The following is a 113606-nucleotide window of genomic DNA, read 5'->3' as shown; positions in this document are numbered from 1 at the left end:
GCCCTTCTCGTACACCGTCAGGGTGTAGAAATTGGAAATCTCGATGAAGCTGTCCGGGCGCACCGGATGCGCCATGGGGCCTGCATCCTCGGCGAACTGGTGGGTACGCAGGTAGGCGACGTCCTCGATGCGCTTGACCGTGCGCGAGTTCATGTCGGCACTGAACTCGGCATCGCGGAACACCGTGAAGCCTTCTTTGAGCGACAGCTGGAACCAGTCGCGGCAGGTCACGCGGTTGCCCGACCAGTTATGGAAGTACTCGTGGGCGACCACGCCTTCGACACGCTGGTGGGCGGCGTCAGTGGCGGTTTCGGCGCGGGCCAGCACGCAGCTGGAGTTGAAGATGTTGAGGCCCTTGTTCTCCATCGCGCCCATGTTGAAGTCATTGACCGCGACGATCATGAAGATGTCCAGGTCGTATTCACGGCCATAGACTTCCTCGTCCCAGCGCATCGACTTCTTCAGGCTGACCATGGCGTGGTCGCACTTGTCGATGTTCTCGGGCTCGACATAGATGCGCAGGGTGACATCACGGCCGGACTGGCGCACGAACTTGTCCTCGACGCACCACAGGTCGCCGGCGACCAGGGCGAACAGGTAGGCCGGCTTCATGAACGGGTCTTCCCAGGTCGCCCAGTGCCGGCCATCTTCGCCCTGGCCTTTCTCGAAGGTGCCGCTACCGACGGGATTGCCGTTGGAGAGCAGCACCGGGTAGCGATGCTGTTCGGCGATCACCGTGGTGGTGAAGGTGCTCATCACGTCCGGGCGGTCGAGATAGTAGGTGATCTTGCGGAAACCTTCGGCCTCGCACTGGGTGCAGAACATCTTGCCCGACTTGTACAGGCCTTCCAGCGCGGTGTTGCTCTCCGGATGGATCTTGACGCTGGTATCGAGGGTGAAGCGGTCTGCCTTGGGCTGCAGGGTCAGGCTGTCGGCGTCGAGCTGGTAGTCGTCGGCCTGCAATTCCAGGTCGTCCAGCGAGGCACGCAGCAGCTCCAGCTGCTGGCCGTCGAGCACCAGTGGCGGCAGGCCGGCACCGCGTGCCGGGTTGCGACGCATCACCAGTTGCGCGTGCACCAGGGTATGGTCCTCGAACAGCTCGAAGGTCAGGTGCGTTTCGTCGATCAGGTACTCGGGCGCCTGGTAATCCTTGAGGTAGATCACTTGCGGTTGTTCGGTGCGCATGTGCAGGTCCTTTTACTGGAGTACGGCCAGCTGGTAGGCCGTGTACTTGCGAATGTTGATGACGCCGGTGTCGAAGATCAGGTACTGGCCCTTGATGCCCAGCAGCGTGCCCTCCACCACGGGATCCTTGTCGAGGTTGAAGCTGACGATTTTCTTCGGATAGGCCTCGACCGGGTAGGTCATCTGCACCACCTCGGCATCGGGCAGCGGCTGGATGGCCTGCAGGCCGAAGCGCTGCTGCAGCCCGCGCAGGCCTTCGGCGCAGGCGTCGAAGATCTGCTCGCGCACCGCCACCAGGTCCAGCACCTCGGCATCGCCCTTGAGCAGGGTGCGCCAGTTGGTACGGTCCGGAACCTGGCTACGCAGCAGGTCTTCGACCAGGCCCGACTGCTGGCGGGTGGCTACACGCATGATCGGCAAGGCCTGGCTGGCACCCTGGTCGAGCCAGCGGGTGGGCAACTGGGTAGCGCGGGTGATACCGACCTTGATGCCCGACGAGTTGGCCAGATACACCACGTGGTCGGTCATGCAGAACTGCTCGCCCCAGGACGGCTCGCGGCAGGTGCCGGCGTCGTAGTGGCAACGTTCCGGGGCCATGATGCACACATCGCACTGGGCCAGCTTGGTCATGCACGGGTAGCAGTAGCCCTGGCTGAAGCTGGTCTTGGTGCGCTTGCCGCAATGGCTGCAATGAATGGCGCCAAGGTATTCCAGGCGCAGGCGCTGGCCAATCATGGGGTTGACCGGGACCTGCGTCTCACCCAGGCGGAAGCTGTACTGCACCAGCGGGCCTTCGAGGCGCACCGCCATCTTGCTCAACGAGCCACGAGCGATTTCAATCAATGTACCGAGTCCGACTTGAACAGAATGTTGGCAATCGGCGCCGACTTCGAGGCGCACTCCTGCGGGCCCATGTAGCCGGTGCGCTGCTCTTCGGGAAGGTTCTTCATCTCCCAGGCGATCACCGCCTGCAGCGACAGCTCCTTCTGCTCGGCGGTGAGCTTGCGCCCGTCCGACCATTTGCCGATCTCCACCGCCGTCTTCAGGCTTTGGTAGATCTCAGGGGTGATGTTCTCGATCATTTGCGCAAAAGTGGACATAGCGTCTCCTAAATCAAGCCGACAGTTTACGCCGGGCCAGCCATCCGCCCAAGAGCCCTGTCAGGCATCCGATGAGCAGTCCGCCGACATGGGCGGCGTTGGCGATCTGACCGAAACCGAGCTGATCGACCACACCGCTCAGGCAGACGACCAGCCAGATGAGCATCATCGCGATCACGCTCCGGGGTAGGCTGAAATAGCGGCTCGGGGCCAGCCACTGGAACAGCCAGACATGCCCGAGCAATCCGTACAGCACGCCGGACAAGCCGCCGAACAGGCTCGGCCCGCTGGCGAAGTGCTGGGCCAGGTTGGATACCAGGCTGAACAGCAGGGTCAGGCTCAGCAACATCCAGGCGCCCTGGCGCAGTTCGATGCGCTTGCCCAGCTCCCAGTACCACAGGGCATTCATCACCAGGTGAAGGACGCCGAAATGCAGCAGCATCGGCGACACCAGTCGCCACCACTGGCCTTCACCCAGGCCCTGGGCCAGCGAGGTGAAATACAGATAGTCGCCCTGCACGTCGAAGTCGAGGAAGGTGAACCAGTGAAGGGTCGACAGGTTGTCGCCCAAACCGGTGATTCCGGCGACGATCAGGCACAGCAGCAGCACGGCGGCGGTGACCTTGCAGGCGCGTGCCTGGAACAGCAGGGACGGCTGGGGTGCCGGCCCGCCAGGCATGCCTGGGGTCATCGGACCGGCGAAGTCGGCATTGCCATCAGGGAAGCGCCGATACAGCTCCTCGACCTGCCCGGCCAAGGTGTCCGGCGCCCAGAGCACCTGCGTCTCGCCCTCCACGCTGACCCGGTGTGGCAGCCCCAGGCGCTGCAACATGGCGACGAAGCCACTGAGGTCCTGCTGCAACGGCAGACGCATCACCGCGACGATATTCATGGTGTTACCTGTGGGCGCTCGACATCGACCCAGACGAACTTGTGCGGGTCGATGCAGGTTTCATCGTCCAACCGATAGGCCACCAGTTTGCCGTACAGCACCGCGCTGTAGTCCAGGCAGGCCAGGTTGGCGCGGATCGGTGCAGGCCGCCCGCTCCGCCAGTAATGGCCGACGAACAGCAGTGGCTCGTCCTCGGCATAACGCAGCAGGGCATTCTTCTGCTTGGGATCGAGCGGTGTGCGTGCCACCGCTTCAGGCAATGCGTCGGGCTGGAAGACGATGTCGCCGTACGTCTGTGGATCTTCTTCCCAGAACTTGGTGCGGAAGAAGGCCCGGGTCAGGCCATCGCCGCCGGTCAAGGTCAGGCCATCCGGCAGGCGCATGTCGGTACCGCGCAGCAGGCGGTTGCACACCGTGGCGGCGAAGCTGCCGGACACGGCCGACGCCTGGATGAAATGCTCGTCGATACAGCCGTCGGGGTGTTGCTGGCGCAGCGGTTCGATCAGGCGCGGGTCCCAGCAGGCGTGCACCAGGCGGAAGCGCCCGGCGTCGACGAACAGTGGCAGCTCGTAGAACCACTGGAGGAAATCGTGCCAGTCAGCCGGGTAGTGAGCGAACTGGGTCAAGGTCTCGTCGATCAAGCGCGCGTGGCGCGGGGTATGTTCGCGCACGAACGCCTTGCCGCTGCCGGGCAATGCCGGGGTGACCCAGCCCAGGGCGTTGTACTCGTGGTTGCCCATGATGCAGAACGCCTGGCCGGCCTCGACCATGTCATGGACGATGTGCAGCGCTTCGCGGATACGCGGGCCGCGGTCGACGATATCGCCCAGGAACAGCGCCTGGCGCCAAGGGTGGCGCCAGACACCGGCGACACGTTTGTAGCCGAGGGTATCGAGCAAACGTTCGAGTGTGTGTGCACAACCATGAACATCGCCGATGATGTCGAAACTTCGCGCCGGATCGAGCATCAGTCGTCCCTACCTCCCAAGCGGCTGCCCCAGCCGAGCTTGGTGCGACAGACCTCGTAGTAATTGTGGTCCAGCGGATGGATCAGGCGCAGCTTCTGCGCCTTCTTGCTTACCGTGATGGTATCGCCAGGGGCGCAGGTGAAGTGGTTCTGGCCGTCGCAGGAGACCTGCGGGTAGATCTGCAGGTCCTTGGACACCACGATCTTCAGCTCACTGTTGCCATCGACCACGATCGGCCGGCCCGACAGGGTATGCGGATACATCGGCACGATGACGATGGCATCGAGCTTGGGGTGCATGATCGGGCCGCCGGCTGACAGCGCGTAGGCCGTGGAGCCGGTCGGGGTGGCGACGATCAGGCCGTCGGCTTTCTGGCTGCAGACGAACTGGCCATCGATGTAGATCTCGAATTCGATCATCCGCGTCGATTTGCCAGGGTGCAGGACCACATCGTTGAGCGCGTCGCCTTGGCCGATGGCCTCGTTATGGCGGCGCACCTCGGCGCTGAGCAGGAAACGGTTTTCCACCAGGTAGTGACCGTCGAGCACTTCGGCGACCTTTTCTTCCAGTTCGTCAGGACGAATGTCGGTGAGAAAGCCCAGGTTGCCACGGTTGATGCCCAGTACCGGGATGTTGTGCCGCGCCAGGGCGCGGGCAGCACCGAGCAGGCTGCCGTCGCCGCCGACCACGATGACCAGGTCGCAGACCTCGCCCAGCAGCTTGCGCGAGGACGTCTGCAGACCGTGACCGGGCAGCACTTCGGCGATGGTGTCTTCGAGGATCACGTGGAGGTGGCGCTCGAGGAGGAATTTTTTCAGTCGGCGAATGGTGTCGAGCACCTGCGAGCTGCCAAGGCGTCCGATGATACCGATATTGCGAAATTGCTCCATGGGGCTCCTGCGAGGCTCTGCGGCGGGTGACTATGCCGGGATTATGGGCGAAACGACCAGCCAGCGGCAAACCGGCTATGCTCGCAGCATGAAGCCTTTCGCCCCACTTCAGCACTTACCCCGTGATCTGATCCAGCCCGCCGTGCGCGACCTGGCCTGGACACTGCTTTCGCCGCCGCTGCTCGACGCCCCGCCCTGCCCCCAGCGCCACCCACTGGCCGGTAGCGCCTGGGCGTCCGATCCGCAGCGCCTGCACGACTGGTTGCGGGCCCTGGACGCCGATGCCCATACCTTGCACGCCTGGCTGGGACGCATCACCAGCCGGCGCCTGGGGCTGTATTACGAAGGCCTGTGGCAATTTGCCCTGGCCCAGGCGCCAGGCGTCGAACTACTGGCCGCCAACCTGGCGATCCGCGCCGAGGGCCGCACTTTGGGCGAGCTGGATATCCTGCTGCGCGATGGCGACGGCGCCCACCACCTGGAGCTGGCGATCAAGCTTTATCTGGGGCCCACCCACGGCGACGGGCACGATGCCACGCAATGGCTCGGACCAGGTTGCCACGACCGCCTGGGCAGCAAGCTGGCGCACTTGGCCGGGCACCAGTTACCGATGTCGGGCACTGCACGCAGCCGCGAGTTGCTGGCCGATCTTGGCGTTGGCCCTGTGCAGGCGCACCTGTGGCTGGGTGGGTATCTGTTCTACCCCTGCCCCGGCCATGCCGAATCGCCCAGCGGCGCCAACCCAGGGCATTTACGCGGGCGTTGGGTACGCCGGCGGGATTGGCCGGGGAACCGCGATGCCCGCTGGCAGCCCTTGCCACGCCACGCCTGGCTCGCGCCTGCGCGGGTCCTGGCCGAGCAGTGCTGGACGCAGGCCCAGTTCGCCGCGTGGCTGGCGGCATTGGAGGAATACGCCCCGGCGCAATTGCTGGTCAGGTTGCAGCAGGAATCCGATGGTGCCTGGCACGAGGTCGAGCGGGTGTTTCTGGTGGCTGACAGCTGGCCGAATCTGCCAGGAATTTGATGGAGGTCAGCGTGGGTCGACCTAAACGACACAATTTTCACCGACCTGGCGCAAAGCTTTAAACCCAATACCGATTACAGTTACCCCAGAGCGCCGAAAAGAGCGCCACCGTCGACCTGATGAAGAGGAAAATCCATGGTTGCATCCACCCCTCCGGCCCACTACGCACGCCTATCCATCGCCCTGCACTGGCTGATGCTGATACTGCTGGCCGCTGTGTACGCCTGTATCGAGTTGCGCGGTCAATTCCCCCGCGACAGCGCCGAACGCAATCTGATGAAGGACCTGCATTTCATGCTCGGGCTGAGTGTGTTCGTGCTGGTCTGGCTGCGCCTGGCCGTTCGCCTGAGCCGCCCGACTCCGCCGATCGTGCCCAAGCCACCGGCCTGGCAGACCGGGCTCGCGCACCTAATGCACCTGGCGCTGTACCTGTTGATGATCGGCCTGCCACTGGCCGGCTGGCTGATCCTCAGCGCCGCCGATAAACCCGTGCCTTTCTACGGGCTGGAGCTGCCGCACCTGATCGGCCCGAACCCCGACCAGGCCAAATTCATCAAGGGCTGGCACGAGCGCGTAGGTAGCTGGGGTTACTGGCTGATCGGCCTGCATGCACTGGCCGGGCTGTACCACCACTACGTGCAACGCGACAACACGCTGGTGCGCATGCTGCCCTACAAGTAACCGCGTCGCCCCTGCAACCCGCCGGTATGCACGAAGATCAGCCGCGTACCGGCGGCGAAGCGCCCCGCCTCGAGCTGCTCGTGCAGCGCCATCAGGGCCTTGCCGGTGTAAAGCGCTTCGAACGGCACACCACTGTGTCGTTCGCTGTCGGCGATGAACGCCAACAGATCAGCGTCGAATCGGGCGAAACCACCCCGACAGGCTTCATGCAACTGGTAGCCGTCAGCACCGGCCAAGGCCGCCACCGCTTCTGCCACCCCGTGACTCGCCGGCACCGCCAGCGCGCCATGGACCGCGTGCGCGCCGTTTTCGGCCAGCACCAGCCCCGCCAGGGTGGTGCCGGTACCTGCGGCCAGCCACCAGCCGTGGTAGTCCGCCCATCCCAGGTTTGCCAGTTGCGCCCGGGCCTGCTCGACCATCAGCGCACAGCCCTCGGCCCCGGCCAGCCCACCACCACCTTCAGGGATACAGTGCCAGCCGGGATAGCGGGCCTGCCATGGCACCCAGAAACCGGCGGCATGGCGCTCGCGGTAGGCGCTGTAACCCAGCCAGTGCAACTGCATGCCCATGGCCTGCAGGTCACGCACCGTGGGCGTGTCCTGGGCATGGCCACGCAGCAGGCCGGCGGTGGCGAAGCCGAAACGCTTGCCGGCAGCGGCCAGGGCATGGAGGTGGTTGGAATGGTTGCCGCCGAGGCTGATCAGTCCCGGTGCGCCATGCTGTCGAGCCTGTTGCAGATGGTGGCGGAGCTTGAACCATTTGTTGCCGCTGATCAGCGGGTCGATCAGGTCCAGGCGCAGGATGGCGACCTCGATTTCGGCTTGGTGGAGCCAGGGAAGGTTCAGGGGTTCTAGAGGGGCTTGGGGGAGATCGTCGGGATTCATGGGGGGCAGCTTAGCAGGGGTGCGCTTGAGAATTGCAGTGGGGCGCACATCGAGCGCCGCCCGCGCGGCGCTCGATATCCGCCGCGCTACCAATCCCCAGCCAGGCCCTCAGCCCCCCTCAAAGCTCCGCCGCCAACCTCGATCCCTGGTTGATCGCGCGCTTGGCATCCAGCTCCGCCGCCACGTCCGCTCCACCGATCAGGTGCACCGACTGCCCCGCCGCCACCAGTCCATCCTGCAGTTCCCGCAGGGGCTCCTGGCCGGCGCAGATCACCACATTGTCCACGGCCAGCAATTGTGGTTCGCCATCGCCAACGCGAATGTGCAACCCAGCATCGTCGATCTTCAGGTATTCGACGCCGTTAAGCATCTGTACCCGCTTGTTCTTCAACCCGGTGCGGTGGATCCAGCCAGTGGTCTTGCCCAGCCCATCGCCCACTTTCGAGGTCTTGCGCTGCAACAGGTACACCTGACGCGCCGGGGCGTGGGGTTCAGGCTTGATACCCGCCACGCCTCCACGCGCCTGCAGGTGGGTGTCGATCCCCCACTCCTTCCAGAACGCCTCGCGATCCAGGCTGGTAGCCACGCCCTCGTGCACCAGGTACTCGGAAACGTCGAAACCGATACCGCCAGCACCGATCACCGCCACCGCCTTGCCGACCGGCTTGCGCTGCAGCAACACATCCAGGTAGCTCAGCACCTTGTCGTGCTCGATTCCCGGTATCGCCGGAGTACGCGGCGCGATACCGGTGGCGAGGATCACCTCGTCAAAGCTTCCGGCCAGCAAGGTCTCGACATCCACCCGGGTATTCAGACGCAGGTCGACGCCGGTGGTGCGCACCTTGTTACGGAAATAGCGCAGGGTCTCGTTGAATTCTTCTTTGCCGGGCACGCGCTTGGCCACATTGAACTGCCCGCCGATCTCCTCGGCCGAATCGAACAGCACCACCTCGTGCCCACGCTCGGCGGCAACCGTAGCCGCCGCCAGGCCGGCAGGGCCTGCACCGACCACGGCAATGCGCTTGACCGCACGCACCGGCAGGTAGTTGAGCTCGGTCTCGTGGCACGCCCGTGGATTGACCAGGCAGCTGGTCAGCTTGCCACCGAAGGTGTGATCGAGGCAGGCCTGGTTGCAGCCGATGCAGGTGTTGATCTCGTCGGCACGCCCGGCAGCCGCCTTGTTGACGAAGTCGGCGTCGGCCAGGAATGGCCGGGCCATCGAGACCATGTCGGCATCGCCCTCGGCCAGTACTGCCTCGGCCACCTCAGGGGTGTTGATGCGGTTGGTGGTGATCAATGGCAGTCGCACCGCGCCCCGCAGCTTGGCGGTGACCTTGGTGAACGCCGCCCGCGGCACCTTGGTGGCGATGGTCGGGATACGCGCTTCATGCCAACCGATGCCGGTGTTGATCAAGGTGGCGCCCGCCTGCTCGATGGCCTTGGCCAGTTGCACGATCTCTTCCCAGGTGCTGCCGCCCTCGATCAGGTCGAGCATCGACAGGCGGAAGATGATGATGAAGTTCGGCCCCACCGCCTCGCGCACCCGGGTGACGATCTCCACCGCCAGGCGCATGCGGTTCTCGTAACTGCCGCCCCAGCGGTCGCTGCGGTGGTTGGTATGGGCGACCAGGAACTGGTTGATGAAGTAGCCTTCCGAGCCCATCACCTCGACGCCATCGTAGCCGGCACGCTGGGCCAGCACGGCGCAATTGACGAAGTCATCGATCTGTTTCTGAATCCCCGCCTCGTCCAGTTCCTTGGGCTTGAACGGGTTGATCGGGGCCTGTATCGCGCTGGGGGCGACCAGGCGGGGGCTGTAGGCATAGCGTCCGGCGTGAAGGATCTGCAGGCAGATCTTGCCGCCTTCGGCATGTACCGCTTCGGTGACGATGCGGTGCTGTTCGGCCTCTTGTTCGGTACTGAGTTTGGCCGCCCCGGAGTACACCCCTCCCTCGTCGTTTGGCGCGATGCCACCCGTCACCATCAGGCCGACACCCCCGCGGGCGCGCTCGGCGAAGTACGCTGCCATGCGTTCGAAACCGCCGGGGCGTTCTTCCAGGCCGGTGTGCATCGAGCCCATCAGGGTGCGGTTACGCAGGGTGGTGAAGCCCAGGTCGAGCGGGGCCAGCAGGTGCGAATAGCGATTGGCAGCCATGGCACGGTTCCTTCAATGGCGAGATCACGGGATGCGGATGCCTCGTCGTCAGCGGGCCCCGTCGGTTGTCTTGGCGCCGACATTAAACAGGTGTTTTAACACCCTCAATGATCATAACTGACAATTTTATGGCCAATCTGCACAACGCTGTTCGTGAAAGTTGGGCAGAATGGTCTTATTCATTCTAGGTTTAATGGCGCAGCACACAACAACAATAAATGGAGAACGCCCCATGATCCGAGCCCTTCGTCTGGCAATGGCCAGCACCGTCCTGACGCTGTGCGCAACCGCGCAGGCCGCACCGACCTTCATCAATGTCCTCACCGGCGGCACCAGTGGGGTGTATTACCCTGTGGGGGTAGCCATCTCGCAGCTGTACAGCCACGGAATCGAAGGCAGCAAGACGTCCGTGCAAGCCACCAAGGCCTCGGTCGAGAACCTCAACCTGCTGCAGTCCGGCCGTGGTGAGCTAGCGTTCGCGCTGGGTGATTCGGTGGCCGACGCCTGGAACGGCGACGCCGAGGCTGGCTTCAAGACCCCCTTGAAGAAACTGCGCGCCATCGCCGGCACCTACCCCAACTACATCCAGATCGTCGCCAGCAAGGAGTCCGGTATCCAGACACTGGCTGATCTCAAAGGCAAACGCATCTCCGTGGGCGCGCCGAAATCCGGCACCGAGCTCAATGCGCGCGCGATCTTCAAGGCTGCCGGGCTCAGCTACGATGACATGAGCAAGGTCGAATACCTGCCCTATGCCGAGTCGGTCGAGCTGATCAAGAATCGCCAGCTGGATGCCACCTTGCAGTCCTCGGGCCTGGGCCAGGCGGCCATCCGCGACCTGGCGGCGACATTGCCAGTGGTATTCGTGCCAATCCCAGCCGATGTGGTGGAAAAGATCGGCAACAGCGCCTACCAACCGGCCGTTCTTCCAGCCAAGACCTATGACGGGCAGGATCAGGATGTCCCCACCGCGGCCATCACCAATATCCTGGTCACCCGTTCGGATATCAGCGACGAACTGGCCTACCAGATGACTCAACTGATCTTCGACAACCTCCCTCGCCTGGCCACCGCCCATGCTGCGGCCAAGGATATCGACCCACAGCAGGCGGCGAAGAACCTGCCGATCCCCCTGCACCCAGGTGCCGAACGCTACTTCAAGGAAAAGCAGTTGCTTCCGTGAGTCCACTTCAGTGCCAGAGGGTGTCATCCATGAGCGAGCCTACACAGGGCCTGCATGCCAATGCCGAACGCTGGCCCAAGGCGCTGTTCGCAGTGGCCCTGGCTTTTTCCATCTTCCAGATCGCCACGGCGGCCTTTCCACTGATTTCCACCCAGGTGCTACGGGCGGTGCACGTCGGCATGCTGTTGCTGGTGGTCTACCTCTGCTATCCGTTCCGTGGCCAGCACCGACCATGGCAGCCGCTAGCCTGGCTGCTGGGCCTGGCCGGCATGGCAACCGCTGTCTATCAATGGTACTTCGAAGGCGATCTGATCCAGCGTTCGGGTGAGCTCACGTCGACCGATCTGGTACTGGGGCTGGTCTTGATCGGCCTGGTCTTCGAGGCAGCGCGGCGGGTGATGGGGATCGCGCTGCCGATCATCTGCGCCCTGTTCCTGGCCTATGGCTTGCTGGGTCAGTACCTACCGGGAGATCTTGCCCATCGCGGCTACGGCCTGGACCAACTGGTCAACCAACTGGCCTTCGGCACCGAGGGCCTGTATGGCACCCCGACCTACGTCTCGGCGACCTACATCTACCTGTTCATCCTCTTTGGCGCCTTTCTCGAACAGGCCGGCATGATTCGCCTGTTCACCGATTTCGCCATGGGCCTGTTCGGCCATCGCAGCGGCGGACCCGCCAAGGTCTCGGTGTTTTCCTCCGCGCTGATGGGCACCATCACCGGTTCCGGTGTGGCCAATGTGGTCACCACCGGCCAGTTCACCATCCCCTTGATGAAACGCTTCGGTTACTCACCGGCCTTCGCCGGTGGCGTAGAGGCCACTTCGAGCATGGGCAGCCAGTTGATGCCGCCGGTCATGGGCGCAGTGGCCTTCATCATGGCCGAAACCATCAACGTGCCCTATGCCGAGGTGGCCAAAGCTGCGCTGATTCCGGCCTTGCTCTATTTCGGCTCGGTGTACTGGATGGTGCACCTGGAGGCACGTCGCAGCCAGCTCCATGGCCTACCCCGCGACCAGTGCCCCAGCGCCTGGGCCGCACTGCGCCAGCGCTGGTTCCTGCTGATTCCGCTGTTGGTCCTGGTCGCCCTGCTGTTCTCGGGGCGGACCCCGCTGTACTCGGGCATGGTTGGCTTGGCGTTGACCGCCATCGTGATTCTCGGCTCGGCGATCATCCTGCGTGCCAACCAAGGCTGGTTGCGCGCGGCGTTCTGGATCGCGCTGGGACTGCTGTGTTCGGGCTTCTTCCGCATGGGGATCGGCGTCATCTTGCTGGTCATCGCGGCACTGGCGCTGGCCTGCTGGTTCGTCCAGGGTGGCCGCGCGACGCTGCGGGCCTGCGTCATGGCACTGGCCGAAGGTGCACGGCATGCCGTGCCGGTCGGTATCGCCTGCGCGTTGGTCGGGGTGATCATCGGCGTCATTTCGCTGACCGGGCTGGCCACCACCTTCGCCGGCTATATCCTCGACCTGGGGCGTGACAACCTGTTCTTGTCCCTGCTACTGACGATGCTGACCTGCCTGGTGCTGGGCATGGGTATCCCGACCATTCCCAACTACATCATCACCAGTTCCATCGCCGCGCCGGCCTTGCTCGAACTGGGCGTGCCACTGATCGTCTCGCACATGTTCGTGTTCTACTTCGGCATACTCGCCGACTTGACGCCACCGGTGGCGCTGGCCTGCTTCGCCGCGGCGCCCATCGCCAAGGAAAAGGGCCTGTTGATCAGCGTCTGGGCGGTGCGTATCGCTCTGGCCGGCTTCGTGGTGCCGTTCATGGCGGTCTACGATCCGGCGCTGATGATGCAGGGCGACAGCATTACCGCCACCTTGTACATGCTGCTCAAAGCCATCCTCGCCGTCGCCCTGTGGGGCTGTGCCTCGATCGGCCACCTGACTGCGCCCATGCCCTGGTGGGAACGGCTATTGGCGCTTATCGCGGGGATTTGCCTGATACTTGCCCTGCCCATCAGTGACGAACTGGGCTTCGCGCTGGGCGCAGCGGTGCTGGGTTGGCACAGCTGGCGACACCGTCCGGCAGTGAGGCAGGCCCTTTGACCGGACTGTGCCTGGGCCTGGCAGGGGTGGTGTGGACCAGCCTTCCCCTGCAAGCCTTCACCCTGGCCTGGAACCACAGCATCGAAAAGATCCGCTGGGAAGAAGATTACCAGGTGACGCCCGAAGGCTTGCTGCTCAAGGAAGCCAGGGTGCGCGGCAGCGGCGCCGGCATGGAAATCCCCGACCAGGCCCAGCTACGCGATGGCACCTGGCACTACACCCGCCAGATGCCTGCGCTGCAACCGCTGCATGCGGGACGCACGCCCGAGGCGGGCGATTACCAAATATGTACGCAAGCAGGCTGCCAGCCCCTCGCCCACTGGCTGGGCCCACCGCGCAAGGACATCGCCGCAGTGGACTTCTGGGCTTGCCCGCTGCCGGCGATCAGGGCAGATAACAGCGTGCCCTGATCGCCGCAGCTGTGCTTTGATCACTCAGCTGACGACATGTAGGTAATGCAGGTGGCGCTCGTACTGATCGAGGATATCGCCGATCACCTCGTCCCGGCTCCAACCCATGATGTCGTAATCCTGCCCACCTTCACGCAGATGCACCTCGGCACGGAAGTACTTGCGTGATTCGGCGCCATCGTCGGTGTCACGCATCACGAAGCTTGGGGTGGTGAAGGCACGCGGACGCACTTCGTACCTGAACCGGCCTTCGCCTGTGTGCGACAGTTCGAGTGCAACCCGGCCGTCTTCCTTTTCCTCGACCGCCACGTCATAGCCTTGCTTGCGCAGCTCCTGGGACACTTCCTCACAGGCAGGCTTGACCACCTCGGCGATGAAACGCGTGACGTGGGCTCGACGCGGCATCATCGCAATATTGCGCAGCCGACGCTGCCAACCGCCGTGGGTCTGGGGATGATGCCGAGAGCCGGGCAAGGCCTGGTTGCGCAGGCCGCGCCGCGTGGCATCCAGGCCAAGCGCCTTGAACAGTCCCCAGATCGCCAGCAACAGGATCGCCGCAAACGGCAAGGCGCTGGCAATGGTCGCGGTCTGCAACGCCTTGAGCCCATTGGCCAGGAGCAGGGCGATGGCCACCGCGCCAATGCACACCGACCAGAATATCCGCTGCCACAAAGGCGAATGGCCTTTCCCGGACGAGGCGAGCATGTCCACCACCAGCGCGCCCGAGTCAGCGGAAGTGACGAAGAACACCACCACCATCAGCACCGCGATCAGGGAAATCACCGTCGACCAGGGGAAGTGCTCGAGGAAGGCGAACAAGGCCAATGAACTGTCCTGCCCGACCACGGTGGCCAGGTCCTGGATACCATCATTGAGAATCATGTGAATGGCCGAATCGCCGAACACCGTCATCCACAACAAGGTGAAACCGGCGGGCACGAACAACACACCGCAGACGAACTGACGAATTGTCCGTCCCCGTGAAATACGTGCGATGAACAACCCCACGAACGGTGACCAGGACAGCCACCAGCCCCAGTACAGCAAGGTCCAGCCGCCGATCCAGTCAGTGGGCTCGTAGGCGAACAGGTTGAACGTCTTGTTGACGATTTCGGACAGGTAGGCGCCGGTGTTCTGCACGTAGGCCTGGAGCAGGAATACCGTAGGGCCGAGGATCAGCACGAACAGCATCAGCACCACGGCCAGGCCCAGGTTCAGCTCGGAGAGGATGCGGATGCCCTTGTCCAGGCCGCTGGCCACCGAGAGCGTGGCCAGGGCACAGGTCACGGTGATCAGAATCACCTGCACGGTGGTGTTGATCGGCAGTCCGAATACATGGTGGAAGCCGCTGTTGATCTGCAGAACGCCATAACCCAGCGAAGTGGCTACACCGAATACCGTGCCGAGGATGGCGAAGATATCCACTGCGTGGCCGATCGGCCCGTAGATCCGCTCGCCGATCAATGGATAGAGCGCCGAACGCAGGGTCAACGGCAGCCCGTTGCGAAAGCTGAAGTAGGCCAGTATCAGTGCGACGATGGCGTAGATCGCCCAGGCATGGAGCCCCCAGTGAAAGAAGGTGATCTTCATGGCTTCGCGGGCGGCCGCCACGGTTCCGGCCTCGCCCACCGGCGGAGAGGTGAAATGCATCACCGGCTCGGCCACGCCGAAGAACATCAGGCCGATGCCCATGCCGGCCGAGAACAACATGGCGAACCAGCTGCTGTTCGGGTAGTCCGGCTCGCTGTGGTCAGGCCCCAGCTTGATGTCGCCATAACGACTGACGGCGAGAAACACCACGCTGATCAGGACCAGTGCCACGGTCAGAATGTAGAACCAGCTGGCGTTGGTGATGATCCATTGCTGCACTTCTTCGAACAGTGCCTGGGCATTTTCCTGAAAGGCCGTGGCGTAAAGCACGAGGAGAAAAACCAGCAGTGCGCTGGTGTAGAAGACGGGAGGGTTGAGAGTGCTCCTGCGTTTTGCCTCTTCGGTCATCGGCAGTTCTCCTTATTCTGGATACGAGCGTGCCCACACCGGGTGGTGTGCGACGCATTGGTGCTGAAAACCGTACCGTCAGTTCAATTAAATCTCAAATATTAGGGGGTTACGTGCATGCTCTGTAACGTTTAGCCACGGCTTCGCATTCAACACGGCACGCTTGTACGGTAGACTATGGCCCGGGTGCTAGCTGCATAGGGCAGTGAAGCAGGTTAAAGAACCACGCAGGTCGGGCCGCCATGCGGGAGTTCTTGCGCCTATGCAATTGAACCAGTTGCCTCGTGCCCAACAATTGGCCGAACGCGCTTTTGCCAACCTCGAGCGTTTTCTGCACATCGAAGCCGTCAGCGGCATCGTGTTGCTCATCGCCGCCATCGCCGCTCTGATCTGGGCCAACTCTCCGGCCGCCGACAGCTACGAAGCCCTCTGGCACGCGCCCATCACCATTGGCGTAGGGTCGCTGGTATACGCCCAGTCCCTGCACTTCTGGATCAACGACGGCCTGATGACCATCTTCTTCCTGGTCGTCGGCATGGAGATTCGCCGCGAGATCCACGAAGGCGCCCTTTCCAGCTTGCGCCAGGCCACCTTACCCATGGCAGCGGCCATCGGCGGCGTGGTGGTGCCTGCTCTGCTCTACCTCGGTTTCGGCCATGCGCCCAGCGAACAACAAGGCTGGGCCGTACCGACAGCCACCGATATCGCCTTTGCCGTCGGCGTGCTGGCGCTGCTCGGTAAATCGATTCCCTCGAACGTGCGGATCTTCCTGCTCGCGCTGGCGATCATCGATGACATCATCGCCGTGCTGATCATCGCCTTCTTCTACTCCGGCGGCCTCGACTACAGCGGTTTCGGCGTCGCGCTGATTGGCTTGCTGATGGTCGTGGGGCTGCAAAAGATCGGTATCGGCTCTGCCTATGCGTACATCGTTCCGGGCGCTATCACCTGGGTCGGTGTATTGATGACCGGTGCCCACCCTACCCTGGCCGGTGTCGTGCTTGGCCTGATGACGCCTGTCGCGGCAATGCCCATGCGTGAGCGCCCACTGGATGCCGTGACGCGCTTCACCCAGGAACTGCTGGGCCGCGCCAAAGCGCCGGAGCGCGATGCCAGCGAACTGATCAGTCCCCTGAAGAACCTGCGCCTTGCCCAGCGCGAACTGGTACCGCCTGTGGTCCGTGTCCAGGGCGCGCTGCATCCTTGGGTGGCCTACGGGATCATGCCGGTGTTCGCCCTGGCCAACGCTGGCGTCAACCTGTCGGGAGTCGACCTGACCAGCGAGGCGCCGCAGTGGGTGATGATCGCCGTCGCGGTCGCACTGGTGGCCGGCAAGCCCCTGGGCATCGTCAGTGTCAGCTGGCTGATGGTCCGCCTGGGCTGGTGTTCGCTGCCAGAGCACGTGAACTGGCGCAGCATCACCTTGATCGGCCTGCTCGCCGGCATCGGTTTCACCATGTCGATCTTCATCGCCAACCTGGCCTTCGCCGACCCTGCTGCCCTGGGCGCCGCCAAACTGGGCGTATTGTGCGCTTCGGTGATTGCCGCTGCACTGGGACTGGCCTGGGGCGCCTGGAGTCTGCGCAAGCGCTGAGGGAGCTACAACCTGGGTCGGGTATGCCGGTGCTGAAAAAAACGCCATACTCGTGGCTTTGCCACTCAGCAGCGCACGGACGATGCCCGACCAGACCTCTCCCTCCGCCCCCTCCCTCCACCGCCTGCGCTGGCGCCAGTGGCGCCAGCGCCTGGCGTTCTGGGTAGGCGCGCTGCTGGTAGGGCTGGTCGCGCTGGCGTTCGCCTGGCTGGCCGATGCAGCCTTCGCCTCCTTCAAGCGTCTGTTGCAATGGGCCCCCTGGTCGCCGCTACTGATCACCCCTCTTGGCTTCGCCGGCCTGGCCTGGCTGACCCAGCGCCGCTTTCAAAACGCCAAGGGCAGCGGCATACCCCAGGTCATCGCCGCCCTGGAAATGCCTTCACGCAGGTTTCGTGCACAACTGCTCTCGTTGCCAGTGGCAGCCACGCGCATGACCCTGACGCTGGGCGCATTGCTGGTGGGAGGATCGGTTGGTCGTGAAGGCCCCACCGTACACATCGGCGCCGCAGTGCTCTATACCTTTGGCCGGCGCCTGGGCCTGCATGGTCGGCGTACCGTCGCTGGGCTGATCCTCGCAGGTGGCGCCGCCGGCATCGCTGCAGCCTTCAACACGCCGCTGGCGGGGGTGGTGTTTGCCATCGAGGAGTTGAGCCGCACCTTCGAGCAACGCTTCAGCGGCCTGGTGTTGACCGCGGTCTTGATCGGCGGCGTGGTGACGCTGGGGCTGATGGGACACTACGCCTATTTCGGCCAGATCAGCGGCCGCATGCCCGAAGGCTGGGGCTGGAGCGTAGTGCCGGCCTGCGCGGTGCTGGGCGGCGTGCTGGGCGGCTTCTATGCCAAGCTGGTGTTGCCCAGCGACCGCGGCGCTCTGGGTCGCATGGCGGCGCTACGCGGGCGGTATCCGGTGCGATTCGCCGCCGGTTGCGGGCTGCTGCTGGCCGTACTTGGGGTGATATCCGGCAACCACGTGTTCGGCACCGGCTACGAAGAAACCCGTGCACTGCTGGAGGGCGAGCCGATCACCGGTGCCGACTTCCTGGCTTGGAAATTCCTGGCCAATGTCGTCTCCTACCTTTCCGGCATTCCAGGCGGGCTGTTCTCGCCATCCCTGAGCATCGGTGCAGCCTTCGCACCCGTGGTGGCCTGGTTGCCGGACGTCGACCCACAGGCCTGCGCACTGCTCGGGATGGGCGCCTACCTGGCCGGTGTGACCCGCTCGCCGCTGACCGCTTCGGTGATCGTGCTGGAGCTGACCCACAGCCCGGATCTGGCGATCCCGATGCTCGCCGTCACTTTGATGGCGGCGGCGATTTCCGGCTGGATCTCACCTGTATCGCTGTATCACGCCCTGGCCCGGCAGATCATCGACAAGCTGGCACCGCGCGAGCCGCCCCAGAACACCGCGCCTCGCAACGTGGCCGATTGAGAACCAGCAGTTGAGCTTTACCAGAGCTTGACCGTGTAATCGAGGTTGACGCGCAACTCGTTGTCGTCCCGGTGCGAAGCGCCGGGCAGGAAGTCGTTGCGGTACCAGGCGTGGCGCAGACGCAGCGCCACGCCCTTGAACCTGCCCTGCTGCACGGTATAGGACAGCTCCACATCTTTCTCGCTTTCGCTGAGCCCGCTGCCGCCAAACCGCGCCAGTTCGATGTTGTCGCCGCGCACATAGCGCAGCATGCCTTTGAGGCCAGGCACGCCGAACGCGGCGAAGTCCTGATCGAACTTGACCTGCCAACTGCGCTCCTTGGGGTTGATGAACTCGGAGCTGAGCGTGCCCTCTGTGATCACCAGCGGCTCGGTGCCGTACAGATAAGGCATGGCGGTGTCGCCATCGAGCTGCATGTAACCGACGCCCAGGCTGTGGCTGGCCCAGGCATAGGTGAGCATCAGCGCGGTGTTGCGATTGTCCACCGGGCCGGCCTTGGCGGCGCCATCCTCACCGGTGACGAACAGCCGAAAGTCGCTCTTCAGCCGGCCCGGCCCCAGCTTGCGGTCATCGACGAAGCCGAAATAGTCCTTGCGATACAGCCCATCCAGTGCCGCATGGTAGTAGCGCAGGGTCAAAGCGTCGGACCAGGCATAGTCACCGCCAAGGAAGGTGAAGCGGTCAGAGGTGGCCGCGCCGTTGAAGCGACCATTGGGCGCGGCGACGCTCATTTTTTGATAGTCGGTGGAGTCTCGCAGATTGATGCGGTCGAGCCAGCCGGCGTGCAGGCTCAGACGCCCGATATCGCTGGAGCGTAAGTAGGCGCCGCGGAAGGTCTGCGGCAGCAATCGGGTCGGGCTGGCGAAGGCGATCGGCAGGAAGGTACTGATGGTGCCGCCTTGCAACTCGGTCCGCGACATACGCACTTTGCCGGTCAGGCCCAGCTCGGAGTAATTGTCGGCGGGCTCGCGGGTGATCGGGTCGAACGGCAACAGGCCGGTACCAGTGCGGTCGGGCGAGGAGTCGAGCTTGACGCCGAGCATGCCCTTGGCGTCCAGACCGAAGCCTACCGCGCCTTCGGTGAAGCCGGAGCTGACGTTGAGGATGAAGCCTTGGGCCCACTCACGGGCAGCGGCTTGCGGCGTCTGGCCGACGTAATTGCGGTCGAAGTAATAGTTGCGCACTACCAGCTCGGCATGACTGTCATCGATGAAGCCAGCGGCGTGGCTGGGGTTGGCGCAAAACAGGCCGATGGCCAGAGCCAGGCAGTTTTTTCGGGCCTTGTGCATGGTCACTTCACTTTCTTGTAGTTGTAGGAGGCCCTGCCGCAGACGCAGCAGGGAGCACAGCAAGGTCGAACAGCGGGAAATTAGGCCGGGCGGCGGCCGATCAGGCGGAATAGCGCCAGGGCCGCGATCACCACACCGGGCGCCGAAGCCATCAGCACGCCGGCGGAGCCGGCGCCCAGGGCTAGCATCTGTCCGGCCACCAACGGCCCACTCATCGCCCCGAGGCGCCCGACCGCCACTGCCGCGCCAACGCCCGTGGCGCGCACCCGCACGGGGTAGAAGTGCGGTGCGAGGGCATACAGCACGCCCTGCCCGCCGGTGGCAAAGAAGCCGGCGAAGAAACCAGCGACGAGCATTGCCGGCAGTGCACTGGCCCACCCCAGGCCCGCCAGGGCGGCGAGGATGCCGACGTAAACCACTGCTGCGGTGACCCCCGCCGGCAGGCGCTCGAGCACCTGACCGAGGATCAACGTGCCGATGGCCGCACCGATCTGCAGGGCGAACATCACCCAGCTGGCGTCATGGCTGCTGAAGCCCTGACCGACCAGCAGGCTCGGCAGCCAGTTGATCAGGATGTACACCACCATCAGGGTGAAGAAGTAGCTCAGCCACAGTAGCCAGGTGGCGCTTTGGCCGAACAGCTCGCGGCGCAGGCTCGGCGCGTCCTCGGCGGTGCTACGGAACTGTCCCGACTCAGGCAGGAACAGCGCCAGCAGCGGCAGGATCAGCAGCGGCCCGGCGCCGCCGACATGGAACACCCGCTGCCATTCTCCGCTGTAGCCGGCGATGCCGATACCGGCAGCCAGTGCCGCACCGAGTGGCACGCCGCAGTACATCAAGCTGACGGCGCTGCCGCGCAGGCGAGCGCCGGCAGCTTCGCTGGTCAGGGCGATCAGGTTGGGCAATGCAGCGCCCAGCCCGACCCCGGTGAGCAACCGCGCCAGCAACAGGCTGGGCAGGCTCCAGGCATGAGCGGTGGCCAGGGAGAACAAACCGAACAGTGCGACCGAGCCGATGAGGATGCGCTTGCGGCCGAAACGGTCAGCCAGCCAGCCGCCGACCAGGGCGCCGGGCAACAAGCCGAGAATACCGGCACTGAAGACCCAGCCCATTTGCGGTTTGTCCAAGCCGAAGGCACTGGCCATGCCCGGAGCGGCGATACCGGCGGCTTGCAGGTCGAGGCCTTCCAGTAGGGCGACAAGAAAACACAGGCCGATGGTGACGGCCACGCGAGGCGAGGTGATTGCAGAAGAAGTCATGGTGTTACCCGTATTGTTTTTGTATTGGGCTCGAGAGGGGGGCGCTGTGCGCCCCATTCGCGGGTCAAGCCCGCTCCCGCAGGTACCGTGCAGCTCTGGAGGGCAGTGCTGCACCTCTCGGAGCGGGCTTGACCCGCGAATGGGCTGCGCAGCAGCCCGACTGCTCGGATCAGCGTTTGAGCAGGTCCAGCGCCACGTCCACGATCATGTCTTCCTGACCACCCACCATGCGCCGCTTGCCCAGTTCGACGAGGATGTCCACCGCCTTGATGCCGTAGCGGGCAGCCGCGACCTCGGCATGACGCAGGAAGCTCGAATAGACCCCGGCATATCCCAGCGCCAGGGTTTCTCGGTCCACTCGCACGGGACGATCCTGCAGCGGACGCACCAGGTCGTCGGCGGCATCCATCAGCGCGTACAGGTCGGTGCCGTGGTTCCAGCCGAGTTTGTCGGCGGCGGCGATGAATACCTCGAGCGGGGCATTACCGGCACCGGCGCCCATGCCGGCGAGGCTGGCGTCGATGCGATCGCACCCCTCCTCCACCGCAGCGATGGAGTTGGCCACGCCCAGGCTGAGGTTGTGATGGGCATGAATGCCGGTAGAAGTGGCCGGGTCGAGTACGGCCTTGACCGCACGGAAGCGCGCGCGGACGTCGTCCATGTTCATCGCCCCGCCCGAGTCCACCACATAGATACAGGTGGCGCCGTAGCGCTCCATCAGCTTGGCCTGCTGGGCCAGCCCTTCGGGCGTCTGCATGTGGCTCATCATCAGGAAACCCACGGTGTCCATGCCCAGCTCACGGGCATACTCGATATGCTGACGGGAGACGTCCGCTTCGGTGCAGTGGGTGGCGACGCGCACGATTCGGGCACCGGCGTCGTAGGCGTTCTTCAGGTCGTGGAGTGTGCCGATCCCTGGCAGCAGCAGCGTGGCGATCTTGGCGTGGCTGACCGCATCGGCGGCTGCTTCGATCCATTCGAGGTCGGTATGGGCACCGAAGCCGTAGTTGAAGCTCGAACCCTGCAGACCATCGCCATGGGCGACTTCGATGGAGTCGACCTTGGCCCGGTCCAGGGCAGCGGCGATGGCGCGCACGTCGTCCAGCGAATACTGGTGACGGATGGCGTGCATTCCATCGCGCAGGGTGACGTCGGAGATGTAGAGTTTCTTGCCGTTCATGCCAAGGCCCCCATTGCTTGCGCCATGCGCTCGGCGGTGGCCAGCGCGGCGGAGGTCATGATGTCGAGATTGCCAGCGTAGGCCGGCAGGTAATGGGCCGCGCCTTCGACTTCGAGGAACACGGAGGTCTTGAGGCCGGTGAAGGTGCCCTGCCCCGGCAACCTGAGGTCGCGCACTTGTTCGAACTGCACCTGCTGCTTGAGGCGGTAACCCGGCACGTAGGCCTGCACCGCAGCGGCCATTTCCTCGATGCTCGCCGCGATCCGTTGCGGATCGGCGGCCTCGCTCAGCACGTATACCGTGTCGCGCATCATCAGCGGCGGCTCGGCGGGGTTCATGATGATGATCGCCTTGCCCTTGCTCGCGCCGCCGATCACCTCGATGGCCTTGCTGGTGGTCTCGGTGAACTCGTCGATGTTGGCGCGGGTGCCGGGGCCGGCGGACTTGCTGGCGATCGAGGCGACGATCTCGGCGTAGTGCACCTTGGCCACGCGCGACACCGCCGCGACCATGGGGATGGTGGCCTGGCCACCGCAGGTGACCATGTTGACGTTAGTCGCCTGCAGCTGCTGTTCGAGGTTGACCACGGGCACGCAGTACGGACCGATGGCCGCCGGGGTCAGGTCGATCATGCGCAGGTCGGCCTTGTGCTGGCGCAGGAGGGCATCGTTCGTCACGTGGGCGCCGGCGCTGGTGGCGTCGAAGACGAACTCGATGTCCTTGAACACCGGCAGACGGGTAAGCCCCTGCACGCCTTCGTGGGTGGTGGCGACGCCCATGCGGGCGGCGCGGGCCAGGCCGTCGGAGGCCGGGTCGATGCCAACCATCGCAGCCATTTCCAGGTGCTTGGCGTTGCGCAGGATCTTGATCATCAGGTCGGTGCCGATGTTGCCGGAGCCGATGATGGCAACTTTGCGTTTCTGGCTCATGGAGGTCTCCGTCACTCGTCGCTGAAGGTCACGCCGACGCGGCCCAGGCCGTCGATCTCGGCTTCGAAATGGTCGCCCGGCGCCACCGCCACCATCGGCCCGAGGGCGCCAGTGAGGATGATGTCGCCCGCCCGCAGCGGCTCGCCCAGGCGCACCATGGTACGGGCCAACCAGACGGCAGCGTTGAGCGGGTGGCCGAGGCATTCGGCACCCGTGCCGCTGGACACCAGCTCGCCGTTGCGGGTCATGCGCATGGCGGCGCCGCGCAGGTCAAGGTCGTGCAACTGGCGTGCAGGGCCGCCAAGCACGAAACAACCGCTGGAGGCGTTGTCGGCCACGGTGTCGGCGAAGCGAATGTTCCAGCCCTGCACACGGCTGCCGACGATCTCCAGCGCCGGCAGCACATGGCCAGTGGCGGCGATCACATCGGCGAAGGTGGTCTGCGCGCTGGGCAGGTCGTGGGCCAGCACCAGGGCGATCTCGGCCTCGATCTTCGGCTGCAAGACGCTGGCGTAGGGCACGCTTTCGTTGTCGCCGAAGCACATGTCGGCGAACAGGCTGCCGAAGTCCGGCTGGTCGACGCCCAGCTGGGCCTGCACCTTGGGATTGGTCAGACCGATCTTGCGGCCCACCAGACGCCGCCCGTCAACCAGAGCGTGGGCAACGTTCAAGCGCTGGATGGCGTAGGCCGCTTCGGCGTTTTCCGCGCCGATGACGTCACGCAGCGGAGCGATGGCCTCCCCCAGCAGCTGGGCACGGCGCAGGTCGGCGGCCAGGCGCTCGAGGGTTTGCGAATCGATGGTCATGGGATGTACCTCAAATCAGTGCTGGAGGAAGTCCAGTACCAGGCGGTTGAAGGTCTCGGCGTGTTCCCACTGGGCCCAGTGGCCGCAGTTGTTGAACACGTGCAGTTCGGAATTGGCGATACCGGCGATCAGGCGCAGGCCGACGTCCATCGGCACGAAACGGTCGTTGCGGCCCCAGACCACCAGGGTCTTGGCCTTGATCTCGCCCAGGCGTGCAGCGAAGTCGGGGAACTGCTTGGGGTTGGCGGCCAGGCTGGCGACGAAGTTGTCGAGGTGGTCGCGGCGACTGAGCATGTTGTCCAGGCGGGTCTGGAACAGCGCCTCGGTGAGGTCGCTGGGGTCGTAGACGAAGACGTTCATCATCTTCTTCAGATTGTCGATGGTGGGCTCGCGGTACAGGGCGTTGATCAGCTTGATGCCCTCGGTAGGCATCGGCACGAACGGGCTCACGCCACCGGTGCCGCCGCCCATCAGCACCAGTTTGCCGACGCGCTCGGGGTAGCTCAGGGCAAAGGCCACGGCGCTGTGGCCGCCCATGGAGTTGCCGAGGATGTGCACGCGTTCGAGGCCCAGCACGTCGAGCAGGCCCTTGAGGGCGGTGGCGTTGAGGTCCGAGCGAGAGCCACGGCAGACGATCGGGTCGCTCTTGCTCCAGCCTGGGCAGTCCATCAAGACCACGCGGTAACCGGCGGCCAGCAGTGGTTCGATATTGCGGTTGAAGTTGGCCCAGCCACTGGCCCCCGGGCCGGAGCCATGGAGCATGACCACGGTCTCGGCACCTTCGCCAAGGTCGTTGTAGTGCACCTGCAGATCGAGCTCGCCTTCGCGGACACGGGCAAATCGGCTGCTGGCGGCTTCGCTGATGGAAATGCTGGTCATGATGGAAGTCCTCCGGTCATCAAATAAGGGAATGGGCGCTGAGCGAGCCAAAACCTGCGATCCACTCGGGGATCGGCCGGTAATAGCGCTCGCTGGCTTGGTAGTCGCCGTAGGCAGCGAGCGCGGCGAAGGCTGCTACCCAGGTCTTGACCTCGTGGGTCGATTTGCCAGCCAGGGTCGACAGGTCGGCGTTGGCCATGACGTCGAGCTCTTCGAAACGGCGCTGTTCGAGCAGGTCGAGGAAGTGGTTGTCCCAGGCCGGGTTGAGCGGGTGCAGGCTGTGCTGGTCACGCACGAAACCTTCGGCGGCGCTGATCACCCGTTGCTGACGGGCCTGGCGCTCGTTGGTCGGCAAGTCGCGGCCGCTGCCCATCAGGCGATCGGCCATGCGCGCATCGACATGGGCCAGTTCCGGCACCGGCGGCTGGTGCGACAGGCCGCCAGAACCGAGAAACAACACGCGTTTGCCAGTGCTGCGGGCGAAGCGGCCAACGGCCTCACCGAGCAGCCGGGCGCGGGCGAAGCCGGGCAGCGGTACCGCGACGCTGTTGATGAACACCGGAATCACCGGCTTGTGCGCCAGGCCGCCAAGCAGGTACTCCAGCGGCTGGGCAAAGCCGTGGTCGACCTGCATGCGGTACGACACTGCAGCGTCCACACCCGCCTCGAGCACCGCGCCGGCACAGGCCTCGGCCAGCTCGCGGGGCACGTCGAGCGGGCCGGCGGCGCTCTGGAAATCGCCGATGGCGGTGGCGCCCATGCCGATGCAAAAAGCCGGCATGACGTCGTAGAAGAAGCCGTTGTAATGGTCCGGGGCAAACAGCACCACCAGCTCGGGGTCGAATGCAGCGATGCGCGCGCGAGCCGCGCCGATCACTTCGTCGACCTCGGCCAGTACCGCTTGCGGCGGATCGACGTAACCTACCAACGGGGTATGGGACAGGCAGTGCAGATAGGCGCTCATCTCACGCCACCTTCGATGCCAGGGGCACCTGTGCGCCTGACAGTGGCTGGGCAGCCAAGGCGCGCAGCAAGGTATCGCTGGCCTGACCGATGGTTTGCGGGATGGCCACCGCGCCGACGAAGCGGTCCGGACGCAGCAGCGCAATGGATACCGGGTAGCGACCGAACCACTCCTTCAGACGCCCCGTGCAGTCGCCCACGCGAATCACCCCATCCGGCACCTCGCGACCGGCCTTGAGTTGCACGTCCGGCACCACCTGGATGAAGCAGGCCCCCAGCGCACGCCAGGCTTGCTCCTGGGCGGCACTCAGCCCCCAGAGCGGATCGTTGCCCCAGGCGATGAAGGCGAACTGGCTGCCGATGACGTCATCGAGCAGGCGGATTTCACCCGATTCGGTGAGTACCTTGGGCTGGATGAACATGCGCCCGACCGCTGTGGCCTTGCTGTCCGCGGCGGCGACCAGCGCCCCCTTGGTGTACTGGGGCATGGGTTTGAAACGCATTTCCAGGAAGTAGCGCTTGACCGCCGGCAGGTAGTTCAGTGCCCAGGAAATGCCATCGCGCAGCGCGCCCTGCCAGCGTTTGGGCGGCGCCAATACATGGCCGGCCAGCACCGACAGGTCGATCATCGCCTTGGCGTGGTCGCGGCGCTCCTGCTCATAGGTATCGAGCAGCGCTTCGCCGGCCAGGCCCTTGACCACCAGGGCCAGCTTCCAGCCCAGGTTGCTGGCGTCACGCATACCGCTGTTGTAACCCTGGCCCTGCCAGACCGGCATGATGTGCGCTGCATCGCCGGCCAGCAGCACCCGCTTGACCCGGAAGCGGCCGGCCAGACGGGCATTGTGGGTGTACACGCGCCTGCGGATCAGCTCGACCCGGTCGGGGTCGGGCAGCACCTTGGCCAGCAGCTTGCGCAGGTTCTCCGGATTGCCCAGCTCCTGCTCGGTCTCACCCGGCATCACCATGAACTCGAAGCGTCGTACGCCGTGGGGCAGCGCCGCCGATACGTAGGGGCGCACCGGGTCGCAGCACAGGTACACGTTGGGAGTGCCCAGCGGGTCGTTGGCGATGTCGATGACAATCCACTGGTTGGGGGCGGTCTTGCCCTCGAAAGAGATGTCCAGGGTACGACGGATCAGGCTGTTGCCACCGTCGCAAGCCACCAGGTAGCGCGCCCGCACGGTTTCCTGACGACCGTCCGGAGCCGTCATCTGCAGGCTCACGCCCTCGTCGTCCTGCTGGAACTGCACCACGTCTCGGGAGAACAGCGTGCGGACATGGGCGAAGCGTTCCAGGCCTCGGTGCAGCACGGCATCGACCTGCGGTTGGATGAACGCATTGCGGCGCGACCAACCGAACTCGTCGGTGCTCGGCTGGATATCGGCGAAGCAGCGACCCTTGGGCGTGAGAAAGCGCATGGCGTGCCACGGCGTGGTGTGTGGCAACACCTGCTCGACCAGACCGATGGCCTGCATGGTGCGCAACGACTCGTCATCGATGCCGATGGCGCGTGGGTAGTCGATCAGCTGGTCGAGCTTCTCGATCTGCAGCACCTTTACGCCAGCCTGGCCGAGATAGTTGGCGATGGCCAACCCCACGGGGCCGGCACCGATGATCACCACGTCTGCGGTGTAGTCGGCCTGGATGTGATCTGGATGCGGCTTGTTCATTGTTGTGATCCTCGACACTGCCCTCGGCGGCCCGGAAGGTTTCCAGGCAAGCCGCGACCGTCCTCGCGCAGGCAGGCGCAAGGGGGATGAACGGGCGTTTTGACTGGTACGGGTCTAGCGGAATGTCGCTACGCTTCGCGGGGCCAAGACGCGGGCGATGGATGCAGGTAGGGATGTCGCGTGCAGGCAGGCATGGCGCATGGTGTATTCCCCTGTCAGGGCGTTTGTAGTTGTTGTGGCGAGTATAGGAATGGCGCCGATTGCCCTACAATGAAAAACAGCGTCAGCGTGCACTTAGTGCACATCATTGTTTTTTAAGGTTTTTTAGTGAACAAAGATCGAGACTCCGACTACAAGACCGTGCGCGGCCTGAGCCGTGGCCTGACCCTGCTCAACACCTTGAACCGGCTGGACGGGGGTGCCAGCCCAACGCGCCTGGCCGAGCTCACCGACTTGCACCGCACGACCGTCCGGCGCCTGCTCGAGACCTTGCAGGACGAGGGCTACGTGCGCCGCAGCGAATCCGACGACAGCTTTCGCCTGGCACTGAAGGTGCGTGAACTGAGCGAGGGCTTTCGCGATGAACAGTGGATTTCCGCCATCGCCGCCCCCTTGCTGGGCGACCTCCTGCAGCAGGTGGTCTGGCCCACCGACATCTGCACCCTGGAAGTCGACGAGATGGTGGTCCGCGAAACCACCCACCGCTTCAGCCGCCTGTCCTTCCACCGCTCGATGGTCGGCCGCCGTCTGCCGGTGCTGCAGACCGCCACCGGGATGGCCTACCTGGCGTTTTGCGGCGAGGCCGAGCGCGAGCAGATCCTCACGCTACTGGCGACCCGCGAGGAGCCTGAATACCACCTGGCGCGTGACCGTCTGGCCCTCGACAACCTCCTGCGCAAAGCCCGCCACCGCGGTTATGGCGAGAACTACATGGGCTGGAACCGCGAGGCCAGCATCGCGTCCATCGCCGTGCCCCTGTACGACCATGATCAGCAGCGCCTGCTGGGGTGCGTCAGCTTGATCTACATCGCCAAGGCAATGACCATCGAACAGGCTGCCGAGCGCTACCTGCCGGCCCTGCAGGCATTTGCCCTACAGGTTCGGCAAAACCTGGGCGCCGATCATTCGCCGCCGCCGGGGATATCGTGACAGAATGCCCGGCATCGGCTGGCGCAATCGCCTGGCCCACTCCATTTTCAGCGAATACCGAAGCTCCATGCGAAAACTCCTGGCAAGCGCCCTGGCGCTGGTGATGATCGCCGCCGCGTGCGGCTACGGCTTCTGGACCCAGCAGCGCCCGGAAGGCCACTACCTATCCGACCTGCGCATCGCCGTGGCGCTCAATCATGGCGTACCGGGCGAGCGCGGCAACCTGCTGGGGGTTGAGCCCCTGCTCTACCCCAGCGACTACCAGAACCTGCAACGCCTGCACCGCAAGCTCGCTGCCTACCTTGAACAGGCGCGCGCGCAAGGACTGGTGGGACCGCGCACGGTGGTGGTACTGCCAGAACACATCGGCACCTGGTTATGGGCCAGGGGCGAGAAGAAAGAGCTGTACCAGGCCACCCAGAGTCGCGAGGCGCTGCAATGGCTGGAGCTGAGCAACCCGCTGCGCTATGGCTTGGCGATGCTCGGCGCCAGTGGTGACGATCGCCGCGCCGATGCCCACTTGCGCATGAAGGCGCAACAGATGGCCAGCGACTACCAGCAGTTGTTCGGCGGCCTGGCCAGAGAGTTCGGCGTGACCCTCGTAGCGGGCTCCATCGTCCTGCCTGCGCCATATGTCGAAGAGGGCGTGCTGCACGCCGGCAGCGGCCCGCTGTTCAACAGCAGCCTGGTCTTCGCCGGCGACGGCTCGTTGCTCGGCCAGCCTCAGCACCAGCAGTTTCCGGAAAGCGAAACGCGCCGCTACATCCATGCCGGCCACCAGCACCCCTTGCAAGTCATCGATACACCGGCCGGGCGCTTGGGCGTGCTGGTCGGCAGCGACAGCTGGTACCCGCAGAACCAGCAGCAACTGGCCAAGCAATCCGTGCAGTTGATCGCCAACCCGGTGTTTCTCAGCGGCAAGGACAGCTGGCAGGCGCCCTGGCGCGGCAACCGTCACCAGGAGGCCGCTGCGCGCCTGGACGTACAACGCGGCGAGGTCAGCGAGCGCACCGCCTGGGAGCGATTGACCCAGCCGGCTTCGGCCGAGGTGATCAGCATGAGCGTGTTCATGCGCGGACAATTCTGGGAACAGGGCAGCGACGGCCAGGGCTTCGCCTATCAGGACGGCGAGCTGCTCGCGGGGCCACCCAGCCAGGGTGCGCGTCTGCTCAACCTGTGGCTGTAGTGCGATGTTACGTCCCCGCGTACGCCTGGGTGACCTTTCGGTAGGCTTCGTCCAACCGCTGGCCGCTGCCTTGACCGAGCTGGGTCACGACCCGCTGCCGCTTCTGCACCGCTACGGTCTGGACGAGGCGCGTCTGGCCGAAGCCGGGGCACGCTTGTCGATACCCCGTTACATGCACCTGGGGCATGCGGCCCAGGCGCTGGCCGGCGAACCGGCCCTGGGCCTGCGCATGGGCCACCTCAGCCGCCTGCCCCATGCCGGCCTGGCCGGGGTCGCAGCAGCGCAGGCCCCCACGGTGGGCGCCGCGGCGCACGCCCTGTTGCGTTTCGAACCCCTGTATGCGGCCAACTACCGGGGGCAGTCGAGCTACCATGAAGACGCCCATGGCGCGTGGTTGCGTTTCTATTCGATCAGCCCGTACAACGCCTACAACCGTTTCGTGGTCGAGTCACTGCTGGCGGGCTGGTTGGCCCAGCTGTCCGATCTGGTGGGACGCCCCTTGCAGGCTGAACGGCTGGAGATCGAATTCGATGCGCCAAGCTATGCGGCACGTTACCAAGCCCTGTGCACCAGCACCGTGCAGTTCTCCGCCGAGGGCAACCAGCTGCGCTTGGGGCGGACGACCTTGGACATCGTCAACCCACACCACTGCCCCAGCACCTGGCAGCACTTGTTGCAGCTGTGCGAAGCCGAGATGGTGCAGCGTACGCGGGTGCGTAGCCTGGGTGAACGGATCACCCACCTGCTCGGCCCGTTGCTCAATGGCGGACGAGAACCTGACCTGGAAGATGTGGCGCGCCACCTGCAGCTCCCGACGTGGACGCTGCGGCGCAGACTGGCCGAGGAAGGCACCGGTTTTCGCGAACTGCTGAACGACACCCGCCGCGACCTGGCCGAGACCTATATCCGCGACACGGCATTGGCCTTCGGCGAGATTGCGTACTTGTTGGGATTTGCGTCGGCTGAGGCCTTCCAGCGCGCATTCAAGCGCTGGACCGGCCTGACACCGGGGGATTACCGTCGCAACCAGCGACGGCTAGGTTAAAGCTCGGTGGCGTCGTCTGCCGGTTCCGGGCTATCGAGCTCGTAGGCGCGGTCTTCGAGCAGTTCTTCCTGATAGTCATCCATGGTCCTGCGTCCTCTTCTCTCATGTGTCTTCGTGGGTCATCTTCCCAACCTACGGTGGCTGGATGAAGGAATGATGACGAGCTTATGAGTGATAAACGTAGCAGGTGTTCAGGAAGTTATCGCCGGCTATCTGTTACAGGTCGTGTGCCGCGCCCATCACGGCGTTGAAGGCGCGCTCTCGACCGCTTCGCTGGTTTGGCTGGTCTCACTGGACTGAACCTCCTGCGACTGCACCTCAATGGGCGCAGGCTCGGCAGGAGGAGCGATGGGCTGCGAACCCTGGCTGTCGTCGACCACCGGTGCGCTAGCGGCTTCGCTGGCGGCGGCTACTGCGGCAGGAGGGGTTGCGGACGCTGCGGGTGCCGTCTCCGCTGCAGGCGAAGGCGCAGGCTCAGTGGCAACCGCAGGCGCTGCTGCCGGGGCGGGCTCAGGGGCCGGCACCGCTGGCGGAGCCAGGGCCTGTTCCGGCAAGCCAAGGGCAGGCGCGGCCGGCTCGGCTTTCGGTGCTTCCGTCTTGGCTTTCTTGACCTTCTTCGGCTTGGGCAGATAGCTCTCGACCAAGACGAAATAACGGTCGTAGAACTGCGCCGCAGTCACCGTCTCGCTGGCCACCTTGACCATGGAGTCGTCACTGGAGCCGATCGGCATCGACACCGACCCGAGCACCCCCACCCCAAGGCTGGCTGAAGTGTTGGATTTCTTCAGGCTGTAGCGGTCCTGCAGGGCGTTGGCGAACATGGTGGAACGCTGGTCGTCGCTGACATCCGGTGCACAGGTGACGTTGAAGCTGATCTGCAGGTGGTTCTCGCTGTTCTGCTGGAAGCTCTTGTTGCCGGCAACCTGATTGGGGCCACTGTTGGTGATGATGTAGCCCTGGCTGAGCAAGGCACGGCGTGCCGCCTCGCACGAACCGGCATCGCTGACCGGGAAGCTGCGCGAGAAGGTGCCCGAATCATCGAAGTTCTCGTGCTCGTAGATTGCGGCTTTTTTCGAGGAGCAACCGGTCACGCCCGCCAGCACCAGGGCCAGCCCGAGCGCACCAAAGACGGATGATCTGGTCATTGCGAATTCCGGGTAAGTCGAAGGGTGCCTATTGTGCAACAGCGCAGGCAGCACGGGAACCGTCGTTAGATTAAGAGTGTGTCAGCATCTTGTAAAAGTCAGTGCTGACCGGGCGCAGAAACGAAAAAAGCGACCCGGAGGTCGCTTTGTTCGTAGCTTCGAGGTGTTCAGGGCCTCGAGGCGAATATGGCGCAGCGGACGGGACTCGAACCCGCGACCCCCGGCGTGACAGGCCGGTATTCTAACCGACTGAACTACCGCTGCGTATCGCTTGGGCTTACGCCCGGTTGAAACCTGGACCTGCTCCGCCGAATAGTGGCGGGAGGCACGAAAAGAACGGACATCATTCGCTCTTTCCGTTGCTTCGAGATGTTCATGGGACCTCGAGGCGAAGATGGCGCAGCGGACGGGACTCGAACCCGCGACCCCCGGCGTGACAGGCCGGTATTCTAACCGACTGAACTACCGCTGCGCATATGGACTTGCGTCCCGTTCCTCTCTGTTAGGAGGCTTCTTTCGAAGCGTCCCGGGTCAGGAACATCTCAGGAAGTGGTGGGTGATGACGGGATCGAACCGCCGACCCTCTGCTTGTAAGGCAGATGCTCTCCCGGCTGAGCTAATCACCCTCGCAGTGTTGCTTGTTGCGTTTGCTTCGCTGAGGCCGCGAAATTTACGCAGGTGCCGAAGCTAAGTCAATACCCCCATTGGATTTTTTTTCAAAAACGGCGAAAAAGATGGAAAAGCGTTGTGGAGAAAAAAGGGGGGCTTCGCGGATTGGTGGGGGCTGGGGGCTGGGATGTTCGTTCGGGAGATGCAGCGCCTGTGAGATCGAGCGCCACCTCAACCCTCAAGACAAGCACCTGGTGCCCCCCCAAATGCCGCTAAACCCATCACCGCCTCTCTTTCCCAACATTCCGTAAAGCATTAAAAAGGGACCTTTCTCAGCTGTAGATCATCTTGCGGGTCATACCGCCGTCGACCACGAACTCCTGCCCGGTCACGAACCCCGACTGACGCGACAGCAACCAGGCGACCATGGCCGCGACATCCTCCACAGTCCCTACCCTGCCCGCCGGATGCTGGGCATGGTCGGCCTCGGTCAATGGCTCGGCCCGCCGCTGCGAAGGATCGCGGGCATCAATCCAGCCCGGGCTCACCGCGTTGACCCGGATCTCCGGGCCAAGGCTCATGGCCAAGGCATGGGTCAAGGCCACCAGGCCGCCCTTGCTCGCTGCATAGGCTTCAGTATCCGGCTCGGATTGGCGGGCACGGGTCGAGGTCAGGTTGACGATGGCGCCACTGTGCGCACGCAGATACGGCGCACAGTGCTTGGCCAGCAGCATCGGACCACTGAGGTTGACCGCCAACACCCGGTTCCATTGCCCCAGGCTCAGGCTCTCGAGGGTATGGTTGTGCGGGTTGGCAATGGCTGCATTGCATACCAGCGCGTCCAGGCGACCGAACTGACCGAGCACCTCGGACACCCCGGCACTGACCTGCGCTTCATCTGCGACGTCCATACTGACGAACCAGGCGTTGTCGCCCAGCGCCTTGGCCACCTTGGCTCCGCGCGGGCGATCCAGGTCGCTGAGCACCACCTGCCAACCTTCGCAGATCAGCCAGGCGGCGATACCCAGGCCGATGCCGCGCGCGGCACCGGTCACCAGCGCTACCCGGCCGTTATGGCCCGGCCCGCCACCTTTGAGTTCCATCACAAAGCAGCCAAGCCACGCGCCAGGTCTGCCTGCAGGTCAGCCACGTCTTCCAGACCGACGGCGACGCGGATCAGGCTGTCGCGAATGCCAGCCGCTTCACGCTCCTGGGGCGACAGACGACCGTGGGAGGTGGTGGCCGGATGGGCGATGGTAGTCTTGCTGTCACCCAAGTTGGTGGTGATCGAGATCATCCGCGTGGCGTCGATGACGCGCCAGGCGCCCTCTTTGCCACCCTTGACCTCAAAGCTCACCACCGCGCCGAAACCGCTCATCTGGCGCTTGGCCAGTTCGTGCTGCGGGTGGCTCGGCAGGCCGGCATAGTGCACTTTCTCCACGCCTTCCTGCTGCTCCAGCCACTCGGCCAGCGCCTGGGCGCTCTCGCAGTGGGCACGCATGCGCAGCTTGAGGGTTTCCAAGCCCTTGGTGAAGATCCAGGCGTTGAACGGGCTGAGGGTCGGACCGGCAGTACGCAGGAAACCCACCACTTCTTTCATCTGCTCGGCACGCCCAGCTACCACGCCGCCCATGCAACGACCTTGGCCGTCGATGAACTTGGTGGCCGAGTGGAACACGATATCGGCGCCGAGCTTGAGCGGCTGTTGCAACGCCGGGGTGCTGAAGCAGTTGTCGACCACCAGCATGGCACCCCGGGCATGGGCGATTTCGCTCAATGCGGCAATATCGACCAGCTCGGCCAGCGGGTTGGATGGCGACTCGACGATCAGCAGCTTGGTATTGGCCTTGATGGCCTTTTCCCAGCCGGCCAGGTCGGCCAACGGCACGTAGTCCACTTGCACGCCAAAGCGCTTGAAGTACTTCTCGAACAGGCTGATGGTCGAGCCGAAGACGCTCTGCGACACCAGCACGTGATCGCCAGCGCTGCACAGCGACATCACCACGGCGAGCAGCGCTGCCATGCCGGTGGACGTCGCCACGGCCTGCTCTGCGCCCTCCATGGCCGCCAGACGCTCTTCGAAGGCCCGCACCGACGGGTTGGTGTAGCGCGAATAGACATTGCCCGGTGTTTCGCCAGCGAAGCGCGCCGCGGCGTCGGCTGCGGTGCGGAACACATAGCTGGAGGTCAGGAACAGCGCTTCGCTGTGTTCGGCCTCCGGTGAACGGTACTGACCGGCACGCACCGCCAGGGTGTCGAAGCCGACACCCTCGAGGTCACTGTCCAGTCGCCCGGCATCCCATTGATCCGTCATGCCGTCGCTCCCTAAATCAGTTGTTGTAGAGGTCGATGATCGCGCTGACCGCCTGGTTCTTGACCTTGGCCAGGTCGTTACGGGCCTGCTCGATGCGATCGAGGTAGGCTTCGTCGATGTCGCCGGTGACGTATTCACCGTTGAACACCGCGCAATCGAAGTGCTCGATCTTGATCTTGCCGCCACCGACCGATTCGATCAGGTCCGGCAGGTCCTGGTAGACCAGCCAGTCGGCGCCGATCAACTCGGCCACCTGTTCGGTGGTGCGGTTGTGGGCGATCAGTTCGTGAGCGCTCGGCATGTCGATGCCGTAGACGTTGGGGTAGCGCACCGCAGGGGCTGCGGAGCAGAAGTAGACGTTCTTGGCGCCAGCTTCGCGGGCCATCTGGATGATCTGCTTGCAGGTAGTGCCGCGCACGATCGAGTCGTCGACCAGCATGACGTTCTTGCCGCGGAACTCCAGCTCGATGGCGTTGAGTTTCTGGCGCACCGACTTCTTGCGCGCGGCCTGGCCGGGCATGATGAAGGTACGGCCGATGTAACGGTTCTTGACGAAGCCTTCGCGGAACTTCACACCCAGGTGGTTGGCCAGTTCCAGGGCTGCGGTGCGGCTGGTGTCCGGAATCGGGATGACCACGTCGATGTCATGGTCCGGGCGCTCGCGCTGGATCTTCTCGGCGAGCTTCTCACCCATGCGCAGGCGCGCCTTGTACACCGACACACCGTCCATGATCGAGTCCGGACGGGCCAGGTAGACGTGCTCGAAGATGCACGGCTGCAGGGTCGGGTTTTCGGCGCACTGCTTGGTGTACAGCTGGCCTTCCTCGGTGATGTACACCGCTTCGCCCGGCGCCAGGTCACGGATCAGGGTGAAGCCGAGGACGTCGAGGGCGACGCTCTCGGAGGCGATCATGTATTCCACGCCTTCGTCGGTGTGGCGCTGACCGAATACCACCGGGCGGATGCCGTTGGGGTCACGGAAACCGACGATGCCGTAGCCGGTAACCATCGCCACGACCGCATAGCCGCCCACGCAGCGGCTGTGGACGTGGGACACGGCAGCGAACACGTCTTCCTCGGTCGGCTGCAGCTTGCCGCGCACGGCCAGCTCGTGGGCGAACACGTTGAGCAGCACTTCGGAGTCGGAATTGGTGTTGACGTGGCGCAGGTCGGACTCGTAGATCTCCTTGGCCAACTGCTCGACGTTGGTCAGGTTGCCGTTGTGCGCCAGGGTGATGCCGTACGGCGAGTTGACGTAGAACGGCTGGGCCTCGGCCGAGGTCGAGCTGCCCGCGGTCGGGTAGCGCACGTGGCCGATACCCATGTGGCCGACCAGGCGCTGCATGTGGCGCTGCTGGAAGACATCGCGCACCAGGCCATTATCCTTGCGCAGGAACAACCGGCCGTCGTGGCTGGTCACGATACCGGCAGCGTCCTGGCCGCGGTGCTGGAGGACCGTAAGCGCGTCATACAGCGCCTGATTGACGTTCGACTTACCGACGATACCGACGATGCCACACATGCGACGCAACCCCTACTTTGATGAAACTTGAGTGAAAAGCGCTCAAGGCCGGGCTGGCCCGAGCAACTGTTCCTTGAACGGAAGATCAGCCGGAGTGCTGATCGCCCCACTGGACCACTGGCTGGTGAACCCCAGGATGAGGTTTTTCGACCAGTCGGCTACCAATAGAAATTGTGGTATCAGGCGAGACTCCTGCCACCAGCTGTCCTGTTGCACCGGGCCCAGGCTGAGCAGGCCCACTGCCACCACCACCAGCAACGCCCCGCGCGCGGCGCCGAAGGCCATGCCGAGGAAGCGATCCGTGCCGGACAACCCGGTCACCCGAATCAGCTCGCCGATGAGAAAATTGAGCATGGCCCCCACCAGCAGGGTGGCGACGAAAAGAATGGCGCAACCGGCAATGGTGCGCATCGACGGCGTCTGGATATAGCTTTCAAGGTACACCGAGAGCGAGCCGCCGAACATCCAGGCAACGGCGCCGGCAATGATCCAGATGAGCAGGGACAAGGCTTCCTTGACGAAACCGCGCTTGAGACTGATCAGTGTGGAAACGGCGATGATCGCGATGATCGCCCAATCAACCAGGGTAAATGCCACGGTGCTGCCTGTAGACGTTTGAGGCGGCGCATTTTACCAGAGCGGCGGGCTGTGGGTAAGCGGAATGTCAGATCGATTATGGGGGGACCATCCGCGGGCAAGCCCGCGAATGGCTACGAAGCGGCGCTGAAGACTCAGCCTCGTTCGGGCTGGAAGCGGACGACGAAGCCCTTGAGATTCTGCTGGCGATTGATCACATCACGCAGGCGTTCGGCCTCGGCGCGTTCGATCAGAGGTCCGACGTACACTCGATTCATGCCGCCGACCGAGCGGATGTAAGCGTTGTAGCCTTGGCTTCGCAGGGTTTTCTGCAGGTTGTCGGCACCGGCGCGGTTGGACAGGCTGGCCAACTGAATGGACCAACTCACCGGCAGGCCATTGGCGTCGATCTTCGAGGGTGCGGTGGCCGCAGCCGCCGGAGCTGTCGCGGTGGCCGGCTTGGCAGCGGCAGCCGGGGTCGGCAGCGGAGTCTGCGCCTTCGGCTGTGGCTGGGATTGCGCCTGGGTCTGCGGCGAGGGGGTGATCGGCTGGCTCGGCGTGGTTGGCTGCGCCGAGGATTCATCGACCACCACAGGCGCCTCCTGGGGCTGCTCCTGCACAGGATCCGGCACTGGCTGCGGCTCAGGCACCGCCACCTCCTCCACCTTGACTTCAGGCAGGCTCGGCATGGCCGGCGCTTCCGGTGCCTGGACCTGCACCTGGCGCATCTCATCCTCGCGGGTGAACAGCATCGGCAGGAAAATCACCGCCAGTGCCACCAGCACCAACGCACCGACCATGCGCTGTTTCATCCCTTTATCCAGCACTGCCATCTACTCCACCCTCCGCGGCCTGCCGCTCGAGCCATTGCAATGCCTCGGCGACACAGAAAAACGAACCGAACAGCAGGATCTGGTCATCCTCGGTTGCTTGCGCGCATTGCCCTTCCAGCGCTGCGTCGACACTGGCATAAGACTTCACCGCCGCGCCGAGGTTCGTCAAGGCCTTGGCCAGTTCGCCACCGGGCCGACTACGGGGGGTGTCCAGCGGTGCTACTGCCCAGTCATCGACCAAGCCATGCAGCGGCGCGAGTACACCGTCCAGGTCCTTGTCGGCCAGCAGCCCGAACACGGCCAGGCGACGCCCCTTCAGAGGACGGGCAGCGAGGCGACGAGCCAGGTAGTCGGCAGCATGCGGGTTGTGCCCGACATCCAGCAGCAACTGCACGGCCTTGCCCTGCCAGCGAACAGTACGCCGGTCAAGGCGACCTGTGATGCGGGTATCGAGCAACGCCTGGCGCAACTGCCCCACGTCCCATGGAAGCCCCATCAACAGATAGGCCTGCAGGGCCAGGGCGGCGTTTTCCATCGGCAGATCGAGCAACGGCAGGTCATGCAGTTCGACCACCGCGCCATCACCCCCTACCCCACGCCATTGCCAGTGTTCGTCGGTGCTGGCCAGATCGAAATCACGACCACGCAGGAACAACGGCGCCGCCAGTTCGGCGGCCTTGTCCAACAGTGGCTGGGGTGGATCGAGGTCGCCGCACAGGGCTGGTTTGCCTGGGCGGAAGATCCCGGCCTTCTCGAAGGCGACCGATTCGCGGGTATCCCCCAGGTAATCGACATGATCGACGCCGACACTGGTCACCAACGCCAGGTCGGCATCGATCACGTTCACAGTATCCAGGCGCCCGCCCAAACCGACTTCGAGTACGACGGCATCGAGCCCCGCCCGCTCGAACAGCCAGAACGCCGCCAGGGTGCCCATTTCGAAGTAGGTCAGGGAAATCTCGCCACGCGCCGCCTCGACGGCGGCAAACGCTTCGCACAGGCGCTCATCGCTGGCCTCGTGGCCGTCGACAAGCACCCGCTCGTTGTAGCGCAGCAGGTGCGGCGAGCTGTAGACGCCGACTTTGAGGCCCTGCGCGCGCAGCATCGAGGCGACGAAGGCGCAGGTCGAGCCCTTGCCATTGGTACCGGTCACGGTGATCACGCGCGGCGCAAGCTTGCCCAGCGCCAGCCGGGCAAGCACCTGTTGCGATCGCTCCAGCCCCATGTCGATGGCCGACGGGTGCAACTGCTCGAGATAGGCGAGCCACTCGCCGAGCGTACGTGGGCTGTGCTCTGTCATCACGCGACCGCAGCCGCCTCGCGCGCCTGCTCAGGCGTTGGTTGGCCGGTCATCTGCGCCAACAGGCGGGCCAGACGTGGACGCAGCTCACCGCGGGAGATGATCAGGTCGATGGCGCCATGCTCAAGGAGGAACTCGCTGCGCTGGAAGCCTTCCGGCAGTTTTTCACGCACGGTCTGCTCGATCACGCGCGGGCCGGCGAAGCCGATCAGCGCCTTCGGCTCACCGACGATGACGTCGCCGAGCATCGCCAGACTGGCGGAAACGCCGCCATAGACCGGGTCGGTCAGCACGGAGATGAACGGAATGCCCTCTTCGCGCAGGCGCGCCAGCACGGCCGAAGTCTTGGCCATCTGCATCAGCGAGATCAGCGCTTCCTGCATACGAGCGCCGCCGGAGGCCGAGAAGCAGATCATCGGGCAGCGGTTTTCCAGCGCGTAGTTGGCAGCACGGACGAAACGCTCGCCGACCACGGCCCCCATCGAACCACCCATGAAGGAAAACTCGAAGGCACTGACGACGATCGGCATGCCCATCAGGGTGCCGCTCATGGAGATCAGGGCGTCTTTCTCACCCGTCTGTTTCTGCGCGGCGACCAGGCGGTCCTTGTACTTCTTGCCGTCTCGGAATTTCAGACGGTCCACCGGCTCGAGATCGGCACCCAGCTCGGCACGGCCTTCGGCATCCAGGAAGATGTCGATGCGGGCACGTGCGCCGATGCGCATGTGGTGGTTGCACTTGGGGCAGACATCCAGGGTCTTTTCCAGCTCCGGACGATACAGCACGGCTTCGCAGGCTGGGCACTTGTGCCACAGGCCTTCTGGCACCGAGCTCTTCTTCACCTCGGAACGCATGATCGATGGAATCAGTTTGTCGACCAACCAGTTGCTCATGCTTTCTTTCTCCAGTATCGGCGGGCGGGGACCGGTCTGGCCGGCCATGCCCTACCCTTGAGCTCAAATTCTTCTATCAAACGATGACGACCCAATCGCAGGGGCTGCCTGCGTACCGCGTCGTCGTCAATGGTGTTCTGTGCCGCACGGCGTACCGGCGACTGCCCCGCAGGGCTGCGATAGCTATGGACGATGGCGCGCCGCCAGCCGTCACATCTGCCCTCACGCCTGCTTCACCGCACGGATGAATGCATCGATCTTCGCGGCATCCTTGATGCCCTTGCTCTGCTCCACACCGCCGCTGACATCCACGGCATACGGCCGCACCTGGGCGATGGCCTGGCCGACGTTGCCTGCCGACAGGCCACCGGCAAGGATCACCGGCTTGCTCAGGCCAGCCGGCACCAGCGACCAGTCGAACGCCTCGCCGGTACCGCCCGGCACACCGGCCACGTAGGTATCCAGCAACACGCCCTGGGCACCGCCATACAGCTGGCAGGCTGCCTCGAGGTCGTCTCCGGGACGCACCCGCAAGGCCTTGATCCAGGGGCGATGGAAGCCTTCGCAATCGGCGGGGGTTTCGTCGCCGTGGAACTGTAGCAGGTCCAGCGGCACCACTTCGAGAATCTCGTTGAGCTCGCAACGCGAGGCATTGACGAACAGACCCACAGTGGTCACGAACGGCGGCAACTCGGCGATGATCGCCCGCGCCTGGCGCACGTCAACGGCCCGCGGGCTCTTGGCATAGAAGACGAAGCCGATGGCATCGGCTCCGGCGTCGGCCGCGGCCAGGGCGTCTTCGATGCGGGTGATTCCGCAAATCTTGCTGCGCACGTTGCTCATGGACTGCAAACCCTGAATGCGTGGTCAAAGGCCGGATCTTAGCAAATGCCCCAGGCGCCGTCAGTCGACCAGGCTTTCATAGCCGCTGAGAAAATGTGGACCAATGTAACGACTCGGCAGCTCGAAGCTTTCCGGGTACTCCACCTGCACCAGGTACAGACCATAAGGATGCGCCGTCACGCCGCCCTCGCGGCGATTGCGCCCCTCGAGCACCTCACGCGCCCAACTGGCCGGCCGCTCGCCGGCGCCGATGGTCATCAGCACCCCGGCGATGTTACGCACCATGTGGTGGAGAAACGCGGTGGCGCGCACGTCGAGCACGATCATGCGACCGTGGCGGGTGACCCGCAGGTGATGGATGTGCTTGATCGGCGACTTGGCCTGGCACTGGCTCGCACGAAAGGCACTGAAGTCATGGGTACCGAGCAGGTACTGGGCCGCCTCGGCCATGCGCTCGACGTCCAGCGGACGATGGTTCCAGGTGACTTCTTCGGCCAGGTGCGCCGGACGGATCGGATCGTTGTAGATGACGTAACGGTAGCGCCGCGCGGTTGCCTTGAAACGCGCATGGAAATCGGCGGGCATCGGCCGCGCCCAGACCACGCTGATGTCGTGAGGCAGGTTGAAATTGCTGCCCAGGGTCCAGGCGCGTTCATCGCGCTGGGCCCGGGTATCGAAATGCACCACCTGACCGCAGCCGTGGACACCGGCATCGGTTCGACCGGCACAGACCACGGCGATGGGTTCGTTGGCGACCTTCGACAAGGCCTGCTCGAGGGCCTGTTGCACACTGGGAACGCCGCTGGCCTGGCGTTGCCAGCCACGGTAGCGCGATCCCTTGTATTCCACCCCCAGGGCGATGCGGGTGAAGCCTTCGGCGGCCGATTCTGAGGCGGCGGTGTCGATGATGTCCAAGAACCTGAAACCTGTGGATGATACGGAATGGCGGGGATTATAACGACAACGGCAGCCGTATTGGGCTGCCGTTGTCATCAGGCGGTCCTGTCAGACCAAGCGCGAGAGCATGTCCTCGGCTTCCTGACGCTGGGTATCGTCGCCATCCTTGACCACCTCGTCGAGGATGTCCCGAGCGCCCTGATGGTCGCCCATGTCGATATACGCCCGCGCCAGGTCGAGCTTGGTCGCCACCTCATCGGTGCCGGAGAAGAAGTCGAAGTCCAGGTCATCCAGCGGCTCGAGATCGGCAGCAGCGTCCTCGGCGGTGAACTGCGGCTCCAGCGAGGGGCTTTCGAGATTCTGCGACAGCTTGTCGAGCTCGGCATTGACGTCGTCCAGCTCCGAGGCGAAGTTCTTCGCCGCTGCCGAATCGTCGTCCAACGACAGTGACAGGTCGAAGTCCTCCGGCAGCTCCAACTCGGAGATCGGGTCGAATTCCGGGATGGCGTCGAAGGCGGCGAGCTCCGCCGCCACGTCCACGGGTGCCTCGGGATCTGCCGGGGCTGGCTCGCCGGTGTCCAGGTCGAAATCGGCAAGGTCATCGAGCGCTGGCGCTTCGGCCTGGGCCAACAGGGTTTCGAAATCGGCATCGGCGTCGGTGACGGGCTCGACCGGCGCAACGTCCGGGGACTCTTCGGCCAGTGGCTGGGCCGGCGCTTCCTCGTCGAGCATCGGCGGTTCGAGGGCCGTGTCCAGCGGCAGATCGTCATCCAGACTGAGATCGAAGGCGCTGTCCAAGTCGTCGACTTCGGGAGCGGGCGTCTGGCTGATGACGTCTGGCTCTGCCTCTGGTTCCGGATCAACATGCGGCGCAGACTCCGGCACTGCCTGAGGCACGTCTTCGGCAGCCGGCGGCGCATCGTCCTGCAGCAAGTCCTGCACGTACTGCTCGTCCATTTCCGCAGCCAGGGCGGCAGCGCCCAGGCCAGCAGCTGCCAAGCCAAGCATGGCAGGATAGCGACTCTTGAGGTCGTCGACCTGGGCCACGTTGTTTTCACTGGCAGACAGCTTGCGCTCCTGCTCGACGAACCCACTGTGATCCCCCTGGCGGGCATACACGTCCATGAGCTTGAGACGCAGGTCGTCACGCTCAGGCTCGGCGGCAACTGCCGACTCAAGCAGGTCGGCTGCGTGGTTCAGACGACCGGCGGCGATGCTCTGATCGACTTCGGCGAGCAATCGTGCAATCGGGTCGATGTCGGTTTGCGGCTCGGCCACTGGGGCTGGCGCAACCGGCTTTTCCGCCGCTGTCGCAGCGGCGGCCGAGGCCGCGACCACGGCCGGCGACAGGGTCACGCTCGGCGCCGAAACCTCGACCCCTTCGAAGCTGCTCGGCGGCAAGTCGAAGTCCGGGGCACGTTCGTTTTCCTCGGCCAGGGCGCGGGCCATGCGCAGATGCTTCTCGGCCTCCTGTTGGGCCTTGCGCTTGCGCATCAGCAGCAGGACCAGCAACAACAGCACCAATGCCGCGGAGCCTGCGATCAGCCCCAGCAGCAGCGGATTGCCCAGCAGATCGTCAAGCGCGCCTGGCTGCTCGTCGACTGCCTGTTGATCTGCGCTCGGCGGGTTTTCCGGCGCCGTGTCCACGGCAGCCGGCGCCGGCTCGACCACGGGCTCGGCAGCATCGGCTGGTACCTGCGCGGCACCAGCGGCCGCGGGCGCTGCGGCGGTCGACGGAGCAGCCGCAGCGCCGCCCTGCGCTTCCAGGCGGGCCAATTGGTCGTTCTTCAGCTCGATCAGACGCTGCAGCTTGTCCAGTTGGCTCTGCAGGTCGCTCATGCGGCTCTTGAGTTCTTCGTTGTCGCGGCGACTGGTGTCCAGGCTCTCCTGGGCCACCGCCAGCTGGTCGCTGAGCGCTTTGGCGTCCTTGGCATCGGCCTGGTTGCCAGGCGTCACCAGGCGCAGATTGTCGCCTTGAGCGATGCGCGCTGGCGCGGCTTCGGCGGCACCACGGCGGGTGGCGTCGAGCTGGCGCGCCCGCGGACCCAGCCGCCGGCCTTCGCGCCACGCACGGTACTGCTCGGCCACCTCACGGTTGGCTTCGCCCTGGGGGATACTCTGCACCTGCTGCTGATCGGGCAGGCGCAATACCTGGCCGACCTTCAGCTGGTTGATGTTGTTGCCAATGAAGGCGTCGGGATTGAGCGCCTGGATGGCGATCATGGCCTGCTGCACAGAGCCGCCCTGGACATGCTGGGCAGCGATCTGCCACAGGGTGTCACGGCGCTGGGTGGTGTAGCTGGCGCCAGCGCTGACCGGCGCTGCGATATTGCCCGCCGCCGGCTGCTCGCCCTGGGCCTTGGCCTGGTCGAGCAACACGCTGTAGTCACGCAGCAGGCGACCTTGGGGCCACATCACCTGGACCAGGAACTTGACCACGGTACCCGGCAGCGGCTGGCTGGAGGTCACCCGCAATACGCTCTTGCCGTTGGGGTTGATCACCGGGGTGAAGGTCAGGTCTTCCAGATAGCTGGGATAGGCCACTCCGGCCTTGCTGAATTCTTCCGGCGACGCCAGGCTCGGCGCCACTTCCGAGGCTCGCAGGTCACGTACATCGAGCAGTTCGATCTCGGCATCCAGCGGCTGGTTCTGCGCCGACTTGAGGGTCAGTTCACCCAACCCCAGGGCGTTCGCCATGCCGGACGACAGCGCCGATGCTGCTGCCATGGCCAGAACCAGTTTGCGAATTCGAAGCATGACTCTTCCCTTGTATGGATCGTCCAACACCTTCTACCGATGTAGGACAAAATTGCTCGCCAGTATCATTTACACCCTGGGTTTTATCAACAATTGCGCCACTTGGACGGCGTTGAGGGCGGCGCCCTTGCGCAAATTGTCGGTGGTCAGCCACAGGTTCAACTGTTCGGGCTCATCTACACCATGGCGTACACGACCAACATAGACCACGTCCTGCCCGACTGCGTCGCCGACAGGTGTCGGGTAATCCTCGGGCTCGACCAACTCAAGGCTATCGGCGCTGTCCAGCGCCTGATTGACCGCCGCCAGGTCGACTGGCGCGCGGCTCTGTAGCGCTACACTGAAGCTATCGCCGAAAAACACCGGGACTTGAATGCAGGTCACGGAAAACTTCAAATCCGCCAAGCCCAGCAGCTCGCGCAGCTCGACCACCAGGCGCCGCTCCAGGGCACTATGCCCCTGCTCGTCCACCGCACCCACCTGAGGCAATAGGTTGAATGCCACCTGGCGGTCGAAGAAACGCGGCTCCAGTGGTCGTGCATTGAGCAGCTCGGCGGTCTGCCGGGCCAGTTCGTTGACCGCCTCGCGCCCTTGGGCAGACACTGCCAGCGCGGCCATGACCTGCACCCGCTCGATCTCCATCAAGCCCTTGAGCGGTGCCAATGCCACGGCAAGCGCTACCGCTGCGGCACTAGGGCTGGAAATGCGGGCGGGCAGCGCCAGGCCGTCGAGGCGCTCGGCGTTGGCCTCCGGGACCACCGGCAAGGCGTCTTCCAGGCCGCCGGACAAGTCGATGACCGTGCAGCCGGCCTGCTCGGCCTTACCGGCGAAGCTGCGGCTGACCGCAGGGCCAGCGGCGAAGAAGGCCAGCTTGACCTGGGCGAAATCGAAACTGTCGACCTCGCGCACCTTGAGCTTCTTGCCGGCGAACATCACGCTGCTACCGGCCGACTCCATGCTTGCCAACAGGTGCAAGGTGGCGACTGGGAACGACAGTTCTTCGAGGATCTGCACCAGGGTTTCACCGACGCTGCCGGTGGCGCCGATGACGGCGATATCCAAGGGGGTGGTCATGGGGGAAAGATCCTTTTGCTGAAACGGCGGGGGCGGCACTTTACTTGGATTGTAGTGTTTTGTCTGTCTTGGGCTTGGCGTAGGGGTCGGCGGGGTGGCGGATATCGAGCGCCGCGCGGGCGGCGCTCGATCTCACAGGCGCTGAATATCTTCCGACGACCAACAAAAAACCCGTACTGTCACCAGCACGGGTTTTCGGTCAAACCAGAACGATCAACGCTCCAGCAGAATCCGCAGCATGCGCCGCAGCGGCTCGGCAGCGCCCCACAGCAGCTGGTCGCCAACGGTGAACGCGCCCAGGTACTGCGAACCCATGTTCAGCTTACGCAGACGGCCAACCGGGATGTTCAGGGTGCCGGTGACCTTGGTCGGGCTCAGCTCCTGCATGCTGATCTCGCGCTGGTTCGGCACCAGCTTGACCCATGGGTTGTGCTGGCTGATCAGGCCTTCGATGTCGGCCAGCGGCACGTCCTTGTTCAGCTTGATGGTCAGCGCCTGGCTGTGGCAACGCATGGCGCCGATGCGCACGCAGATGCCGTCGACCGGGATCGGGCTCTTGAAGCGACCGAGGATCTTGTTGGTCTCGGCCTGGGCCTTCCATTCCTCGCGGCTCTGGCCGTTGGGCAGCTCCTTGTCGATCCACGGGATCAGACTACCGGCCAGCGGCACGCCGAAGTTTTCGGTGGGGAACGCTTCGCCGCGCATGGTCTCGGCGACCTTACGGTCGATGTCGAGAATGGCACTGGCCGGATTGGCCAGGTCATCGGCAACGGCAGCGTGAATGCCGCCCATCTGCTTGATCAGTTCGCGCATGTTCTGCGCGCCGGCACCGGAGGCCGCCTGATAGGTCATGGCGCTCATCCACTCGACCAGGCCGGCTTCGAACAGGCCGCCCAGGCCCATCAGCATCAGGCTGACGGTGCAGTTGCCGCCGATGTAGTTCTTGGTACCGGCGTCGAGCTGCTGGTCGATGACCTTGCGGTTGACCGGATCGAGCACGATGACAGCGTCGTCCTGCATGCGCAGCGACGAGGCGGCATCGATCCAGTAACCCTGCCAGCCGGCTTCACGCAGCTTGGGGAACACCTCGTTGGTGTAGTCGCCGCCCTGGCAGGTCAGGATCACGTCGAGGGTCTTGAGCTCTTCGATCGAATAGGCGTCCTTGAGCGGAGCAATATCCTTGCCCACGTTCGGGCCCTGGCCACCTACGTTGGAGGTGGTGAAGAACACCGGTTCAATAAGGTCGAAGTCCTGCTCCTCCAGCATCCGCTGCATGAGCACGGAACCGACCATACCGCGCCAACCGATCAGACCTACACGTTTCATCGCAACTACACCTTTGCTAAAAGTGGGCCGCCACCGGGAGTTTGGGGTGGCGGGCCAGAGAGATTACAGATTCCGCAGCGCGGCGACTACTGCGTCGCCCATTTCTTGCGTACCGACCTTGCGGCAACCTTCCGAGAAGATGTCGCCAGTGCGCAGACCCTGGTCCAGGACCAGACTGACCGCTTGCTCGATGGCCTCGGCCGCCGCCTGCTGATTGAAGCTGTAGCGCAGCATCATCGACACCGACAGGATGGTCGCCAGCGGGTTGGCAACGCCCAGGCCGGCGATGTCCGGTGCCGAACCATGGCAAGGCTCGTACATGCCTTTGTTATTGGCATCCAGGGACGCCGAGGGCAGCATGCCGATGGAACCTGTGAGCATGGAAGCTTCATCCGACAGGATGTCACCGAACATGTTGTCAGTCACCATCACGTCGAACTGCTTCGGTGCGCGCACCAGCTGCATGGCCGCGTTGTCGACGTACATGTGGCTCAGCTCGACATCCGGATAGTCCTTGGCCACGTCCTCGACCACTTCACGCCACAGTTGGCTGGACGCCAGGACGTTGGCCTTGTCCACCGAGCACAGCTTCTTGCCGCGCACGCGGGCCATGTCGAAGCCGACGCGGGCGATGCGGCGCACTTCGCTTTCGCTGTACGGCAGGGTGTCGTAGGCCTGGCGCTCGCCGCCTTCGAGTTCGCGCTGGCCCCGTGGGGCGCCGAAGTAGATACCGCCGGTCAGCTCACGGACGATAAGGATATCCAGGCCCGAAACGATTTCCGGCTTGAGCGACGAAGCGTCGGCCAGTTGCGGGTAGAGGATGGCCGGACGCAGGTTGGCGAACAGACCCAGTTGCGAGCGGATCTTCAGCAGACCGCGCTCGGGACGGATGTCACGCTCGATCTTGTCCCACTTCGGGCCACCCACGGCGCCCAGCAGCACGGCGTCGGCCTGGCGAGCACGCTCCAGGGTCTCGTCGGCCAGCGGCACGCCGTGCTTGTCGATGGCCGCGCCACCGATGACGTCGTGGGTCAGGCTCAGGTCGAGGCGGAACTTGTCGTTAGCCACCTCCAGCACCTTGACCGCCTCGGCCATGATTTCCGGGCCGATGCCATCACCTGGGAGAATCAGAATCTGCTTGCTCATGCTTTCCTCTATTCATTCAAGCGGCGCGGCCGAGCTGGCCACGCCGAACCGTATCTTGTTACGAGCGCTGGCGCTCGGCCCACAGCACCAGCACATCGGTGCTGAACGAGCCGTCGGCTTCGATCTGATAATACTGCCGGACTTCCTCGCCCATGGCCTGCTGCAACTGGCGAATGGCTACACGCAGCGGCTCCGGGGTGCGCATGCGCTCGACCCAGCTGGAAAACTCCAGGCGCAAGGCTTGGCGCGTGTGGCTGCGCACATGCAAGCCCGCCTCGCTGACCTGACGCTGCCACTCGGCGGCAGAATAATCGCGAACGTGGCTGGTGTCGCGCAGCACTTCCACAGTCTGCAGGTAGGTGTCGAGCAACGGGCTGCCCGGTGACATCACGTCGACGAACGCGGCCACGCCGCCCGGCTTGAGTACCCGGCGCACTTCGCGCAGGGCCAGACCCAGATCGCTCCAATGATGCGCCGAATAGCGGCTGAAGACGAAGTCGAACGAGGCATCGGCGAACGGCAGGCGTTCGGCGGCGCCGCACTCGGTGGTGATATTGCCCAGCCCGCGATCGGCGGCTGCGGCGGCCACCACGTCGAGCATCGATTGCGACAGGTCGTAGGCGACCACCTCGGCAACCAGCGGCGCGACATGGAAGCTGACATGCCCGGCACCACAGCCCAGGTCCAGAACACGGGCGCTGCCCTGCCCCGCCAGCTCGGCCTGCAGCAGGGCGAACTCGTTGCCCTGGGCGTGCACGGCGCTGCTGAGGTAGGCACTGGCCTGTTCGCCGAACTGGCGTTGGACCACATCGGTGTGATTGGTGCGGGTCATGGGATCAATCCTTTAGATATTCACTGCCAAGACCGGCCCTTTCGCGGGCAAGCCCGCTCCCACAGAAGCAACGCAGATGCTGTAGACAGCACTTTACCGTGGGGGCGGGATTGCCCGCGAAGAGGCCAGCGAAATCAACTACGAACTTCAGGCATCGCGGAACAGCCAGGGCTGCCCGGCGCGGTGCTTGCCTTCGAAGGCCTTGATCGCGTCGCTGTCCTGCAGGGTCAGGCCGATGTCATCGAGGCCATTGAGCAGGCAGTGCTTGCGGAAGGCGTCGACTTCGAAGTGCAGCACCTTGCCATCCGGACGGGTCACGGCCTGGGCCTGCAAGTCGATGGTCAGCTGGTAGCCTGGGTTGGCTTCGACCTGCTTGAACAACTCGTCGACTTCCTCATCGCTGAGAATGATCGGCAGCAAGCCGTTCTTGAAGCTGTTGTTGAAGAAGATGTCGGCGAAGCTCGGCGCGATCACGCTGCGGAAACCGTATTCGTCCAACGCCCACGGGGCGTGCTCGCGGCTCGAACCGCAGCCGAAGTTCTCACGGGCCAGCAGCACGCTGGCGCCTTGGTAACGGGCATGGTTGAGCACGAAATCCTGGTTCAGCGGGCGCTTGCTGTTGTCCTGGTACGGCTGGCCGACATCCAGGTAGCGCCACTCGTCGAACAGGTTGGGGCCGAAGCCGGTACGTTTGATCGACTTGAGGAACTGCTTGGGGATGATCTGATCGGTGTCGACGTTGGCACGATCCAACGGCGCGACGAGACCGATGTGCTGGGTAAAGGCTTTCATGCTGCACTCCCTTGGATCAACTCGCGGACATCGATGAAGTGGCCGGTCACCGCGGCAGCGGCAGCCATGGCTGGGCTGACCAGGTGGGTACGACCACCAGCGCCCTGGCGCCCCTCGAAGTTGCGGTTGGAGGTGGACGCGCAGTGCTCGCCACTTTCCAGGCGGTCCGGGTTCATCGCCAAGCACATCGAACAGCCAGGTTCACGCCATTCGAAACCGGCCTCGAGGAAGATCTTGTCCAGACCTTCACGCTCGGCCTGGGCCTTGACCAGACCGGAGCCCGGCACCACCAGCGCCTGCTTGACGTTGGCGGCGACCTTGCGGCCCTTGGCGATCTCGGCAGCGGCGCGCAGGTCTTCGATACGCGAGTTGGTGCATGAGCCGATGAATACGCGATCGAGCTTGATGTCGGTGATCGCCTGATTGGCGGCAAGACCCATGTACTTGAGGGCCCGCTCGATCGAGCCACGCTTGATCAGGTCCGGTTCGGCAGCCGGGTCCGGTACACGTTGGTCGACGGCCAGAACCATCTCCGGCGAGGTGCCCCAGCTGACTTGCGGCTTGATCTGCGCGGCATCGAGCTCGACCACGGTGTCGAACACCGCGTCGGCATCGGACACCAGGCCTTTCCAGGCCTGCACCGCCTGCTCCCACTGGGCGCCCTTCGGCGCATACGGACGACCTTCGACATAGGCGACGGTAGTCTCGTCCACGGCCACCAGGCCCACGCGGGCGCCGGCTTCGATGGACATATTGCAGATGGTCATGCGGCCTTCCATCGACAACGCGCGAATGGCGCTGCCGGCGAATTCCATGGCATGGCCGTTACCACCGGCAGTACCGATCTTGCCGATCACGGCGAGCACGATGTCCTTGGCGGTGACGCCAGCAGGCAATTGGCCTTCGACACGCACCAGCATGTTCTTCATCTTCTTGGCGACCAGGCACTGGGTGGCGAGCACGTGCTCGACCTCGGAGGTGCCGATGCCATGGGCCAGGGCGCCGAAGGCACCGTGGGTCGAGGTATGCGAATCGCCGCAGACCACGGTCATGCCCGGCAGGGTCGCGCCTTGCTCAGGGCTGATGACGTGGACGATGCCCTGGCGTTCGTCGTTCATCTTGAATTCGACGATGCCGTACTCGTCGCAGTTCTCGTCGAGGGTCTGCACCTGCAGGCGCGACACCTGGTCGACGATTGCGTCGATGCCACCCTTGCGCTCTGGCGTGGTCGGCACGTTGTGGTCCGGCGTGGCGATGTTGGCATCGATACGCCACGGCTTGCGGTTGGCCAGGCGCAGGCCCTCAAAGGCCTGGGGCGAGGTCACTTCGTGGATGATATGGCGATCGATGTAGATCAAGGACGAGCCGTCATCACGGCGCTTGACCTCATGGGCTTCCCAGAGTTTGTCGTAGAGCGTTTTGCCAGCCATCAGACTGTTCCTCATCAGCGTCTTTCTATGCCAAAGACCCCTTGGCTTGTACGGACGATGCTATGGGGTTAGATTGAATAACTCAAATTCATAATTTTTATACTTTGGATAACCAACAGGAATTCAAACCATGGACCTGGCCAACCTCAGCGCCTTCATCGCCATCGCTGAAACCGGCAGCTTCTCCGGCGCTGCGGAGCGCCTGTTCCTGACTCAACCGGCCGTCAGCAAGCGCATCGCCGGCCTGGAGCAGCAACTGGACGTGCGCCTGTTCGACCGCCTCGGCCGCGAAGTGACACTGACCGAGGCCGGACGCGCCCTGTTGCCCCGTGCCTACCAGATCCTCAACGTGCTCGATGATACGCGCCGCGCCCTGACCAATCTCACCGGGGAGGTGAGCGGTCGCTTGACCCTGGCCACCAGCCATCACATAGGTCTGCACCGCCTGCCGCCGCTGCTGCGCGCCTTCACCCGCGAGTACCCAGCGGTGGCGTTGGATATTCAGTTTATGGATTCGGAAGCGGCCTACGACGAGATTCTCCATGGTCGCGCTGAGATCGCCGTCATCACCCTGGCACCAGAGCCGCACCACCTGGTCAAGGCAGTGCCGGTCTGGGATGACGCCCTGGACTTCGTCGCCGCCCCCGAACACCCGCTGGCGCGTAATGGACAGGTCGGCCTGGAGGATGTCGCCCGCCACCCGGCGGTGTTTCCCGGCGGCAATACTTTCACCCACCACATCGTCCAACGCCTGTTCGAAAGCCAGGGCCTGACGCCGAACATCGCCATGAGCACCAACTACCTGGAAACCATCAAGATGATGGTCTCGATCGGCCTGGCCTGGAGCGTCCTGCCCCGCACGATGCTCGATGAACAGGTCGCTCCCATCGCCTTGCCCGGCATACAACTGTCGCGCCAGCTAGGCTACATTTTGCACACGGAGCGAACGCTATCGAATGCGGCGAGGGCCTTCATGGCCCTGCTCGACAGCCACGCAGGGTCCGCCTGACCGGTCGTCAGCTCGGCAGTTCCAACTCAAGGACGCGTTTCAAGCCAAAGGTCTGGTATCGATGCCCAAATCAGCAAAACGCTTTCCGCGCCTGCCGCGCATTCCTGCGGTCGACCCCCAGGAGTCGGAGCAGGCCTGGCAGAATGCACCACAGCTGCTTGCTGCCTTGAACGGCGCTCGCCTGGGGGCCTGGCTGTGGGACATCGAAAGCGGCCGGGTGAGCTGGTCGCGTGGCACCCAGGCGCTGTTCGGCTTCGATCCACAGCAGCCCTTGCCCAAGGACATCGACTACCTCGACTTGCTGCCCGAGGAAGACCGCGCCCGCACCCGTCAGGCTTTCCAGGCCGTGGTCAATGGCGAACCGGTGGTCCAGGCCATGCGCCACCGCATCCGCTGGCCTGATGGCACCCTGCACTGGCTGGAAATCAACGGCAGCCTCACCCACGACCGCCACGGCCGTCCCCAGATGATCGGCGTGATTCGCGAGATCACCCGCCAGCGTGAGCGCGAAGCTGCGCTGATCAATTCGGAAAAGCGCTTCGCCACACTGTTCCACCTGAGCCCCAACGCAGTGCTGCTGACCCGCCGCCACGACGGCATGATCTTCGACGTCAACCAGCACTTCGAGGACATGCTCGGCTGGCCAGGCAGCCAGGTCATCGGCAAGACCAGCCTGGAGCTGGGCTTGTGGGCCGATCCCGAGCAGCGCCACCAGGTGATGGAGGCGACCCGCGCCGGCAGCGGTCCGGTCAGCCTCGAAGTCCGGTTCCGCGCCAGCTCCGGGCAGATCCACGACGGCATCCTGTGCACTCAGGGCATCGAGTTCGAAGGGGTGACCTTCCTGCTCAGCACTTTTGTCGACACCACCGATCGCAAACGCGCCGAACAGGCGCTCAAGGACAGCCAGGAGCGCCTGGACCTGGCCCTGGACTCGGCGCAACTGGGCACCTGGGACTGGCATATACCCAGCGGCATGCTTTACGGCTCGGCGCGTGCCGCGCAACTGCATGGCCTGGACCCGATGCCCTTCCACGAATCGTTCGACGCCTTCTTCGAAGGTGTGCCCGAGCAAGAACGCAACAACATGCGCCAGGCCTATCGCAGCCTGCGTGAGGGCCCCGCGGGCAACTACCAGATCACCTATCGGGTGCAGTTGGAAAATGGCGCTTCGCGCTACATCGAGAGCCGTGCCCGCCTCTACCGTGACGAACATGGGCAGCCGCTGCGCATGGCCGGCACCCTGCTGGACATCACCGACCAGGTCGAGCGGGAGCAACGCCTGAGCGCTTCGGAAGAGAAGTTCGCCAGCCTGTTCCAGGTCAGTCCGGACCCGATCTACGTCACTCGCCAGGACACCGGCCAGTTCATCGAAATCAACCCGGCGTTCACCCAGACCTTCGGCTGGAATGCCGAACAGGTGATCGGCCGTACCGCCGACGAGCTGGGCCTGTGGGCAGAGCCCTCCGAACGCAGCCAGCGTATCGAGCAGGTCATTCGCGAGCAGGCCTTGAGCAACGTTGCCGTGACCCTCAACCACCGCAACGGCTCGCCCCTGACCTGCGTCATCTCCAGCCGTCTGATCAGCGTCGACGGCCAGCCTTGCAGCGTCACCACGCTGCGCGATATCACCCAGCAGCAACGCGCCGAAGCGGCACTGAAATCCAGTGAAGAGAAGTTCGCCAAGGCTTTCCACTCCAGCCCTGACGCCATCACCATCACCGAACGCCTCAGTGGCCGCTACCTGGAGGTCAACGACGGTTTCACCCGCCTGACCGGCTACAGTGCCGCCGAAGTGCTCGGCCGCACGGTGTACGAGCTGGGCATCTGGGCCGACGAAAAGCAACGTGCGGCACTGCTCAACGAACTGTATGAGCACGGTCGCGTGCACCACCGGGAAATGCTCGGGCGAAACAAGCACGGCGACATTCTCACCGTCGAAGTCTCGGTGGAGCCGATCAGCCTCAACGCCGTCGACTGCCTGCTGCTGACCGCCCGCGACGTCAGCCAGCTGAAGAACGCCCAGGCGCAGATCCGCCACCTGGCCTACCACGACCCGCTCACCAACCTGCCCAACCGGGCCCTGCTGATGGACCGCCTGAGCCAGCAGATCGCTCTGCTCAAGCGCCACAATCAGCGCGGCGCCCTGCTGTTTCTCGATCTCGACCACTTCAAGCACATCAACGACTCGCTCGGACACCCGGTGGGCGACACAGTGCTGAAGATCATCACTGCTCGTCTGGAAGCCAGCGTGCGCCTGGAAGACACCGTGGCGCGCCTGGGTGGGGACGAGTTCGTGGTACTGATCGGCGGTCTCGAAGGCGGCCGCGACGCAGTCGAGGACAAAGTCCGCGAATTGGCCGATACCCTGCGTGAACTACTGGCCGAACCCATGTCGCTGGACGGCCAACGCCTGCAGGTGACGCCGAGCATCGGCGTGGCGCTGATTCCCGATCACGGCGTGACCCCGGCCGACCTGCTCAAGCGCGCCGATATCGCGCTGTACCGAGCCAAGGATTCGGGGCGCAACACTACCCAGCTGTTTCATAACACCATGCAAAAAGCTGCCAGCGAGCGGCTACGCATGGAAAGCGACCTGCGCCTGGCACTGGCCCGTGGCGAACTGGCCCTGCACTTCCAGCCCCAGGTGGATGCGCGTGACAATCGTATCGTCGGGGCCGAGGTTCTGCTGCGCTGGCACCATCCGCAGCTGGGCCAGCAACCCCCGGCGCAGTTCATCCAGGTCCTTGAGGAAAGCGGCCTGATTCTCGAAGTGGGAAGCTGGATCCTCGACGAAGCCTGCGATGCCTGCGCACATATGCTGCTCGACGGCCTGATCGACGCCGAGACCTTCAGCCTGTGCGTGAACATCAGCCCGCGGCAGTTTCGTCAGAACGATTTCGTCGAGCGGGTGCTGCGCAGCCTGGACGACTATGGCCTGCCGCGGCGCATGCTCAAGCTGGAAATCACCGAAGGCATCGTGATCCAGAACCTCGAGGACACCATCAGCAAGATGCGCGAGCTCAAGCGCTATGGGGTGAGCTTCGCCATGGACGACTTCGGCACCGGCTATTCCTCGCTGACCTATCTCAAGCGCCTGCCGGTGGATGCCCTGAAGATCGACCAGACCTTCGTTCGCGATGCTCCCCTGGACCCCAACGACGCAGAGATCGTCCGCGCCATCGTCGCCATGGCACGCAGCCTGGGCCTGGCGGTCATTGCCGAAGGGGTCGAGCTGACCGAGCAACTGGAGTTCCTCGAACGCCAGGGGTGCTACCTGTACCAGGGCTACCTGCACAGCCGGCCGTTGCCGCTGGTAGCGTTTCGGCAGTTGCTGATGGAGGCGCCAGCGGACTACTGAACGACGAAAAAAGGGCACCCGAAGGTGCCCTTTCGCTCATCCCGCTGAGATCAGTTCAGCGCTGGCTTTTCGCCATTGATGGGGATGCGCTTGGCCTTGGCTTCTTCCGGCACGATACGCAGCAGGTCGATGCTGAGCAGGCCGTTGGCCAGGCCGGCAGACTTCACTTCGATGTGGTCAGCCAGGCGGAACGACAGCTTGAAGGCGCGCTGGGCGATACCCTGATGCAGGTAGGTCACTTCGGCGCCGTCGTTTTCGCGCTTGCCACCGGTGACGGTCAGGACGCCTTTCTCGACTTGCAGGTCGAGGTCCTGTTCCTGGAAACCGGCTGCGGCAACCACGATGCGATAGTGGTCATCGCCATGTTTTTCAACGTTGTAGGGAGGGTAGCTGCTACCCGCCTCGTTACGTGCCGCGGATTCGAACAAGTCGTTGAAACGGTCGAAACCAACGGAATGGCGGAACAGTGGAGCGAGAGAGAAAGCACTGGTCATGGTCATAAACTCCTGAGATTCAGCAAGTAAGTCATTACGCGACCCGACTTCGGCATCGCGTACTCAAGAGATAGGGTCAGCAGGAGGGGTTTCAAGGGGGGGTGCAAAAAAATTGTGCTTTGGCTCGCCTGATCGGGCCTCTTCGCGGGCAAGCCCGATCAGGCAACACATTCCTCGAATGCACTCTGCTCGACCCCCAGCAACCGGCTGATCCGTGCGCAATCATCCTCTCGCCGCAGTTCGGCGAACAACACCACCGCCTCGGGATAGCTGCGGGTCAGCATCGCCAGCCACTGCTTCATCCGCCCCGGTGCATAGCGCGGCGACAGCTTGACCTGGGCTTGGCGCCAGAATTCGCGCAGCAGCGGAAGCAGGTCGTCCCAGCGCAGCGGCTGGTAGTCGCGTCCGTCACGCGCAGCGGCGATCTGCAGGGCCAGGTCGGGGCGCGATACCAAACCGCGACCGAGCATGATGTCCTCGGCACCACTGACCTCGCGACAACGCCGCCAGTCGTCAACGGTCCAGATCTCGCCATTGGCGAACACCGGCACCGCCACCACATCCTGGACCCGCGCCACCCACTCCCAATGGGCTGGCGGCTTGTAGCCCTCGACCTTGGTCCGCGCATGCACCACCAAGTGCGCCGAACCGCCCTCGGCCAGAGCCGTGGCGCACTCCAGCGCACCGTCCGGGCTGTCGAAGCCCAGACGCATTTTCGAGGTGACCGGAATATGCGCCGGCACCGCCCGGCGCACTTCGCGGACAATGGCATGCAACAGCTCAGGCTCCTTGAGCAGCACCGCGCCGCCGCGGGACTTGTTCACCGTCTTGGCCGGGCAACCGAAGTTCAGATCGATCACCGGCGCCCCCAGCTCGCAGGCAAGCGCGGCGTTCTCGGCCAGGCACACCGGATCCGAACCCAGCAGTTGCACGCGCATCGGCACGCCAGCTGCCGTACGCGCACCCTGGCGCAGCTCCGGAGCCAACTTGTCGAAGGACGATGCCGGCAACAGCCGGTCGCAGACGCGAATGAACTCGGTGACGCACCAATCGATGCCGCCCACACGGGTCAGGACGTCGCGCAGGATGTTGTCGACCAGCCCCTCCATCGGGGCCAGGGCAATTTGCATGGGAGGGACTCGCCGGAAAAAGCGGCAGTCTAACAAAAAATGCCGGCGGTTCAGGCGCCGATCAGCGCCGGACCGTAACCGTCGATGAACTCCGCCGGCATGCGCCGAGGCTTGCCACTGGAAAGCTCGATGCAGGCGAACGTGGTCTGCGCCCGCAGCAGCGTCACGCCGTCGCGCGGGCGCATGAGCTGGAAGCGCCGGGTCATGCGCAGGCGCTGGTCCCAATCGATGATCCAGGTCGCCAGTTGCAACTCGTCGTCCTCGTAGGCAGCCGCGAGGTAGTCGATTTCGTGGCGCACCACCGCCATGGCCCGATCCAGTCGGCGGTACTCGGCCAAATCCAGGCCCAGGCGCTGGGAGTGGCGCCAGGCGCAGCGCTCCAGCCAAGTGACGTAGACCGCGTTGTTGGCATGGCCAAGGCCGTCGATGTCCTCGGTGCCGACACGCAGGTCGATGATGAATGGCGTTGCCAAATCCCAGCTCATGCCCACTTCCTTAACCCGATGTCCGATTCATGGGAGTTGCGAAGCAGCAGAGTGTAACGGAAGCTCAGGCAGTTTGCCGTGCCGGAGCACTGGCTTCGGCCAGCAGTTCGAGCACGGCTTCGCCCAGACGCGGGTCGGCGAGCACACGCTGGTGGCCGCCTTCCTGCAACAGCAACAAGCGACTGTCGAACCAGGCCTGATGAATCAACTGCGCCTCCTCGGCCGCCACCAGGGCATCGTCGGCGGCATGCACCACCAGGCCCGGCAGGTCCAGTTGGTAGGCGCTGACATCGAGACGGCCGATCTGCATGCCGACATCCCGCTCGATCTGGCGGATGAACGCCGCCCTGGCCCGGGCCGGCAGGCCCAGGCGCTGGGCGAAGCCACGCAGCACACCGAGCAAACGCGCCGGCGCGGCGATACTCACCGCCGCCTCGGTACGCAGCCCCATCTGCAGGGCCAGCAGCACGCTGGCACCGCCCATGGAATGACCGATCACCGCACGCAACGGCGGCAACTCGGCCGCTGCCTCAAGCAACGCGCGGGCAAACAGCACCACATGCGCCTGCCGCCCGGGCGAGCGCCCATGGGCCGGACCTTCCAGCGCCACGACAGTGTGTCCGGCCTGCACCAGCCTCTCGATCAACGCGGCAAATTGGGTGGGTCGGCCTTCCCAGCCGTGCATCAACAGCACCGTAGGTCCTTGCCCCCAGCGCAAAGCCGACAAGCCGAAGCGCAGGGTGATGCGCTCGGCCGAGGCCAGCAGAGGCAGCTCCCAGGGCTTGGGCGGCAGATTGCGCGGTGTCATGAAGGCTTGGCGCATACGTCCGGCGATATGCTCCGGCACCAGGTGGCCTAGCGTGCCGTTAACGCCGCGGATCCAGTTCAAGGTTGTCATCGTCGTGCTCCCCACTGAAAAGAGTCAGATCACCGCCGACTTGGCGGCCCGCAGGATGCGATCAGACAGCTCGCCCGTGCCAAGCGCTCGCGCCAGGGCCAGGCCACCGATCATCAACGCCAGATCGGCCAAGGCGGCATCGGCTTCTTCGGGGCGGTCGACCATCTGCGCGGTCATCAACTCGATGTGTTCGGCCAGCGCTTCGCGAAATGCTTCCGGCAGTCGCTTCATTTCACCCAGGGCATTGGGTAGAGGGCAGGCGTGCACTTCGGCATCACGGTGCTTGCGCGACAGATAGAAGGCCGACACCAGCGCTCGCCGTCCCGCCCCATCCAGGCTCGGATCAACCTGGGCCAGCAGCGCTCGGCGCTCGCGGAGTAACTGGCTGAAAGCCTCGAGCATCAGCTCGTCCTTGCTCTCGAAATGGGCATAGAACCCGCCGACGGTCAGGCCCGCCGCCCCCATTACCTGGCTGACACTAGGCTCGGCGGGGCCATGTTGGATCAAGGCCGCCTGGGCCGCCTCGAGGATGCGCTCCCGGGTCTTGCTCTTCTTGTCGCTCATGGACCGGTTTCTCGAACAAATATGATGATCGAAATATTATTCCCATAATATTTTTTCGCAAGCACTGTTTCGCACCGGCGACCAACGGCAATCATCGACAGAAAAAGGAGAACTTTCGAAGGCGCAAAAACAAAAGGCCCATTCAATAAGCGAATGAGCCTTCAAAGCCCCGCAAAACGCGGGAAAAAATTGGCGTCCCCTAGGGGACTCGAACCCCTGTTACCGCCGTGAAAGGGCGGTGTCCTAGGCCACTAGACGAAGGGGACGTAACCTTCGCGAAGATTCACATTCATGAACCCTGGCAGAAATGGTGGAGCTAAGCGGGATCGAACCGCTGACCTCCTGCATGCCATGCAGGCGCTCTCCCAGCTGAGCTATAGCCCCGAAAACAAAAGGCTCATCCAATATGCGAATGAGCCTCTTAAAGCCCCGCAAAACGCGGGTAAAAGTGGCGTCCCCTAGGGGACTCGAACCCCTGTTACCGCCGTGAAAGGGCGGTGTCCTAGGCCACTAGACGAAGGGGACGTAACCTTCGCGAAGATTCACCTCAGTGAACCCTGGCTGAATTGGTGGAGCTAAGCGGGATCGAACCGCTGACCTCCTGCATGCCATGCAGGCGCTCTCCCAGCTGAGCTATAGCCCCGGATTTCTAGCCTCTCGGCCCAGCGACGTCGAACATCGCTTGTGCAAAACTGGCGTCCCCTAGGGGACTCGAACCCCTGTTACCGCCGTGAAAGGGCGGTGTCCTAGGCCACTAGACGAAGGGGACGAACCTTCTTACCTTCAAGACCCGGTTGCTGGACCCGGTCTTGCTTGCCAGCCGTTGACTGCCAAGCGGAATTTGGTGGAGCTAAGCGGGATCGAACCGCTGACCTCCTGCATGCCATGCAGGCGCTCTCCCAGCTGAGCTATAGCCCCACAATGTCGCGTTGAACCGAATCGCCGGCTGGGTGCCTGGCACTTCGTTTTCGTTCATCGCTGTGGACGGGGCGCATATTAAGATCGGATTGCAGGGCTGTCAAACGAATTTTTCAAAATATTCAAAAATTTTTGCACAGATAACAATCACTTACCGCCCTGCCCCACGGTGTCAGAGCACCACGTCCTCCTGTAGGAGCGGGTTTACCCGCGAATGCTGTGCCGAATACACCATCGTATTCGCGGGGCGGCACCGTCCTACAGGGTTCAGTGCAAGATGGGACGAAGCCGTCAGGCGATATTGGCCAGCAGCTTTTCCCATTCCTTGTTTTCTTTCTTCGACACACCACCGAGCAGATCCAGGGCCTGACGCAGGCGGTAGCGAGTCAAGTCTGGCCCCAGGATTTCCATGGCATCGAGTACCGAGACCGAGCTGGCCTGTCCGGTAATGGCAGCGAACATCAGCGGCATGGCGTCACGCAGCTTGAGCTCCAACGCCTCGACCACCGCCTGGATACAACCGGTGATGCGGTCCTTCTCCCACTGGCGCAGGCTCTCCAGCTTCCAAAGGATCAGCTGCATGACCTGGCGGACCTGGTCGGCGGACAGCTTCTTGCTCTCGAACAGCTTGGCATCGAGCTTCAGCGCGCCTTCGAAGAAGAAGCCGCCCAAGGGGGCGATCTGGCTGAAGGTTTCGACGCGGCCCTGCACGTGCGGGGCGATCTTCATCATGTAGTCGCTGTTGAACGCCCACTGCTGCACGCGCGCGGCGAACGCTTCTACCGGCAAATCACGCAGCCATTGACCGTTGAGCCAGGAGAGTTTCTCGATGTCGAAGATCGGACCACCCAAGGAAACACGCGACAGGTCGAAATGCTCGACCATCTCGGCGAGGGAGAACTTCTCGCGCTCGTCCGGCATCGACCAGCCCATACGACCCAGGTAGTTGAGCATGGCCTCGGGCATGAAGCCCATGCGCTCGTAGAACGTCACCGACGTCGGGTTCTTGCGCTTGGACAACTTGCTCTTGTCGGGATTGCGCAGCAGCGGCATGTAGCACAGCTTGGGTTGTTCCCAGCCGAAGTATTCGTAGAGCTTGATCAGCTTGGGCGCCGATGGCAGCCACTCTTCGCCACGCAGCACGTGGGTGATGCCCATCAGGTGATCGTCTACCACGTTGGCCAGGAAGTAGGTCGGCAGGCCGTCGTTCTTCATCAGCACCTGCATGTCCATGCGGTCCCACGGGATCTCGACGTCACCGCGCAGCATGTCCGGAACCACGCACACGCCTTCGCTCGGTACCTTCATGCGAATCACATGGGGCTCGCCGGCAGCCAGGCGGCGCTGCACCTCCTCGTCGCTCAGCAGCAGAGCGCGACCGTCGTAGCGCGGAGTCTCGCCACGGGCCATCTGCTCGGCGCGCATCTGCTCCAGTTCCTCGGCGGTGCAGAAGCAGTAGAACGCATGGCCGGCATCGACCAGTTGCTTGGCGTACTGGGCGTAGATCTCGCCCCGCTCGCTCTGCCGGTAAGGGCCGTGCGGGCCGCCGACGTCCGGGCCTTCGTTCCACTCGATGCCCAGCCAACGCAACGCATCGAAAATCTGCTGCTCCGACTCACGTGTGGAACGCAACTGATCGGTATCTTCGATACGCAGGATGAACTCACCGCCATGCTGCTTGGCGAAGCAGTAGTTGAACAGGGCGATGTAGGCGGTGCCGACATGGGGGTCGCCAGTGGGCGATGGCGCAATACGCGTGCGAACGGTGGTCATGGAAAGTCTCGGACGAAAGATGAAACAAAGGCGGGATGTTAGCAGGGAGCGGGCCTTTCGCTCCAGCAATGGCGCGAACGTCACTTGCCGACATACGGTAGGCGGCAGTTAAATTTGCTTACACTTCCCGAAAGATAGCCGTCATGCCTACCCAACTCAAACGGCGCCTGCTGATCTTCTTCGCCCTGGTGGCGGTGATCGCCCTCGCCTTTCTCGCGCACTGGTACGTGCGCGGGCGTTTCTTCGAAAGCACCGACAACGCCTACGTACAGGGCGAGATAACGCGGATATCCAGCCAGCTTGCAGCACGTGTCGAGGAGGTCCGCGTCGACGACAACCAGCACGTGCGCCAGGGCGAGCTCCTGGTACGCCTGGAAGCGGCCGATTTCCAACTGGCCGTGGAACGAGCCCGCGCCACCCTGGCCACCCGCGAAGCCGAACATGCCCAGGCCGAGAGCCGCCTCACCCAACAGGACAGCCTGATCGCCGCGGGGCGTGCTCAGGTAGCCGCCAACCAGGCCACCTTCGATCGCTCGCGACTCGACCTCAACCGCGCCCAGGCCCTGCGCAAGCCGGGCTTCGTGTCCGAGGAGAGGGTCACCACCCTGTCAGCGGAAAGCCATGTCGCCGGCTCGCAAGTCGACAAGGCCCGAGCCGATTTGCAGAGCCAGCGCCAGCAGGTCAATGCCCTTACCGCCGAACTCAAGCGGCTCGATGCGCAAATCGCCACGGCCCGCGCCGACCTGGCGCAGGCCGAGCTGAATCTGAATCGCTGCGAGATCCGCGCGCCGATCAGCGGCACCATCGGCCAGCGCAACGCACGCACCGGCCAAGTCGTGCAGGCCGGCGCCTATCTGCTGTCGATCGTGCCGGACGAAGCCATCTGGGTGCAGGCCAACTTCAAGGAAACCCAGATCGGTCGCATGCACCCAGGCCTGCGCGCAGAGCTGACGTTCGACAGTTACCCCGACACGCCAATCGTTGGCCGGGTCGACAGCCTGTTCGCCGCCTCCGGTGCGCAGTTCAGCCTGTTCGCCGCCTCCGGTGCGCAGTTCAGCCTGCTGCCGCCCGACAACGCGACTGGTAACTTCACCAAGGTCGTACAACGAATCCCGGTAAAGCTGACTTTCGCCACCGACAATCCGCTGCATGGGCGCATCCGTCCGGGCATGTCGGTGACCGCCACGGTGGACCTGCGCCCGGAGAACGAAGACCACGATGGCCGGTGACCAACTGCTCAGGCCAACCGCCGAGCCGACCCGCCGCGACTGGATCGCGGTGATGAGCGCGATGCTCGGCGCCTTCATGGCGGTGCTGGACATCCAGATCACCAACTCCTCGCTCAAGGACATCCAGGGCGCACTGTCGGCCACCCTGGAGGAAGGCTCGTGGATTTCCACGTCGTACCTGGTAGCCGAAATCATCATGATTCCGCTGACCGCCTGGCTGGTGCAGTTGCTCTCGGCACGACGGCTGGCGGTGTGGGTGTCGGCGGGTTTTCTGCTGTCGTCGCTGCTGTGCTCCATGGCCTGGAATCTGGAAAGCATGATCCTGTTCCGTGCACTACAGGGTTTTACCGGCGGCGCGCTGATCCCGCTAGCGTTCACCCTGACCCTGATCAAGCTGCCCGAGCACCACCGCGCCAAGGGCATGGCGATGTTCGCCATGACTGCTACCTTCGCACCTTCCATTGGCCCCACCCTGGGCGGCTGGCTGACCGAAAACTGGGGCTGGGAGTACATCTTCTACATCAACATCCCGCCTGGGCTGGTGATGATCGCCGGCCTGCTGCACGGCCTGGAGAACAAGCCGGTGCACTGGGAGCTGCTGAAAAGTACCGACTACGCCGGCATCGTCACGCTTGGCCTGGGGCTGGGTTGTCTGCAGGTGTTTCTCGAGGAAGGCCACCGCAAGGACTGGCTGGAATCGCACCTGATCGTCGGACTGGGCAGCATTGCCCTGATCAGCCTGATCACCTTCGTCATCCTGCAGTTTTCCAAGCCGCAACCGCTGATCAACCTGCGCATACTCGGGAACCGCAACTTTGGCCTGTCGAGCATCGCCAGCCTGGGCATGGGGGTGGGTTTATATGGCTCGATCTACCTACTGCCGCTGTACCTCGCCCAGGTACAAGGCTACAACGCCCTGCAGATCGGCGAGGTGATCATGTGGATGGGCGTACCGCAGCTGTTTCTGATCCCGCTGGTACCGCTCCTGATGAAGGTGATTTCACCCAAGGTCTTGTGCGCGATCGGCTTTTGTCTGTTCGGTGTCGCCAGCTTCGGCTCGGGGGTGCTCAACCCGGACTTCGCCGGACCGCAGTTCAACCATATCCAGGTGGTGCGGGCCATTGGCCAACCGATGATAATGGTGACCATCTCGCTGATCGCCACAGCCTACATTCAGCCCCAGGATGCCGGCTCGGCGTCGAGCCTGTTCAACATCCTGCGCAACCTGGGCGGTGCCATCGGCATTGCCTTGCTGGCCACCCTGCTCGATGCGCGCACCAAGGTCTATTTCGATTATTTGCGTGAAGCGCTGGTACCCAGCAATCCGCAGGTGGCCGAGCGCCTGTCGCTGCTGAGCGAGCGGCTGGGCAGCGACAACGCGGCATTGGCAAAGCTCAGCGAGATCACCCACCAACAGGCGCTGATCATGGCTTACAACGATGCGTTCCACCTGGTCGGAATCGGGCTGGCGGTGAGCATGGTGGCCGTATTGCTTACGCGAACATTACCGCAGGGATTGAAGGCTGGCGGCGGCCATTGATCCGCACGCCCCGGTCCAAGAGCGGCCTTGCGCACCACAAGGCCGCCCCAACGGCGTGAACGCTCTCAAGCGCTGATCAGCCGCTCACGCAACTGGGTGATCTCGTCGCGCAATTGCGCGGCCGCTTCGAACTCCAGGTCGCGGGCGAACTGCATCATCTTGTCTTCCAGTTGCTTGATCCGCTTGGTGATCTCGCCCGGCGTACGCAGTTCGGCCTCGTAGCGGGCAGTCTCCTCCGCCGCCTTGGCCTGGGCCTTGCGCTTCTTGCTGCGAGCGCCCGGCACCGTGGCGCCTTCGAGGATATCGGTGATGTCCTTGACCACCCCCTTGGGCACGATGCCATGGGCCTCGTTGAAGGCAATCTGCTTCTCACGGCGCCGCTCGGTCTCGTCGATGGCCCGCTGCATGGAACCGGTGACCTGGTCGGCATACAGAATCGCCCGGCCATTGAGGTTACGTGCCGCCCGGCCAATGGTCTGGATCAACGAGCGTTCGGAACGCAGGAAGCCTTCCTTGTCGGCGTCGAGAATGGCCACCAGCGATACCTCGGGCATGTCCAGGCCCTCGCGCAGCAGGTTGATCCCCACCAGCACATCGAAGGTACCCAGGCGCAGATCGCGGATGATCTCCACCCGTTCCACCGTGTCGATGTCCGAGTGCAGGTAACGTACCCGCACGTCGTGATCGGCCAGGTAGTCGGTGAGGTCTTCGGCCATACGCTTGGTCAGCGTCGTAGCCAGGACCCGCTCGCCGTTGTCGACGCGCTTGCGGATTTCCGACAGCAGGTCGTCGACCTGGGTCAGCGCCGGACGCACCTCGACCTGCGGGTCGACCAGACCGGTGGGGCGCACCACCTGCTCGACCACCCGCCCGGCATGCTCGGCTTCGTAGGGCCCAGGGGTGGCGGAGACAAAGATGGTCTGCGGACTCACCGCTTCCCATTCATCGAAACGCATGGGACGGTTGTCCAGCGCCGATGGCAGTCGAAAACCGTACTCGACGAGGGTTTCCTTGCGTGAGCGGTCGCCTTTGTACATCGCACCCACCTGCGGAACGCTGACGTGGGACTCGTCGATCACCAGCAACGCGTCAGGCGGCAGGTAGTCGTAAAGGGTCGGCGGGGGTGCCCCTGCCGGGCGCCCGGACAGATAGCGCGAGTAGTTCTCGATGCCGTTGCAGTAGCCCAGTTCGAGGATCATTTCCAAGTCGAACCGGGTGCGCTGCTCCAGGCGCTGGGCTTCGACCAGCTTGTTGGCCTTGTGCAGGAATTCGAGGCGCTCGGCGAGTTCTTCCTTGATGCCGTCGACTGCCTCCAGCAGGGTCTCCCGCGGCGTGACGTAGTGGCTCTTGGGGTAGAACGTGAAGCGCGGCAGCTTGCGAAACACCTCGCCGGTGAGCGGGTCGAACGCGGCGATGTTCTCCACCTCGTCGTCGAACAGCTCGATACGGATGGCCTCCAGGTCCGATTCGGCAGGGAAGATATCGATCACGTCGCCGCGGACGCGGAAGGTGGCACGGGCGAAGTCCATCTCGTTACGGGTGTACTGCAAGTCAGCCAGGCGCCGCAGCAAGGCGCGCTGGTCGAGCTTATCGCCGCGGTCGACGTGCAGGACCATCTTCAGGTAGGTCTCGGGGCTGCCCAGGCCATAGATGCATGACACGGTGGTGACGATGATCGCATCGCGGCGTTCCAGCAGTGCCTTGGTCGCCGATAAGCGCATCTGCTCGATGTGGTCGTTGATCGAGGCGTCCTTCTCGATGAAGGTGTCCGAGGACGGTACGTAGGCTTCGGGTTGGTAGTAGTCGTAGTAGGAAACGAAATACTCCACCGCGTTGTTGGGGAAGAACGCCTTGAACTCCCCGTACAACTGCGCAGCCAGGGTCTTGTTGGGCGCCAGCACCAGGGTCGGACGCTGCACCTGCTGAATGACGTTGGCGATGCTGAAGGTCTTGCCCGAGCCGGTCACACCGAGCAGGGTCTGGTGCGACAGGCCCGCCTCGATGCCTTCGACCATCAGGCGAATGGCCTCGGGCTGATCGCCGGCCGGCTGGAAACGGGTGACGAGCTGGAACTCGGACATGTCGGACCTCGCGGTAACGCAGCAACTGTAAATTTAGCCAGTAGTCTATACCCAAATGCGTCCCGCCGGGCCTGCTTTCAAGTCCGGTATGTGAACGCTTATTGCGATGGACCCGGCAATTCGACCAATGGTTGAAAAAAAATCGCGCAAAACCCTTTAAAAGCCGCGCCAGACTGTCGCAGGGACCTGCGGGTATCACTATACTGACTCCCCGTTTGTGCACCGCTTCAGTGCATTCGGTTGGAGCGTGTACGCCCTATCACACTCCATTCAGAGCCAAGGTAACAATGAGCCTGTTTTCCGCTGTCGAGCTGGCACCCCGCGACCCCATCCTGGGCCTCAACGAAGCATTCAACGCCGATACCCGTACCGACAAGGTCAACCTCGGCGTCGGTGTGTACTGCAATGAGGAAGGCCGCATTCCGCTGCTGCGCGCCGTGATCGAAGCCGAGACCCAGCGCGCCGCCCAGCACGCTTCGCGCGGCTACCTGCCGATCGACGGCATCGCCACCTACGACCAGGCCGTGCAGAAGCTGCTGTTCGGTGCCGAATCGCCACTGCTGGCCGCCGGCCGCGTGGTCACCGTCCAGGCCGTGGGCGGTACCGGTGCTCTGAAGATCGGCGCCGACTTCCTCAAGCGCGTATCGCCCAATGCCGTGGTCGCCATCAGCGACCCGAGCTGGGAGAACCACCGCGCCCTGTTCGAAGGTGCCGGCTTCCCGGTCCAGAACTACCGCTACTACGACGCTCCGAGCAACGATGTCAACCGCACCGGCATGCTCGAGGACCTCAATGCCCTGCCGTCCGGCTCGATCGTGGTACTGCACGCCTGCTGCCATAATCCGACCGGCGTCGACCTCACCCTGGACGATTGGAAAAACGTCCTGGAGGTGGTCAAGGCCAAGGGCCATGTGCCATTCCTCGACATGGCTTACCAGGGCTTCGGTGAAGGCATCGCAGAAGACGCTTTTGCCGTGCGCCTGTTCGCCGAGTCGGGCCTGGAGTTCTTCGTTTCCAGCTCGTTCTCCAAGTCGTTCTCGCTGTATGGCGAGCGCGTCGGTGCCCTGTCGATCGTCACCGCATCCAAAGACGAGAGCACCCGCGTGCTGTCGCAGGTCAAGCGAGTGATTCGCACCACCTACTCCAACCCGCCGACCCACGGCGCCACCATCGTCGCCACCGTGCTCAACAGCCCGGAGCTGCGCCAGATGTGGGAAACCGAGCTGGCCGAGATGCGCGAGCGCATCCACGGCATGCGCAAGCAGATGGTCGAGCTGCTGGCCCAGTATGGCGCCAAGCGCGACTTCAGCTTCGTCGGTCGTCAGGTCGGCATGTTCTCCTACTCGGGTCTGACCGTCGACCAGGTGGCGCGCCTGAAGAACGACTTCGGCATCTACGCCCTGGACACCGGTCGCATCGCCGTTGCCGCACTGAACCAGAGCAACATTCACGTGGTCACCAAGGCCATCGTCGAAGTGCTGTAACTGCTTGATTTGCCAAGGGGTAGCTTGACTTCCCCTTGGCGATCAGTAAGATACGCGCAGATTCCGCGATAGCTCAGTCGGTAGAGCAAATGACTGTTAATCATTGGGTCCCTGGTTCGAGTCCAGGTCGCGGAGCCAGACATTGAAAAAGCCCCCGAGTGCGCGAGCACCGGGGGCTTTTTCGTTTGCCTTGCGTCAGTCCGGTCGCCCGATGGGATAGAACTCGCCGTGGCTCCAGACCCCAAGCCATTGCTCGCCATCGATCAGCCGCGGCACTGCCAGGTCCACCATCTGGTAGAACACGTTGCGGTGGATCAGCGCCTCGAGGTTGTGGCGTACCCGCACGTATGGCGACGGCTCCTGGGTGTCGGGGTCGGTCTCGACGCGCAGGGGGTTCTGCGGCCCGGCTTCGAAGGTGTCGTCAACATTGCTGGTAAAGCGCAGCACCTGCCCTTCCCCGCTGCCCTGCACCTCGAGCGCCACAGCGACGAACGGCGCGTCATCGACGCGGATACCTACCTTCTCCACCGGCGTGATCAGGAAGTAATCGTCGCCATCGCGGCGGATGATGGTGGAGAACAGGCGCACCATAGGCTTGCGTCCGATCGGCGTACCGAGGTAGTACCACGTACCGTCACGGGCGATGCGCATGTCGATATCGCCGCAGAAATCCGGGTTCCACAGATGCACCGGTGGCAGTCCCTTGTGCTGGGGAATCTGCGTCAGTAGATCGTTGGCCTTACCGGAATCCGTCATCACCCTGCCCTCATTCGCTCATGCCCAGAAGGCTACGAGCGTACTCGCGCATCGGCCTGGCAAGCAAATCCTCGGGACTCTTGTCGTGAAACGTCAACAAACCGCCACGACTCTTGATACGCGCGGTGTCGATCAGATAGCGGGTGTTGGTCTCGATGAGCATCATCTGCACCACGCCCGAATCCCAACCCAGGCGATCGACCGCCTGTTCGTCATACCACTCGTCGCCATTGCCTATGCGGTCATCGGTGCGGGCAAAGCGGGTGTACAACACATAATCGGCCCCTACCGAGCGAGCTTCGGCGATAGCCTGCTCCAGGCCCAGCGGCCCCTGAGCGCGGCGCACCAGTGGGAAGTATTCGACGAAGCTCTTGAAGGCCTCCTCCGCCACCGCGTTCTGCCGCGGCACCGGCCCTTTACCCGGCGGCACGAAGACGCCCTGGCCAATGAAGATGAACGAATCGGGCTGCAAGCGAATCGACAATGTGCGTCGGGTTTCGCTGTGGTCCAGCAGCCCAGCATCGCTCATCTGGCTGCGGGCGGTCTCGCCCATATCGCTGACACTCATGCAGCCGCCCAACGCCATCAGCGCCAGCAGCAAGACCAGGCTACGCATCTTTCCTCCAAATGGCCGGTGACGAAAAACCGGCGAATAGCCGCCAGATGCAGCTTTTGCGCCAGAGTCAGCCGCCGATCACCTTCATCACCGTCACTCCCCCGGCAAACGCCAGGTCCTGCTTGTCGGCAAGGGCCTTGACCAGTATCCGTTGCAGGGCCGCAAGCGCCAGATGGCGTGGCTGCTGCAGCAGGTCGCCGACGAAATGACGGTTGCTCGAAGACAGACAGCCATGCAGCCAACCGGTCGACGACAGGCGCAAGCGCGAACAGCTTCGGCAGAACGGCTCGCTCTCGTTGGCGATCACACCGAAATGACCGCCGCCAGACACTTGGTAGCGCAGCGCAGTGGCGTCCGATGGTGCTTCCACGCGTCGATAGTCGTAGTGGTTGCCGATCAGTGCCAACAGCTCGTGCAAGCCGACGAACTGTTGGCCGAAGGCCTGGGCAGCACCTGCCAGGTGCCCCATGCGCATCAGCTCGATGAAGCGCAACTCAAAGCCGTGCGTCAGGCAGTATTCGAGCAATGGCAGCACCTGATCGAGGTTCTGTCCACGCATCGGCACCATGTTGACCTTTATCGCCATTCCACGGTCACTGGCCTGCTGCATGCCGTCGAGCACGGTCGCCAAGTCGCCGCCGCGGGCAATCCGGCGAAACGCCAGCGGGTCGAGGGTATCAAGGGAAACGTTGAGCCGGCGAATCCCGGCGGCCTGCAACTGCGGCAGCTTGCGTGCAAGCAACTGGCCATTGGTGGTCAGGGTCAGGTCGGCCAGTGGCAGTTCAGCCATCGCCGCGAGAAAGCTGTCCAGCCTGGGGCTGATCAATGGCTCGCCACCGGTAATGCGTACCCGTTCGATGCCAGCGGCTTCGATCAGATAACCCACGCCCCGTGCCATGGCCTCGGCTGACAGCTCTTGCTGGGCGGCCACCAGACGCTTGCCGTCCGGCACGCAGTAGGTACAGGCGTAATTACAGGCAGCCGTCAGGCTGACGCGCAGGTTGCGAAAACGCCTGCCTTGACGATCAACGATCATGAATGACTCCGGCCAAGATGAATCGAGCCGGCAAAATCTGACTCAGAGATCAGGTTTTTGCAAGCATTCGATTCATATCCTGCCTACCGGACGTCGTGGCTCGCTATCAGGCTGCCGATTCCGGGTCGCGCTTGCGCTTGTTGCCCATGCGCACGCCGATATCCATGAGGAACTGGAAGAAGCCCTCCTGGTCCTCGAGCACATTGCTCCAGAACGGCGAGTGGTACAGCGCCACAGCGCCGTGCACCAGGGCCCAGGCCGCGCAATAGTGGAAGTACGGCGGCACGTCTTCGAGCTTGCCTTCGCTGATCCGGCCCTTGATCAGCTGAGTCAGGCGATCGAAGTTGGAAGCACGGATGCTGTGCAGCTCCTCGACCATCTCGGGTACCTGGTTGCCCTTGACCACCTTTTCCTCGAGGCGGTCGAACAGACGGTAGCGTTGTGGATCGCGCATGCGGAATTCGAAATAAGCGCGCGACAGCGCCTCCTTGTCGCGATCGACATCGGCCGAGTGCAACAGCGTGTTCAAGTCGCGCTCGTAGTCGAGCATCAGGCGCAGGTAAATCTCGGCCTTGGACTTGAAGTGCTTGTAGATCGTGCCTTTGCCGATACCGACTGCGTCGGCGATCATCTCGACGGTGACGCTGTCTTCACCTTGTTCGAGAAACAGCTTGAGCGCGGTATCGAGGATTTCCTGTTCGCGGCGGCGAAACTCACGGACCTTACGAGGTTCTTTCTGCATGGGAAGGACTGGATGACGATCGAAGCGGTTTATTATGCCTAACTTGCGGCAAATTGCACGGATGTTCCATACATATGAGTGTTTCCGGTCGCTTTTGCCGGATCAATCAATGCGCAGAGGGAGGAACCAATCCCCGGCGTATTCCAAATCTGTTTAAAAAACGACCAAGAGGCACTGGCACTGGGCCAAACCTGGCCAATACTACAAGTGTTGGCGCGGCGCATCCCCCCAGTGGCGCGCCAATAAGGGTGCCCAGGGACCGCGGTACCTTTGTTTTACTCCTAATGGTCTTAACCCGGATTCCTCCCCCAGAACCCGGGTTTTTTTTGTGTATCGGGGGGCTTGTCTTGGGTTTTGCAGCGGCTGTCAGATCTAATGCCGAACACCTGTCACCCCTCCCCCGGAAGTTCAGGCACCCCGGGCCAGGGGAAACAGCCGCTTGAAATTGGCAGTCGTCTGCTCGGCCAACTGGGCATAGCTGACCCCGCGCAACGACGCGACGTACTCCGCCACTTCACGCACGTACTGCGGCAGGTTTGGCTTGCCCCGATAAGGAATCGGCGCCAGGTAGGGCGAATCGGTCTCGACCAGCAAGCGATCAGCCGGCACCTGTCGGGCGACCTCGCGCAGCGCATCGGCATTGCGGAAGGTGACGATGCCAGACAACGAGATGTAGTAACCCAGGTCCAGCGCCGCACGCGCCATGTCCCAGTCTTCGGTGAAGCAGTGCAGCACGCCCGCCTGCGGCAGGCTGGCTTCACGCAACAACGCCAGGGTGTCGGCGCGGGCCGCGCGTGTATGTACGATCACCGGCTTGCCGGTCTGCCGCGATGCCTCCAGATGCAAGCGGAACGAGGCTTGCTGCAGGTCGGCGGCCTCAGGTTCGTAATGGTAGTCCAGGCCGGTCTCGCCGATCGCCACCACATGCGGGTGGGCAAGTTCGCGCAACAGCCATTCCAGTGCCGGCGTCTCGCCAGGCGCCAAGTCCAGCGGGTGCACGCCCACCGAGCAGTCGACATCGGCATAGCGCTCGCTGAGCGCTTTCACGGCGCCGGCATTCTCGGCGCTGACGCCGATGCACAGAAAGTGTCCCACCCCACGCTCCCGGGCAGCCTGCAAGGCTGTGTCGAGGGAACCCTGGTGGGCGCTCAGGTCAAGTCGGTCGAGGTGACAATGGGAATCTACAAGCATGATTTAACGGCACATATCGGCAAATGGAAATCAGCGGGTGCCCGGTAACTGCACCCAATGGGCGAGCAAGGCTTCGAGCAACAGCACGCGGTTGAGATTGGCCTTGCCCAGTACCTTTTGACGCTGTTCGAGGATCCACGCCTGGACCTCGAGCACTTTCGCCTGGCGACTCTTTTGCGCCAGGTACTGGACTACCTTGCGCATATCGGCCAAGCCTAGCCCCTCCTCGTCCTCGGTCAATTGGTAGCGCAGTATCAGGTGCGACCAATCGCAGAACCAGTCGAAGACCAGCAACAACGGTACGCTGTTCCAGGCTTCGGCCAACTGGCTGGGCGTCTGCTGGCCCTTGAGCAGCTTCTTGACCCCGTCAGTGACCTGTGCGCGTTGTTCAAGCACGCCCTTGGCCTGCAGGTCCACGGCCATCAATGGCGAACCGGCCGCCAGGGTCAGCAGCTCGGCGCGCTGGGCTTCATCGCTGTCGGGTAGGGCCTGGTCAAGCCAGGCCTGGCTTTGCGCCAGGCTCGGCTGCGGACAGGTGACCTGCTGGCAACGACTCTTGATGGTCGGCAACAGGCGACTGGGCTGGTGGCTGACCAGCAGCAGCACGGTATCGCCGGAGGGCTCCTCAAGGCTTTTGAGCAATGCGTTGGAGGCATTGACGTTCATGGCCTCGACCGGCTCGATCAGCACTACCTTGCGTCCCCCCAGCTGCGCGGTCTGCACCACGAACGACACCAACTCGCGGACCTGATCGACCTTGATCGGTTTGTCCGCCTCTTCCGGCTCCAGGACGAAGTTGTCGGGGTGGCTACCAGCCCTGAGCAGCAAGCAGGACTTACACTGACCACAGGCATCGAGAGCGCCGGGCTGCTGGCACAGCAGGCGGGCCATCAGGCGGTCGGCCAGGGCACGCTTGCCGATGCCCTGCGGCCCGTGCAGCAGGTAGGCATGGGCATGCCGGGCACGCCCGGCCAATTGCTGCCAGAGCGCTTGTTGCCAGGGGTAGCTATCAGCCACGGCAGCGGTCCACGATGGTCGGCACCAGGGCATCGATCGAACGCTGCACGGCCTGCAAAGGCTGCGCGGCGTCGAGTAGACAGTAGCGCTGGGAGTCGCCCTGGGCGCGCTGCAGGTAGGCCTGGCGCACAGCTTCGAAGAAGGCCTGGCCTTCCTGCTCGAAACGATCGAGGCGGCCACGGGCGGCCGCCCGGGCCAAGCCGACTTCCACCGGCAGGTCGAAGACCAGGGTCAGGTCAGGGCGCAGGTCGCCCTGCACGAATTGCTCCAGGGTGGCGATACGCTCGAGGGACAGGCCACGGCCGCCGCCCTGATAGGCGTAGGTGGCATCGGTGAAACGATCGCACAGCACCACTGCGCCGCGAGCCAGCGCCGGGCGAATGACCTCGGCCAGGTGCTGGGCGCGGGCGGCGAACACCAACAGCAGTTCGGTGTCGGCAGCCATGGGCTCATCCCTCGGCGCCAACAACAGTTCACGGACCTGCTCGGCCAGCGGCGTACCACCCGGCTCGCGGGTCAGTACCAGGTCCAGACCGTGCTCACGCAGGCGCGCGGCGAGATAGTCGCGATTGGTGCTCTTGCCCGCGCCTTCGGGGCCTTCCAAGGTAATAAACAAGCCGCTCACTAGCAGTCCTTAATGTTGTTCGTCAGGTGCTGGCACATCGGCCGGCGCAGACTCGGCGGCCGGTGCCGGCACACTGGGCTCGGCAGGTGCAGGCTGCTCGTTGGTCGCTGGCGATTCATTTTCTCCGGGCGTCTCGTCCGTTGCTGACGGTTCAGCGGGAGCTGTCCTGGGCGCCGGGCTCGAACGATAGTCGGCACGACGCTTGAGCTGGAACTCGCGCACCGCGGAGTTGTGATCGTCCAGGTCGTCGGAGAACACGTGGCTACCATCACCGCGGGCGACGAAATACAGGCTGGTGCCGTCGGCAGGATTGAGCGCCGCATGAATCGCCTCGCGGCCGACCATGGCGATCGGCGTCGGTGGCAGGCCGGTCATGGTATAGGTGTTATAGGGGGTCGGCTGACGCAGGTCGGCACGGGTGATGCGACCGTTATAGCGCTCGCCCATGCCATAGATCACCGTCGGGTCGGTCTGCAGCATCATGCCCAGGCGCAAGCGCCGCACGAATACGCCAGCGATCTGCCCGCGTTCCTGGGGAATCCCGGTCTCCTTCTCCACCAACGACGCCATGATCAGCGCCTGGTACGGGTCGCGGTAAGGCAGGTCGGTGCTTCGCTCGGCCCACTCCTTGGCCAACACTTCGTCCAAGCGCATATAGGCCTGCTGCAGCAGTTCGACATCGCTCATGCCACGCACGAAGCGATAGGTATCAGGGAAGAACCGTCCTTCGGGGAACACGCCGGAATGACCGAGCTTGTCCATCACCTCGGCATCGGTCAGGCCGTCGAGGGTGTGCTTGATCTTTTCATGCTTGGCCACAGCCGCGCGCACCTGGCGGAAGGTCCAGCCCTCTACCAGAGTCAGGTTGTACTGCACCACATCGCCCCGGCGCCAGGCATCCAGCAGGTCCTCGACGGTCATGCCAGGGGTGATGCGATATTCGCCGGTAGGCAGCGGTGTGCCGGCCATGTTGAAGCGCCAGTACAGGCGCAGCCACAGCGCATCGTCAAGCAGGCCTTCGCTCTGCATGCGATAGAACATGCGGTTGGGGTTGGTGCCGTTGGGCACGTCGAGCAAGCGCTCTTGCGTCACGTGCAGAGGCTGCTCCACCACGGAGGTGACCTTCCAGGCCGACCAGCCCAATGCCAGTCCAGCGAGGATCAGGCACATTTCCAGCAGCAGCAGGAATTTACGTCTCACAAATCAGGTATCCAGTAACGTACGGGCAACGGCCTGAAGTTTACGGGTCACAGGGCCTGGCGACCAGTTTAGGCTCAATGCAGGGATGCTGCGCACCGGCCACACACCGTACACGCTGTTGCACACGAACACTTCGTCAGCCTGCGCAAGGTCGGCCAGCGACAGGTCGCCGATCCGCACCGGCATGCCCAGCGCCACGGCCTGCTCGAGCAATACGCCGCGCATCACGCCGGCGACGCCGCAGCGGCCAAGGTCAGCGGTCTGCAAGACGCCCTGGTGCACCAGAAACAGGTTGCTGAACACGCCCTCGATCACCCTGCCCTGCACATCGCGCATCAGACCCTCGGCATGCTCGCTGTCCTGCCATTCGGCACGGGCCAGCACCTGCTCCAGGCGATTGAGATGTTTGAGGCCAGCCAACAACGGTTGTTCCGCAAGGCGGGTTTGGCAGGCGAAGAGGCAGATGCCCTGCACGGCACTAGCTTCGGGATAGGCAGGCAGTGGGCTGCCCTGAAGAATCCGCCGCGGCGCCGCGCCCACCACCGGGGCATAGCCGCGCTGACCGTCGCCGCGGGTGAGCATCAGCTTGGCGACACCTTCACCGAGCAGACTGGCGTAGCGCTGCACTTCATCGCGGACCAACGCCAGATCGGCATCGATGCCCAGGCGCTGGCAACCCAGCGCCAGGCGTGCCAGGTGGCCATCCAAGAGACTGGGCTGACCACCGCGCACGGCGATGGTCTCGAACAACCCATCGCCGTAGGCCAGGCCGCGGTTCTGCAGGTTGACTGCAGTCGCGGGCTGACCATCGATCCAGCTGTGCATCAACCGGCGAACCGGCGGAACACCAGAGAACCGTTGGTGCCACCAAAGCCGAACGAGTTCGACAGCACCACGTCGATCGGCATGCTGCGCGCTTGGTGCGGTACGAAGTCCAGGTCACAGCCTTCGTCCGGCTCGTCCAGGTTGATGGTTGGCGGCGCCATCTGGCTGTTGATCGCCAGCACACTGAAGATCGCCTCGACGGCACCCGCGGCACCGAGCAGGTGGCCGGTCATCGACTTGGTCGAGCTGACCGCCAACTTATAGGCATGCTCGCCGAACACGCGCTTGATCGCCGCCACTTCGGCGACGTCACCCGCTGGGGTGGAGGTACCGTGGGCATTGATGTAGCTGACCTGCTCGGGCTGGATGCCGGCATCGCGCAGGGCATTGACCATGCAACGGGCTGCGCCTTCGCCGCTGTCGGGTGGCGAGGTCATGTGGTAGGCGTCGCCGCTCATGCCGAAGCCAACCAGCTCGGCATAGATGGTCGCGCCACGCGCCTTTGCGTGCTCCAGTTCTTCGAGCACCAATGCGCCGGCACCGTCGGACAGCACGAAGCCGTCACGGCCCTTGTCCCACGGACGACTGGCACGGGTCGGCTCGTCGTTGCGGGTGGACAATGCGCGCGAGGCGCCGAAACCGCCCATGCCCAGGCCGCAGGCGGCCATCTCGGCACCGCCAGCGATCATCACGTCGGCTTCGCCATAGGCGATATTGCGGGCTGCCATGCCGATACAATGAGTGCCAGTGGTACAAGCGGTGGCGATGGCGTAGTTCGGCCCCTGCAGGCCCAGGTGGATCGACAGGAAACCGGAGATCATGTTGATGATCGAACCCGGCACGAAGAACGGCGAAATACGCCGCGGGCCTTGGTCATGCAAGGTCCGGCTGGTTTCCTCGATATTGGTCAGACCGCCGATGCCCGAACCCATGGCCACGCCGATGCGCTCACGGTTGGCGTCGGTAACCTCCAGGCCGGCATTACGCACTGCCTGGAAACCGGCCGCCAGACCGTACTGGATGAACAGGTCAAGCTTGCGGGCCTCTTTGGCCGACAGGTATTGCTCGACCTCAAAACCTTTCACCGAGCCGCCAAAACGGGTGGAGTAGGCGCTCAGGTCCGTGTGTTCGATCGGACCGATGCCACTGCGGCCAGCCAGAATGCCCTGCCAAGTGCTCGGTACATCCGTACCCAGTGGCGACAGCATACCCATACCGGTGACCACGACGCGTCTACGCGACACAGTACTCTCCTTTTCTAGTAACAGAGTCTCTTGCCATTGCATTCAAGGCAAAGGAATGAAATGGCAACAGGCTCTCGGTGCCCGCATAACCTGTGCACCGAAACGTGGGGCTGGCAAAGAAAAAACCGCACGCCGGCAAAGGCAGTGCGGTTCTTCTCGACAAGAAGCGTCGACTACAGCGTCTTAGGCCTGGTGGCTTTTGACGTAGTCGATGGCAGCTTGAACGGTAGTGATCTTCTCGGCTTCTTCGTCAGGAATTTCGGTCTCGAATTCCTCTTCCAGAGCCATCACCAGCTCAACGGTGTCAAGCGAATCGGCACCCAGGTCATCGACGAAGGACTTCTCAGCAGTCACTTCTTCTTCCTTGACGCCCAGTTGCTCGGCGACGATTTTCTTGACGCGTTCTTCGATGGTGCTCATACCTAGTTTTCACTCCTAATGGACATATGTCAGGCAGCTGGCCGGTGACCAATTTTATAGAAAGACATTCGCTTTTCAAGCAGAACGCACCTTCCAACGGACCACCCGACCCTCTGCCTGGAATCTGGTTGCAGCTTTATAACGGATTTTAGGCTCGGAGTATGACTCTTTTTTTACCCAATCCGTCACATTGACTTGCGTTGTTACATGTACATACCGCCGTTCACCGGTACTGTAGCGCCGGTGACGTAGGCTGCGCCGTCGGATGCCAGGAAGGAGACCACCTTGGCGATTTCCTCGGCCTGACCCAGGCGGCCCAGCGGAATCTGGGTCTGCAGGGCCTCGCGCTGCGCTTCTGGCAGCTCACGGGTCATGTCGGTATCGATGAAGCCCGGGGTTACCGAGTTGACGGTGATGTTGCGCGAGCCTACCTCACGCGCCAGGGCGCGACTGAAGCCTTCCAGGCCTGCCTTGGCGGCAGCGTAGTTGACCTGGCCGACGTTGCCCATGGCACCGACGACCGAACCGATGCTGATGATACGACCCCAACGCGCCTTGGTCATGCCACGCAACACGCCCTTGGACAGACGGTAAAGGCTGTTCAGGTTGGTGTCGACGACATCGAACCACTCGTCGTCTTTCATCCGCAGCATGAGGTTGTCACGGGTGATACCGGCATTGTTGACCAGGATCGCTGGAGCGCCGAACTGCTCGCCGATGGCCGCGAGCACAGCGCTGACGGACTCGTCGCTGGTCACGTTGAGTTCCATGCCGGTGCCCTGGATGCCGTGCTCCTTGAGGGTGGCGGCAATACGCTCGGCGCCCGAAGCGGACGTGGCGGTACCGATCACGATCGCGCCCTGACGGCCCAACTCGAGGGCGATGGCCTGGCCGATGCCACGGCTGGCGCCGGTGACCAGTGCTACTTTACCTTGCAGGCTCATGCAAGCTTCTCCAAATTCAGGCCAGCGCCGCACGGGTGGCGGCGACGGCGTCGGGGGTATTGAGGTTGTAGGTGGTCACACCGTCGGCGCAACGCTTGTTGAGGCCCGCCAGGACCTTGCCTGGACCGCACTCGACCAGGTTGACCGCGCCATTGGCGGCCAAGGTTTGCACGCATTCCACCCAACGTACCGGCTGGTACAGCTGCGCCAGCAGGTCATGCTTGAGCGCGTCGAGGTCTGCGGCGATGGCGGCGGTAACGTTCTGCACCACCGGGATCTGCGGCGCCTTCCACTCGATGGCATTGACCGCCTCGGCGAAGCGCTCGGCAGCCGGCTTCATCAGTGCGCAGTGCGACGGCACGCTGACTGCCAGGGGCAAGGCACGCTTGGCACCCTTGGCCTTGCACAGTTCGATGGCGCGATCGACCGCAGCCTTGTTACCGGCGATGACCACCTGGCCTGGCGAGTTGAAGTTCACCGCACTGACCACTTCGTCTTCAGCCGCTTCGGCACAGATGTCCACCACCACGGCGTCGTCCAGACCCAGAATCGCGGCCATGGCACCATGACCGGCCGGTACCGCTTCCTGCATCAGTTGACCACGGCGCTCCACCAGGCGCACCGCGTCTTTCAGACTGATGCTGCCGGCAGCGACGAGAGCGCTGTATTCACCCAGGCTGTGGCCGGACACGAAGGCCGGACGAGCGCCGCCCTCCTCCAGCCACAGACGCCACAGTGCGATGGACGCAGTGAGGATTGCCGGCTGAGTCTTGTCGGTTTGGTTGAGTTGTTCCTCCGGACCCTGCTGGACCAATTGCCACAGGTCGTAGCCCAGAGCCTCGGAAGCTTCCTTGAAGGTCTCGATGATCACCGGCTTTTCAGCACCGAGTTCGGCGAGCATGCCCAGCGACTGGGAACCTTGACCGGGGAAGACGAATGCGAGGGATGCAGACATTGAACAAGCCCTTATGATCTTGTCGTCGAATAGAGTGCGCCAGGCCTAGGGCCAGGCGCGGAATCTGTTAGCTTGGATGGAGACGCGGACCAAGCGGTCACATTTAAGCATCTCGCGACCGATATGCCTAAGGCCTTTGTACGCGCAGATGCGACAGATACAAACACTAAGGCAACAAATCCTCGAGCCGCCCGTGCAGGCGCTGCGGCAGGTTTTCCTGGATCTCGATCAGCGCCCGATGGATCGCACTCTGGAATCCCTGCACGCCCGCAGAGCCATGACTCTTGATCACGATACCCTGCAGCCCGAGGAAGCTCGCGCCATTATGCCGCGCCGGCGCCAGATCGGCCTGCAAGCGTTTGAGCAACGGCATCGCCACCACCCCAGCCAGACGTGACAGAGCGCCACCTTTGAACAGCTGCTCGATCCGCGCCCCGATCATGGTCGCCAACCCTTCGCTGGACTTGAGCAGGATGTTGCCGACGAAACCGTCGCACACCACCACGTCCGCTTCGCCACGGTACAACCCATCTCCCTCGACGAAACCGACGTAGTTCAACCCACGCGCGCCCTGCAACAAGCTGGCGGCCAGCTTGACCTGCTGGTTGCCCTTGATGTCCTCGGTACCGATGTTGAGCAGCGCCACCCGTGGCCGGTGGATACCCAAGGCTTGGGCGGCCACCGACCCCATGACGGCGAACTGATAGAGGTTCTCGGCGCTGCAATCGACATTGGCGCCCAAGTCCAGCAACTGGCAGCACCCCGTCTGGGTCGGGATAGCGGCGACCATGGCCGGACGATCGATACCCGGCAGGGTCTTGAGGACGAACCGCGAAAGCGCCATCAGCGCCCCGGTATTGCCGGCACTGACGCAGGCCTGGGCCTTGCCGTCACGCACCAGTTCCAGGGCGATGCGCATCGACGAATCCGGTTTGCCGCGCAACGCCTGAGAAGGCCGCTCGTCCATGCCGATCACCTCGTTGGCCGGCACGATCTGCAGGCGCGCGCGATCCGCAGCCGCAAGGCCACCGACAAGCTCTTCAAGGAGGGAGGGTTGACCGACGAGGGTCAGGTGCAACGAGGGTGTAGCCGAAAGGCAGGCAATGCTAGCCTGGACAATGCTGCGGGGACCGAAGTCCCCGCCCATTGCGTCGATCGCGATGATCTGAGCGGACAAGGATTACTCGTCAGCGCCCTTGTCGATCACTTTGCGACCACGGTATACGCCTTCTGGCGAAACGTGGTGGCGCAGGTGGACTTCACCGGTGGTTTTTTCTACCGACAGCGCGTTTTCCGACAGGGCGTCGTGGGAACGGCGCATGTCACGGGCAGAGCGGGATTTTTTGTTCTGCTGAACAGCCATAATTGATTAACTCCTAAACGTTTGGGTCACGCTTTAACTGCGCCAAAACACTGAACGGGTTGGACCGCGATACCTCGTCCTTGCTCGATTCGGGCTCGTCTGCGCCCGCCGGCTGCTGGCATTCTTCCGGATGATGAGCAGGCACGATAGGCAAGGCGAGCAACAGCTCCTCCTCGACCAATGCCTGCAGATCCAAAGGATCTTCGCCCAGTTCCAGCACGTCATAGCCTTTCGGCAACGACTGGGTATTCGCACCCTCTTTCACCACGGCGTATGTGCATTCGCTGTGGATCGGCAGGGTGACCAGCTCAAGACAACGCTGGCAAACCATCTTGACCTCGACGTCCAGTTCGCTGTGGATAACCACGACGTGCTGTTCGTCTCGTTCAAAATCGAACTTCGCCTGCACCGTACCGACATCGTCGGAAAGCGGGTCGCAGAGTCTTTCCAAATCAGCGAGTTGCAGCGAACCAGTGATGGTTACGCCACGATCAGCTAATTTGCGCGGGTCAACGTGAGGTGGAATCGGGTCATTCAACATAGGCGCAGCATTCTAGGGATGCCCCCCGTCCCTGTCAAAGGAAATTCGGCGGCATCGCGCATGTTAGAATCGGGCTCATCCGACCAGGAGTCTATCATGCTTCCCCTGTTACTGGCTTCGAGCTCTGCCTACCGCCGCGAACTGCTGACCCGCCTGCGCCTGCCCTTCATCTGGGCAAGCCCCGATATAGACGAAAGACGCCTGGATGAGGAACCAGCTGCCGACTTGGTGCGACGACTCGCCAAGGCCAAGGCCGAGGCGTTGGCGGCGGACTATCCAGGGCACCTGATCATAGGCTCGGACCAGGTCGCGGTGCTGGGCGAACAAGTGCTGGGCAAGCCACACACCTTCGAGCGCGCCTGCGAGCAATTGCTCGAAGCCAGCGGACAGCAGGTCACGTTCCTGACCGGGCTGGCATTGCTCAACAGCAGCACCGGGCGCTGCCAGGTGGACTGCGTGCCGTTCACCGTGAACATGCGCGAACTGGACCGCGAGCGCGTGGAGCGCTACGTGACGGCGGAGCAGCCACTCGATTGCGCGGGGAGTTTCAAGGCGGAAGGGTTGGGAGTGAGTTTATTTCAAAGCACCCACGGGCCGGATGCGACCAGTTTGATCGGGCTGCCACTGATTCGGCTGGTGGATATGCTGACCCAGGAGGGGGTGGTGATCCCGTAGCACGTCGGGAGACAGAGGGCGGCGCTCGATCTCAGAGCCACCACCGCCCTCAAACGCCCCCGAGAATCACCGCAACTGCGGCCCCTGGAAGCCCATCCACATGGCCAGATGCTCTGCGACACTGGCCCCGATACGCTTGGAGAATCGATCGAACGGCGACTCCTGGACGGTAAAGTCCACCAACTCCTTCTCACCGACGATATCGCGCGCCACGTAACTGGCACTCCCCAAGCCATCCACCAGCCCCAGCGCCTGGGCCTGCTCACCCGACCAGATCAGGCCACTGAACAGCTCCGGATGCTCTTTGTCCTTCAGGCGCTCGCCACGCCCTTGCTTGACCATGGCGATGAACTGCTGATGAGTGGTATCCAGCACACCTTGCCAGAACTTGGTTTCCTCGGGTTTCTCCGGGGAGAACGGATCAAGAAACGCCTTGTGCTCACCCGATGTGTACGCCCGCCGCTCGACACCCAGCTTCTCCATGGCACCGACGAACCCGTAGCCAGCCGCCGTGACGCCGATCGAGCCGACCAGACTGGCCTTGTCGGCATAGATCTCGTCAGCCGCACTGGCGATGTAATAGGCACCTGACGCGCCCAGGTCGGTGATCACCGCATAGAGCTTGATCTGCGGATGCTCGCCGCGCAGGCGGCGGATCTCGTCATACACATAACCGGCCTGCACCGGGCTGCCGCCCGGACTGTTGATGCGCAGCACCACGGCCTTGGTCTTGGGATCCTTGAAGGCTTCGCGCAGGCCCTTGATGATGTTGTCGGCGCTGGCCGCCTCCTGGTCGGCAATCACCCCTCGCACCTCCACCAGCGCCGTGTGGCTGGCGCTGCGCGATGCGGCCTTGTCCATATCGGTCAGCGGCAGGAACAGCGCCAGGATGCCGAACAGGTAGACGAAGGTCAGCAGTTTGAAGAAGATCCCCCAACGCCGCGCGCGACGCTGCTCTTGAATACCCGCCAGAAGGGTCTTTTCGAGCAGCTTCCAGCTTTTGCGCTCCTCGCGCTCTGCCGGCTCGGGCTCAGGTGCTTTCCACTCGTCTGTCATGCTCACCTACCTTGGATTGGGAATTGCGCGGAACCGGCCAACCACTCGCGTAGCTGGGAAAAGCGCTCGATGCAGACCTGCGGACCGAACTCGGCCAGGGCCTGCAGCGACATGGCACCATAGCCGACGGCGACCGAATGCATGCCGGCATTGCTGGCCATCTGCAGGTCGAATGCTGAATCTCCGACCATCAGGGCCCGCCCAGGTTCGACCCGGCAGTGCTGGAGTATCTCCTCGAGCATCAACGGGTGCGGCTTACCACGGGTTTCATCTGCTGCGCGGGTAATATCGAAGTAGCGCTCCCAACCGTGCGCCTTGAGCACCCGATCCAGGCCGCGACGCGCCTTACCGGTGGCAACCGCCATGCGGTAACCCTCGACACGAAAGGCCTCCAGCGACTCGGCCACGCCTTCGAACAGTGGCGAGGGCTCCTGATCGAGGGCCATGTACACATCAGCGTAGTGCTGGCGAAACACCGCAACCTGATGCGCATCCAGATGCGGGTACAAGACCGAAATGGCCTCGCCCAAGGCCAGACCGATGATGCCCTTGATAGCATCGTCCCGACTCGGTGCCTCGCCGGCACGCTCGGCGGCAAGGTTCATCGCCTCGACGATGCGACCGATGGAGTCGGCCAGGGTCCCGTCCCAATCGAAGATCAGCAGCTGGTAATCAGGTCGCACTCAAACGCTCCACGGTCTTGGCCCAGACCTCGTCCACCGGAGCCTCGAGCTTGAGCTCGCCGCCATCGGGCAGCGGCACGGTCAGCGCATAGGCATGCAGGAACAGGCGCTTGCCGCCCAGTTCGCGGATCTCGCGACTGAAATCTTCGTCGCCGTACTTGCTGTCACCGGCGATCATGTGCCCGGCATGCAGGGTGTGCACGCGAATCTGATGGGTACGGCCCGTGATAGGCCGCGCCTCGACGATGGTGGCGAACTCGCCGAAGCGGCGCAGCACGCGAAACATCGTCAACGCCTCCTTGCCTTCGTCGTTGACTTCGACCATGCGCTCACCGGAGCGCAAGTTGCTCTTGAGCAGAGGTGCGTTGACCTGCTTCTTCGAGGTTGGCCAATGGCCACGCACCAGGGCCATGTAGCGCTTGTCGACGCCATCGCCACGCAACGCGGCGTGCAGGTGGCGCAGCATGCTGCGCTTCTTGGCGATCATCAGCAGACCGGACGTATCGCGATCGAGCCGGTGCACCAGCTCGAGCTCCTTGGCATCGGGACGCAACTGGCGCAGCGCCTCGATCACGCCGAAGCTCAGGCCGCTGCCGCCATGCACGGCGATGCCGGCGGGCTTGTTCATCACGATCAGCGCCTTGTCTTCGTAGACGATAGCCGCCTCCAGGCGCTGCAGCAGCCCCTGGGCCACCGGCGCCGGCTCGTCGCGCTCGGGCAGACGGACGGGCGGCACCCGCACGATGTCGCCTGCCTGCAGTTTGTACTCGGGTTTGATGCGGCCCTTGTTGACCCTGACTTCGCCCTTGCGCAGGATGCGATAGACCAGGGTCTTGGGCACACCCTTGAGGGCCGTGATGAGGAAATTGTCGATGCGTTGGCCGGCAAGCTCCGGCGCGACTTCGATCAGCTGAACGCCGGAAGTCGGAGGGGTATTGGTCGTCATGGCGGGATCATAACAATTTTTTATGGAATTGAAGCACTTAATCATTACTGCTATAGTCGCGAACGCCGCCAAAAGCGGCAGGCCAGCGGAACCAGGCCCTCGGCCGGCCCCTGACCAACGCAATTCTCCAGGACGCGAGGCCGTCCTACGGGGTTTTCGCCAGTTTACCGAATTGCCTGGAATCGCCACCAGCGCCGTGTAGAGAAGACCGAAAAAAAACGACAAGTGCGGTGTTTCACCTGCTTACCCGCTTCTTTTCGCCGCACCTCTGCCCCGCCTCGATGCTTCCACGCAACCCCGGGCGAATGCTTCGGAAATACCTGCCTTGGACATGAATGGCGTCAGCGCGGTAGCGCGCTGGCGAAAAATGCAACCCGTTGCGGATTCAGCGCGCGGCAGCACCCGAATTATCAGGGATACGTGCAGGGTGGAGATGCACAGCCCTCGGACCGTGTAGCACCGCGTCCGGCCACCGGCCCAAAGACATTGCCGGCGAGCGGATAAGGTCCTGAAAAGATGCCTCCGGGCGTCCACGGCTGACGGTTGATTCCTCCTCCTGACTGAGTGCACGGGGCCGGCAAGTTGATTCGGATATCGATCGGATATCGCATCAGTTGGCACAAGGCCTCGTTGGCACCGCAGCAAACAGGACGCGTCGTCGCGACAACGGCAGGCTGGGCAACCGGCTGGTGCCGAACGTCGCCAGACACGGGGGTGGCCCGGCCATCCTTTGCGCACCTTGGCACCGACCATTGAGAAGTCGTGTGTGCCGAACGCCGTTTCCGGCAGCCCGGAAACCGACGGTACAACATGAAAAGAATGCTGATTAACGCAACTCAACCCGAAGAGTTGCGTGTAGCCCTGGTGGACGGCCAACGTCTGTACGACCTGGACATCGAGTCCGGCGCCCGTGAGCAGAAAAAGGCCAACATCTACAAAGGCAAGATCACCCGCATCGAACCCAGCCTCGAAGCCGCCTTCGTCGACTTCGGTTCCGAGCGTCACGGCTTCCTGCCGCTGAAAGAAATCTCCCGCGAATACTTCAAGAAGACCCCGGAAGGCCGCGTCAACATCAAGGACGTGCTCAGCGAAGGTCAGGAAGTCATCGTCCAGGTCGAGAAGGAAGAGCGCGGCAACAAAGGCGCCGCCCTGACCACCTTCATCAGCCTGGCCGGTCGCTATCTGGTACTGATGCCGAACAACCCGCGCGCCGGCGGCATCTCCCGCCGCATCGAGGGCGAGGAGCGCAACGAACTGCGTGAAGCGCTCAACGGCCTGACCGTTCCCGGCGACATGGGCCTGATCGTGCGCACTGCCGGCCTTGGCCGCAGCAGCGAAGAAATGCAGTGGGATCTCGATTACCTGCTGCAACTGTGGAGCGCCATCAAGGAAGCCTCCGAAGACCGCGCCGCGCCGTTCCTGATCTACCAGGAAAGCAACGTCATCATCCGCGCCATCCGCGACTACCTGCGTCAGGACATCGGCGAAGTGCTGATCGACAGCATCGACGCACAGGAAGAAGCCCTGACCTTCATCCGCCAGGTGATGCCGCAGTACGCCAGCAAGGTCAAGCTGTACGAAGACAGCGTCCCGCTGTTCAACCGCTTCCAGATCGAAAGCCAGATCGAAACCGCCTTCCAGCGCGTGGTCGACCTGCCGTCCGGTGGCTCGATCGTGATCGACCCGACCGAGGCTTTGGTATCCATCGACATCAACTCGGCGCGCGCCACCAAGGGTAGCGACATCGAGGAAACCGCCCTGCAGACCAACCTGGAAGCGGCCGAGGAAATCGCCCGCCAGTTGCGCCTGCGTGACATCGGCGGCCTGATCGTCATCGACTTCATCGACATGACCCCGGCGAAGAACCAGCGCGCCGTCGAAGAGCGTGTGCGCGAATGCCTCGAAGCCGACCGCGCCCGTGTCCAGGTAGGCCGCATCTCGCGTTTCGGTTTGCTGGAAATGTCGCGTCAGCGACTGCGCCCATCGCTCGGCGAAAGCAGCGGCATCGTCTGCCCACGCTGCTCGGGCACCGGCATCATCCGTGACGTCGAGTCGCTGTCGCTGGCGATCCTGCGCCTGATCGAGGAAGAGGCCCTCAAGGACCGCACCGCCGAAGTGCGCGCCCAGGTACCGATTCCGGTGGCGGCCTTCCTGCTCAACGAGAAGCGCAACTCGATCACCAAGATCGAACTGCGCACCCGTGCACGCATCATCATTCTGCCGAACGACCACCTGGAAACCCCGCACTTCGAAGTCCAGCGCCTGCGCGACGACAACCCGGAAGTGCTGAACAACCAGTCCAGCTACGAAATCGCCGCCGCCGAAGCCGAAGAAGCACCGCAGCCGACCGCCACCCGCACCCTGGTGCGCCAGGAAGCGGCGGTCAAGACTGCCCCGGCGCGCGCCAACGCCCCGGTTCCGGCTGCCGCCGAGGAGCCGCAGCAGCCCGCCGCGACCCCCGCCCCCAGCGCGCCTGAGCCGAGCCTGTTCAAGGGTCTGGTGAAGTCGCTGGTGAGCCTGTTCGCCGGCAAGGACGAACCCGCAGTTGCCGCCCCGGCCGTGACTACCGAGAAGCCTGCCACCGAGCGCCCGCAGCGTAACGAGGAGCGTCGCAACGGTCGCCAGCAGAGCCGCAATCGCAATGGCCGTCGCGATGACGAGCGCAAGCCGCGGGAAGAGCGCGCCGAACGCGCACCACGCGAAGAGCGTCAGCCTCGCGAAGACCGTGCACCTCGTGAAGAGCGCCAGCCTCGTGAAGAGCGAGCGCCTCGTGAAGAGCGCGCCCCACGCCAGCCACGCGAAGACCGCCGTGGCAACCGTGAGGAGCGCGTACGCGAACTGCGCGAGCCACTGGACGCTGCACCAGCCGCCCGCGAAGAGCGTGCACCTCGTGAAGAACGCGCACCGCGCGAAGAGCGTGCTCCACGCGAAGAACGCGCACCGCGTGAAGAGCGTGCTCCACGCGAAGAACGTGCTCCACGTGAAGAGCGCGCACCGCGTGAAGAGCGTGCTCCACGTGAAGAGCGCGCACCGCGTGAAGAGCGTGCCCCACGTGAAGAACGCGCGCCGCGAGCGCCTCGCGAAGAGCGCCAGCCACGTGCAGCCGAGCAGGCTGCAGAGCAGGCCGAGGAGCAGCTGCCGAACGAAGAGGCACTGCAGCAGGACGAACAGGAAGGCACCGATGGCGAGCGTCCACGTCGCCGCTCCCGTGGCCAGCGTCGTCGCAGCAATCGTCGTGAGCGCCAGCGTAATGCCAATGGCGAGCTGATCGAGGGTGGCGAGGAAGAAGGCAGCGAAGAGCAGCCACAACAGCACCAGGCCAGCGAGCTTGGCGCTCAACTGGCCGCCGGGGTGGCCGTCACTGCAGCCGTCGCCTCCAGTAACATCAGCGCCGAAGCCGAAGCCGAGGCCAACCAGCAGGCCGAGCGCGCTACTGCCGACACCGCGGTCACCGACAACAGCGAAGCCACCCCGCCGGTCGAGCAGGCTGAAGGGGTTGCCGAAACCGCTGCCGAGGTCGAGGAAGTGGCTATCGCGCCAGTGGTCGAGCAGCCGGTCAGCGAGCCGGTCGCCGTGGTCGAAGCCGGTAGCGAACCTGTGGTCGAGGTCACGCCAGAGCCAGTCGTCGAACAAGCGCCTGCCGCCCTGCCGGTAGTGGTCGCCGAAACGCCGGTAGAGACCGCGGAGCAGGCACCTGCTGTGGAACCCGTTGAAGCCGAGCAGACGCCAGTCGTCGTTGAGGCGGCTCCGGTCGTCGAACAGCCAGTCGCCGTCGTCGAGGCCCAGCCAGAAGCAGCTACCGAAGCCGCCCCGGTGGTCGAACAAGCCGCTCCTGTCACCGCCGAGCCCGCCCCGGTCGAAGCACCGGCAGTGGTCGAGGCCGCGACCGTGATGCTGCCTAACGGTCGCGCCCCGAACGATCCACGTGAAGTGCGCCGCCGCAAGCGTGAAGCCGAGGCAGCCGCCAAAGCCGCCGAGGCTGCCGCCGCTGCTGTGCCTGCCGAACAGGCAGCGCTGGAAACCGCCGATGAGCACAAGCCTCATCACGGTTGATAGCCACGGCTGAATGAAAAAGCCCCGCCAGTGCGAACTGGCGGGGCTTTTTTTGGGTCGCTGATGAGCGCCACTAGGTGCTTGTCTTGGAGGCTGAGGTGGTGCGTAAATCGAGCGCCGCGCGGGCGGCGCTCGATCTCACAGACGCCAAACACCTTACGGCAGTCCCCCAGAGCCCCCAACATTCAGTAAAGGTTAGGCTCCATCTCCAACGCCACCCCGAATCGCTCAAGGATGTCCGCCTGGATACGCTGCGCCAATTCATGCAACTGCGCCCCACTCGCCTGGCCATGGTTGACCAGCACCAACGACTGCAACCGATGCACGCCGGCATCGCCCTGGCGATAACCCTTCCAGCCGGCTTGTTCGATCAACCAGCCCGCCGCCAGCTTCATCTGCCCATCGTCCTGGGGATAGGCCACCACCCCCGGATGCTCGGCTCGAATCCGCAGCACTTGCTCGGCAGCGACCACCGGGTTCTTGAAGAAACTCCCAGCATTGCCCAGCTCGGCAGGATCCGGCAGTTTTTCCCGGCGAATACTACAGATGGCATCGCTGATCGCCTGAGCCGTCGGCTGCTGCACCCCCTGCTCCGCCAGGCGCTGACGCACCGGGCCGTAATCCAGGTGCGCTTGCAATGCATGGCTCAGGGCAAACCGTACGCGCAGGATCAACCAACGCCCCGGGGTGCGCTTGAACACGCTGTCGCGGTAACCAAAGGCGCATGCCCGCAGGTCGAATTCGTGCAACTCGCCGGTTTCTCGGTCCAGCGCAGTCAGTCCGGCAAACACGTCCTTGATCTCGACGCCATAGGCACCGACGTTCTGCATCGGCGCCGCACCTACAGTGCCGGGAATCAGGCTGAGGTTTTCCAGGCCGCACAAGCCTTGCTCCAACGACCACTGCACGAACGGATGCCATGGCTCGCCAGCCTCGGCTTCGATGACCACCCGCTCACCGTCGTCGACCAGCACGCGGCGGCCCCGACTGGCCATGTGCAACACCAAAGCGTCGATATCGCGAGTCAGCAACAGGTTGCTGCCACCGCCGATGACGAACACCGGCACACCGCGCCGACGCGCCTCGGCCAAGGCCTCACGCACCTCGTCGTCGTCGTGCACCTGAACGAAGTAGCGCGCCTTCACATCAATGCCGAACGTATTGAAGGGCTTGAGCGAGACCTGCTCCTGCCACTGCATCGTCATAATCGTCCCTTGATTTCAACGACCAGTTCACGGCATGCCGCCTCGATCAGGTCGAGCACCTGCTCGAAGCCTTCGGCGCCACCGTAGTATGGATCGGGGACTTCATCGAGCGGCGCACCATAGCGTCGCAGGAACAAGTCGAGTTCGCCGCTGGCAGTGTGCGGGCGCATGGTCCGCAGATGACCCAGATTGCTCTCATCCATGGCCAGGATCAGGTCGTACTCGGCAAAGTGGGCAGGCTTGACCTGTTGGGCGCGCTGCGCCGACAGGTCGTAGCCACGCGCCAGAGCCGCTCGGCAGGTACGGCTATCCGGCGCCTTGCCCACGTGCCAGTCGCCGGTGCCGGCCGACGCCACATGCACCTGCTCGGCAAGGCCAGCAGCCTGCAACTGGTGACGCAGCACGCCCTCGGCGGTGGGCGAGCGGCAGATATTGCCCAGGCAGACGAACAGGATGCGCATCAGGCCTCCAACAAGCGCCGCACGCGCTCCAGGTCTTCAGGGGTGTCGACGCCCACGGCAGGCGCCTCGATGGCGTCCTCGACGTGGATCCGCACGCCGTGCCACAAGGCACGCAATTGCTCCAGGGCCTCAGTCTGCTCGAGCCAGCACGGCCCCCAGCCGACGAAGTCCTGCAGGAATCCGACGCGGTATGCGTACATACCGATGTGACGGCGGTACGGAACGCCTTCAGGCAGGGCGTCACGGTCCTTGGCAAAGGCATCGCGAGCCCAGGGCAACGGCGCTCGGCTGAACGTCAGGGCCAGGCCGTTCTTGTCGCTGATCACCTTCACCGCATTGGGGTTGAACACGGTTTCCGGCTCGGCGATCGGCTCGGCGAGCGTGGCGATGCCGGCTTCAGGGTGAGCGGCCAGATTGGCGGCTACCTGGTCGATGATCACCGGCGGGATCAGCGGCTCGTCACCCTGCACGTTGACCACGATGGCGTCGGCAGGCAGACCCAGGTGGGCGGCGACTTCAGCCAGGCGGTCGGTGCCGGACTCATGGTCGGCGCGGGTCAGCAGCACCTCGGCGCCGAATGCCTGGCAGGCGTCGACGATGCTGGCATCGTCGGTGGCGATGACCACGCGGCTGGCGCCACTCTTGCGCGCCTGCTCCCAGACATGCTGGACCATCGGCTTGCCGGCGATCGCCAGCAGCGGCTTGCCCGGCAGGCGCGTGGAGCGCAGGCGAGCGGGAATCACCACGGTGAAATTCACGCTCATTTGTCCAGACGCTCGTCGTCGGTCAGGGTGCGCGCCTCGCTTTCCAGCATCACCGGGATGCCGTCGCGGATCGGGTAGGCCAGGCCTGCACCCTTGCTGATCAACTCGGTCTTGTCGGCACTGAGCTTGAGCGGGCCCTTGGTGATCGGGCAGGCCAGGATATCGAGCAGTTTGGTGTCCATGGAAGCTTCCTTGAGGCCAGGTGGCCGGAAATTGAATAAGGGCTCAGGGCTGCGGCTGTCGATCGCGCAGCAGGCGCCGCAGCTGGTCGTCGAACCAGGCGGCGAAGGCCGGCGTCGGCTGCGCCTCGACGGCCAGATACCACCAGTCGTCGGCGGCGAAGTCACGGCATTTCACCGCGTCCTTCTCAGTCATGACCAGAGGCAATGGCGGACTGAATGCCAGGCTCTGGGCAGAAAACCGCGCGTGGTCGGCAAAAGGATGCGGTATCGGCTGCCAGTTTAGCGCCAGCAGGGTGTTGAAGAAACGTTGCGGGTTGCCGATGCCGGCCACGGCATGCAGGCGCTGGCCGGCGGGAAACAGATCGAGGTCGCGGCGTTCGCCGCTGCGCAGGTTGACCAGCGCCGTAGGCTGCAGGCAGAAACCGAAGCCATCGGCGCGGTCTTCGCTGGCACCGTTGAACAGCACCGCATCGGCGTCCTGCAAGCGCTCGGCCGGCTCACGCAGCGGGCCGGCCGGCAGGCAACGGCCGTTGCCCAGGCCACGGGCAGCATCGATCAGCACCAGCTCGAGGTCGCGGGCCAGGCGGTAATGCTGCATGCCGTCGTCACACAGGATCAAGTCCAGCGGCTCGCTGGCCAGCAATGCCTGCACGGCGCGGGAACGATCAGGGTCGATCATCAGCGGCACGCCGGTGCGCTGGACGATCAGCATGGGTTCGTCGCCGGCCTGTTCGGCGCCATGCTCGGGGCGAACGCGCCAGGGCAGTTGCGGCGGCTTGGCGCCGTAGCCGCGGCTGACCACGCCGACCTTGAGCCCCCGCTGGCGGCAATGCTCGATCAGCCAGAGGATCATCGGCGTCTTGCCAGTACCACCGACGGTGATATTGCCGACCACGACGACCGGCACCGGTGCCCGATAGCTGGCGCTTTCACCGCTGAGGAAACGCGCGCGCTTGCGCTCCACCACACGTCGGTATAGAGCCTCGAGAGGGCGCAGCATCGCCAGGGCCGGGTGCCCGGTGTACCAGGCCGCGAGCAGACGATCGGCGAACGCCATCAGGGAGTCCCCTGGGCCGCCTCGACGGTGGTCATGCGCAATTGGCTGAAGCCGAGCTTGCCGGCGGCATCCATTGCAGTGATCACGGCCTGGTGCGGCGTCTTGCCGTCGGCGCTGATGGCGAACGGCAGGGTATTGTCACCCCCGGACTCACGTTCGATCGCCTCGGTCAGGGTGGCGAGGTCGCTCTTGGGCAGCAGGTGGTTGTTCACCGAGTACACGCCGTCGGCGCTGATGGTGACTTCAACCAGCTTGTCCTGGTCGGCCGGTGGCCGTTCGGCGCTGGTCGCCTCGGGCAGTTCGACGCGCAGCTGGGTCTCGCGAGTGAACGTGGTGGTGACCACGAAGAACAGCAGCAAGACGAACACCACATCGATCAGCGACGCCAGATTGATGTCGACGTTCTCGCGCTGGCGATTGCGCCGGAACTTCACGCCTTGCCTCCGGCCACTTCGACTTCACGGTCGCCCTGCAACACCTCGACCAGCTTGATGGCCTCCTGCTCCATGCCCACCACCAATTCGTCGATGCGGCGCAGCAGGAAACGGTGGAAGAACACCGCCGGGATACCGACCATCAAACCGGCTGCAGTGGTGACCAGGGCCTTGGAAATACCGCCGGCGAGCACCGCGGCGTTGGCCGTCATTTGCGAGCCCATGAAGGCGCTGAAGATATCGATCATGCCCAGCACCGTACCTAGCAGGCCCAGCAAGGGGGCCATGGCGGCGATGGTGCCGAGGGTACTGATGTAGCGTTCGAGCTCATGGATCACGCGCGAGGCGGCTTCCTCGATGCATTCTTTCATGATGTCGCGGCCATGGCGCGAATTGGCGAGGCCCGCCGCGAGGATCTCCCCCAGCGGCGAGTCGGCGCGCAGGGCCTTGAGCTTGTCACTGGTGAGTTGCTTGTCCTTGATCCACATCCACACCTGACCCAGCAAATGCGGCGGCGTGACGCGACTGGCGCGCAGGGTCCACAGGCGCTCGACGACAATAGCCATGGCGACGATGGAGCTCAGAATGATCGGCAGCATCATCCAACCACCGGACTTGACCAATTCCCACACGGTAACGCCCCTCTGAAAAATGGTCGCCACTCTACCATACGCTGGCGGAGGGCTCATCTGCCGAAGGTCAGGGAAATAACCCGCCACCACCGCCGCTGCTCACGCACACCCTCAACCTCGCCCCTGCGCCCCAGCATCAGCCGCAACGCCCCATCCACCGCCGTATCGTGCACCGCCAACCCATGGCGCCGATAGCGCTCGAGGACCTGCCCATGGGGATGCCCGAAGCTATTGTTGCGCCCTCGCGAGATCAGCACGCCACGAGGCGCCGTGGCACGGATGAACGCTTCGGTCGACGAGCTGCGACTGCCATGATGGGGCGATTGCAACCAGTCGACTGCCGGCTGGTCGGTCGCCGCCAGCCAGGCGCGCTCGGCCCCCGCCTCCATGTCGCCGGCCAACAGCAAGCGCTCGCCCCGGGCCTCGACCAGCAGCACGCAGGAGCGGTCGTTGCTGCTTTGCCCCTGTGCCCAACGCCATACCGAAAAACGCACCCCGTCCCACTCCCAGCTGTCGTCGTTATCGCATGCCTGGGCCTGCATCGCGTCCGGCAGCGCCTCGGCTTCGCCGGCCAACACCCGGGCGACCGGCAAGTCACGGTGAATGGCCGGCGCCCCGCCGGCGTGATCGGCATGGGCATGGCTGATCAGCATCACATCCAGCTGCCGAACGCCCAGCTTGCGCAAGGTCGGCAACACCACCCGCTCGCCCAGGTCGTGGTCGCCGAACGCCGGACCGGCGTCGTACAGCAAGCTATGGCTTCGAGTACGCAACAGTACCGCCAGCCCCTGACCGACATCGAGCTGCCAGACTTCCACATGCCCTGGAGGCACCTCGTCCCTGGGGACCCAAAGCGCCAACAGCATGACCGCACCCAAGCCACGCAGCGGCACGCCACGGGGCAGCAGCAGCACCAACGCGCCCAGGCACACCACGACCCAGGCCCAGAACGGCGGTGCCGGTGGCACCCAGGCCGGTTGCCACGCCGCCAGGTGGGAGAGCCCACGCAGCAATACTTCCAGCAAGCCGCCGGCCACCCACAACAACGACTCGCCAACACCACCGATCGGCAACAGTGCGGTCCCCAGCAATGCCAAAGGCAATACCGCCAGACTGATCCACGGCACGGCCACCAGGTTGGCCAGCGGCGCACTGAGACTGACCGGCAGTCCGGTCGCCAGCAATACCGGCAACAGGCCGATGGCGATCACCCATTGCGCCCGCGTCCAGGCCTGCCAGGGCCGCCAGCCGCCCAGGCGCGCCCCGAAGCTGTAGATCAGCACCGCAACGGCGGCGAACGACAACCAGAAGCCCGGCAGCAAGGCCGCCAAAGGCTCGACCATCAGGACCAGGGTCAGAGCAAGCAGCCACGGGAAGAAAGCGCCCAGGTGACGAAAGCGCAGGCGCCAGACCAGCACCACGGCCAGCATCAGGCAAGCGCGCTGCACCGGGACGCCCGCACCGGCCAGCCAGCCATACACCAGCGCCGCCGCCATCGCCAAGCTACAGGCCCAAGGCAACCACGGCCAGCGCTGCGGCCACACGCCGTAACGCGCCAGCCCGGCGACCAAGGCATACACCAGGCCGGCGACCAGGCCGATATGCTGTCCGGAAATCACCAGCAGATGCACTGTGCCGGTGGCTTGCAGTACTTGCCAATCCTGACGCGCCAAGCCCGAACCATCGCCCAGCACCAGCGCCGCCAGTACCGCTTCCCGGTCATGGGCGTCGAGCGCCAGCAGCCGCTCGCGCAAGGCGTGCCGCCATCCCGGCGTTGCGGCGTCGACCAACTCCCCGGCCTTGACCGTACCGGTAGCGCCGATCCGCCGCGCCAGCAATTGCGCCTGGCGATCCGGACCGTGGGGGTTGGACAACCCCGTCGGACGCTGCAAGGTCACCGCCAGCCGCCAACGTTCCCCGGTCTGCACGGCGGCCCCATCGAACCAGCTCACCTGGATACGCCCTGGCAATCGGGCACGGCGCGACTGTGGTTGCTCCAGTTCGAACCGCACGCCCTGCGCGGTACGACTGGGCAAGCCAACCACCCTGCCCTCCAGCCACAACGTGCGACCATCGAGCTGCGGCGCCAGACGATCGTCCAACGCCTGTTGCGCCGACCAGCAGGCCCAGCACAGCCCGAGCAGGAAACAGCCCAACGGCCACAGCCTGGTGAAGGCGCAGCCGATACCGCTCAGCAGCATCAGGCAAAGCCATCCGACCGATGGCAATTCCGGAAGCAGACCCAGGCCAAGCAGCCCGAGCGCAAGCGCAAACATCCCTGTGCGCATAGAGGTAGAGCTCCAGAAGCGAAATCACCCGATCATGCTAAGCGCAGATCGAGGTTGGGCTCTTTCAACAATTGTCACAAACTCTAAACGAGGGCGAGGCCCAACACAGGCATACTGCCAGGATCCACGCTCCGGGAGCCTACATGCCGCGCCGACTTTTCAAACGCTACATGCCGGATCCGGCCAGCATTCGGGAACACAAATCCCTGCGCTTCTTCGGGCGGCTGCTGCATGATCCGAACCTGTGGCACCTGAACCGCCATTCGGTGGCCCGGGCCATGGGCGTAGGCCTGTTCGCCGCGCTGATCCCGATGCCGGCGCAGATGCTGCTGGCTGCCGCCCTGGCCATCCCGGTTCGCGGCAACCTGCCGATCGCCGTGAGCCTGGTGTGGCTGACCAATCCGCTGACCATGCCGCCGGTGTTCTTCGCCACCTACATGACCGGTGCCTGGCTGATGCAGGTGCCGCCTCGCACCTTGCCCGACGAGCTGACCTTCCAATGGATCAGCGACCAGCTGTCGACCTTGTGGCAACCGTTCCTGCTCGGTTCGGTGGTCTGCGGCGTGGTGCTGGGCATCCTCGGCTACTTCAGCACCATGCTCTACTGGCGTTGGTGGGTGGGCCGGCAGTGGCGTCGGCGCCAATGCCGGTGCAAGGTCTCAGGCGCGCATGCCGCGACCGCTGACCAACAGGCGGACGCACAGCAGATAGAGCACCGCGGTGGCCACCAGCATGAAGGTGATCGCCGTGCCGATGCTGATATCCGACACCCCTAGGATGCCGTAGCGGAACGAGTTGACCATGTGCAGCACCGGGTTGGCCAACGACACCGCCTGCCAGAACGGCGGCAACAGGTTGATCGAGTAGAACACCCCACCCAGGTAGGTCAGCGGCGTCAGGACGAAGGTCGGGATGATCGAGATATCGTCGAAATTACGCGCGAAGACCGCGTTGACGAAGCCCAGCAGCGAAAAGATGGTCGCCGTCAGCAGCACCACGATGACCGTGACGCCCAGGTGATGCACCTGCAAATGGGTGAAGAACAAAGACAGGAGCGTCACGATCACGCCCACCGCCAGACCCCGCAGCACGCCGCCCAGCACATAGCCGACGAGAATGGTGTGCGGCGACACCGGCGAAACCATCAGCTCTTCGATCGAACGCTGGAACTTGCTGCCGAAGAAGCTCGACACCACATTGCCGTAGGAGTTGGTGATCACCGACATCATGATCAGCCCAGGCACGATGTACTCCATGTAGGTGAAGCCACCCATGTCGCCGATCTGCCGACCGATCAGGTTACCGAAGATGACGAAGTACAGGACCATGGTGATCGCCGGGGGCAGCAAGGTCTGCGGCCAGATGCGCAGGAAGCGCCGCACTTCGCGGTAGACGATGGTGTTCAGGGCGACCCAGTTGGTGCGCAGCTCCACACTCATACCGCCACCTTCGACAGGTTTTTTTCCACCAGGGACACGAACAGCTCCTCGAGTCGGTTGGTCTTGTTGCGCAGGCTCTGCACCTCGATGTTCTGCAGTGCCAGTTGGCCGAACAGCGCGGTGATGCCGATGTCCTTGTCCACCTGCACTTCCAGGCTGTGCGGGTTGATCAACCGGCACGGGTAGCCCTGCAGCACAGGTGCGGCAGGCAGGTCGCGCTTGAGGTCGAGGACGAAGGTCTCGACGTGCAACTTGCCCAGCAACTGGCGCATGCTGGTGTTCTCGACGATGGTGCCGTGGTCGATGATGCCGATGTTGCGGCACAGCTGCTCGGCTTCCTCGAGGTAGTGGGTGGTGAGAATGATGGTGATGCCTTTCTGGTTGAGCTCGGTCAGGAAGCTCCACATCGAACGGCGCAGCTCGATGTCGACCCCAGCGGTCGGCTCGTCGAGGATCAGCAGGCGCGGCTCGTGGATCAGTGCGCGGGCGATCATCAGGCGCCGCTTCATGCCGCCGGACAACGAGCGCGACGGCACGTCGCGCTTGTCCCACAGGCCGAGCTGGGTCAGGTACTGCTCGGCGCGAGCCTTGGCGACTTTCGGCGGGATGCCATAGTACCCGGCCTGGGTCACGACGATGTCGAAGCACTTCTCGAACTGGTTGAAGTTGAATTCCTGCGGCACCACGCCCAGGCAGCGCTTGAGCGCCGCCGGCTCGCGGTCGAGGTCATGGCCGAACACGTTGACCGTGCCGCTGGTCTTGTTGACCAGGGTCGAGAGGATGCCGATGGTGGTGGACTTGCCGGCGCCGTTGGGGCCGAGCAAGGCGAAGAAGTCACCTTCGGCGACGTCCAGGTCGATGCCCTTGAGGGCTTGGAAGCCGTTGCCGTAGGTCTTGGTCAGCTGTCGAATGGACAGTGCGGAACTCATAGCGGGTCACTTACCGAGGATAAAGGTGCAGGACACGCCAGATCAGGTCACTGGCGCAGTGAGTACGGCCATGGTGCAAGCCCTGGCCGCACAAGTACAGTCACGTCTATTGATAGTGACTATCGAAATAGCCAAGGTGTTCGATCAGGTCAACGCGGTCATCACCGCGGCCTGATAGGCCGGACGCGACTTGAGCCGCTCGTACCAGGCCTCCAGGTGATGCATCGCCGGACGCTCGATGGGCATCTCGAACCAGGCATAGATGAAGCTGCCCAATGGGATGTCGCCCATGCCGATCTGGTCACCTGAAAGGAACGGCTGCTTGGCCAGGGTTTCGTCGGCGATGGCCAACAGCTGGGCGCACTGCTTTTGCGCAGCGTTGATCGCCACCCAGTCGCGCTGGTCTTCGGGGGTGCGCAGCAGGCCCCAGAATAGCGGACGGAACGGCGTGGCGAAGGACGAGGTCCAGTCCATCCACTTGTCGGCCAGGGCGCGCTGGCGCGGGTCCTCGATGTACCAGCCCTGCTCCGCGCCATACTCGGCGCACAGATAGCGGACGATCGTATTGGACTCCCACAGGGTCAGATCGCCATCCTCGATCATCGGCACCAGGCCGTTGGGGTTGCGGGCCCGGTAGTGCGGTTCGTCGACCACGCCGAAGGCGCCACCGGCGTCGATCGACTCGAAATCCAGACCCAGTTCGTGGGCGATCCACAGTGCCTTGCGCACATTGCTCGAATTCTTACGGCCCCAGATCTTCAGCATGGCAACGTCCTTATAGGTGAGGAAGCGTGAGTCTACTCCAGACCTTTGGTGTCTGTACTGGCCTCTTCGCGGGCAAGCCCGCTCCTACAAGTACGGCGCCGTACCTGTGGGAGCGGGCTTGTCCCGCGAAGAGGCCGGTCCAGACAAACAATGGACTGAAACTCCCACCGCCACACCCTGTCACTGTTCAGACCCTGCCGTTTACAGCACTGCGTCTAAGCTCTGTTAAACGGCTAATGCCCCTGGCTCCAAGGAGGAACGAATATGTTGCTGTTGTGGTTGGTGGTGCTGGTGATCGGTGCGGCGTACCTCACGCACCGGCGCCTGGCGCCCTTGCAGATACTCGGCATTCTTGCGGCCTACGTGCTGCTGATGGGCATCTTCAGCAGCGCCCCCGGCTGGTTGCTGACGTTGCTGTGGTTGGTGCTGGCCCTGAAAATCGCCCTGGTGGCCCTGCCGCAATGGCGGCAGAAGGTATTCACCGCCCCGGTGTTCAAATGGTTCCAGCGCACCCTGCCGCCAATGTCGCAGACCGAGCGCGAAGCCATCGATGCCGGCACCGTGTGGTGGGACGGCGAGCTGTTCAGCGGCCGCCCCGACTGGCGCGTGCTGCTCGACTACCCGGCGCCGAAACTCACCGATGAAGAACAGGCCTTCATCGACGGCCCCACCGAGGAACTGTGTGCCATGGTCAGCGACTGGCAGATCGGCCAAGACCTCGACCTGCCGCCAGAGGCGTGGGCGCATATCAAATCCAACGGTTTCTTCGCCCTGATCATTCCCAAGGAATATGGCGGCAAGGGCTTCAGTGCCTATGCTCACTCCCAGGTCGCGATGAAACTCGCCACCCGCAGCGGCGATCTCGCCTCCACGGTGATGGTGCCCAACTCCCTCGGTCCTGCCGAACTGCTGCTGCACTACGGCACCGACGAACAGCGCAACCACTACCTGCCGCGCCTGGCCAGCGGCGAGGACATCCCCTGCTTCGCCCTGACCGGCCCGCTGGCGGGCTCCGATGCTGGTGCCATGCCAGATACCGGGGTCATCTGCAAAGGCCAATGGAACGGCGAGGAAGTCATCGGCCTGCGCCTGAACTGGGAAAAACGCTATATCACCCTGGGCCCGGTGGCCACGCTGCTGGGCCTGGCTTTCAAGGCCTACGACCCTGACCACCTGCTGAGCGAACAGGAAGAACTGGGCATCAGCCTGGCGCTGATCCCCACCGACACCCCCGGCGTCGACATCGGCAAGCGCCACCTGCCCCTGGGCGCCGCCTTCATGAACGGCCCCAACAGCGGCAAGGACGTGTTCGTGCCGCTGGACTACCTGATCGGCGGCCAGGACATGCTCGGCAAGGGTTGGATGATGTTGATGAACTGCCTGTCGGTAGGCCGCTCCATCTCGCTGCCTGCCGTCGGTACGGGCGCTGCCAAGTACACCAGCCTGGTCACCGGCCAGTACGCCAACATCCGCGAGCAGTTCAACGTGCCGCTGGCGGCTTTCGAGGGCATCCAGGAATCGTTGGCGCGCATCGGCGGCAATGCCTGGCTGATGGACAGCGCCCGCCTGCTGACCGCCAAGGCCGTGGACCTGGGCGAAAAGCCCTCGGTGCTGTCGGCGATCCTCAAGTACCACCTCACCGAACGCGGCCGTGAGTGCATCCAGCACGCCATGGACGTGCACGGTGGCAAGGGCATCATCATGGGCCCGAACAACTACCTGGGGCGCAACTGGCAAGGGGCGCCGATCTTCATCACGGTCGAAGGCGCCAATATCCTTTCGCGTAACCTGATGATCTTCGGCCAAGGCGCCATCCGCTGCCACCCGTTCGTGCTCAAGGAAATGGCCCTGGCAGGGCGCCAGGACCACGATCAGGCGCTGCGCGAGTTCGATGACCTGCTGATGAAACACATCATGTTCGCCGCCGGCAACGCGTCCAGCACCTTGGTCTACAACCTCGGCCTGGGCCTGCTGGAGAAGGTGCCCGGCGATGCCCTGAGCCAAGGCTACTTCCGCGCCCTCAACCGCCAGGCAGCGGCTTTCGCCCTGTTGGCGGACCTGTCGATGATGCTGCTCGGCGGTGCCCTCAAGCGTCGTGAACGGCTCAGTGCACGCCTCGGGGATGTGCTCAGCTACCTTTACCTGTCCAGCGCCGCGCTCAAGCGTTATCACGACCTGGGATCGCCCGAGCACATGCGGCCCTTGCTCCGTTGGGCGATGGAAGAAAGCCTGGGTCAGGCGGAAAAAGCACTGGATCGCTTGCTCGACAACTTCCCCAACCGCTTCGTCGGCTGCGCCCTGCGCGTGCTGGTGTTCCCCTTTGGCCGGCGCCATACCGGGCCAAGTGACGAACTGGATGCCGAGGTCGCGGCGCTGATCGGCCGTCACAAGGGCGACCCTGCGCTGGAAGAGTTGTTGGCCGGCTGCTTCAGGCCCCAGGCCGAAGGCGACCCGGTGGCGGCGCTGCAACGGGCCAGCGACCTGCTGGACGAAGCGGTGCCCCTGCACAAGGCGCTGCACCAGGCACTCAAGGAAGGCCGTGTGCAACCTGCACCTGGGCAATCGGCAGTCGAAGCCGCCGTCAAGGCCGGGGTACTCCAGCCTGGCGAGGGACAACGTCTGGAAGCGGCAGAAGCCGCACGGCGGGCGGTGATCGATGTGGATGCTTTCGATAAATCGCACTTGCTACCCACACAAGGTCAGGTACGTTGAGACAGGGGGCCGTTTTGCGGCCCCTGCCCCAACCCACGTATACTCCGGCCCCGTTTTACTCACACCGAGGACCGCCCCCCCATGGCCACCCCCCATTTGGAATACCACCTGCAACTGCTTCAACACCTGCGCACCATCCTGGTGGCCCTGGGTGAGGCCGACCAGGTGCCGGAGGAAAGCCATGCTCTGTTCCTCGAGCGCTTCGACGAACTGCTGACGCTGCTACCCCAGGAGCCGCTGGAAAGCCAGTATCTGGGCCAGGACATCATTTGCCAGGTAATCCAGCGGTACCCGCAAATTGCCCATCTGGTGCCTCGCGACCTCTTATGGTTTTTCGCTGGCGACTGCCTGCATTTCATGCCCGATGAAGAGCTTGACCTCTATCAGCAACTTGAGGAGCGCCGCTTCCAGGCACAGCAGAACGATGAGCCATTCGACTGGCACGCCGAGAAACAACTGTTGAGCCTGAGCGAACAAGACATTCGGCACTGAAAGGTCATGGCGGTTAGCGCATGTCTCAACCGCCAACCTACCTCGCTGAGCAGCTTGCAGGATCGTCGGTAACTAAAGCGTAAATTCACTGATCTCCACTGATCCTACCCGCCACTTTATAGAGCTTTCCCTACAGAAACCGCCACCTCCGGCTCGTATTCTGCTCCGGCACGCCTGCTGTCATTCAACTAGCACGGCGCGAACATCGTTCGAAATCTGCCACTATGGGAACTCTCGATGAAGAAAACACTTGCGGCCCTCGCCCTGGGTCTGATCAGCAACACGGCATTGGCCAATTCGGGCAACATCAACTTCGTTGGCAGCATCACAGCGGGCGGCACCTGTCCGATCGAAGTGGTCGAACCTGGTTCTGGCGGCTCCGTACTACCGCGGGTGGTAGTCGGTAGCTACCACCCTGAGTACTTCAGCACTACGGGTACCACAACGCGCGAAATTCCATTCGCAATGCGGGTGACGCCTGTGGGTGGTTGCACCATCCTCCCAGGTCAATCCGGCTACGTTACCTTCACACCGATCTATGGCCCCTCGGGATCCGATCTGTACGCTCTGCGCCCAGGCAGCGCCCGCAACCTGGCGCTTGCCCTGCAGGACAGTTCGTTCAGCAACCTCGCCCCAGGCACTGAATCGGCCGGCTATGAGCTGGACGAAGTCAAGCCCACCGAGATGCTCTTCTACGCCATGTATCAGTCCACCGATACAACCGTTGGCACGGGTGATGCTCAGACCGAAGTGACGTTCACCGTAGATATCAAATAGTTTGCCTCCAGACGCGAACAACCGCGTCTGGCCCTCCTCCCACTCCTCGCTTTTCAGGTACCCCAATGCACCAGCCCTTTCGTTTGCCCTCCTGGCCCCGACTGCTGGCGGCCTGCATCTGCCTATCCGGAGTCTGGTCCAGCGCCCACGCCGCCTTGACCATCAGTACTACCCGCATTGTTCAGACCAGCGATCGGCAAAGCAACTCGGTGATCATCGCCAACCCCAGCAAGCGTCCTTACGCCGCACAAATCTGGATCAACACCGACGCCGACGATACCACCACGGCCGTGCCACTCATCCCCTCGTCTCGACTGGCCGATGTCACGTAGCTCAACCGATTGTCCAGGGCGCTCCCCGTCAGGCTGGCCCGCTGGCTGTGCCGGATGCCGTCCGATTGCATGTCGAAGCTCGCATTGGCGCTGCGTACGATGTCCAGCGGTAGGGAGATGCTCAGGCCGAACAAGCGATCATGCTTGCTGTTGGTCGTCAGTGCCTGTGAGGCGAACAGGTTGTAGCTGACATTGCCGAAATAGGTATTGAACTGGAGCTGATATTGCTGTCGACGCAGGTCGTTGTGCCAGTAGTCGTCCTGCGACAGGGTCAGGCTGAGCGAGCTGTGCTGGCCTATGCGCTGATACAGGGATGTCTCCAGGCGGCTGCGGCGATTACCCAGGTAACCGGTATAAGCGTTGCGTTCGCGCACGGCCTCATCGAAATCCCGGTAGCCTTGGGTAGAGTAGCGGTAGCCGGCGAAACGCAAGTTGGTGCCGGTCTGGAAAGCCTTGCCAAAACGGGCCGCGTAGCTGTGCCCTCGCACCTCGCCGAGCTGCCTGCCAAGGTCGGAGTCGGCTTGGGTCACGTCCAAGGACAAGGCGCCCCAGCTACCGAGATCGCGAGCCGCACCCAGGCTCGCAGCGCGGTAGTGCTCGCTGCCTTGGACGCCGCCGTAGAGTGTGGTGTCCCAGGCGCCACCGCGGGCCAGGGTGGCCTGCCATAACAGAGGTGAGGCGATTTGCTCGATGCCGTCGTAGCGGCCGAGAGTGGCGCTGTAGCGCCACACGCCGTCGCGCAATAGGTTGCCCAGGGTCGAATAAGGCTGTAGGAACCGCCGTACCTGGCCGTCGGCCTCCGTCAGCACGATCTCCAGTTCGCCGCTGCCGGCACTCACACCCAAGTCATCGATCACATAGGGGCCAGGGGCGACGTAAGTGGAGTAGAGCGGGTAACCGTTTTGCAGCACTTCCAGTTTCGCTCGTGTTTGCGCGACGCCTCGGATTACCGGAGCATAGTTCTGCAGCACATCGGGCAACATGCTCATGTCTGATGCCAGCTGCACGCCCTTGAACGGCAAGCTGCGAAAGATCGAGCCGTCACTGAAGGTTTCCCCGAAGGTCAGGTTGCCAAACTTGCCGGGCAGATCGCGTTGCACGTAGGTGTTGCTTTGCGACCATTGACGGTGGCTTTTTTCACCTTCACGCAGTGCCTGGCTGCTGCGCAGGCGCCAGGGGCCGAAGTTGAGCCCGCTGTGAAATTGCAGGTCGAGACTGGTCTGGCGGCCATTGCCCTGAGGGCTGCGAGCCTGGCTGGAGATCTGATAGTTGACGAACGCGCTATCGATGCCTTGGTCCCAGCGTGAAGGGTCGATGTTATCCATCACATCGCGGCGTAGCGACGCCTGCGGGATGGACAGTTCCAGGCTGAGGTTGCGCGCATCGAGCCGCGCCTGAGCCTCTTCGATCAATGCGCTTAAGTCCAGGCAGTCATTGTCTCCTTCCAACGCCACCGGTAGCGCTTGCTCGCGTACACCGACTTCACGTAGCAAATTCGCCTCGATGCAGGCCTGTAGGCCGCGCCCTTGCGCGTCGTGGTCGACCGTGATGGACCGTTGGCCGAGGTAGGCCTGGTTGATGCTGACTTCCACGCTGTACCGCCCCGGTAACAGGGGTTGGTCCTCGGTCAGCGTCTGCAGGGCTACGCTGCCGGCGAGCGCTTTCTGGTCGGCAGATTGGCGCATGAAGGCTGCGTCGAAGGATGTGCCGAATGCGGGCCTGCTGGCGAGGGGTAGCAGGCTGCCGCTGGCCATGGCTAGAAGCAGGACGATAGGAAGACGCGAAGGCGAAGGCCAGCGCTCTGGGAGCAGGGGCATGGGCAGATCCTGTCGAAGCCTCCGGGTTGGCGGGGCATGGACAGGCCAAGCGACGCGTCAACGTCCGGAACGGTTAGACCCTGCTGGCCCAATTGCACAGGCGGCAGGGTACGGAGCCCTGCACGATAGGGAGAAAGGGGGAATTGGAATGTAGGTTCTGTCTGGGGCGGCGGGGGAATATTCGACGATGAGGGCGGGATCAAACAAACCTTGGCCCGGGGTTAGGGTGTAGGTCTGCAGGCGGCCTTCTTTATCATAAGTACTCACGACCGGTAGCCCGTCGCTCACACGCTGTTCGTGGAGGCGGCCCTGCAATGAGCGGCAATAGGCGGTGCTGTAGGATTCGGACGCGTCGTTGCCCTGCCAGGTTTCGTCGCGCAAATAGCCCTGGTCGGTATAAGTGTAGGTGCGAACACCCTCGGAATTGGTGGCTTTGGTCACCAGTGCGCTGGTTTTGTCGAACTCGAACTCAGCATCTCGCTCCGACTTCCAGTTGACGAGGGTGGGTTGGCTACTCAGTTCGGGTTGATAGCTGAACGTATAGTTGCGGCCACTGGTGCGCTCATGGCTTTTCAGCAGCGTTTTCTCAGCGTGATAGGTATAGCGCTCGGTGCGCGGGCCAACGGTCAAGCTCGATATACGATCGAGGCCGTCGAACCCACGTCGGCATATCGTTGCCCCGCCCCCCGGCTTCTCGCCCGCCACGAGCAGCTCAAGACGCGTGGTGAGCTCATCGGTGCTGTGGCTGGCGAACTCTCTGGCCAAGCTGCTGCCGTCCGGGCGCTCGATCAGGTACATACGGTCCCAGACGTCGTAACGCATCAGTGTGGTCCGCGTCATTGGCGGGTCCTGCGGTTTCAGTGGGTCGCGCAGTTTGCGAACCTCTCGTACGCATCGGCCAAGGCCATCGTAGAAGAAATCGACGCTGCCAACTTGTTGTTCGTCGCTTTCAAAGCGACATAGTTGAGCCGGATTGCCGAATCGATTGTATTCGCTTCGCTGCCACCCTCGTCGTATAGCCGGCTGGTCCGGGCGCTCTTGCCAGGTTTCGACGATGTCGCCCTCGGCGCCGAACGGAGAGCGCTCGTAACGGCTTATCACACCATCCGGGCCGATGGTCTTGCATTGATCGCCCCAGGCGTTGTATTCGAAAGAACTGGTCAACGCCAGCGGTTGTCCTGGGTAGTCGTCGTACAGGGTCTGTTGCGTGAGTCGGCCATCGCCGTCGTAAGTGTTGTCGCTAACCTTGAACCACTTCCGCTCGGGTTGGGTGGAGGTTTCGTCCGCTACCTCGACCTCACGCTCTTCCCAGAGCACTCGGTTGCTGCCGTCGACCCAGGTCCGGTTCTTAACGCCCTGGACATCAATGCTGGTCTGATTGCTCTGTTGGCCGGTGGCACTGCAGAGTTGATACCGATAACTACGGGTAGTTTCGTATGGGGTGCCCGGTGCTATTGTTTCGGCTACAACTCGGCGCATGGCATCGTATGCATAATCTGTGAATACGCCATTGAGGTCCTCCATGCTCAACGGCAGCCCGGTGTGACGGCAGACAGCGTGAGTCGTGCTTTTCTCTGCCAGATCATGCCCCTGTGCCGTGATTTTGGTATGTAGCAGGCTGTCCTGCTGGTGAGCATCCTTTTTCAGACTGTAGAAGAAGCGCATGCGCGAGGTTTTGTCGGCCAGAGCCGAAACAGCGGGGCGGTATCCGTGGCCTACCAGGGGCCTGCGGCCAGCTATGGCATGGGGTACACCGAGGGCAACGACTACCGTGCGCTGTCACTCAACACCAGTGGCAGCCTGCTGATCCACGAAAAGGGACTTGTCTGGGGCCCTTACCTGGGTGAAACCAATGCACTGGTACACGTTCCCGAGGTCAGCGGTGTGCGCTCGCAACAGTCGTCCGGCGTGCGCACCAACGACGATGGCTACATGGTAATACCCTACTTGCGCCCCTACCGCGCCAACCCACTGGTACTCGATACCGATCAGGTTGGCCCAGAAGTCGAAATCGATAATGCCAGCCTACATGTCGTGCCACGGCGCGGCGCCTTGGTTCGAGCGGATTTCGCCGCTCGCAAGGTCGCCCGACTAGTGCTCACCCTCCTGCAAAGCAACGGCCAACCTCTGCCCTTTGGCGCCCAGGTCAGCGATCAAGAAGGGCAGCCGCTTGCCGTGGTTGGCCAAGCCGGACAAGCGTTGCTCGCCATCGACGACGCCCCACAGAAATTGCAGTTGCAGTGGGGCGACCAGCCAACCACTTGCCGACTGGACATCGACCCCCAACACATGCACCGAGCCCAAGGCTACCGCATGCAAACCCTCAACTGCCCTTGAAACCTCGATTTCGCAAGGAACCTGCATGAAACGACCTCATCCCCCTCAACTCTTGGGCCTGCTGCTGACACTCAGCTGCAGCACCCCAGCGCTGGCCATTTGCGAATGGCGAGGCGGTGCGGGTGAAATGGTGCACCAACTCCGCGTGGGCGACCTTTACGTACCCCGTGATGCCCCGGTCGGCACGGTCATCGGCCCATTGGAGCAACGTTACAACGTGACCAACGACGGCAACTTCTCCCTGATATGCAACAACGTCAACGGTACCGAGACACTGAGTGCCACACTGCCCAATACCGCCCCGATCTTCCCGGGGCCGTTGCCGCCCATTGACTCGGTGGATCTCACCGGACGGGTATTGCAAACCAGCGTAGCAGGGGTCGGGATCCACGTACGCCTCGACAACCCTTATACCGGCGGGAGCCAGAACCAGTGGATTCCCTCGACTTGGACATCGGTACCCTATGAAGGCACTGGAAATCACCGCACAGGCCCCGCGGGCATCGAAATGCTCAACCTGCGCGTCTACCTGACACTGATCAAGACAGGCCCCATCGCACCAGGTGTTCACAGCTTCAATGGTCAGGAGCTATTCACCGGAAGCTACGACACCTTCAAACGTGTAATGCGCGCCCATCTGCATGGCAGCGTGTCCCAGGCGCAATGCACCTTACGACCGGATGCCGTCAGTGCCGACCCAGTCGACCTCGGCGAGCACGACAGCAGCGAGTTCACCGGCGAACATTACACGACCCCCTCCGTACCGTTTCACATCACCCTCAACGATTGCGAGGACGACCCGAGCCACAGCACCGCCAGGGCCTATATCCGCTTCGACGGCGTGCGCGGATCCACGCCGATCGATCCGGATCTGGGTCTGTTCAGCCTGAACTCCAGCGCCAGCGCCACGGGCCTCGGCATCCAGTTGCTACACGCCGATAGTACGCCAGTGAAACTTCAGCAGGACCTGCCTACCGTGCAACTGAGCCTGGGCGACACCCAGGTACACTTCCAGGCGCGTTATTATCAGACCCAGCCCAGGGTAACGGCGGGTAGCGCCGAAGGCAGCCTCAGCTTTACCGTGAGCTATCGTTGAAGCACGGCCCAGAAGGACAAAAAAAAACGCCACCTCATAAGAGATGGCGTTTTCGATTTGGAGCGGGAAACGAGACTCGAACTCGCGACCCCGACCTTGGCAAGGTCGTGCTCTACCAACTGAGCTATTCCCGCTTTGAAACTTTTAAAACCACTACACCGTCATGAACGCCATAGTTTTGGAAACTGGAGCGGGAAACGAGACTCGAACTCGCGACCCCGACCTTGGCAAGGTCGTGCTCTACCAACTGAGCTATTCCCGCAAATGGCGTCCCCTAGGGGACTCGAACCCCTGTTACCGCCGTGAAAGGGCGGTGTCCTAGGCCACTAGACGAAGGGGACACACGACACTTTTCAGTGCACCAGCACATGAACCTCACGATTCAGACTGGATTTTCTTTTCCTGCCCCGCCGCTAGGCGTTGCCGGAGAAACTGGAGCGGGAAACGAGACTCGAACTCGCGACCCCGACCTTGGCAAGGTCGTGCTCTACCAACTGAGCTATTCCCGCATTGGCGTCCCCTAGGGGACTCGAACCCCTGTTACCGCCGTGAAAGGGCGGTGTCCTAGGCCACTAGACGAAGGGGACACGCTACAAGCATCGCTGCTTGCTTTCACTCCCTGGAGCGTTTGGCTAAGTGCTTTACGCTGCAAGTGGCGCGCATTCTAGGGATGCCTTACCGGGTCGTCAACCCTTTTGTAGAAATTTATTTAAATCAATGACTTCGGGCACTGCGAGGGCGGCTTGCGAGCGACGTCCGAGGATTGGCGTTGATTTTCTGACGGCACCTCGGCATTAATGTGCCACTATCCAGTTATCGGGCCGTTTGCCGATACAAGCACAGATTTGCCTGCACGGGCCTCTGGCGAGCACACGGGCTCCTACACTCTATATGCAGAACCTTTTGACGAGGCGTAAACGGTGACACCACTTCTGATCACACTGCTCATCGTGGCGGGTATCGCATTGCTGATCGTGATCGGCTACCTCAACAACGTGGTCGAAAACGGCAAGCTGGAACGCGCGCGCCTGAAGGTCGAGCTGGCCGACCGCCTGCGCCGTTGTGGCGAAATCACCGAGACCTTCCCCGGCCAGTTCATGACCCCGGCATTGAAGCTGCTGCTGACCCGCCTGGAACTGAACCTCAACCAACGTCAGTTGGCGCTGGACAAGAACAGCGGCGACCTCAAGGCGCGCATCGCTGAGATCGAGGGACTGATCGCCAAGGGCGAACAGATCCCGGTCAACAACCCGCCCAGCCCAATCCAGACCGAGGCCAAGGCCAAGGACGTGCGCTTCTTGCTCGAAGCCCTGCACCAGCAGATCGTGCGGGCCAACCAGGAAAGCTTTCTCAATACCCAGGAGGCCAAGTATTGGGTCAAGGAGATCCGCCATATTCTGGTGCTGCTGCATATCGAGTTCTTCAACAACCTTGGCCAGCAGGCCTTGCAGCAGGAGCAACCTGGGCAGGCGCGGCTGGCGTTCGAGCGTGGCGTGCAGTACCTGCGCAAGCAGCCTGAGCCCAAGCAGTACGAAGAGCAGCTGCGGTATCTGGAGAAATTGCTGGCGCGGGCCAATGCCCAGGTGCTGGACAAGATGGAACCGGCGGCGGATGAGCAGAACGAATTGACCGATGGTCTCAAGACCGATGAGGACGAGACCTGGAAGAAGCGGGTGATCTACGACTGATCCCGGGTTTTGGGCTGAGGCTACCGGCCCTTTCGCGGGCAAGCCCGCTCCCACAGGGCAAACGCATCAGCCAGGATCTGCGCTGTCCCTGTGGGACTTGCCCCCTCCCTCCGGATAAACCACAACAGTCAGGATCTGCGCTGTCCCTGTGGGGCTTGCCCCCTCCCTCCGGATAAACACAACAGTCAGGATCTGCGCTGTCCCTGTGGGAGCGGGCTTGCCCGCGAAGAGGCCGGTAAGATCACCCAACCATCAGCAGTCAGTCAGCTCCAAGAAGATCGCCGCCAGCCGCTCCAACCCCACCTGATCGGCCTCACTGAAGCGCGCAAGCTTCGGGCTGTCCAGATCGAGCACACCAATCAACCTGCCCTCCTTCACCAGCGGAATCACCAATTCGCTGTTCGACGCGCTGTCGCAAGCGATATGCCCTGGGAACGCATGCACATCCTCGACCCGTTGGGTCTGCCGACTGGCGGCAGCTGCGCCACACACACCCTTGCCGAACGGGATGCGCACGCAAGCTACTTGCCCCTGGAATGGGCCGAGCACCAGCTCTTCGTTGCGATTGAGGTAGAACCCCGCCCAGTTCAGGTCATCGACCTGGCTATACAGAAAAGCCGAGAACTGCGCGGCATTGGCGATGAAATCACGCTCGTCGGCGAACAGTGCCTGCACTTGCGCGGCCAGTAGGCTGTAGCCATCGAGGCCGGCGCCACTGGCATTGAGGTCGATCATTTACTTTTGCTCCAACAATTGCAGCCCGACCCAATAGCGGGCGAACTGATAGGCACAACGGCCATTTCGGTTACCGCGGCCGGTAGCCCAGCGCACGGCGAGGATGTCGAGTTCTTCGCTGCGGCTCCAGCTCAGGCCCGCAGGGCGTGCCAGCTGGCCGATCCAGTGCTCGACCACGTTCAGGAAGTGCTCCTGGGTGAACGGGTAGAACGACAGCCACAGGCCGAAGCGGTCGGACAAGGCGATCTTGTCTTCCACCGCTTCGCTGGGGTGCAGCTCGCCGTCGACGCGCTTCCAGTTCTCGTTGTCGCTCTCTTTCTCCGGCACCAGATGGCGGCGGTTGGAGGTGGCGTACAGCAGCACGTTGTCCGGGGCCTGCTCCAGCGAGCCATCGAGCACGCTCTTGAGCACCCGGTAGTCGCCCTCCCCGGCTTCGAACGAGAGGTCGTCGCAGAACAGGATGAAGCGTTGCGGCAGTTTTTGCAGTTGTTCGACCACACGCGGCAGGTCGGCCAGGTGGTCGCGCTCGATTTCGATCAGGCGCAGCCCGGCACCTGCGTGCTCGGCCAGCAAGGCGCGCACCAGCGACGACTTGCCGGTGCCGCGCGAGCCCCACAGGAGGGCGTGGTTGGCAGGCATGCCGTTGATGAACTGGTGGGTGTTGCGGCCCAGTTGTTCACGCTGCTTGTCGACGCCGATCAGGTCGCTCAGGCGGATGTCCAGGCTCACTTCCAGCGGCAGCAGGTAGCCCGTGCGGCCATCGCGCTGCCAGCGCGCGGCCAGGGTGGTGGTCCAGTCGATGTCCGGGCGGACCGCCGGCAACAGGGGTTCGAGACGCGCCAGTACGGATTCGGCGCGTTCCAGGAAAGCATTCAAGCGAGCGTCCATGAGGACTCCTACAAATTTCAGTTTTTTGGGGCCGCGTTGCGCCCCCGCTCGGCGACCAACTGAAATGAACAGACAGACCCGCCAGCAGCCGGGGCTGATCGGCTATGCTTGCGCAGCGCAAGGGAGTTGAAACCGGCTCGGGACTCATGGATATCAAGTTCACCAATCGCCTGTCATACAAGCAAGCCCGGTTGACAGTCCTGGTCGGCTTCATCCTGGGAACATTGCTCAGTCTCATCCAGATCGGCATTGATTATGCCAGCGAAGACGCGTCCATCAACCGCGAAGTGCAGGCTTTGCTGCAAATCAGCCAGACCCCGGCCTCACGCATCGCCTACAACATCGATTCGGAACTGGCCCTGGAGCTGACCCGCGGGTTGCTGCAATCGCCGGCGATCATTCGCGCCCGGCTGATCGACAACAATGAAACGGTGCTGGCCGATGTCGAGCGTCCGCGCCTGGAAGCCCGCTACCGCCCCCTGAGCGATTTCCTGTTCGGCCAACAGCGCCAGCTCAGCGAGCGCCTTTACTTCGCCCACATGCCCAACGACTACCTGGGCACGCTGTACCTGGATGTCGATACCTACGCCTTCGGCAGCCGTTTCCTCGACCGCGCCGGGATCACCCTGCTCAACGGCTTCGCCCGCAGCCTGGTGCTCACCGGCATCCTCCTGGCGCTGTTCTACATCATGCTGACCAAGCCGCTGGTCAAGGTGATCGCCGACCTCAGCAGCGGCGACCCGCGCCAGCCCCGGCAGCACCGCGTGGAATGCCCGCCCGGCCACGAACACGACGAGATCGGCGTGCTGGTGCAGGTCGCCAACCGGCAGTTCGTCAGCATGGCCACCGAGATCCAGCAGCGACGCACCGCGGAAAACCGCCTGACCCAATACCTCAACGAACTCGAAGACATCGTCTCGGCGCGCACCAACGAGCTCAAGGCCAGCAACAGCCGCCTGAGCCAGTCCAACCAGGAGCTCGACGACGCACGCCAGCGCGCCCTCGACATGGCCCAGGCCCGGGCCGCATTCTTGGCCAACATGAGCCATGAGATCCGTACCCCGCTCAATGGCATGCTCGGCATGATCGCCTTGGCCCTGGACAGTCCGCTAGCCGGCGAACAACGCCAGCAGCTGTCGATCGCCCACGATTCGGGCAAGGTGCTGGTGGAACTGCTCAACGATATTCTCGACTTGTCCAAGTTCGATGCCGGGCAACTGGAGCTCGAGCGCATTCCCTTCGACATGGGCGCCATGGTCGAGGACACCGCCAACCTGCTGTCGCAGAACGCTGCCCAAGGCGTCGAGTTGACCTGCCTGGTGGCCGAGCAGTTTCCCAGCAGCGTGCTCGGTGATCCTACGCGGGTGCGCCAGATCGTCAGCAACCTGCTGTCCAATGCCCTCAAGTTCACCCGTTTCGGCCGCGTCGACGTGCGCCTGGCGCCGATCGTCGGCGGTGTGCGCCTGGAGGTGTGGGACACCGGCATCGGTATCCCCGAAGATGCCCAGGCGCGGATATTCCAGCCCTTCACCCAGGCCGGCGCCGGCATCACCCGTCAGTTCGGCGGCACCGGCCTGGGTCTGGCCCTGACCCGCAACCTGTGCCAGGCCATGCAAGGCCGGCTGCACATC

The 113606-nt window shown here is 63.5% G+C and carries 100 protein-coding genes, 15 tRNA genes and 1 pseudogene (2 of these 116 only partly in view); 27 read left to right on the top strand and 89 right to left on the bottom strand.

Annotated elements, in window-relative coordinates; translation table 11 throughout:
• The 6 genes in view from pepN to KY379_RS00855 are tightly spaced (at most 13 nt apart) and all read right to left on the bottom strand, a layout consistent with a single transcriptional unit that may run on beyond the window.
• Nucleotides 1–1185, bottom strand: the start of a protein-coding gene (gene pepN, locus KY379_RS00880) for an aminopeptidase N (RefSeq protein WP_261240461.1). It extends 1488 nt beyond the left edge of the window; only the first 1185 of its 2673 coding nucleotides appear in the window; it begins with the start codon at nucleotides 1183–1185; the stop codon falls past the left edge of the window.
• A gap of 12 nt (nucleotides 1186–1197) precedes the next feature.
• Nucleotides 1198–2028 carry a DUF2797 domain-containing protein gene (locus KY379_RS00875; protein ID WP_133328850.1) on the bottom strand — a complete coding sequence of 277 codons (831 nt, stop codon included), beginning with the start codon at nucleotides 2026–2028 and terminating at the stop codon, nucleotides 1198–1200.
• Nucleotides 2025–2285: a YeaC family protein gene (locus KY379_RS00870; RefSeq protein ID WP_133328852.1), complete on the bottom strand. Its 261-nt coding sequence runs from the start codon at nucleotides 2283–2285 to the stop codon at nucleotides 2025–2027. Before KY379_RS00870 ends, KY379_RS00875 begins: the two co-directional genes overlap by 4 nt.
• A 13-nt stretch (nucleotides 2286–2298) precedes the next feature.
• A complete protein-coding gene (locus tag KY379_RS00865) occupies nucleotides 2299–3177 on the bottom strand; it encodes a rhomboid family intramembrane serine protease (protein ID WP_196173391.1) in 879 nt (292 codons plus the stop codon).
• Entirely contained in the window at nucleotides 3174–4145 is a 972-nt protein-coding gene (locus KY379_RS00860; RefSeq protein WP_261240463.1) for a metallophosphoesterase, read from the bottom strand. Before KY379_RS00860 ends, KY379_RS00865 begins: the two co-directional genes overlap by 4 nt.
• Entirely contained in the window at nucleotides 4145–5035 is an 891-nt protein-coding gene (locus KY379_RS00855; protein WP_133328858.1) for an NAD(+) kinase, read from the bottom strand. Before KY379_RS00855 ends, KY379_RS00860 begins: the two co-directional genes overlap by 1 nt.
• On the opposite strand from KY379_RS00855, the gene KY379_RS00850 reads away from it, so the two are divergent.
• Both KY379_RS00850 and KY379_RS00845 read left to right on the top strand, forming a co-directional pair.
• The gene (locus KY379_RS00850; protein WP_261240464.1) at nucleotides 5034–6059 is read left to right on the top strand and encodes a DUF1853 family protein; all 1026 of its coding nucleotides are present in this window, start codon (nucleotides 5034–5036) and stop codon (nucleotides 6057–6059) included. The two genes, KY379_RS00855 and KY379_RS00850, sit on opposite strands and share 2 nt — an antisense overlap.
• Before the next feature lie 135 nt (nucleotides 6060–6194).
• Nucleotides 6195–6740: a cytochrome b gene (locus KY379_RS00845; protein ID WP_133328862.1), complete on the top strand. Its 546-nt coding sequence runs from the start codon at nucleotides 6195–6197 to the stop codon at nucleotides 6738–6740.
• On the opposite strand, the gene KY379_RS00840 is transcribed toward KY379_RS00845, so the two are convergent.
• On the bottom strand, nucleotides 6731–7624 hold the full coding sequence (locus KY379_RS00840; protein ID WP_133328864.1) for a 1-aminocyclopropane-1-carboxylate deaminase/D-cysteine desulfhydrase: 894 nt from the start codon (nucleotides 7622–7624) through the stop codon (nucleotides 6731–6733). The two genes, KY379_RS00845 and KY379_RS00840, sit on opposite strands and share 10 nt — an antisense overlap.
• A gap of 118 nt (nucleotides 7625–7742) precedes the next feature.
• Nucleotides 7743–9779, bottom strand: coding sequence for an NADPH-dependent 2,4-dienoyl-CoA reductase (locus tag KY379_RS00835; RefSeq protein ID WP_261240465.1), 2037 nt, complete (start codon nucleotides 9777–9779; stop codon nucleotides 7743–7745).
• A gap of 232 nt (nucleotides 9780–10011) precedes the next feature.
• Between KY379_RS00835 and KY379_RS00830 the strand changes: the two genes are divergently transcribed.
• From KY379_RS00830 to KY379_RS00820, 3 genes are read left to right on the top strand one after another with little or no spacing between them, the layout of a single operon-like run.
• Nucleotides 10012–10962 carry a TAXI family TRAP transporter solute-binding subunit gene (locus tag KY379_RS00830; RefSeq protein ID WP_133328868.1) on the top strand — a complete coding sequence of 317 codons (951 nt, stop codon included), beginning with the start codon at nucleotides 10012–10014 and terminating at the stop codon, nucleotides 10960–10962.
• 29 nt (nucleotides 10963–10991) lie between these two features.
• Nucleotides 10992–13019, top strand: coding sequence for a TRAP transporter permease (locus tag KY379_RS00825; protein WP_133328870.1), 2028 nt, complete (start codon nucleotides 10992–10994; stop codon nucleotides 13017–13019).
• A complete protein-coding gene (locus KY379_RS00820) occupies nucleotides 13016–13429 on the top strand; it encodes a DUF1850 domain-containing protein (protein ID WP_261240466.1) in 414 nt (137 codons plus the stop codon). Before KY379_RS00825 ends, KY379_RS00820 begins: the two co-directional genes overlap by 4 nt.
• Nucleotides 13430–13453: 24 nt before the next feature.
• On the opposite strand, the gene KY379_RS00815 is transcribed toward KY379_RS00820, so the two are convergent.
• Complete coding sequence (locus KY379_RS00815) at nucleotides 13454–15427, bottom strand: BCCT family transporter (RefSeq protein WP_261240467.1); 1974 nt, start codon at nucleotides 15425–15427, stop codon at nucleotides 13454–13456.
• Nucleotides 15428–15689: 262 nt separating this feature from the next.
• On the opposite strand from KY379_RS00815, the gene nhaA reads away from it, so the two are divergent.
• Together nhaA and KY379_RS00805 are read left to right on the top strand one after the other, a co-directional pair.
• Nucleotides 15690–17021 carry a Na+/H+ antiporter NhaA gene (nhaA, locus tag KY379_RS00810; RefSeq protein ID WP_133328876.1) on the top strand — a complete coding sequence of 444 codons (1332 nt, stop codon included), beginning with the start codon at nucleotides 15690–15692 and terminating at the stop codon, nucleotides 17019–17021.
• An 82-nt stretch (nucleotides 17022–17103) separates the two neighbouring features.
• Nucleotides 17104–18450 (top strand): chloride channel protein, encoded by a 1347-nt coding sequence (locus KY379_RS00805; RefSeq protein ID WP_133328878.1) that lies wholly within the window; start codon nucleotides 17104–17106, stop codon nucleotides 18448–18450.
• A 17-nt stretch (nucleotides 18451–18467) separates the two neighbouring features.
• Here the strand turns inward: KY379_RS00805 and KY379_RS00800 are convergent, their stop codons facing one another.
• The 8 genes from KY379_RS00800 to KY379_RS00765 all read right to left on the bottom strand — a co-directional run bounded on the left by KY379_RS00800 (nucleotide 18468) and on the right by KY379_RS00765 (nucleotide 27425).
• Entirely contained in the window at nucleotides 18468–19739 is a 1272-nt protein-coding gene (locus KY379_RS00800) for an OprD family porin (RefSeq protein WP_261240468.1), read from the bottom strand.
• 80 nt (nucleotides 19740–19819) lie between these two features.
• Nucleotides 19820–20998 carry a 3-(3-hydroxy-phenyl)propionate transporter MhpT gene (gene mhpT, locus KY379_RS00795; protein WP_261240469.1) on the bottom strand — a complete coding sequence of 393 codons (1179 nt, stop codon included), beginning with the start codon at nucleotides 20996–20998 and terminating at the stop codon, nucleotides 19820–19822.
• A gap of 169 nt (nucleotides 20999–21167) precedes the next feature.
• Nucleotides 21168–22178 carry a 4-hydroxy-2-oxovalerate aldolase gene (mhpE, locus tag KY379_RS00790; RefSeq protein ID WP_133328884.1) on the bottom strand — a complete coding sequence of 337 codons (1011 nt, stop codon included), beginning with the start codon at nucleotides 22176–22178 and terminating at the stop codon, nucleotides 21168–21170.
• A complete protein-coding gene (locus KY379_RS00785) occupies nucleotides 22175–23107 on the bottom strand; it encodes an acetaldehyde dehydrogenase (acetylating) (protein WP_261240470.1) in 933 nt (310 codons plus the stop codon). The genes mhpE and KY379_RS00785 overlap by 4 nt, the downstream gene beginning before the upstream one ends.
• An 11-nt stretch (nucleotides 23108–23118) precedes the next feature.
• Nucleotides 23119–23913, bottom strand: coding sequence for a 2-keto-4-pentenoate hydratase (gene mhpD, locus KY379_RS00780; protein ID WP_261240471.1), 795 nt, complete (start codon nucleotides 23911–23913; stop codon nucleotides 23119–23121).
• A gap of 15 nt (nucleotides 23914–23928) precedes the next feature.
• Complete coding sequence (locus KY379_RS00775; protein ID WP_196173401.1) at nucleotides 23929–24792, bottom strand: alpha/beta fold hydrolase; 864 nt, start codon at nucleotides 24790–24792, stop codon at nucleotides 23929–23931.
• A 19-nt stretch (nucleotides 24793–24811) separates the two neighbouring features.
• A complete protein-coding gene (gene mhpB / locus KY379_RS00770) occupies nucleotides 24812–25756 on the bottom strand; it encodes a 3-carboxyethylcatechol 2,3-dioxygenase (protein WP_261240472.1) in 945 nt (314 codons plus the stop codon).
• Between the two features lies 1 nt (nucleotide 25757).
• Nucleotides 25758–27425, bottom strand: coding sequence for a bifunctional 3-(3-hydroxy-phenyl)propionate/3-hydroxycinnamic acid hydroxylase (locus KY379_RS00765; RefSeq protein ID WP_261240473.1), 1668 nt, complete (start codon nucleotides 27423–27425; stop codon nucleotides 25758–25760).
• A 327-nt stretch (nucleotides 27426–27752) separates the two neighbouring features.
• Between KY379_RS00765 and KY379_RS00760 the strand changes: the two genes are divergently transcribed.
• The 3 genes from KY379_RS00760 (at nucleotide 27753) to KY379_RS00750 (ending at nucleotide 30805) form a co-directional block, all read left to right on the top strand.
• On the top strand, nucleotides 27753–28574 hold the full coding sequence (locus KY379_RS00760; RefSeq protein ID WP_261240474.1) for a DNA-binding transcriptional regulator: 822 nt from the start codon (nucleotides 27753–27755) through the stop codon (nucleotides 28572–28574).
• A 67-nt stretch (nucleotides 28575–28641) separates the two neighbouring features.
• Nucleotides 28642–29760: a carbon-nitrogen hydrolase family protein gene (locus KY379_RS00755; protein WP_133328896.1), complete on the top strand. Its 1119-nt coding sequence runs from the start codon at nucleotides 28642–28644 to the stop codon at nucleotides 29758–29760.
• Nucleotides 29761–29764: 4 nt separating this feature from the next.
• The gene (locus tag KY379_RS00750; RefSeq protein WP_133328898.1) at nucleotides 29765–30805 is read left to right on the top strand and encodes an AraC family transcriptional regulator; all 1041 of its coding nucleotides are present in this window, start codon (nucleotides 29765–29767) and stop codon (nucleotides 30803–30805) included.
• Between the two features lie 239 nt (nucleotides 30806–31044).
• On the opposite strand, the gene KY379_RS00745 is transcribed toward KY379_RS00750, so the two are convergent.
• The 20 genes from KY379_RS00745 to leuC all read right to left on the bottom strand — a co-directional run bounded on the left by KY379_RS00745 (nucleotide 31045) and on the right by leuC (nucleotide 51094).
• Nucleotides 31045–31950 carry a DUF2242 domain-containing protein gene (locus tag KY379_RS00745; RefSeq protein ID WP_261240477.1) on the bottom strand — a complete coding sequence of 302 codons (906 nt, stop codon included), beginning with the start codon at nucleotides 31948–31950 and terminating at the stop codon, nucleotides 31045–31047.
• Between the two features lie 187 nt (nucleotides 31951–32137).
• Nucleotides 32138–32214 (bottom strand) — tRNA-Asp (locus tag KY379_RS00740).
• 131 nt (nucleotides 32215–32345) lie between these two features.
• Nucleotides 32346–32422: transfer RNA gene (locus tag KY379_RS00735), tRNA-Asp, on the bottom strand.
• Between the two features lie 78 nt (nucleotides 32423–32500).
• A tRNA-Val gene (locus tag KY379_RS00730) sits at nucleotides 32501–32576 on the bottom strand.
• Nucleotides 32577–32891: 315 nt separating this feature from the next.
• The gene (locus KY379_RS00725; RefSeq protein ID WP_165976120.1) at nucleotides 32892–33662 is read right to left on the bottom strand and encodes an SDR family oxidoreductase; all 771 of its coding nucleotides are present in this window, start codon (nucleotides 33660–33662) and stop codon (nucleotides 32892–32894) included.
• The gene (locus tag KY379_RS00720; RefSeq protein WP_133332198.1) at nucleotides 33662–34873 is read right to left on the bottom strand and encodes an O-succinylhomoserine sulfhydrylase; all 1212 of its coding nucleotides are present in this window, start codon (nucleotides 34871–34873) and stop codon (nucleotides 33662–33664) included. Before KY379_RS00720 ends, KY379_RS00725 begins: the two co-directional genes overlap by 1 nt.
• Before the next feature lie 16 nt (nucleotides 34874–34889).
• A complete protein-coding gene (purF, locus tag KY379_RS00715) occupies nucleotides 34890–36395 on the bottom strand; it encodes an amidophosphoribosyltransferase (RefSeq protein WP_133332197.1) in 1506 nt (501 codons plus the stop codon).
• A 42-nt stretch (nucleotides 36396–36437) separates the two neighbouring features.
• Nucleotides 36438–36992, bottom strand: a complete 555-nt coding sequence (locus KY379_RS00710) for a CvpA family protein (protein WP_133332196.1) — start codon at nucleotides 36990–36992, stop codon at nucleotides 36438–36440.
• Nucleotides 36993–37126: 134 nt separating this feature from the next.
• Nucleotides 37127–37804: an SPOR domain-containing protein gene (locus tag KY379_RS00705; protein WP_196173408.1), complete on the bottom strand. Its 678-nt coding sequence runs from the start codon at nucleotides 37802–37804 to the stop codon at nucleotides 37127–37129.
• Nucleotides 37788–39104 carry a bifunctional tetrahydrofolate synthase/dihydrofolate synthase gene (gene folC, locus KY379_RS00700; RefSeq protein ID WP_133332194.1) on the bottom strand — a complete coding sequence of 439 codons (1317 nt, stop codon included), beginning with the start codon at nucleotides 39102–39104 and terminating at the stop codon, nucleotides 37788–37790. The genes KY379_RS00705 and folC overlap by 17 nt, the downstream gene beginning before the upstream one ends.
• Entirely contained in the window at nucleotides 39104–39997 is an 894-nt protein-coding gene (accD, locus tag KY379_RS00695) for an acetyl-CoA carboxylase, carboxyltransferase subunit beta (RefSeq protein ID WP_133332193.1), read from the bottom strand. The genes folC and accD overlap by 1 nt, the downstream gene beginning before the upstream one ends.
• Nucleotides 39998–40219: 222 nt before the next feature.
• Nucleotides 40220–40840, bottom strand: a complete 621-nt coding sequence (locus tag KY379_RS00690) for a phosphoribosylanthranilate isomerase (protein WP_133332192.1) — start codon at nucleotides 40838–40840, stop codon at nucleotides 40220–40222.
• Nucleotides 40841–40900: 60 nt separating this feature from the next.
• Nucleotides 40901–41755: a tRNA pseudouridine(38-40) synthase TruA gene (gene truA / locus KY379_RS00685; protein ID WP_133332191.1), complete on the bottom strand. Its 855-nt coding sequence runs from the start codon at nucleotides 41753–41755 to the stop codon at nucleotides 40901–40903.
• Nucleotides 41756–41845: 90 nt separating this feature from the next.
• A complete protein-coding gene (locus KY379_RS00680) occupies nucleotides 41846–44494 on the bottom strand; it encodes a FimV/HubP family polar landmark protein (protein ID WP_261240270.1) in 2649 nt (882 codons plus the stop codon).
• A 69-nt stretch (nucleotides 44495–44563) separates the two neighbouring features.
• Nucleotides 44564–45568 carry an aspartate-semialdehyde dehydrogenase gene (locus KY379_RS00675; protein WP_261240269.1) on the bottom strand — a complete coding sequence of 335 codons (1005 nt, stop codon included), beginning with the start codon at nucleotides 45566–45568 and terminating at the stop codon, nucleotides 44564–44566.
• A gap of 213 nt (nucleotides 45569–45781) precedes the next feature.
• Nucleotides 45782–46894 carry an aspartate-semialdehyde dehydrogenase gene (gene asd, locus KY379_RS00670; protein WP_261240268.1) on the bottom strand — a complete coding sequence of 371 codons (1113 nt, stop codon included), beginning with the start codon at nucleotides 46892–46894 and terminating at the stop codon, nucleotides 45782–45784.
• A 63-nt stretch (nucleotides 46895–46957) separates the two neighbouring features.
• Nucleotides 46958–48040, bottom strand: a complete 1083-nt coding sequence (gene leuB / locus KY379_RS00665) for a 3-isopropylmalate dehydrogenase (RefSeq protein ID WP_261240267.1) — start codon at nucleotides 48038–48040, stop codon at nucleotides 46958–46960.
• Nucleotides 48041–48098: 58 nt separating this feature from the next.
• Nucleotides 48099–48872, bottom strand: coding sequence for a class I SAM-dependent methyltransferase (locus tag KY379_RS00660; protein WP_196173414.1), 774 nt, complete (start codon nucleotides 48870–48872; stop codon nucleotides 48099–48101).
• 147 nt (nucleotides 48873–49019) lie between these two features.
• Complete coding sequence (gene leuD / locus KY379_RS00655) at nucleotides 49020–49664, bottom strand: 3-isopropylmalate dehydratase small subunit (protein ID WP_133332185.1); 645 nt, start codon at nucleotides 49662–49664, stop codon at nucleotides 49020–49022.
• Nucleotides 49661–51094, bottom strand: coding sequence for a 3-isopropylmalate dehydratase large subunit (leuC, locus tag KY379_RS00650; RefSeq protein ID WP_133332184.1), 1434 nt, complete (start codon nucleotides 51092–51094; stop codon nucleotides 49661–49663). Before leuC ends, leuD begins: the two co-directional genes overlap by 4 nt.
• A 130-nt stretch (nucleotides 51095–51224) precedes the next feature.
• Here leuC and KY379_RS00645 point away from each other — a divergent pair, with 130 nt between their 5' ends.
• Both KY379_RS00645 and KY379_RS00640 read left to right on the top strand, forming a co-directional pair.
• Nucleotides 51225–52103 (top strand): LysR family transcriptional regulator, encoded by an 879-nt coding sequence (locus KY379_RS00645; RefSeq protein WP_133332183.1) that lies wholly within the window; start codon nucleotides 51225–51227, stop codon nucleotides 52101–52103.
• A 61-nt stretch (nucleotides 52104–52164) separates the two neighbouring features.
• Entirely contained in the window at nucleotides 52165–55461 is a 3297-nt protein-coding gene (locus KY379_RS00640; RefSeq protein WP_133332182.1) for a PAS domain S-box protein, read from the top strand.
• Between the two features lie 50 nt (nucleotides 55462–55511).
• On the opposite strand, the gene KY379_RS00635 is transcribed toward KY379_RS00640, so the two are convergent.
• The 12 genes from KY379_RS00635 to gltX form a co-directional block, all read right to left on the bottom strand.
• Nucleotides 55512–55955 carry an Hsp20 family protein gene (locus KY379_RS00635; RefSeq protein WP_133332181.1) on the bottom strand — a complete coding sequence of 148 codons (444 nt, stop codon included), beginning with the start codon at nucleotides 55953–55955 and terminating at the stop codon, nucleotides 55512–55514.
• Nucleotides 55956–56113: 158 nt separating this feature from the next.
• Nucleotides 56114–57085, bottom strand: a complete 972-nt coding sequence (locus tag KY379_RS00630; protein WP_261240264.1) for a tRNA dihydrouridine synthase — start codon at nucleotides 57083–57085, stop codon at nucleotides 56114–56116.
• Nucleotides 57086–57135: 50 nt separating this feature from the next.
• Entirely contained in the window at nucleotides 57136–57570 is a 435-nt protein-coding gene (locus tag KY379_RS00625) for an acyl-CoA thioesterase (protein ID WP_261240263.1), read from the bottom strand.
• Nucleotides 57571–57634: 64 nt separating this feature from the next.
• On the bottom strand, nucleotides 57635–58468 hold the full coding sequence (locus KY379_RS00620) for an alpha/beta hydrolase (RefSeq protein ID WP_133332178.1): 834 nt from the start codon (nucleotides 58466–58468) through the stop codon (nucleotides 57635–57637).
• 24 nt (nucleotides 58469–58492) lie between these two features.
• On the bottom strand, nucleotides 58493–59032 hold the full coding sequence (locus tag KY379_RS00615; RefSeq protein WP_133332177.1) for a TetR/AcrR family transcriptional regulator: 540 nt from the start codon (nucleotides 59030–59032) through the stop codon (nucleotides 58493–58495).
• 190 nt (nucleotides 59033–59222) lie between these two features.
• Nucleotides 59223–59298 (bottom strand) — tRNA-Glu (locus KY379_RS00610).
• Nucleotides 59299–59340: 42 nt separating this feature from the next.
• Nucleotides 59341–59416: transfer RNA gene (locus KY379_RS00605), tRNA-Ala, on the bottom strand.
• A 65-nt stretch (nucleotides 59417–59481) separates the two neighbouring features.
• Nucleotides 59482–59557 (bottom strand) — tRNA-Glu (locus tag KY379_RS00600).
• A gap of 42 nt (nucleotides 59558–59599) precedes the next feature.
• Nucleotides 59600–59675: transfer RNA gene (locus KY379_RS00595), tRNA-Ala, on the bottom strand.
• A 50-nt stretch (nucleotides 59676–59725) separates the two neighbouring features.
• Nucleotides 59726–59801 (bottom strand) — tRNA-Glu (locus KY379_RS00590).
• A 73-nt stretch (nucleotides 59802–59874) separates the two neighbouring features.
• Nucleotides 59875–59950: transfer RNA gene (locus KY379_RS00585), tRNA-Ala, on the bottom strand.
• A 291-nt stretch (nucleotides 59951–60241) separates the two neighbouring features.
• Nucleotides 60242–61723 carry a glutamate--tRNA ligase gene (gltX, locus tag KY379_RS00580; RefSeq protein ID WP_133332022.1) on the bottom strand — a complete coding sequence of 494 codons (1482 nt, stop codon included), beginning with the start codon at nucleotides 61721–61723 and terminating at the stop codon, nucleotides 60242–60244.
• A gap of 143 nt (nucleotides 61724–61866) precedes the next feature.
• Between gltX and KY379_RS00575 the strand changes: the two genes are divergently transcribed.
• Both KY379_RS00575 and KY379_RS00570 read left to right on the top strand, forming a co-directional pair.
• Nucleotides 61867–62952 carry an HlyD family secretion protein gene (locus KY379_RS00575; protein WP_261240260.1) on the top strand — a complete coding sequence of 362 codons (1086 nt, stop codon included), beginning with the start codon at nucleotides 61867–61869 and terminating at the stop codon, nucleotides 62950–62952.
• A 49-nt stretch (nucleotides 62953–63001) separates the two neighbouring features.
• On the top strand, nucleotides 63002–64492 hold the full coding sequence (locus KY379_RS00570; protein WP_261240275.1) for an MDR family MFS transporter: 1491 nt from the start codon (nucleotides 63002–63004) through the stop codon (nucleotides 64490–64492).
• Nucleotides 64493–64557: 65 nt separating this feature from the next.
• On the opposite strand, the gene uvrB is transcribed toward KY379_RS00570, so the two are convergent.
• A complete protein-coding gene (gene uvrB / locus KY379_RS00565) occupies nucleotides 64558–66573 on the bottom strand; it encodes an excinuclease ABC subunit UvrB (RefSeq protein WP_133332019.1) in 2016 nt (671 codons plus the stop codon).
• Between the two features lie 287 nt (nucleotides 66574–66860).
• On the opposite strand from uvrB, the gene KY379_RS00560 reads away from it, so the two are divergent.
• Together KY379_RS00560 and KY379_RS00555 are read left to right on the top strand one after the other, a co-directional pair.
• Nucleotides 66861–68057, top strand: coding sequence for an amino acid aminotransferase (locus tag KY379_RS00560; protein ID WP_133332018.1), 1197 nt, complete (start codon nucleotides 66861–66863; stop codon nucleotides 68055–68057).
• Nucleotides 68058–68119: 62 nt separating this feature from the next.
• Nucleotides 68120–68195, top strand: a tRNA-Asn gene (locus tag KY379_RS00555).
• Between the two features lie 57 nt (nucleotides 68196–68252).
• Here KY379_RS00555 and KY379_RS00550 read toward each other — a convergent pair.
• From KY379_RS00550 to KY379_RS00475, 16 genes are all read right to left on the bottom strand, one after another.
• Nucleotides 68253–68813 carry a DUF1285 domain-containing protein gene (locus tag KY379_RS00550; RefSeq protein WP_196173756.1) on the bottom strand — a complete coding sequence of 187 codons (561 nt, stop codon included), beginning with the start codon at nucleotides 68811–68813 and terminating at the stop codon, nucleotides 68253–68255.
• 10 nt (nucleotides 68814–68823) lie between these two features.
• Nucleotides 68824–69429 (bottom strand): DUF4823 domain-containing protein, encoded by a 606-nt coding sequence (locus KY379_RS00545; protein ID WP_133332016.1) that lies wholly within the window; start codon nucleotides 69427–69429, stop codon nucleotides 68824–68826.
• 67 nt (nucleotides 69430–69496) lie between these two features.
• On the bottom strand, nucleotides 69497–70465 hold the full coding sequence (locus tag KY379_RS00540; RefSeq protein WP_133332015.1) for a GTP 3',8-cyclase MoaA: 969 nt from the start codon (nucleotides 70463–70465) through the stop codon (nucleotides 69497–69499).
• A gap of 106 nt (nucleotides 70466–70571) precedes the next feature.
• Nucleotides 70572–71207, bottom strand: a complete 636-nt coding sequence (locus KY379_RS00535) for a TetR/AcrR family transcriptional regulator (protein WP_133332014.1) — start codon at nucleotides 71205–71207, stop codon at nucleotides 70572–70574.
• Between the two features lie 408 nt (nucleotides 71208–71615).
• Entirely contained in the window at nucleotides 71616–72398 is a 783-nt protein-coding gene (locus KY379_RS00530) for a TatD family hydrolase (protein ID WP_261240259.1), read from the bottom strand.
• 30 nt (nucleotides 72399–72428) lie between these two features.
• On the bottom strand, nucleotides 72429–73415 hold the full coding sequence (locus tag KY379_RS00525; RefSeq protein WP_261240258.1) for a DNA polymerase III subunit delta': 987 nt from the start codon (nucleotides 73413–73415) through the stop codon (nucleotides 72429–72431).
• Nucleotides 73408–74040 (bottom strand): dTMP kinase, encoded by a 633-nt coding sequence (gene tmk, locus KY379_RS00520; RefSeq protein WP_196173760.1) that lies wholly within the window; start codon nucleotides 74038–74040, stop codon nucleotides 73408–73410. The genes KY379_RS00525 and tmk overlap by 8 nt, the downstream gene beginning before the upstream one ends.
• 9 nt (nucleotides 74041–74049) lie before the next feature.
• Nucleotides 74050–75240, bottom strand: coding sequence for an endolytic transglycosylase MltG (gene mltG, locus KY379_RS00515; protein WP_261240257.1), 1191 nt, complete (start codon nucleotides 75238–75240; stop codon nucleotides 74050–74052).
• A gap of 3 nt (nucleotides 75241–75243) precedes the next feature.
• The gene (pabC, locus tag KY379_RS00510) at nucleotides 75244–76065 is read right to left on the bottom strand and encodes an aminodeoxychorismate lyase (RefSeq protein WP_261240255.1); all 822 of its coding nucleotides are present in this window, start codon (nucleotides 76063–76065) and stop codon (nucleotides 75244–75246) included.
• Nucleotides 76065–77309 carry a beta-ketoacyl-ACP synthase II gene (gene fabF, locus KY379_RS00505; protein WP_133332008.1) on the bottom strand — a complete coding sequence of 415 codons (1245 nt, stop codon included), beginning with the start codon at nucleotides 77307–77309 and terminating at the stop codon, nucleotides 76065–76067. The genes pabC and fabF overlap by 1 nt, the downstream gene beginning before the upstream one ends.
• A 183-nt stretch (nucleotides 77310–77492) precedes the next feature.
• Nucleotides 77493–77729: an acyl carrier protein gene (gene acpP, locus KY379_RS00500; protein WP_043214413.1), complete on the bottom strand. Its 237-nt coding sequence runs from the start codon at nucleotides 77727–77729 to the stop codon at nucleotides 77493–77495.
• A 203-nt stretch (nucleotides 77730–77932) separates the two neighbouring features.
• Entirely contained in the window at nucleotides 77933–78673 is a 741-nt protein-coding gene (gene fabG, locus KY379_RS00495) for a 3-oxoacyl-ACP reductase FabG (protein WP_136913578.1), read from the bottom strand.
• Between the two features lie 16 nt (nucleotides 78674–78689).
• Nucleotides 78690–79628 (bottom strand): ACP S-malonyltransferase, encoded by a 939-nt coding sequence (gene fabD / locus KY379_RS00490; protein WP_133332006.1) that lies wholly within the window; start codon nucleotides 79626–79628, stop codon nucleotides 78690–78692.
• Nucleotides 79629–79794: 166 nt separating this feature from the next.
• On the bottom strand, nucleotides 79795–80805 hold the full coding sequence (gene plsX / locus KY379_RS00485; RefSeq protein WP_261240249.1) for a phosphate acyltransferase PlsX: 1011 nt from the start codon (nucleotides 80803–80805) through the stop codon (nucleotides 79795–79797).
• 3 nt (nucleotides 80806–80808) lie between these two features.
• A complete protein-coding gene (rpmF, locus tag KY379_RS00480; RefSeq protein WP_010223221.1) occupies nucleotides 80809–80991 on the bottom strand; it encodes a 50S ribosomal protein L32 in 183 nt (60 codons plus the stop codon).
• A gap of 13 nt (nucleotides 80992–81004) precedes the next feature.
• The gene (locus KY379_RS00475; protein ID WP_133332004.1) at nucleotides 81005–81532 is read right to left on the bottom strand and encodes a YceD family protein; all 528 of its coding nucleotides are present in this window, start codon (nucleotides 81530–81532) and stop codon (nucleotides 81005–81007) included.
• Nucleotides 81533–81628: 96 nt separating this feature from the next.
• Here KY379_RS00475 and KY379_RS00470 point away from each other — a divergent pair, with 96 nt between their 5' ends.
• Complete coding sequence (locus KY379_RS00470) at nucleotides 81629–82207, top strand: Maf family protein (RefSeq protein WP_261240246.1); 579 nt, start codon at nucleotides 81629–81631, stop codon at nucleotides 82205–82207.
• A 66-nt stretch (nucleotides 82208–82273) separates the two neighbouring features.
• Here KY379_RS00470 and KY379_RS00465 read toward each other — a convergent pair whose 3' ends face one another.
• The 3 genes from KY379_RS00465 to rluC are packed head-to-tail and all read right to left on the bottom strand — an operon-like array spanning nucleotide 82274 to nucleotide 84892.
• The gene (locus KY379_RS00465; RefSeq protein ID WP_133332002.1) at nucleotides 82274–83263 is read right to left on the bottom strand and encodes a S49 family peptidase; all 990 of its coding nucleotides are present in this window, start codon (nucleotides 83261–83263) and stop codon (nucleotides 82274–82276) included.
• A gap of 2 nt (nucleotides 83264–83265) precedes the next feature.
• Nucleotides 83266–83946 (bottom strand): HAD family hydrolase, encoded by a 681-nt coding sequence (locus KY379_RS00460; protein WP_133332001.1) that lies wholly within the window; start codon nucleotides 83944–83946, stop codon nucleotides 83266–83268.
• Nucleotides 83936–84892 (bottom strand): 23S rRNA pseudouridine(955/2504/2580) synthase RluC, encoded by a 957-nt coding sequence (gene rluC, locus KY379_RS00455; protein ID WP_133332000.1) that lies wholly within the window; start codon nucleotides 84890–84892, stop codon nucleotides 83936–83938. The genes KY379_RS00460 and rluC overlap by 11 nt, the downstream gene beginning before the upstream one ends.
• A gap of 810 nt (nucleotides 84893–85702) precedes the next feature.
• Here rluC and rne point away from each other — a divergent pair.
• Nucleotides 85703–88945, top strand: a complete 3243-nt coding sequence (rne, locus tag KY379_RS00450; RefSeq protein ID WP_261240244.1) for a ribonuclease E — start codon at nucleotides 85703–85705, stop codon at nucleotides 88943–88945.
• Nucleotides 88946–89130: 185 nt separating this feature from the next.
• Here rne and murB read toward each other — a convergent pair whose 3' ends face one another.
• From murB to KY379_RS00410, 8 genes are read right to left on the bottom strand one after another with little or no spacing between them, the layout of a single operon-like run.
• Complete coding sequence (gene murB, locus KY379_RS00445; RefSeq protein ID WP_196173785.1) at nucleotides 89131–90150, bottom strand: UDP-N-acetylmuramate dehydrogenase; 1020 nt, start codon at nucleotides 90148–90150, stop codon at nucleotides 89131–89133.
• A complete protein-coding gene (locus KY379_RS00440; RefSeq protein WP_196173787.1) occupies nucleotides 90147–90611 on the bottom strand; it encodes a low molecular weight protein-tyrosine-phosphatase in 465 nt (154 codons plus the stop codon). The genes murB and KY379_RS00440 overlap by 4 nt, the downstream gene beginning before the upstream one ends.
• Nucleotides 90611–91375, bottom strand: a complete 765-nt coding sequence (kdsB, locus tag KY379_RS00435; RefSeq protein ID WP_133331996.1) for a 3-deoxy-manno-octulosonate cytidylyltransferase — start codon at nucleotides 91373–91375, stop codon at nucleotides 90611–90613. The genes KY379_RS00440 and kdsB overlap by 1 nt, the downstream gene beginning before the upstream one ends.
• On the bottom strand, nucleotides 91372–91557 hold the full coding sequence (locus KY379_RS00430; RefSeq protein WP_003247142.1) for a Trm112 family protein: 186 nt from the start codon (nucleotides 91555–91557) through the stop codon (nucleotides 91372–91374). The genes kdsB and KY379_RS00430 overlap by 4 nt, the downstream gene beginning before the upstream one ends.
• A 43-nt stretch (nucleotides 91558–91600) precedes the next feature.
• Nucleotides 91601–92614: a tetraacyldisaccharide 4'-kinase gene (lpxK, locus tag KY379_RS00425; RefSeq protein WP_261240243.1), complete on the bottom strand. Its 1014-nt coding sequence runs from the start codon at nucleotides 92612–92614 to the stop codon at nucleotides 91601–91603.
• On the bottom strand, nucleotides 92614–93048 hold the full coding sequence (locus KY379_RS00420; RefSeq protein ID WP_133331994.1) for an ExbD/TolR family protein: 435 nt from the start codon (nucleotides 93046–93048) through the stop codon (nucleotides 92614–92616). Before KY379_RS00420 ends, lpxK begins: the two co-directional genes overlap by 1 nt.
• Nucleotides 93045–93680: a MotA/TolQ/ExbB proton channel family protein gene (locus tag KY379_RS00415; protein WP_133331993.1), complete on the bottom strand. Its 636-nt coding sequence runs from the start codon at nucleotides 93678–93680 to the stop codon at nucleotides 93045–93047. The genes KY379_RS00420 and KY379_RS00415 overlap by 4 nt, the downstream gene beginning before the upstream one ends.
• A 53-nt stretch (nucleotides 93681–93733) precedes the next feature.
• Entirely contained in the window at nucleotides 93734–95968 is a 2235-nt protein-coding gene (locus KY379_RS00410) for a DNA internalization-related competence protein ComEC/Rec2 (protein ID WP_261240240.1), read from the bottom strand.
• 143 nt (nucleotides 95969–96111) lie between these two features.
• Here KY379_RS00410 and KY379_RS00405 point away from each other — a divergent pair.
• A pseudogene (locus KY379_RS00405) lies at nucleotides 96112–96618 on the top strand (DUF2062 domain-containing protein); the annotation flags it as partial.
• Nucleotides 96619–96627: 9 nt separating this feature from the next.
• Here the strand turns inward: KY379_RS00405 and KY379_RS00400 are convergent.
• From KY379_RS00400 to KY379_RS00390, 3 genes are all read right to left on the bottom strand, one after another.
• Nucleotides 96628–97407, bottom strand: coding sequence for an ABC transporter permease (locus KY379_RS00400; RefSeq protein WP_261240239.1), 780 nt, complete (start codon nucleotides 97405–97407; stop codon nucleotides 96628–96630).
• Nucleotides 97404–98336, bottom strand: coding sequence for an ABC transporter ATP-binding protein (locus KY379_RS00395; RefSeq protein ID WP_136913560.1), 933 nt, complete (start codon nucleotides 98334–98336; stop codon nucleotides 97404–97406). The genes KY379_RS00400 and KY379_RS00395 overlap by 4 nt, the downstream gene beginning before the upstream one ends.
• 144 nt (nucleotides 98337–98480) lie before the next feature.
• Complete coding sequence (locus tag KY379_RS00390; protein ID WP_261240238.1) at nucleotides 98481–99101, bottom strand: glutathione S-transferase; 621 nt, start codon at nucleotides 99099–99101, stop codon at nucleotides 98481–98483.
• Nucleotides 99102–99365: 264 nt separating this feature from the next.
• Here KY379_RS00390 and KY379_RS00385 point away from each other — a divergent pair, with 264 nt between their 5' ends.
• The 4 genes from KY379_RS00385 (at nucleotide 99366) to KY379_RS00370 (ending at nucleotide 103414) form a co-directional block, all read left to right on the top strand.
• Complete coding sequence (locus KY379_RS00385; RefSeq protein ID WP_261240237.1) at nucleotides 99366–101813, top strand: acyl-CoA dehydrogenase; 2448 nt, start codon at nucleotides 99366–99368, stop codon at nucleotides 101811–101813.
• Nucleotides 101814–101894: 81 nt separating this feature from the next.
• Nucleotides 101895–102305: a PA2817 family protein gene (locus tag KY379_RS00380; protein WP_261240236.1), complete on the top strand. Its 411-nt coding sequence runs from the start codon at nucleotides 101895–101897 to the stop codon at nucleotides 102303–102305.
• Between the two features lie 237 nt (nucleotides 102306–102542).
• Nucleotides 102543–103082, top strand: a complete 540-nt coding sequence (locus tag KY379_RS00375; protein ID WP_261240235.1) for a fimbrial protein — start codon at nucleotides 102543–102545, stop codon at nucleotides 103080–103082.
• A gap of 65 nt (nucleotides 103083–103147) precedes the next feature.
• Entirely contained in the window at nucleotides 103148–103414 is a 267-nt protein-coding gene (locus KY379_RS00370; RefSeq protein WP_409977255.1) for a fimbria/pilus periplasmic chaperone, read from the top strand.
• Here KY379_RS00370 and KY379_RS00365 read toward each other — a convergent pair.
• Nucleotides 103321–105231, bottom strand: a complete 1911-nt coding sequence (locus KY379_RS00365) for a fimbria/pilus outer membrane usher protein (protein WP_409977254.1) — start codon at nucleotides 105229–105231, stop codon at nucleotides 103321–103323. The two genes, KY379_RS00370 and KY379_RS00365, sit on opposite strands and share 94 nt — an antisense overlap.
• Nucleotides 105232–105288: 57 nt before the next feature.
• On the bottom strand, nucleotides 105289–106896 hold the full coding sequence (locus KY379_RS00360; protein ID WP_261240234.1) for a hypothetical protein: 1608 nt from the start codon (nucleotides 106894–106896) through the stop codon (nucleotides 105289–105291).
• Here KY379_RS00360 and KY379_RS00355 point away from each other — a divergent pair.
• Entirely contained in the window at nucleotides 106861–107568 is a 708-nt protein-coding gene (locus tag KY379_RS00355) for a fimbria/pilus outer membrane usher protein (RefSeq protein WP_261240233.1), read from the top strand. The two genes, KY379_RS00360 and KY379_RS00355, sit on opposite strands and share 36 nt — an antisense overlap.
• Before the next feature lie 25 nt (nucleotides 107569–107593).
• Entirely contained in the window at nucleotides 107594–108664 is a 1071-nt protein-coding gene (locus tag KY379_RS00350) for a fimbrial protein (protein WP_261240232.1), read from the top strand.
• A 58-nt stretch (nucleotides 108665–108722) separates the two neighbouring features.
• Here the strand turns inward: KY379_RS00350 and KY379_RS00345 are convergent.
• The 5 genes from KY379_RS00345 to KY379_RS00325 all read right to left on the bottom strand — a co-directional run bounded on the left by KY379_RS00345 (nucleotide 108723) and on the right by KY379_RS00325 (nucleotide 109251).
• Nucleotides 108723–108798 (bottom strand) — tRNA-Gly (locus KY379_RS00345).
• Between the two features lie 52 nt (nucleotides 108799–108850).
• Nucleotides 108851–108926: transfer RNA gene (locus KY379_RS00340), tRNA-Gly, on the bottom strand.
• 3 nt (nucleotides 108927–108929) lie between these two features.
• Nucleotides 108930–109005, bottom strand: a tRNA-Glu gene (locus KY379_RS00335).
• Between the two features lie 92 nt (nucleotides 109006–109097).
• A tRNA-Gly gene (locus KY379_RS00330) sits at nucleotides 109098–109173 on the bottom strand.
• A gap of 2 nt (nucleotides 109174–109175) precedes the next feature.
• Nucleotides 109176–109251, bottom strand: a tRNA-Glu gene (locus KY379_RS00325).
• A 333-nt stretch (nucleotides 109252–109584) separates the two neighbouring features.
• Here KY379_RS00325 and KY379_RS00320 point away from each other — a divergent pair.
• A complete protein-coding gene (locus tag KY379_RS00320) occupies nucleotides 109585–110352 on the top strand; it encodes a hypothetical protein (RefSeq protein ID WP_261240231.1) in 768 nt (255 codons plus the stop codon).
• A gap of 252 nt (nucleotides 110353–110604) precedes the next feature.
• Here the strand turns inward: KY379_RS00320 and KY379_RS00315 are convergent, their stop codons facing one another.
• Entirely contained in the window at nucleotides 110605–111087 is a 483-nt protein-coding gene (locus tag KY379_RS00315; protein WP_133331971.1) for a GAF domain-containing protein, read from the bottom strand.
• Nucleotides 111088–111975 carry an ATP-binding protein gene (locus KY379_RS00310; protein ID WP_133331970.1) on the bottom strand — a complete coding sequence of 296 codons (888 nt, stop codon included), beginning with the start codon at nucleotides 111973–111975 and terminating at the stop codon, nucleotides 111088–111090.
• A 104-nt stretch (nucleotides 111976–112079) separates the two neighbouring features.
• On the opposite strand from KY379_RS00310, the gene KY379_RS00305 reads away from it, so the two are divergent.
• Nucleotides 112080–113606, top strand: the 5' portion of a protein-coding gene (locus KY379_RS00305; RefSeq protein ID WP_261240230.1) for a response regulator. 831 nt of this gene lie beyond the right edge of the window; only the first 1527 of its 2358 coding nucleotides appear in the window; the start codon lies at nucleotides 112080–112082; its stop codon lies beyond the right edge, outside the window.

Origin of the sequence: Pseudomonas sp. HD6422, assembly GCF_025377065.1 — a bacterium.
Taxonomy (GTDB): domain Bacteria; phylum Pseudomonadota; class Gammaproteobacteria; order Pseudomonadales; family Pseudomonadaceae; genus Aquipseudomonas; species Aquipseudomonas putida_U.
This window is presented reverse-complemented; position numbering and strand designations above follow the sequence as displayed.

Excerpts from the sequence above, each read along its gene's own strand:
- KY379_RS00870 (WP_133328852.1), bottom strand. The coding sequence starts at position 2,285 with ATGTCCACTTTTGCGCAAATGATCGAGAACATCACCCCTGAGATCTAC.
- KY379_RS00865 (WP_196173391.1), bottom strand. The coding sequence starts at position 3,177 with ATGAATATCGTCGCGGTGATGCGTCTGCCGTTGCAGCAGGACCTCAGT.
- KY379_RS00860 (WP_261240463.1), bottom strand. The coding sequence starts at position 4,145 with ATGCTCGATCCGGCGCGAAGTTTCGACATCATCGGCGATGTTCATGGT.
- KY379_RS00850 (WP_261240464.1), top strand. The coding sequence starts at position 5,034 with ATGGGGCTCCTGCGAGGCTCTGCGGCGGGTGACTATGCCGGGATTATG.
- KY379_RS00855 (WP_133328858.1), bottom strand. The coding sequence starts at position 5,035 with ATGGAGCAATTTCGCAATATCGGTATCATCGGACGCCTTGGCAGCTCG.
- KY379_RS00845 (WP_133328862.1), top strand. The coding sequence starts at position 6,195 with ATGGTTGCATCCACCCCTCCGGCCCACTACGCACGCCTATCCATCGCC.
- KY379_RS00840 (WP_133328864.1), bottom strand. The coding sequence starts at position 7,624 with ATGAATCCCGACGATCTCCCCCAAGCCCCTCTAGAACCCCTGAACCTT.
- KY379_RS00835 (WP_261240465.1), bottom strand. The coding sequence starts at position 9,779 with ATGGCTGCCAATCGCTATTCGCACCTGCTGGCCCCGCTCGACCTGGGC.
- KY379_RS00830 (WP_133328868.1), top strand. The coding sequence starts at position 10,012 with ATGATCCGAGCCCTTCGTCTGGCAATGGCCAGCACCGTCCTGACGCTG.
- KY379_RS00825 (WP_133328870.1), top strand. The coding sequence starts at position 10,992 with ATGAGCGAGCCTACACAGGGCCTGCATGCCAATGCCGAACGCTGGCCC.
- KY379_RS00815 (WP_261240467.1), bottom strand. The coding sequence starts at position 15,427 with ATGACCGAAGAGGCAAAACGCAGGAGCACTCTCAACCCTCCCGTCTTC.
- nhaA (WP_133328876.1), top strand. The coding sequence starts at position 15,690 with ATGCAATTGAACCAGTTGCCTCGTGCCCAACAATTGGCCGAACGCGCT.
- KY379_RS00805 (WP_133328878.1), top strand. The coding sequence starts at position 17,104 with ATGCCCGACCAGACCTCTCCCTCCGCCCCCTCCCTCCACCGCCTGCGC.
- KY379_RS00800 (WP_261240468.1), bottom strand. The coding sequence starts at position 19,739 with ATGCACAAGGCCCGAAAAAACTGCCTGGCTCTGGCCATCGGCCTGTTT.
- mhpT (WP_261240469.1), bottom strand. The coding sequence starts at position 20,998 with ATGACTTCTTCTGCAATCACCTCGCCTCGCGTGGCCGTCACCATCGGC.
- mhpE (WP_133328884.1), bottom strand. The coding sequence starts at position 22,178 with ATGAACGGCAAGAAACTCTACATCTCCGACGTCACCCTGCGCGATGGA.
- KY379_RS00785 (WP_261240470.1), bottom strand. The coding sequence starts at position 23,107 with ATGAGCCAGAAACGCAAAGTTGCCATCATCGGCTCCGGCAACATCGGC.
- mhpD (WP_261240471.1), bottom strand. The coding sequence starts at position 23,913 with ATGACCATCGATTCGCAAACCCTCGAGCGCCTGGCCGCCGACCTGCGC.
- KY379_RS00775 (WP_196173401.1), bottom strand. The coding sequence starts at position 24,792 with ATGACCAGCATTTCCATCAGCGAAGCCGCCAGCAGCCGATTTGCCCGT.
- mhpB (WP_261240472.1), bottom strand. The coding sequence starts at position 25,756 with ATGAGCGCCTATCTGCACTGCCTGTCCCATACCCCGTTGGTAGGTTAC.
- KY379_RS00765 (WP_261240473.1), bottom strand. The coding sequence starts at position 27,425 with ATGAACAAGCCGCATCCAGATCACATCCAGGCCGACTACACCGCAGAC.
- KY379_RS00755 (WP_133328896.1), top strand. The coding sequence starts at position 28,642 with ATGCGAAAACTCCTGGCAAGCGCCCTGGCGCTGGTGATGATCGCCGCC.
- KY379_RS00750 (WP_133328898.1), top strand. The coding sequence starts at position 29,765 with ATGTTACGTCCCCGCGTACGCCTGGGTGACCTTTCGGTAGGCTTCGTC.
- KY379_RS00745 (WP_261240477.1), bottom strand. The coding sequence starts at position 31,950 with ATGACCAGATCATCCGTCTTTGGTGCGCTCGGGCTGGCCCTGGTGCTG.
- KY379_RS00725 (WP_165976120.1), bottom strand. The coding sequence starts at position 33,662 with ATGGAACTCAAAGGTGGCGGGCCGGGCCATAACGGCCGGGTAGCGCTG.
- KY379_RS00720 (WP_133332198.1), bottom strand. The coding sequence starts at position 34,873 with ATGACGGATCAATGGGATGCCGGGCGACTGGACAGTGACCTCGAGGGT.
- purF (WP_133332197.1), bottom strand. The coding sequence starts at position 36,395 with ATGTGTGGCATCGTCGGTATCGTCGGTAAGTCGAACGTCAATCAGGCG.
- KY379_RS00705 (WP_196173408.1), bottom strand. The coding sequence starts at position 37,804 with ATGGCAGTGCTGGATAAAGGGATGAAACAGCGCATGGTCGGTGCGTTG.
- folC (WP_133332194.1), bottom strand. The coding sequence starts at position 39,104 with ATGACAGAGCACAGCCCACGTACGCTCGGCGAGTGGCTCGCCTATCTC.
- accD (WP_133332193.1), bottom strand. The coding sequence starts at position 39,997 with ATGAGCAACTGGTTGGTCGACAAACTGATTCCATCGATCATGCGTTCC.
- KY379_RS00690 (WP_133332192.1), bottom strand. The coding sequence starts at position 40,840 with ATGAGCAACGTGCGCAGCAAGATTTGCGGAATCACCCGCATCGAAGAC.
- KY379_RS00680 (WP_261240270.1), bottom strand. The coding sequence starts at position 44,494 with ATGCTTCGAATTCGCAAACTGGTTCTGGCCATGGCAGCAGCATCGGCG.
- KY379_RS00675 (WP_261240269.1), bottom strand. The coding sequence starts at position 45,568 with ATGACCACCCCCTTGGATATCGCCGTCATCGGCGCCACCGGCAGCGTC.
- asd (WP_261240268.1), bottom strand. The coding sequence starts at position 46,894 with ATGAAACGTGTAGGTCTGATCGGTTGGCGCGGTATGGTCGGTTCCGTG.
- leuB (WP_261240267.1), bottom strand. The coding sequence starts at position 48,040 with ATGAGCAAGCAGATTCTGATTCTCCCAGGTGATGGCATCGGCCCGGAA.
- KY379_RS00660 (WP_196173414.1), bottom strand. The coding sequence starts at position 48,872 with ATGACCCGCACCAATCACACCGATGTGGTCCAACGCCAGTTCGGCGAA.
- leuD (WP_133332185.1), bottom strand. The coding sequence starts at position 49,664 with ATGAAAGCCTTTACCCAGCACATCGGTCTCGTCGCGCCGTTGGATCGT.
- leuC (WP_133332184.1), bottom strand. The coding sequence starts at position 51,094 with ATGGCTGGCAAAACGCTCTACGACAAACTCTGGGAAGCCCATGAGGTC.
- KY379_RS00645 (WP_133332183.1), top strand. The coding sequence starts at position 51,225 with ATGGACCTGGCCAACCTCAGCGCCTTCATCGCCATCGCTGAAACCGGC.
- KY379_RS00640 (WP_133332182.1), top strand. The coding sequence starts at position 52,165 with ATGCCCAAATCAGCAAAACGCTTTCCGCGCCTGCCGCGCATTCCTGCG.
- KY379_RS00635 (WP_133332181.1), bottom strand. The coding sequence starts at position 55,955 with ATGACCAGTGCTTTCTCTCTCGCTCCACTGTTCCGCCATTCCGTTGGT.
- KY379_RS00630 (WP_261240264.1), bottom strand. The coding sequence starts at position 57,085 with ATGCAAATTGCCCTGGCCCCGATGGAGGGGCTGGTCGACAACATCCTG.
- KY379_RS00625 (WP_261240263.1), bottom strand. The coding sequence starts at position 57,570 with ATGAGCTGGGATTTGGCAACGCCATTCATCATCGACCTGCGTGTCGGC.
- KY379_RS00620 (WP_133332178.1), bottom strand. The coding sequence starts at position 58,468 with ATGACAACCTTGAACTGGATCCGCGGCGTTAACGGCACGCTAGGCCAC.
- KY379_RS00615 (WP_133332177.1), bottom strand. The coding sequence starts at position 59,032 with ATGAGCGACAAGAAGAGCAAGACCCGGGAGCGCATCCTCGAGGCGGCC.
- gltX (WP_133332022.1), bottom strand. The coding sequence starts at position 61,723 with ATGACCACCGTTCGCACGCGTATTGCGCCATCGCCCACTGGCGACCCC.
- KY379_RS00575 (WP_261240260.1), top strand. The coding sequence starts at position 61,867 with ATGCCTACCCAACTCAAACGGCGCCTGCTGATCTTCTTCGCCCTGGTG.
- uvrB (WP_133332019.1), bottom strand. The coding sequence starts at position 66,573 with ATGTCCGAGTTCCAGCTCGTCACCCGTTTCCAGCCGGCCGGCGATCAG.
- KY379_RS00560 (WP_133332018.1), top strand. The coding sequence starts at position 66,861 with ATGAGCCTGTTTTCCGCTGTCGAGCTGGCACCCCGCGACCCCATCCTG.
- KY379_RS00550 (WP_196173756.1), bottom strand. The coding sequence starts at position 68,813 with ATGACGGATTCCGGTAAGGCCAACGATCTACTGACGCAGATTCCCCAG.
- KY379_RS00545 (WP_133332016.1), bottom strand. The coding sequence starts at position 69,429 with ATGCGTAGCCTGGTCTTGCTGCTGGCGCTGATGGCGTTGGGCGGCTGC.
- KY379_RS00540 (WP_133332015.1), bottom strand. The coding sequence starts at position 70,465 with ATGATCGTTGATCGTCAAGGCAGGCGTTTTCGCAACCTGCGCGTCAGC.
- KY379_RS00535 (WP_133332014.1), bottom strand. The coding sequence starts at position 71,207 with ATGCAGAAAGAACCTCGTAAGGTCCGTGAGTTTCGCCGCCGCGAACAG.
- KY379_RS00530 (WP_261240259.1), bottom strand. The coding sequence starts at position 72,398 with ATGCTTGTAGATTCCCATTGTCACCTCGACCGACTTGACCTGAGCGCC.
- pabC (WP_261240255.1), bottom strand. The coding sequence starts at position 76,065 with ATGCACAGCTGGATCGATGGTCAGCCCGCGACTGCAGTCAACCTGCAG.
- acpP (WP_043214413.1), bottom strand. The coding sequence starts at position 77,729 with ATGAGCACCATCGAAGAACGCGTCAAGAAAATCGTCGCCGAGCAACTG.
- fabG (WP_136913578.1), bottom strand. The coding sequence starts at position 78,673 with ATGAGCCTGCAAGGTAAAGTAGCACTGGTCACCGGCGCCAGCCGTGGC.
- fabD (WP_133332006.1), bottom strand. The coding sequence starts at position 79,628 with ATGTCTGCATCCCTCGCATTCGTCTTCCCCGGTCAAGGTTCCCAGTCG.
- rpmF (WP_010223221.1), bottom strand. The coding sequence starts at position 80,991 with ATGGCTGTTCAGCAGAACAAAAAATCCCGCTCTGCCCGTGACATGCGC.
- KY379_RS00475 (WP_133332004.1), bottom strand. The coding sequence starts at position 81,532 with ATGTTGAATGACCCGATTCCACCTCACGTTGACCCGCGCAAATTAGCT.
- KY379_RS00470 (WP_261240246.1), top strand. The coding sequence starts at position 81,629 with ATGCTTCCCCTGTTACTGGCTTCGAGCTCTGCCTACCGCCGCGAACTG.
- KY379_RS00465 (WP_133332002.1), bottom strand. The coding sequence starts at position 83,263 with ATGACAGACGAGTGGAAAGCACCTGAGCCCGAGCCGGCAGAGCGCGAG.
- rluC (WP_133332000.1), bottom strand. The coding sequence starts at position 84,892 with ATGACGACCAATACCCCTCCGACTTCCGGCGTTCAGCTGATCGAAGTC.
- rne (WP_261240244.1), top strand. The coding sequence starts at position 85,703 with ATGAAAAGAATGCTGATTAACGCAACTCAACCCGAAGAGTTGCGTGTA.
- murB (WP_196173785.1), bottom strand. The coding sequence starts at position 90,150 with ATGACGATGCAGTGGCAGGAGCAGGTCTCGCTCAAGCCCTTCAATACG.
- KY379_RS00440 (WP_196173787.1), bottom strand. The coding sequence starts at position 90,611 with ATGCGCATCCTGTTCGTCTGCCTGGGCAATATCTGCCGCTCGCCCACC.
- kdsB (WP_133331996.1), bottom strand. The coding sequence starts at position 91,375 with ATGAGCGTGAATTTCACCGTGGTGATTCCCGCTCGCCTGCGCTCCACG.
- KY379_RS00430 (WP_003247142.1), bottom strand. The coding sequence starts at position 91,557 with ATGGACACCAAACTGCTCGATATCCTGGCCTGCCCGATCACCAAGGGC.
- lpxK (WP_261240243.1), bottom strand. The coding sequence starts at position 92,614 with ATGGCGTTCGCCGATCGTCTGCTCGCGGCCTGGTACACCGGGCACCCG.
- KY379_RS00410 (WP_261240240.1), bottom strand. The coding sequence starts at position 95,968 with ATGCGCACAGGGATGTTTGCGCTTGCGCTCGGGCTGCTTGGCCTGGGT.
- KY379_RS00400 (WP_261240239.1), bottom strand. The coding sequence starts at position 97,407 with ATGAGTGTGGAGCTGCGCACCAACTGGGTCGCCCTGAACACCATCGTC.
- KY379_RS00395 (WP_136913560.1), bottom strand. The coding sequence starts at position 98,336 with ATGAGTTCCGCACTGTCCATTCGACAGCTGACCAAGACCTACGGCAAC.
- KY379_RS00390 (WP_261240238.1), bottom strand. The coding sequence starts at position 99,101 with ATGCTGAAGATCTGGGGCCGTAAGAATTCGAGCAATGTGCGCAAGGCA.
- KY379_RS00385 (WP_261240237.1), top strand. The coding sequence starts at position 99,366 with ATGTTGCTGTTGTGGTTGGTGGTGCTGGTGATCGGTGCGGCGTACCTC.
- KY379_RS00380 (WP_261240236.1), top strand. The coding sequence starts at position 101,895 with ATGGCCACCCCCCATTTGGAATACCACCTGCAACTGCTTCAACACCTG.
- KY379_RS00375 (WP_261240235.1), top strand. The coding sequence starts at position 102,543 with ATGAAGAAAACACTTGCGGCCCTCGCCCTGGGTCTGATCAGCAACACG.
- KY379_RS00370 (WP_409977255.1), top strand. The coding sequence starts at position 103,148 with ATGCACCAGCCCTTTCGTTTGCCCTCCTGGCCCCGACTGCTGGCGGCC.
- KY379_RS00365 (WP_409977254.1), bottom strand. The coding sequence starts at position 105,231 with ATGCCCCTGCTCCCAGAGCGCTGGCCTTCGCCTTCGCGTCTTCCTATC.
- KY379_RS00360 (WP_261240234.1), bottom strand. The coding sequence starts at position 106,896 with ATGCGCTTCTTCTACAGTCTGAAAAAGGATGCTCACCAGCAGGACAGC.
- KY379_RS00350 (WP_261240232.1), top strand. The coding sequence starts at position 107,594 with ATGAAACGACCTCATCCCCCTCAACTCTTGGGCCTGCTGCTGACACTC.
- KY379_RS00315 (WP_133331971.1), bottom strand. The coding sequence starts at position 111,087 with ATGATCGACCTCAATGCCAGTGGCGCCGGCCTCGATGGCTACAGCCTA.
- KY379_RS00310 (WP_133331970.1), bottom strand. The coding sequence starts at position 111,975 with ATGGACGCTCGCTTGAATGCTTTCCTGGAACGCGCCGAATCCGTACTG.